This window comes from Pseudomonas tritici, from assembly GCF_014268275.3.
GTDB lineage: Bacteria > Pseudomonadota > Gammaproteobacteria > Pseudomonadales > Pseudomonadaceae > Aquipseudomonas > Aquipseudomonas tritici.
Window position 1 is genome coordinate 2012500 of sequence record NZ_CP077084.1, and the last position, 114153, is coordinate 2126652.

General features: G+C 58.5%; 104 protein-coding genes (2 of these 104 cut by a window edge). 59 read left to right on the forward strand and 45 right to left on the reverse strand.

Annotation, left to right across the window (positions count from 1 at the left end; genetic code table 11):
• From HU722_RS08980 to HU722_RS08995, 4 genes are all read left to right on the forward strand, one after another.
• Positions 1 to 124, forward strand: partial view of an ATP-binding protein gene (locus tag HU722_RS08980; protein WP_065882296.1) — the end only. It extends 2705 nt beyond the left edge of the window; only the last 124 of its 2829 coding nucleotides appear in the window; its start codon lies beyond the left edge, outside the window; its stop codon occupies positions 122 to 124.
• Positions 121 to 1320, forward strand: a complete 1200-nt coding sequence (gene pvrR, locus HU722_RS08985) for a response regulator cyclic di-GMP phosphodiesterase PvrR (RefSeq protein ID WP_186753014.1) — start codon at positions 121 to 123, stop codon at positions 1318 to 1320. The genes HU722_RS08980 and pvrR overlap by 4 nt, the downstream gene beginning before the upstream one ends.
• A 125-nt stretch (positions 1321 to 1445) precedes the next feature.
• Positions 1446 to 4358: an ATP-binding protein gene (locus HU722_RS08990; protein WP_065945707.1), complete on the forward strand. Its 2913-nt coding sequence runs from the start codon at positions 1446 to 1448 to the stop codon at positions 4356 to 4358.
• Complete coding sequence (locus tag HU722_RS08995; RefSeq protein ID WP_065882302.1) at positions 4358 to 5005, forward strand: response regulator; 648 nt, start codon at positions 4358 to 4360, stop codon at positions 5003 to 5005. Before HU722_RS08990 ends, HU722_RS08995 begins: the two co-directional genes overlap by 1 nt.
• On the opposite strand, the gene HU722_RS09000 is transcribed toward HU722_RS08995, so the two are convergent.
• From HU722_RS09000 to HU722_RS09025, 6 genes are all read right to left on the reverse strand, one after another.
• On the reverse strand, positions 5006 to 5500 hold the full coding sequence (locus tag HU722_RS09000; RefSeq protein ID WP_186753013.1) for a fimbrial protein: 495 nt from the start codon (positions 5498 to 5500) through the stop codon (positions 5006 to 5008).
• A complete protein-coding gene (locus tag HU722_RS09005; RefSeq protein WP_065882305.1) occupies positions 5497 to 5964 on the reverse strand; it encodes a fimbrial protein in 468 nt (155 codons plus the stop codon). Before HU722_RS09005 ends, HU722_RS09000 begins: the two co-directional genes overlap by 4 nt.
• 10 nt (positions 5965 to 5974) lie before the next feature.
• Positions 5975 to 6880, reverse strand: coding sequence for an MrpH family fimbial adhesin (locus HU722_RS09010; RefSeq protein WP_065945704.1), 906 nt, complete (start codon positions 6878 to 6880; stop codon positions 5975 to 5977).
• 2 nt (positions 6881 to 6882) lie between these two features.
• A complete protein-coding gene (locus tag HU722_RS09015; RefSeq protein ID WP_186753012.1) occupies positions 6883 to 9459 on the reverse strand; it encodes a fimbria/pilus outer membrane usher protein in 2577 nt (858 codons plus the stop codon).
• A 40-nt stretch (positions 9460 to 9499) separates the two neighbouring features.
• A complete protein-coding gene (locus HU722_RS09020; RefSeq protein ID WP_065882312.1) occupies positions 9500 to 10198 on the reverse strand; it encodes a fimbrial biogenesis chaperone in 699 nt (232 codons plus the stop codon).
• 65 nt (positions 10199 to 10263) lie between these two features.
• Positions 10264 to 10836: a fimbrial protein gene (locus HU722_RS09025; RefSeq protein ID WP_065882313.1), complete on the reverse strand. Its 573-nt coding sequence runs from the start codon at positions 10834 to 10836 to the stop codon at positions 10264 to 10266.
• Between the two features lie 380 nt (positions 10837 to 11216).
• Here HU722_RS09025 and mqo point away from each other — a divergent pair, with 380 nt between their 5' ends.
• Positions 11217 to 12863, forward strand: a complete 1647-nt coding sequence (gene mqo / locus HU722_RS09030; RefSeq protein WP_065874882.1) for a malate dehydrogenase (quinone) — start codon at positions 11217 to 11219, stop codon at positions 12861 to 12863.
• A 64-nt stretch (positions 12864 to 12927) separates the two neighbouring features.
• Here the strand turns inward: mqo and HU722_RS09035 are convergent, their stop codons facing one another.
• The gene (locus HU722_RS09035; RefSeq protein ID WP_065945701.1) at positions 12928 to 13599 is read right to left on the reverse strand and encodes an NADPH-dependent F420 reductase; all 672 of its coding nucleotides are present in this window, start codon (positions 13597 to 13599) and stop codon (positions 12928 to 12930) included.
• A 99-nt stretch (positions 13600 to 13698) separates the two neighbouring features.
• On the opposite strand from HU722_RS09035, the gene HU722_RS09040 reads away from it, so the two are divergent.
• Both HU722_RS09040 and HU722_RS09045 read left to right on the forward strand, forming a co-directional pair.
• Entirely contained in the window at positions 13699 to 14595 is an 897-nt protein-coding gene (locus HU722_RS09040; protein ID WP_186753011.1) for a LysR family transcriptional regulator, read from the forward strand.
• A gap of 176 nt (positions 14596 to 14771) precedes the next feature.
• A complete protein-coding gene (locus tag HU722_RS09045; protein WP_065874885.1) occupies positions 14772 to 15101 on the forward strand; it encodes a YXWGXW repeat-containing protein in 330 nt (109 codons plus the stop codon).
• Positions 15102 to 15228: 127 nt separating this feature from the next.
• Here HU722_RS09045 and HU722_RS09050 read toward each other — a convergent pair whose 3' ends face one another.
• From HU722_RS09050 to HU722_RS09065, 4 genes are all read right to left on the reverse strand, one after another.
• A complete protein-coding gene (locus HU722_RS09050; RefSeq protein ID WP_065874886.1) occupies positions 15229 to 15624 on the reverse strand; it encodes a type II toxin-antitoxin system VapC family toxin in 396 nt (131 codons plus the stop codon).
• Entirely contained in the window at positions 15621 to 15878 is a 258-nt protein-coding gene (locus HU722_RS09055) for an AbrB/MazE/SpoVT family DNA-binding domain-containing protein (protein ID WP_065874887.1), read from the reverse strand. The genes HU722_RS09050 and HU722_RS09055 overlap by 4 nt, the downstream gene beginning before the upstream one ends.
• Before the next feature lie 173 nt (positions 15879 to 16051).
• A complete protein-coding gene (gene ppnN, locus HU722_RS09060) occupies positions 16052 to 17425 on the reverse strand; it encodes a nucleotide 5'-monophosphate nucleosidase PpnN (RefSeq protein ID WP_065874888.1) in 1374 nt (457 codons plus the stop codon).
• Positions 17426 to 17575: 150 nt separating this feature from the next.
• Positions 17576 to 18400: an aspartyl/asparaginyl beta-hydroxylase domain-containing protein gene (locus tag HU722_RS09065; protein ID WP_065874889.1), complete on the reverse strand. Its 825-nt coding sequence runs from the start codon at positions 18398 to 18400 to the stop codon at positions 17576 to 17578.
• 309 nt (positions 18401 to 18709) lie between these two features.
• On the opposite strand from HU722_RS09065, the gene fabV reads away from it, so the two are divergent.
• On the forward strand, positions 18710 to 19903 hold the full coding sequence (gene fabV / locus HU722_RS09070; protein ID WP_065874890.1) for an enoyl-ACP reductase FabV: 1194 nt from the start codon (positions 18710 to 18712) through the stop codon (positions 19901 to 19903).
• Between the two features lie 63 nt (positions 19904 to 19966).
• On the opposite strand, the gene HU722_RS09075 is transcribed toward fabV, so the two are convergent.
• A complete protein-coding gene (locus HU722_RS09075; protein WP_186753010.1) occupies positions 19967 to 21202 on the reverse strand; it encodes an anthrax toxin-like adenylyl cyclase domain-containing protein in 1236 nt (411 codons plus the stop codon).
• Positions 21203 to 21499: 297 nt separating this feature from the next.
• Between HU722_RS09075 and HU722_RS09080 the strand changes: the two genes are divergently transcribed.
• Complete coding sequence (locus HU722_RS09080) at positions 21500 to 22123, forward strand: HAD family hydrolase (RefSeq protein ID WP_065874894.1); 624 nt, start codon at positions 21500 to 21502, stop codon at positions 22121 to 22123.
• On the opposite strand, the gene HU722_RS09085 is transcribed toward HU722_RS09080, so the two are convergent.
• Positions 22120 to 23025: a LysR family transcriptional regulator gene (locus HU722_RS09085; RefSeq protein WP_186753009.1), complete on the reverse strand. Its 906-nt coding sequence runs from the start codon at positions 23023 to 23025 to the stop codon at positions 22120 to 22122. The two genes, HU722_RS09080 and HU722_RS09085, sit on opposite strands and share 4 nt — an antisense overlap.
• Before the next feature lie 102 nt (positions 23026 to 23127).
• On the opposite strand from HU722_RS09085, the gene HU722_RS09090 reads away from it, so the two are divergent.
• A complete protein-coding gene (locus HU722_RS09090; RefSeq protein WP_186753008.1) occupies positions 23128 to 24306 on the forward strand; it encodes an aspartate aminotransferase family protein in 1179 nt (392 codons plus the stop codon).
• Here the strand turns inward: HU722_RS09090 and punR are convergent.
• Entirely contained in the window at positions 24278 to 25201 is a 924-nt protein-coding gene (punR, locus tag HU722_RS09095) for a DNA-binding transcriptional activator PunR (protein ID WP_065874899.1), read from the reverse strand. The two genes, HU722_RS09090 and punR, sit on opposite strands and share 29 nt — an antisense overlap.
• Before the next feature lie 122 nt (positions 25202 to 25323).
• Here punR and punC point away from each other — a divergent pair, with 122 nt between their 5' ends.
• Positions 25324 to 26508 (forward strand): purine nucleoside transporter PunC, encoded by a 1185-nt coding sequence (gene punC / locus HU722_RS09100; protein WP_065882318.1) that lies wholly within the window; start codon positions 25324 to 25326, stop codon positions 26506 to 26508.
• Positions 26509 to 26550: 42 nt separating this feature from the next.
• Here the strand turns inward: punC and HU722_RS09105 are convergent, their stop codons facing one another.
• Entirely contained in the window at positions 26551 to 27384 is an 834-nt protein-coding gene (locus HU722_RS09105) for a nucleoside-binding protein (protein ID WP_186753007.1), read from the reverse strand.
• 158 nt (positions 27385 to 27542) lie between these two features.
• Here HU722_RS09105 and HU722_RS09110 point away from each other — a divergent pair, with 158 nt between their 5' ends.
• Positions 27543 to 29045 (forward strand): nucleobase:cation symporter-2 family protein, encoded by a 1503-nt coding sequence (locus HU722_RS09110; RefSeq protein WP_186753006.1) that lies wholly within the window; start codon positions 27543 to 27545, stop codon positions 29043 to 29045.
• A gap of 96 nt (positions 29046 to 29141) precedes the next feature.
• Here HU722_RS09110 and HU722_RS09115 read toward each other — a convergent pair whose 3' ends face one another.
• Together HU722_RS09115 and HU722_RS09120 are read right to left on the reverse strand one after the other, a co-directional pair.
• Positions 29142 to 30074 carry a proline iminopeptidase-family hydrolase gene (locus tag HU722_RS09115; RefSeq protein WP_065874907.1) on the reverse strand — a complete coding sequence of 311 codons (933 nt, stop codon included), beginning with the start codon at positions 30072 to 30074 and terminating at the stop codon, positions 29142 to 29144.
• A gap of 91 nt (positions 30075 to 30165) precedes the next feature.
• A complete protein-coding gene (locus HU722_RS09120) occupies positions 30166 to 30930 on the reverse strand; it encodes a LuxR family transcriptional regulator (RefSeq protein WP_065889502.1) in 765 nt (254 codons plus the stop codon).
• A 184-nt stretch (positions 30931 to 31114) separates the two neighbouring features.
• On the opposite strand from HU722_RS09120, the gene HU722_RS09125 reads away from it, so the two are divergent.
• The 6 genes from HU722_RS09125 to HU722_RS09150 are packed head-to-tail and all read left to right on the forward strand — an operon-like array spanning position 31115 to position 37278.
• Entirely contained in the window at positions 31115 to 32002 is an 888-nt protein-coding gene (locus tag HU722_RS09125) for a proline iminopeptidase-family hydrolase (protein ID WP_186753005.1), read from the forward strand.
• 3 nt (positions 32003 to 32005) lie between these two features.
• Entirely contained in the window at positions 32006 to 32953 is a 948-nt protein-coding gene (locus HU722_RS09130) for an ABC transporter permease (RefSeq protein WP_065874912.1), read from the forward strand.
• The gene (locus tag HU722_RS09135) at positions 32950 to 33807 is read left to right on the forward strand and encodes an ABC transporter permease (RefSeq protein ID WP_186753004.1); all 858 of its coding nucleotides are present in this window, start codon (positions 32950 to 32952) and stop codon (positions 33805 to 33807) included. Before HU722_RS09130 ends, HU722_RS09135 begins: the two co-directional genes overlap by 4 nt.
• On the forward strand, positions 33804 to 34760 hold the full coding sequence (locus HU722_RS09140) for an ABC transporter ATP-binding protein (RefSeq protein ID WP_186753003.1): 957 nt from the start codon (positions 33804 to 33806) through the stop codon (positions 34758 to 34760). Before HU722_RS09135 ends, HU722_RS09140 begins: the two co-directional genes overlap by 4 nt.
• The gene (locus HU722_RS09145; protein ID WP_065882328.1) at positions 34757 to 35728 is read left to right on the forward strand and encodes an ABC transporter ATP-binding protein; all 972 of its coding nucleotides are present in this window, start codon (positions 34757 to 34759) and stop codon (positions 35726 to 35728) included. Before HU722_RS09140 ends, HU722_RS09145 begins: the two co-directional genes overlap by 4 nt.
• 35 nt (positions 35729 to 35763) lie before the next feature.
• Positions 35764 to 37278: an ABC transporter substrate-binding protein gene (locus HU722_RS09150; RefSeq protein WP_065882329.1), complete on the forward strand. Its 1515-nt coding sequence runs from the start codon at positions 35764 to 35766 to the stop codon at positions 37276 to 37278.
• A gap of 136 nt (positions 37279 to 37414) precedes the next feature.
• On the opposite strand, the gene HU722_RS09155 is transcribed toward HU722_RS09150, so the two are convergent.
• The 4 genes from HU722_RS09155 to HU722_RS09170 form a co-directional block, all read right to left on the reverse strand.
• The gene (locus HU722_RS09155; protein WP_186753002.1) at positions 37415 to 38155 is read right to left on the reverse strand and encodes a YciK family oxidoreductase; all 741 of its coding nucleotides are present in this window, start codon (positions 38153 to 38155) and stop codon (positions 37415 to 37417) included.
• A 203-nt stretch (positions 38156 to 38358) separates the two neighbouring features.
• On the reverse strand, positions 38359 to 39030 hold the full coding sequence (gene mupP / locus HU722_RS09160; RefSeq protein ID WP_065874921.1) for an N-acetylmuramic acid 6-phosphate phosphatase MupP: 672 nt from the start codon (positions 39028 to 39030) through the stop codon (positions 38359 to 38361).
• 4 nt (positions 39031 to 39034) lie between these two features.
• The gene (ubiG, locus tag HU722_RS09165) at positions 39035 to 39733 is read right to left on the reverse strand and encodes a bifunctional 2-polyprenyl-6-hydroxyphenol methylase/3-demethylubiquinol 3-O-methyltransferase UbiG (protein ID WP_017734479.1); all 699 of its coding nucleotides are present in this window, start codon (positions 39731 to 39733) and stop codon (positions 39035 to 39037) included.
• A gap of 64 nt (positions 39734 to 39797) precedes the next feature.
• Positions 39798 to 41129, reverse strand: coding sequence for a TRZ/ATZ family hydrolase (locus HU722_RS09170; RefSeq protein ID WP_065910430.1), 1332 nt, complete (start codon positions 41127 to 41129; stop codon positions 39798 to 39800).
• Between the two features lie 108 nt (positions 41130 to 41237).
• Here HU722_RS09170 and mtnA point away from each other — a divergent pair, with 108 nt between their 5' ends.
• From mtnA to HU722_RS09255, 17 genes are all read left to right on the forward strand, one after another.
• On the forward strand, positions 41238 to 42308 hold the full coding sequence (mtnA, locus tag HU722_RS09175; RefSeq protein ID WP_186753001.1) for an S-methyl-5-thioribose-1-phosphate isomerase: 1071 nt from the start codon (positions 41238 to 41240) through the stop codon (positions 42306 to 42308).
• Between the two features lie 424 nt (positions 42309 to 42732).
• Positions 42733 to 45402 carry a DNA gyrase subunit A gene (gene gyrA, locus HU722_RS09180; RefSeq protein ID WP_065874927.1) on the forward strand — a complete coding sequence of 890 codons (2670 nt, stop codon included), beginning with the start codon at positions 42733 to 42735 and terminating at the stop codon, positions 45400 to 45402.
• A gap of 231 nt (positions 45403 to 45633) precedes the next feature.
• A complete protein-coding gene (gene serC / locus HU722_RS09185) occupies positions 45634 to 46719 on the forward strand; it encodes a 3-phosphoserine/phosphohydroxythreonine transaminase (protein ID WP_186753000.1) in 1086 nt (361 codons plus the stop codon).
• Entirely contained in the window at positions 46719 to 47813 is a 1095-nt protein-coding gene (gene pheA / locus HU722_RS09190) for a prephenate dehydratase (RefSeq protein WP_186752999.1), read from the forward strand. Before serC ends, pheA begins: the two co-directional genes overlap by 1 nt.
• 9 nt (positions 47814 to 47822) lie before the next feature.
• Positions 47823 to 48935: a histidinol-phosphate transaminase gene (hisC, locus tag HU722_RS09195; RefSeq protein ID WP_186752998.1), complete on the forward strand. Its 1113-nt coding sequence runs from the start codon at positions 47823 to 47825 to the stop codon at positions 48933 to 48935.
• A 28-nt stretch (positions 48936 to 48963) separates the two neighbouring features.
• Positions 48964 to 51174 (forward strand): bifunctional prephenate dehydrogenase/3-phosphoshikimate 1-carboxyvinyltransferase, encoded by a 2211-nt coding sequence (locus tag HU722_RS09200; protein WP_246750239.1) that lies wholly within the window; start codon positions 48964 to 48966, stop codon positions 51172 to 51174.
• Positions 51171 to 51860 carry a (d)CMP kinase gene (cmk, locus tag HU722_RS09205; protein WP_012722932.1) on the forward strand — a complete coding sequence of 230 codons (690 nt, stop codon included), beginning with the start codon at positions 51171 to 51173 and terminating at the stop codon, positions 51858 to 51860. The genes HU722_RS09200 and cmk overlap by 4 nt, the downstream gene beginning before the upstream one ends.
• Before the next feature lie 119 nt (positions 51861 to 51979).
• The gene (gene rpsA, locus HU722_RS09210) at positions 51980 to 53671 is read left to right on the forward strand and encodes a 30S ribosomal protein S1 (RefSeq protein ID WP_012722933.1); all 1692 of its coding nucleotides are present in this window, start codon (positions 51980 to 51982) and stop codon (positions 53669 to 53671) included.
• A gap of 160 nt (positions 53672 to 53831) precedes the next feature.
• The gene (locus tag HU722_RS09215) at positions 53832 to 54116 is read left to right on the forward strand and encodes a hypothetical protein (protein WP_065874937.1); all 285 of its coding nucleotides are present in this window, start codon (positions 53832 to 53834) and stop codon (positions 54114 to 54116) included.
• Between the two features lie 132 nt (positions 54117 to 54248).
• A complete protein-coding gene (gene ihfB, locus HU722_RS09220) occupies positions 54249 to 54545 on the forward strand; it encodes an integration host factor subunit beta (protein ID WP_065874942.1) in 297 nt (98 codons plus the stop codon).
• A 23-nt stretch (positions 54546 to 54568) separates the two neighbouring features.
• Positions 54569 to 54802: a LapA family protein gene (locus tag HU722_RS09225; protein ID WP_065874944.1), complete on the forward strand. Its 234-nt coding sequence runs from the start codon at positions 54569 to 54571 to the stop codon at positions 54800 to 54802.
• A 390-nt stretch (positions 54803 to 55192) separates the two neighbouring features.
• The gene (locus tag HU722_RS09230; protein WP_065874946.1) at positions 55193 to 56227 is read left to right on the forward strand and encodes a polysaccharide biosynthesis protein; all 1035 of its coding nucleotides are present in this window, start codon (positions 55193 to 55195) and stop codon (positions 56225 to 56227) included.
• Positions 56228 to 56230: 3 nt separating this feature from the next.
• Positions 56231 to 57349, forward strand: coding sequence for a UDP-2-acetamido-2,6-beta-L-arabino-hexul-4-ose reductase (gene wbjC, locus HU722_RS09235; protein ID WP_065874948.1), 1119 nt, complete (start codon positions 56231 to 56233; stop codon positions 57347 to 57349).
• Positions 57350 to 57420: 71 nt separating this feature from the next.
• The gene (wecB, locus tag HU722_RS09240) at positions 57421 to 58551 is read left to right on the forward strand and encodes a non-hydrolyzing UDP-N-acetylglucosamine 2-epimerase (RefSeq protein ID WP_186752996.1); all 1131 of its coding nucleotides are present in this window, start codon (positions 57421 to 57423) and stop codon (positions 58549 to 58551) included.
• Positions 58552 to 59817, forward strand: a complete 1266-nt coding sequence (locus tag HU722_RS09245; RefSeq protein WP_065874954.1) for a glycosyltransferase family 4 protein — start codon at positions 58552 to 58554, stop codon at positions 59815 to 59817.
• Positions 59818 to 59988: 171 nt separating this feature from the next.
• Positions 59989 to 61005, forward strand: a complete 1017-nt coding sequence (locus tag HU722_RS09250; protein WP_065874956.1) for an MraY family glycosyltransferase — start codon at positions 59989 to 59991, stop codon at positions 61003 to 61005.
• Positions 61006 to 61098: 93 nt separating this feature from the next.
• The gene (locus HU722_RS09255) at positions 61099 to 63120 is read left to right on the forward strand and encodes a polysaccharide biosynthesis protein (RefSeq protein WP_065874957.1); all 2022 of its coding nucleotides are present in this window, start codon (positions 61099 to 61101) and stop codon (positions 63118 to 63120) included.
• Between the two features lie 260 nt (positions 63121 to 63380).
• Here HU722_RS09255 and HU722_RS09260 read toward each other — a convergent pair whose 3' ends face one another.
• From HU722_RS09260 to HU722_RS28985, 7 genes are all read right to left on the reverse strand, one after another.
• On the reverse strand, positions 63381 to 64757 hold the full coding sequence (locus HU722_RS09260) for a hypothetical protein (protein WP_065874958.1): 1377 nt from the start codon (positions 64755 to 64757) through the stop codon (positions 63381 to 63383).
• A gap of 86 nt (positions 64758 to 64843) precedes the next feature.
• Entirely contained in the window at positions 64844 to 65857 is a 1014-nt protein-coding gene (locus HU722_RS09265) for a glycosyltransferase family A protein (protein WP_065874960.1), read from the reverse strand.
• Entirely contained in the window at positions 65854 to 66738 is an 885-nt protein-coding gene (locus HU722_RS09270; protein ID WP_065874962.1) for a hypothetical protein, read from the reverse strand. Before HU722_RS09270 ends, HU722_RS09265 begins: the two co-directional genes overlap by 4 nt.
• 48 nt (positions 66739 to 66786) lie before the next feature.
• Positions 66787 to 68544, reverse strand: a complete 1758-nt coding sequence (locus HU722_RS09275) for an ABC transporter ATP-binding protein (RefSeq protein ID WP_186752995.1) — start codon at positions 68542 to 68544, stop codon at positions 66787 to 66789.
• A gap of 4 nt (positions 68545 to 68548) precedes the next feature.
• Positions 68549 to 69673 carry a DegT/DnrJ/EryC1/StrS family aminotransferase gene (locus HU722_RS09280; protein ID WP_065874966.1) on the reverse strand — a complete coding sequence of 375 codons (1125 nt, stop codon included), beginning with the start codon at positions 69671 to 69673 and terminating at the stop codon, positions 68549 to 68551.
• Positions 69670 to 70134: an acyltransferase gene (locus HU722_RS28980; protein WP_065874972.1), complete on the reverse strand. Its 465-nt coding sequence runs from the start codon at positions 70132 to 70134 to the stop codon at positions 69670 to 69672. The genes HU722_RS09280 and HU722_RS28980 overlap by 4 nt, the downstream gene beginning before the upstream one ends.
• Positions 70127 to 70537, reverse strand: a complete 411-nt coding sequence (locus HU722_RS28985; RefSeq protein WP_065874993.1) for a sugar 3,4-ketoisomerase — start codon at positions 70535 to 70537, stop codon at positions 70127 to 70129. The genes HU722_RS28980 and HU722_RS28985 overlap by 8 nt, the downstream gene beginning before the upstream one ends.
• Positions 70538 to 71563: 1026 nt before the next feature.
• Between HU722_RS28985 and HU722_RS09290 the strand changes: the two genes are divergently transcribed.
• Positions 71564 to 71896, forward strand: a complete 333-nt coding sequence (locus HU722_RS09290; RefSeq protein WP_065874974.1) for a ComEA family DNA-binding protein — start codon at positions 71564 to 71566, stop codon at positions 71894 to 71896.
• A gap of 19 nt (positions 71897 to 71915) precedes the next feature.
• Here HU722_RS09290 and HU722_RS09295 read toward each other — a convergent pair whose 3' ends face one another.
• The gene (locus HU722_RS09295) at positions 71916 to 72494 is read right to left on the reverse strand and encodes a TetR/AcrR family transcriptional regulator (RefSeq protein ID WP_065874975.1); all 579 of its coding nucleotides are present in this window, start codon (positions 72492 to 72494) and stop codon (positions 71916 to 71918) included.
• A gap of 131 nt (positions 72495 to 72625) precedes the next feature.
• Here HU722_RS09295 and HU722_RS09300 point away from each other — a divergent pair, with 131 nt between their 5' ends.
• Positions 72626 to 73270 carry a GntR family transcriptional regulator gene (locus HU722_RS09300; protein WP_186752994.1) on the forward strand — a complete coding sequence of 215 codons (645 nt, stop codon included), beginning with the start codon at positions 72626 to 72628 and terminating at the stop codon, positions 73268 to 73270.
• Between the two features lie 15 nt (positions 73271 to 73285).
• Positions 73286 to 74134, forward strand: a complete 849-nt coding sequence (locus HU722_RS09305; protein WP_186752993.1) for an urea carboxylase-associated family protein — start codon at positions 73286 to 73288, stop codon at positions 74132 to 74134.
• Positions 74135 to 74208: 74 nt separating this feature from the next.
• Here HU722_RS09305 and HU722_RS09310 read toward each other — a convergent pair whose 3' ends face one another.
• Together HU722_RS09310 and eat are read right to left on the reverse strand one after the other, a co-directional pair.
• Positions 74209 to 74376 carry a DUF2897 family protein gene (locus HU722_RS09310; RefSeq protein ID WP_065874977.1) on the reverse strand — a complete coding sequence of 56 codons (168 nt, stop codon included), beginning with the start codon at positions 74374 to 74376 and terminating at the stop codon, positions 74209 to 74211.
• A gap of 111 nt (positions 74377 to 74487) precedes the next feature.
• Complete coding sequence (gene eat, locus HU722_RS09315; RefSeq protein ID WP_049709334.1) at positions 74488 to 75852, reverse strand: ethanolamine permease; 1365 nt, start codon at positions 75850 to 75852, stop codon at positions 74488 to 74490.
• A gap of 411 nt (positions 75853 to 76263) precedes the next feature.
• Here eat and kdpF point away from each other — a divergent pair, with 411 nt between their 5' ends.
• From kdpF to HU722_RS09345, 6 genes are all read left to right on the forward strand, one after another.
• Positions 76264 to 76353 carry a K(+)-transporting ATPase subunit F gene (gene kdpF / locus HU722_RS09320; protein WP_003218754.1) on the forward strand — a complete coding sequence of 30 codons (90 nt, stop codon included), beginning with the start codon at positions 76264 to 76266 and terminating at the stop codon, positions 76351 to 76353.
• A gap of 9 nt (positions 76354 to 76362) precedes the next feature.
• Positions 76363 to 78063 (forward strand): potassium-transporting ATPase subunit KdpA, encoded by a 1701-nt coding sequence (kdpA, locus tag HU722_RS09325; RefSeq protein WP_186752992.1) that lies wholly within the window; start codon positions 76363 to 76365, stop codon positions 78061 to 78063.
• A 20-nt stretch (positions 78064 to 78083) separates the two neighbouring features.
• The gene (kdpB, locus tag HU722_RS09330) at positions 78084 to 80141 is read left to right on the forward strand and encodes a potassium-transporting ATPase subunit KdpB (protein ID WP_186752991.1); all 2058 of its coding nucleotides are present in this window, start codon (positions 78084 to 78086) and stop codon (positions 80139 to 80141) included.
• Between the two features lie 100 nt (positions 80142 to 80241).
• On the forward strand, positions 80242 to 80787 hold the full coding sequence (gene kdpC, locus HU722_RS09335; RefSeq protein WP_065874981.1) for a potassium-transporting ATPase subunit KdpC: 546 nt from the start codon (positions 80242 to 80244) through the stop codon (positions 80785 to 80787).
• A 141-nt stretch (positions 80788 to 80928) separates the two neighbouring features.
• Entirely contained in the window at positions 80929 to 83580 is a 2652-nt protein-coding gene (locus HU722_RS09340) for a DUF4118 domain-containing protein (RefSeq protein ID WP_186752990.1), read from the forward strand.
• Between the two features lie 37 nt (positions 83581 to 83617).
• Positions 83618 to 84307 (forward strand): response regulator, encoded by a 690-nt coding sequence (locus HU722_RS09345; RefSeq protein ID WP_065874983.1) that lies wholly within the window; start codon positions 83618 to 83620, stop codon positions 84305 to 84307.
• Between the two features lie 115 nt (positions 84308 to 84422).
• Here the strand turns inward: HU722_RS09345 and HU722_RS09350 are convergent, their stop codons facing one another.
• Positions 84423 to 85460 carry a patatin-like phospholipase family protein gene (locus HU722_RS09350; protein WP_065874984.1) on the reverse strand — a complete coding sequence of 346 codons (1038 nt, stop codon included), beginning with the start codon at positions 85458 to 85460 and terminating at the stop codon, positions 84423 to 84425.
• 228 nt (positions 85461 to 85688) lie between these two features.
• Here HU722_RS09350 and HU722_RS09355 point away from each other — a divergent pair, with 228 nt between their 5' ends.
• The 3 genes from HU722_RS09355 to HU722_RS09365 all read left to right on the forward strand — a co-directional run bounded on the left by HU722_RS09355 (position 85689) and on the right by HU722_RS09365 (position 87701).
• On the forward strand, positions 85689 to 85967 hold the full coding sequence (locus HU722_RS09355) for a hypothetical protein (protein ID WP_012722962.1): 279 nt from the start codon (positions 85689 to 85691) through the stop codon (positions 85965 to 85967).
• A gap of 83 nt (positions 85968 to 86050) precedes the next feature.
• Positions 86051 to 86812: a CHAD domain-containing protein gene (locus tag HU722_RS09360; RefSeq protein ID WP_065874985.1), complete on the forward strand. Its 762-nt coding sequence runs from the start codon at positions 86051 to 86053 to the stop codon at positions 86810 to 86812.
• Between the two features lie 91 nt (positions 86813 to 86903).
• Positions 86904 to 87701: an acyl-CoA thioesterase gene (locus tag HU722_RS09365; protein WP_065874986.1), complete on the forward strand. Its 798-nt coding sequence runs from the start codon at positions 86904 to 86906 to the stop codon at positions 87699 to 87701.
• A gap of 2 nt (positions 87702 to 87703) precedes the next feature.
• On the opposite strand, the gene HU722_RS09370 is transcribed toward HU722_RS09365, so the two are convergent.
• The 5 genes from HU722_RS09370 to HU722_RS09390 all read right to left on the reverse strand — a co-directional run bounded on the left by HU722_RS09370 (position 87704) and on the right by HU722_RS09390 (position 95924).
• Complete coding sequence (locus HU722_RS09370) at positions 87704 to 88066, reverse strand: Mpo1-like protein (protein ID WP_065874987.1); 363 nt, start codon at positions 88064 to 88066, stop codon at positions 87704 to 87706.
• 548 nt (positions 88067 to 88614) lie between these two features.
• Complete coding sequence (locus tag HU722_RS09375) at positions 88615 to 89022, reverse strand: Imm50 family immunity protein (protein ID WP_065874988.1); 408 nt, start codon at positions 89020 to 89022, stop codon at positions 88615 to 88617.
• A 2-nt stretch (positions 89023 to 89024) separates the two neighbouring features.
• Positions 89025 to 93341 (reverse strand): RHS repeat-associated core domain-containing protein, encoded by a 4317-nt coding sequence (locus HU722_RS09380; RefSeq protein ID WP_186763697.1) that lies wholly within the window; start codon positions 93339 to 93341, stop codon positions 89025 to 89027.
• A gap of 198 nt (positions 93342 to 93539) precedes the next feature.
• Entirely contained in the window at positions 93540 to 95021 is a 1482-nt protein-coding gene (locus tag HU722_RS09385) for a methyl-accepting chemotaxis protein (protein ID WP_065872751.1), read from the reverse strand.
• A 96-nt stretch (positions 95022 to 95117) separates the two neighbouring features.
• Positions 95118 to 95924: a TatD family hydrolase gene (locus HU722_RS09390; RefSeq protein WP_065872750.1), complete on the reverse strand. Its 807-nt coding sequence runs from the start codon at positions 95922 to 95924 to the stop codon at positions 95118 to 95120.
• Between the two features lie 236 nt (positions 95925 to 96160).
• On the opposite strand from HU722_RS09390, the gene HU722_RS09395 reads away from it, so the two are divergent.
• The 3 genes from HU722_RS09395 to HU722_RS09405 all read left to right on the forward strand — a co-directional run bounded on the left by HU722_RS09395 (position 96161) and on the right by HU722_RS09405 (position 98679).
• Positions 96161 to 97582, forward strand: coding sequence for an MltF family protein (locus HU722_RS09395; RefSeq protein WP_065872749.1), 1422 nt, complete (start codon positions 96161 to 96163; stop codon positions 97580 to 97582).
• A 103-nt stretch (positions 97583 to 97685) separates the two neighbouring features.
• Complete coding sequence (locus HU722_RS09400) at positions 97686 to 98120, forward strand: DoxX family protein (RefSeq protein ID WP_065872748.1); 435 nt, start codon at positions 97686 to 97688, stop codon at positions 98118 to 98120.
• Positions 98121 to 98370: 250 nt separating this feature from the next.
• Positions 98371 to 98679, forward strand: a complete 309-nt coding sequence (locus tag HU722_RS09405) for a hypothetical protein (protein WP_065882405.1) — start codon at positions 98371 to 98373, stop codon at positions 98677 to 98679.
• 4 nt (positions 98680 to 98683) lie between these two features.
• On the opposite strand, the gene HU722_RS09410 is transcribed toward HU722_RS09405, so the two are convergent.
• The 3 genes from HU722_RS09410 to HU722_RS09420 are packed head-to-tail and all read right to left on the reverse strand — an operon-like array spanning position 98684 to position 102078.
• Positions 98684 to 100414, reverse strand: a complete 1731-nt coding sequence (locus HU722_RS09410) for a Gldg family protein (RefSeq protein WP_186752988.1) — start codon at positions 100412 to 100414, stop codon at positions 98684 to 98686.
• 15 nt (positions 100415 to 100429) lie between these two features.
• On the reverse strand, positions 100430 to 101155 hold the full coding sequence (locus tag HU722_RS09415) for an ABC-2 transporter permease (RefSeq protein WP_065872745.1): 726 nt from the start codon (positions 101153 to 101155) through the stop codon (positions 100430 to 100432).
• Positions 101152 to 102078, reverse strand: coding sequence for an ABC transporter ATP-binding protein (locus HU722_RS09420; protein ID WP_065872744.1), 927 nt, complete (start codon positions 102076 to 102078; stop codon positions 101152 to 101154). Before HU722_RS09420 ends, HU722_RS09415 begins: the two co-directional genes overlap by 4 nt.
• 220 nt (positions 102079 to 102298) lie before the next feature.
• Between HU722_RS09420 and HU722_RS09425 the strand changes: the two genes are divergently transcribed.
• Both HU722_RS09425 and greB read left to right on the forward strand, forming a co-directional pair.
• Positions 102299 to 103282 carry a hypothetical protein gene (locus HU722_RS09425; RefSeq protein ID WP_065872743.1) on the forward strand — a complete coding sequence of 328 codons (984 nt, stop codon included), beginning with the start codon at positions 102299 to 102301 and terminating at the stop codon, positions 103280 to 103282.
• Positions 103283 to 103395: 113 nt separating this feature from the next.
• On the forward strand, positions 103396 to 103869 hold the full coding sequence (gene greB, locus HU722_RS09430; protein WP_065872762.1) for a transcription elongation factor GreB: 474 nt from the start codon (positions 103396 to 103398) through the stop codon (positions 103867 to 103869).
• 137 nt (positions 103870 to 104006) lie between these two features.
• Here greB and HU722_RS09435 read toward each other — a convergent pair whose 3' ends face one another.
• A complete protein-coding gene (locus HU722_RS09435; RefSeq protein ID WP_065872742.1) occupies positions 104007 to 106517 on the reverse strand; it encodes an ABC transporter permease in 2511 nt (836 codons plus the stop codon).
• Positions 106517 to 107200: an ABC transporter ATP-binding protein gene (locus HU722_RS09440; protein WP_005786391.1), complete on the reverse strand. Its 684-nt coding sequence runs from the start codon at positions 107198 to 107200 to the stop codon at positions 106517 to 106519. The genes HU722_RS09435 and HU722_RS09440 overlap by 1 nt, the downstream gene beginning before the upstream one ends.
• Before the next feature lie 10 nt (positions 107201 to 107210).
• Between HU722_RS09440 and HU722_RS09445 the strand changes: the two genes are divergently transcribed.
• The 3 genes from HU722_RS09445 to HU722_RS09455 all read left to right on the forward strand — a co-directional run bounded on the left by HU722_RS09445 (position 107211) and on the right by HU722_RS09455 (position 109210).
• Positions 107211 to 107816, forward strand: coding sequence for an arylesterase (locus HU722_RS09445; RefSeq protein WP_065872741.1), 606 nt, complete (start codon positions 107211 to 107213; stop codon positions 107814 to 107816).
• Positions 107817 to 107874: 58 nt separating this feature from the next.
• Complete coding sequence (locus HU722_RS09450) at positions 107875 to 108168, forward strand: hypothetical protein (RefSeq protein ID WP_065872740.1); 294 nt, start codon at positions 107875 to 107877, stop codon at positions 108166 to 108168.
• 73 nt (positions 108169 to 108241) lie between these two features.
• Positions 108242 to 109210 carry a L,D-transpeptidase family protein gene (locus HU722_RS09455; protein ID WP_186752987.1) on the forward strand — a complete coding sequence of 323 codons (969 nt, stop codon included), beginning with the start codon at positions 108242 to 108244 and terminating at the stop codon, positions 109208 to 109210.
• A gap of 134 nt (positions 109211 to 109344) precedes the next feature.
• Here the strand turns inward: HU722_RS09455 and oprI are convergent, their stop codons facing one another.
• Positions 109345 to 109596 carry an outer membrane lipoprotei OprI gene (oprI, locus tag HU722_RS09460; protein WP_003172710.1) on the reverse strand — a complete coding sequence of 84 codons (252 nt, stop codon included), beginning with the start codon at positions 109594 to 109596 and terminating at the stop codon, positions 109345 to 109347.
• 612 nt (positions 109597 to 110208) lie between these two features.
• Here oprI and HU722_RS09465 point away from each other — a divergent pair.
• Entirely contained in the window at positions 110209 to 110490 is a 282-nt protein-coding gene (locus HU722_RS09465) for a GNAT family N-acetyltransferase (protein WP_049709309.1), read from the forward strand.
• A 64-nt stretch (positions 110491 to 110554) separates the two neighbouring features.
• On the opposite strand, the gene HU722_RS09470 is transcribed toward HU722_RS09465, so the two are convergent.
• Positions 110555 to 111631: a 3-deoxy-7-phosphoheptulonate synthase gene (locus HU722_RS09470; RefSeq protein WP_016975370.1), complete on the reverse strand. Its 1077-nt coding sequence runs from the start codon at positions 111629 to 111631 to the stop codon at positions 110555 to 110557.
• A gap of 131 nt (positions 111632 to 111762) precedes the next feature.
• Positions 111763 to 112197: a PilZ domain-containing protein gene (locus HU722_RS09475; protein ID WP_065882417.1), complete on the reverse strand. Its 435-nt coding sequence runs from the start codon at positions 112195 to 112197 to the stop codon at positions 111763 to 111765.
• On the opposite strand from HU722_RS09475, the gene HU722_RS09480 reads away from it, so the two are divergent.
• The 3 genes in view from HU722_RS09480 to HU722_RS09490 are tightly spaced (at most 15 nt apart) and all read left to right on the forward strand, a layout consistent with a single transcriptional unit that may run on beyond the window.
• Positions 112196 to 112582, forward strand: a complete 387-nt coding sequence (locus HU722_RS09480; RefSeq protein WP_065882418.1) for a thioredoxin family protein — start codon at positions 112196 to 112198, stop codon at positions 112580 to 112582. The two genes, HU722_RS09475 and HU722_RS09480, sit on opposite strands and share 2 nt — an antisense overlap.
• Entirely contained in the window at positions 112579 to 113532 is a 954-nt protein-coding gene (locus tag HU722_RS09485; protein ID WP_186752986.1) for a putative 2-dehydropantoate 2-reductase, read from the forward strand. The genes HU722_RS09480 and HU722_RS09485 overlap by 4 nt, the downstream gene beginning before the upstream one ends.
• A 15-nt stretch (positions 113533 to 113547) precedes the next feature.
• Positions 113548 to 114153: the 5' portion of a 5'-nucleotidase gene (locus HU722_RS09490; protein ID WP_049709305.1), read on the forward strand. Its footprint extends 300 nt past the window's final position; the window shows 606 of its 906 coding nt (coding positions 1-606); it begins with the start codon at positions 113548 to 113550; its stop codon lies off the right edge, out of view.

A 114153-nucleotide genomic window follows, 5' to 3' on the forward strand; every position in this document is an offset into this window, starting at 1 on the left:
CAACGCGATGCTCGACGAAGCCGAGCGCTGCCTCAGCGCGGGCATGGACCATTGCCTGGTCAAGCCCTTCACCCTGCGCGCGCTGTATCAATGCCTGCAGCGCTACCAAAGGAGCGTGCTGTGAGTGCCTACCGCGTGCTCATCGTGGAGGACCATCCCTTTCAGCATGAGTACTTGATCAACGTGTTCCAGGCCATCGGCGGCTTTGACGTCGACGTGGTCTGGGACGGCGCCAGCGCCTTGCAGCGCCTGGCCCGCCAGCGCTATGACCTGTTGCTCAGCGACCTGATGATGCCGGGGATGGACGGCGTGCAGTTGATCCAGCAACTGGCGCGCCTGCAAGCCCCGCCGGCCCTGGCGCTGATGAGCGTGGCGTCACGGCGCATGCTGGTCGGCGCCGGGCAGGTGGCGGGGAACCTGGGCCTGACCGTGGCCGGGCTGATCTCCAAGCCGGTGCGTGAGCCGCAGGTGCGCACCCTGCGCGATTGCCTCGACAAACTCGCCGAGCAGGCCCGCGCGCCGTGCTGCCATCGCGGTCTCAGCCTGGCGCGGGAGAACCTGGTGCGCGCCTTGGGCAACGGCGAAATCCAGGCCTGGTTCCAACCCAAGAAATCCCTGCACGACGGGCGCATCGTCGGCGCCGAAGCCTTGGCGCGCTGGGTGCACCCGGTGGAAGGGCTGCTGCTGCCAGGCGAGTTCCTCGGTGAAATCGAGCGACTCGGCCTGGAAACCCGGCTGCTGACCTGCATCCTCGCCCAGACCCTGACCGCCCAGGCCCAGTGGGCGCAGCTCGGTTATCGGCTGCCGGTGTCGATCAACCTGCCGACCCATCTGCTCGACCAATGCGACCTGGTCGACCGCCTGCTGGCCCAAGTCCAGCAAGGCGATGCCGAGCCGCGACAAATTACCTTCGAGTTGATGGAAAGCTCCACCACACAGTTGCCCAGCAACTACTACGCTGGAGCATGCCGCCTGCGCATGATGGGCTTCGGCCTGGCACAGGACGATTTCGGCAAGGGTTTCAGCTCCTACTTCAACCTGGTCTCCACGCCGTTCAACGAAGTGAAGATCGACCGTTCGCTGGTGCATGGCTGCGCCGAGAACGAGAGCCTGGCCTCGGCGTTGCAGAGCATCGTCGAGCTGGGCCGCAAACTGGGGCTGACCACCATTGCCGAAGGCGCCGAGACCCAGGCGGAGTTGGCGGTGTTGCGGCGTATTCGCTGCGACCAGGTGCAAGGCTTCCTGATCTCGCAAGGTGTAACGGCGGATAAATTCAGTGCGTTACTGATTGAAGATGGCCCTGCGCCAGCACTTCTCTGAGCGGCCGGGGTCACACAGTCAAGAAGCCCGAAGGAAGGGTCGCCTGGTACGCCGGGCGTTATTGGCCAATGCCGGGATCATTGCATAGGCCCCACGTCCTGATTCAGGCTTTCCCGGTACCGACAATGAAACATGCAAGTCTGCGCCTGGACAAACTGGCGCAAAGCTCCCAGCGCCTGAACAAAGCCCTGTTACTGCTCACCGGGCTGGCCTTGTTGCTGTCCAGCAGTTGCTATTGGGCGGTGTCGCGGTTGCTGGATGCCGAGCAGGAAAAGGTCGCGTTCCACTTCGCCCGCGTGGTGGAAATCATCCATGAGCACGAGGCGTTCCTGCGCAATGTGGCCACCGGCTACAACCGCATCCATGCGCCACCGCTGCCTTCCGTGCAATCCACCGAAGTGGTGGAGTTGCAGCGCGACGCCGGGCAAGTGGTGTTGCAGGCCAAGGGTTTTGCCTTGTCGTTGCCGTTCACCTTGTCCCACGCGGCCGGGTTTACGGCGGATGACACGCGCCGGGCGCTGGCGTTTGGCGTGCAGTTGAGCGACTACTACGGCGGTTATTGGGCCAGCTCTTTTTATGCCTCGCCGCAGCTGTTCGTGTTTACTCCCAATGACGAGGCCAGCCTGGCCGTGCCCGGCATTGGCGGCCTGCGCCAGCACCAGCCCTTGTTGCGTGAGCAGTACCGTGGCGTGGTGAGCCGCTTGCACCAGTTGCAGCAAAGCCAAAGCCTGCTGCTCACCGACAGCCGCGTGCGTTGGGTGCGTGCGCCGTTGCAGCTGTATAAGAACAGCCGCAGCGTGGTGGCGATGATCGGCCTTGATGCGCCCGCCGCCCTCCTGCCTGCCAATCAACCGCAGGGAATGCTCACCTTGGCGGCGGTGGTGGATACCTCGCAGGTCGATGAGTTCGAGCGGGTGCTGCAATTGTCGGTGTACAACCAGTTCACCCTGATCTCGCCCCAGGGCGATGTGCTGCTCGGCAGCCTCGGCGATGAACAGATGGCGCCCCTGGGCCTGAGCTTCAACAGCCAGGGCTTGCGCTTCAAGATGCTCAGCGAAGGCGGCGAGCATTGGACCGGCTTGTACGCGATCAGCTATCAGGATTTCCTACGCTACGCCAAGTGGCCGCTGCTGGGCCTGGGCCTGACGTTCCTCGCCGCGGTATTGCTGGGCTGGTGGATCAACCATTGGTACAAGACCCGTATTGTCAGCCCGGCCCAGCGCGCCCAGGAGCGTTTGTTCGAGAGTGAAGCGTTCAACCGCATCATGCTCCACAACGCCCCGGCAGGCCTGTGCGTGGTGCGGCGCAGCGACTGCCAGTTGCTGCTGGAAAACCAGCGCGCCCTGCAACTGGGCGGCACCGCGCAACTGGTCGAGGCCCTCAGGGCCAACGACGGCGCGGACACCCCCGGCGAGATGTGCCTGGCCGTGCAGGGCCGCTACCTGCAAGTCGTGGTGGTGGCCGCGCGTTACGAGGGCGAGGACGTGTTCCTCTGCGGCTGCAATGACATCACCCGGCACGTGGATGAAACCTTGCAGCTGGACCTGGCCCGCCAGGAAGCCACTGCGGCCAACGAGGCCAAGACGGTGTTCCTGGCGACCATGAGCCACGAGATCCGCACGCCGCTGTACGGCGTGCTGGGCAACCTCGAGCTGATGGCCCTGACCGACATGAGCGAGCGCCAGCGCCAGTACCTGGAAATTATCCAGGGCTCGTCCACCGTGCTGTTCCAACTGATCAGCAACGTGCTCGACGTGTCGAAAATCGAGTCCGGGCAAATGGCGGTGGAAGCTGCGCCGTTCGGCCCGCGTCAATTGGTCGAGGAATCGGTGCTGGGCTTCACCGCCACCGCGCGCAACAAAGGCTTGCAGATCGATGCGGAAATCGACCCGCAAGTGCCGCAGCAATTGCTCGGCGATGCAGGGCGCATCCGCCAGATCCTGCATAACCTGCTGGGCAATGCGATCAAGTTCACCGAGTCCGGGCGCGTGCGTTTGCGCCTTACCGTGCAGGAATTGCTCGAAGACCATGTGGCCCTGCAATGGCAGGTCACCGACACCGGCGTGGGCATTCCGGAGAAGGCCCTGGACCAGTTGTTCAAACCCTTCTATCAAGTGGCGGGCGGCCAGGACGGTAATGGCGCGGGCCTGGGCTTGTCGATCTGTTCGCGCCTGAGCGAATTGATGGGCGGCACCATGCGTGTGGTCAGTGAGCCAGGCCTGGGCAGCAGTTTCTCGTTGTTTATCACCTTGCCGATCCTCAGCAGCGCCGAGTCGGTCGCCGGCCCGATGCTGGCAGAACCTTGCCTGGATGCGCCGTGCCTGAATGTGCGTGTGCTGGTGGCCGAAGACAACCCGGTCAGCCAGGCCGTGTTGCAGGAGCAGCTCGAAGCCCTCGGCGCCCAGGCCACCGTGGCGCGGGACGGCGAGCATGCGTTGCAGATCTGGGGTTCGCAGCCGTTCGACCTGGTGATCACCGACATCAACATGCCGCGCCTCAACGGCTACGACCTGGCCCGCGCCCTGCGCGAGCAAGGCGTGCAGGTGCCGATCATCGGCGTCACCGCCAACGCCCTGCGTGAAGAGGGTGAGCGCTGCCTGGCGGTGGGCATGAATGCCTGGGTGGTCAAGCCGCTGAGCATGAACATGCTGCGCCAGGCCTTGATGTCGCACTGTCGCCGCGCGACGGCCCTGGCTGCGCCGACGCCAGACCGCGACCGCGAAGGCTGGATCGAGCTGTCGCCGGCCATGCGCCAACTGATGGGCGACACCTTGCTGGCCGACGTGCAGCAGATCGAACAGGGCCTGGTCACCGGCGATTCGACCCTGGTGCGCCAGCGCCTGCACAGCCTCAACGGCGCGCTCGCCAGCGCGCGTGCCGGGGCTTTATCCAATGCCTGCCAGAAATGGGAAAACACACTGTACGACGGCCCCCTCGACAGCCACGCCACTGCGCAGATCCGCGAGTTGTGCGCACGCCTGACGGCGGTGGCGCAGTGCCTGGTGGCAGAGTCAACCGCTCACAAGGAAGACAAATAATGCGAGAAATGAACGTCGTCATCGCCGATGACCACCCGATCGTGCTGGTGGGCGTGCGCGAGATCGTGCAGCGCGATGCGCGCTATACCCTGGTGGGCGAGGCGGTCAGTTCCAGCCAATTGATCGAACAACTGCGCAGCCATCGCCCGCAAGTGTTGATCACCGATTTCAACATGCCCGGCGACGACACCTACGGCGATGGCCTGAAGCTGATCGAGTACATCCTGCGCCACTTCCCCGAGACCCAGGTGCTGGTGCTGACCATGATTTCCAACAGCCTGATCCTCACCCGCTTGCAGGAGCTGGGCGTGGCGGGCGTGATCCAGAAAAACCACCTGCACGGCGAGATCGAAAAAGCCCTCGGCGCGATCAGTGCCCAGCGCAGTTACCGCGCACCGGAGCCCGCCGCGACCTCGGTGGTGGCCAATGCGACCCAGGTGCAGGAGCGCTTCCAGAGCCTGTCGCCGCGGGAGATGGAAGTGCTGCGTTTATTTGTGACGGGCATGAGCGTCAGCGACATTGCGCGGCAGTTGAGCCGCAGCAACAAGACCGTCAGCGCGCAGAAAGTCTCGGCCATGCGCAAGCTGGAGGTGGACAGTGATCAGGCGTTGCTGACCTATTGCATCGAGGCCCGGCAGTTTCAGTAATCAGCGGTACGTCATCTGCATCAACAGGGAGGCTTTGTAGCCGCCCGCTTCGGGCAGCTCGCCCAGGGACACGGGCTTGACGCGAAGGGTCAGCGCCAACGGTTCGTCTTCTACTGGCCAGGTGCCGGTTTGGCCCAGGCCGATGCCCGGCTTGTCGGTCTTGTCACGCAATTGCACCTGCAACCCCAGGGATGGGAGAGTGGTGAGCAACACGGGGTTGACGGTGATAGCCCGGCCCATGTTCGCCGACAAACTCAGCTCGACCTGGACGCCCGCCTGACAGTCGAAGACCAGCGGCACGTCGGTGGCGACGGCGCTGTCGTCGGCCAACTGGCTGAGGTTGACCTTGCCCAGGTCCACCTGTTGCGTACTCGGAAATCTCGCGGTGCAGGGCGGTGCGATCAGCTTGCCGCTGACGTCGATCTGCGCTTCCTCCGCCGCTTGCGCAAGGGCGGTGCCGGCTATGGCCAGCAGTATCCAGGCAAGCGCTTTCATAGGTAATTGAGGGTCATGACCATCGACGAGGTGAACGCGCCGGGCGCCAGCGTGCCCCGTTCGACCAGTTGCGCCTTGAGGCTGATATCCACGTCGCCGCTAAGGTTGGTGTATTTCTTGACGGTGCCATTGAGGTTTGCCGCCGTGTTGTCCGCCCACAGCAACGACACACCAAGGTTATCGGCGGTGGTCTTGGCCACGGTGGAGGTATAGGTGCCGTTATTGGACGTGAAGCTGACATTGAGCGAAGAACCCGACGAGCACTTCAAGCGCACCGGCACTTGCACAGTGCCGGTGGTCGCCACCTGGTCAGTACGCACGTCGCCAAATGCGGCGGTCAGGGTGGTGCCGGTACTCAGCACGCACGGTGGGCGGGTGAGGGTGCCGCTGACGGTGATATTCACCACGTCGGCAGCGTGAGCGGTGCTGCTGAGCAGCACCAGGGCGAGCAGCGGAGTTTTCATGGCAAGGCCCTCATTGATAGTCGATGTTCAGCGTGTATTGGCTCTGAAACGCACCCGTCGGTGATTGCCCAGCCGCCAGTTGTGGCTTGAAGCTCAGGTTTACGTCATTGCTGCCCACGCGTAACTGCATAAAGCGCGGGGTAGTGAAGTTCACCGGGTTCAGGGTGTCGGTCCACAGCGCCTGCATGTTCAAACCCGCCAGTGAGGTACGCGTCACGCCGGTGGTGGCGTTGACTACCGCCTGGTTGGGCAGCAGGTAAACGTTGGCCCGCATCGCGGACTTGCAGTTGATCGACACGGTGGTCGATTGCATCTGGTTGTTGAGTTCGCTGTTGCTGATAGAGCCAAAGCGCAGGTTGACGCTGCCGGGTGAGCTCAGGCTGCACGCCGGCGGCAAGACGGTGTATTCAAACAGCGTTTGCACGAACCACTCGCCATACCCCAGGTAGTTCTGCGAAGTCACGCCCAACAGCACCGCTACATAGCGTACGCCAGGGGTGCGGGGCGCGTTGCCCACGAGGATGAAGTGGTAGGGCACCGAGGTATTCACGGGTAGGCGCTTGCAGGTGCCGCCGAGGCAATTGCCACTGTAGATGCCGAGTGGCAGATCGGAAAAGTAGGTGTTGTGGTACGGGTCGAGCAATTTCAACGTAGCTTGATCCGAGCCGCTCATGTAGTTGATTTGCGTATTCAAACCGGCGGAATAGGGAAATGTCCGGCGAATTATGCAACTTCCCTGATAGGTGACCCTGATCGCCTGGCCCGGCTCAAACGTGTAGCCGTCGGGGGGGATGCTTTGCTGTGTGCAGTTGACGTTGCCTTCGACCAACGCCTGCGCTGGCTGGGAAATGCAGGCCAACACGCCGCACAGCAGCGCAAGGCTCAGGCGTACGCACATTTCATTGATGATGTTCATGCTCAGGAATCCTTGGCACCCGACCCACCGGCCGCGCGCTCACATTGAATATTCAGTTGGGTAATCCCACCCTCGGCAGGCTTTGTTTCGTCCAGCGTCAATTCGCGGCTGCACCACGCCTGGCCGTCGACGCTGATCAGCAACCGTGCCTCGGGCGGCACGCCGGTCAGGAACGCGCGGCCTTTGTCGGCCACCAGGGTGTTGCCCAAGGCACGGCCGTCCGGCGCGAGCAGTTCGGCGCGGGCAGCAAACGGCGCGGCTTCGCCACGGGTGTCGCTGATGCGAAACAGAATGCGTTGGCCGCGCCGGGTGTCGAAGTCGGCCAGTACAAACGCGCCACGGTTTGGCGTGACTTCCTGCACCGGCTCGGCGATGTCGACGTCAGCCGGCATCGATTGGGTGTCCAGCGACACGCGGTTTTTGCGATAGGGCAGGGCCTGTGGCACCACGGTGTAGCCATTGCTGTTAGTGCGCACTCCGCGCTTGTTGCTGATGCCCACGTCGGCGGCGCCTGGTGTGGCGACGATTACATTGGTTTCGCCCAATGGCTGGCTGAACATCAGGTTGCTGTCATACGCCACCACCGAGCCTTCGATGCCCATGTCCAGCTGGCGGCTGCCGCTGGTCTCGTTGTAGGCGCCGCGCACAATCGCGCTTGGGGCGTCGTATTGCGCGGCGAAGGTGCCGCCGGTCTGGCGTTGTACGCTGTTGACTTGCTGCGATACGCCCGCGCTGTAGGCCAGGGTGTCATCCTCGAACGCGTTGCCGCTCAGGGTCGCGGTGCGGGATGCCGAGCCACGCGCGCTCTGGTTCAGGTTGGCCGTAACGCGCTGGCTGCGCGTGCCGCCCAGGGGCATGCTGATGCTCAGGGACAGGCTGCGATCGTCGGTGTTGGCGCCTTTGCTCATGGCCAGCCCGAGGGAGTAGGAAATGTCGCCGACGCTCGCGCTGTAACCCAGCTGGATCGAGGTGTCGGCCTTGCTCTTGTCCCAGTAGGCGGTTTTCGACACGTTGGCGTACACCCCGCCGTAGCCGCCCAATTGCTGCGACACGTTGGCGGTGAAGTTGCTTTTCATGTGGCCGCTGCGGTACGTGTCCAGGCTTTGCTCGGTGCTGCGGCTGTTCAGCGCTTCGTTGAACGAGTAGTAGCCGCCGGTGGAGTAGCGGTAGCCGATCAGGCTGAAATTAGTGTCGGTGGCCGCCAGCGACTTGGAGTAGCGAAAACGGAACGACTGGCCGCTGGAGGTGGTTTTTCCCCGGCCCATGCCATCGCTGCGGGCGTGGGTCACGTCCACCGAGATCGCGCCAAAGCCGGCAAAGTCATGGGCAAAGCCCAGCAGGCCGGCGTTGTATTGATCACTCAGCAGGCTGCCGCCAAACAACGTGGTGCTGCCGCTCAAGCCACGGCGCAGGGAGGCCTGGATAAATGTCGGGGTTTGCTGCACAAAGGACGATTGCGCCGGGCGGTACTGGCCGGCGAACACCGAGTAACTTTGCTGGCCTTCGCGCAGCATGTAGGGCACCGACGAAAACGACTGGGTGTAGACCTGGCGCTGGCCGTCCGGGCCTTCCACCGTGACTTCGATGTCGCCGTTGCTGGCGGTGGGGTACAGGTCGGTCAAGGCGAAGGGCCCCGACGGCACCCATTGTTCATGGATCACATAACCGCGCTGGCGGATGATCACCCGCGAGCGGCCATTGGCAATACCGCGAATCACCGGGGCGAATTCGCGGGCCTGGTCGGGCAGCATGTCCAGGTCCGAGGCGATGCCCAGCCCGCGATAGGGGATGGCGTCAAACAGGTCGCCTTCGGTGGTGGAGTCACCCAGGGTGGCGATCGCCATCATGTTGCCCATGTCGCGCTGGGCGTAGGTTTCCAGCGACTCCCAGCGCCCGGGCGTGGTGCTGCCTTTTTGCCAGGTGGAAAAATTGCGCAGGCGCCAGGCCCCGGCATTGATGCCGCTGCGCAGGCTGCCGAACTGGTCCTGGCGGCGACCGGCGTCGGACTCCACGGTGCTGCCGGTAAAGCTGTAGTTGGTGAACGCCACCTGTTCGCCATTGCTCCATTGCCGACGGCGCACTTCAAACGGGATGCTGCCCAGGTAGGCCTGGGGGATTTCAATCGACAGGATCTGGCGGTTGAAGTCGTAGTCGTAGCTCACGCCGGCCAGGCCCTGGTCGAACGCAATGCAGGTGGGGTCGGCGTCGCTGCGGTTTTGCAGGGCGGTGGCGGCCACGCCCTGGGCGCGGAAAAACTCGACATCCAGGCACGGGAACAGGCCGGTGCTCGAGCGTTCCTGACTGCCGATGGCGCGGATAAAGCGCACATCACGCTGCTCCACCGAGCGCTCGTTGAGCACCACATCCACCCGATAAATCCCCGGTAACTGGCCGTCGCTCATGGCGCTGACTTGTTGTTTCACGGCTGCCGAACTCTGCCCGCCGCCGATCTCGAGGAACGACGCATCGAACTCGTAGCCGGCGTGTGCGGGGGCCAGGTGCAAGGCTGCGGCGGCCACGAGCGGGCAGCCGAAAGCCTTCATGGCGCGGCAGCGCATGAATGGGAATGAACGGGGCATGGGCGTTCCTGCAAAGGTGTTGCCGGGTTGGCGCGGGGTCTTAGTGGATGCGGATGACCGGTGCGTCCACGGTGCTGCCGTAGTCGTCGATGTAGCTGAGCGACACTTCATCGCCAGCCTTGGCCTGGATCGGCAGCTCACGGGCTTCGCCTGGGCGTAGCACATCCGGCGCCTGGGTGATCGGCAGGCCGTTGAGCTTCAGTTCGCTGACCACCACGTGCAGCTTGGAGGCGTTATTGAAGGCCAATGCACCCGCTTGGGCCTTCCAGTTCACTTGCGCCACTGCGTCCTTGAGCGAGCCTTTGACGCCGGCCGGGCGGTAAAACAGTTTGATGGTGGTCTTGAGCGCGATCTGCAGCACGTTCTTGCCTTTCTGGTCATCGCTCATGGCCGGGATCGCCTTGACGTTCATCAGGTACAGGCTTTCGCGGTCCTGGGGCACTTCGGGGCCACCGGTAAAGATCACGCGCAGGATGTTTTCCTTGTTGGCATCCAGGCGGAACAGCGGCGGCGTGACGATAAAGTTATCGACGCTGTCCTCGTTGCCACTGCCGAAGCGGCTGACCCAGGACTGCACGAGGTAGGGTGAGGTGTCTTCGCGGTTGCTGACGGTCAGGTTGGCTTCATTGGCCGCGCCGTCGTAGATCAGCCGCGTGGCGCCGACGGTGACGGCGGCGTTGGCTGCCGTGCTGTGCCAGAGCGGCAGCAGGGCGAGCAGGAAACAGACTTTCAAACGCATGACAGGGAACTCCGGAAGCCCGCGGGCCTGCGCGCAAACGCCTGGCCCACGGTGTTGACGAGCAATTACTTGTAGGTAACGTCGAAGCTGGCCAGCGCGTGCACCTGACCGGTACCGATGCCGGAGGTGGTCACAGCGTCGTCGCCTTCACCGGTGGTGGTGTCGGCGACGGTGCGCACGTAAGCAGCGGTGAAGTCAAAGGTGTTGGACTGGGCACGCAGGTCGTAATCGGCGGTCGGCGTGTTCAGTGGCAGCTTTTTGCCGTCCCGCGCGTCGGCGATCTGGATCGCGATACCCTTGACCTGGTTTTCGCCGGTCAGGCCGAGCAGGGTGGAGTCGTTGGCGTCTTGCTGGCCGCTGAAAGTGATCGCGACGTTTTTCTTGGTCGCGAAGCTGCAGTTGTCCAGGCTGATGGTGAATTTTTTCGCCTTGGCGGTGGAACCGACGGTCGGCTGGAAGTCAGCGATGCGCACCGCGTCCAGGGTCACGGACTTGTTCACGTCGCCGGTGGTGATGGTGCAGGCGTTGTCGGTGACCGAACCGGTGAATTCGATCTGCCCGTCCGCTGCCTGTGCGGCGCCGGCCAGCAACCAGCAAGCGCCGCAGGCGAGGGTGAGTTGGCTCAGTTTGTTCAGCATTGCAATGCCTCTTTCAAGAGATGGAAAGTTGTCTGCCTACCCGTCAGGTAAGCCAATCCATAGTGCAATGCTGTGATTTAGAGGCACATGAGACGGATCTTAAAAACTGGCGAAGTGATGGCCGCGCGACCGGTGAGTCCATATCCGCCGCAGGGCGTGATATTCTGCGCGCCATCTTGGACTAGTCTCTCTCTGGTACGTACATCCGTATACGTCCCCGCGGGTCGATGGCGCCCAGGTAGCTGAAGCCAATAATGATAAGAAGTCAGCGCAGAAGGGACATAAAAGTGAGGTCGATACGTCGGTCTTGTGTGCCCACCCTGCGGCCTTGAAGATTCAAGGGCGGTAGGGCGGATGGCGTTTTATCATAGGTGCTACTGATGTTTAAAAAAGTAAACACTGCCCTGCTGGGGCTGGCTTTGTCGATGGGGATCACGTCCGTTCACGCGGAAGAGGCAAAGAAAGTCGATGTGCTGCTGATCGGCGGCGGCATCATGAGTGCGACCCTGGGGGTCTGGCTCAATGAGCTGGAGCCGGGCTGGTCGATGGAAATGGTCGAGCGCCTTGATGGCGTTGCCGAAGAAAGCTCCAACGGCTGGAACAACGCCGGTACCGGTCACTCGGCCCTGGCTGAGTTGAACTACACCCCGGAAGACAAGAACGGCAACGTTGAGATCCCTAAAGCGGTCGAGATCAACGAAGCGTTCCAGATCTCCCGTCAGTTCTGGTCCTGGCAGGTCCAGCAGGGTGTGTTGAAGAACCCGCGTTCATTCATCAACTCCACACCGCACATGAGCTTTGTGTGGGGCGATGACAACATCAAATTCCTGAAGAAGCGTTATGAAGCGCTGAAGGCGAGCCCGCTGTTCGCCGGCATGCAGTACTCCGAAGACCCGGCGCAGATCGCCAAGTGGGTTCCGTTGATGATGGAAGGGCGTGACCCAAACCAGAAAATCGCGGCCACCTGGAGCCCGCTGGGTACTGACATGAACTTCGGCGAGATCACCCGCCAGTTCGTCGCTCACCTGCAAACCACCCCTAAGTTCGACCTGAAACTGTCGAGCGAAGTGCAGGACATCACCCGCAACGACGACGGTTCGTGGCGCGTGAGCTACAAAAATCTGAAAGACGGCACCAAGACCGAAACCGATGCCAAGTTCGTGTTCATCGGCGCCGGCGGCGGTGCCCTGCATCTGCTGCAAAAGTCGGGCATTCCTGAAGCCAAGGAATACGCCGGCTTCCCGGTGGGTGGTTCGTTCCTGGTGACCGACAACCCAACTGTCGCCGAGCAGCACCTGGCCAAGGCCTACGGCAAGGCTTCGGTGGGCTCGCCACCGATGTCGGTTCCGCACCTGGACACCCGTGTGCTGGATGGCAAGCGCGTGATCCTGTTTGGCCCATTCGCGACCTTCTCCACCAAGTTCCTCAAAGAAGGCTCGTACCTGGACCTGCTGACCAGCACCACCACCCACAACATCTGGCCGATGACCAAAGTCGGTATTCGTGAATACCCGCTGGTCGAGTACCTCGCTGGTCAACTGATGCTGTCGGATGACGACCGCTTCAAGGCATTGCAAGAGTACTTCCCGAACGCCAAGCAATCCGACTGGCGCCTGTGGCAGGCCGGTCAGCGCGTGCAGATCATCAAGCGTGACGAAGAGCAGGGCGGCGTCCTGAAACTCGGTACCGAAGTGGTCAGCTCCGCCGACAACACCATCGCAGGCCTGTTGGGTGCATCGCCAGGCGCGTCGACCGCGGCTCCGATCATGCTGACCGTGCTGCAAAAAGTGTTCAAGGATAAGGTAGCGACCCCTGAGTGGCAGGCCAAACTGCACCAGATCGTACCGAGCTACGGCACCAAGCTGAATGACAGCCCAGAAGCGGTTGCCAAGGAATGGGCCTACACTGCCGGCGTCCTGCAGCTGCCTACACCGCCTGTGATTCCGCAAGCGGCTGCTCCAAAGGCGACCGAGGCTGCCAAGCCTGCGGCTGAGCCGAGCAAGCCAGCGTCTGACCTGGCGCTGTAAGTAACGGCTAAGAAAAAGCCCGCTGAACCGGTAACGGTCAGCGGGCTTTTTTGTGCGCGGGTGTTTATGCGTGGCTGTGGTTTCGCTCAACGGCCAGCAGTTCAACTGTACGCTCAGCCGCCGCCAACGCTGCTTTCAATCCAGCCTGGTCCAGCGGGACGCAATACGCCGGCTTGGCTCGCTCAAACCGCCAGCTATCGTCCAGCCCACCTGCGTCTACGGCATCGAAACCCAGCTCATCGAGCAACGTGATCACGCGTGCCTTGGCCGTCGCGTCATCTGCTGCCACCGGCAGTGCGCGACGGTCAGGCGCGCCGTGAGGGCGGGCATCCTGCGTCAGGTCTGGCGCGAAGATCGCGTTGAACACTTTCACCACGTGTGAATGCGGCAAATGGTCAGCAAGCAGCCGGCTGGTGGTGGTTTCAAAACGGTCCAGTGCCGGGATATGCCCATCGCGGTTGGGATAGTAATTGTTGGCGTCCATCACCGTTTTACCCTCCAGCCACTGCGCAGGCACACTGCGGTAATGCTCCAGGGGAATCGCCACGAGCACCACATCGCCAAATTGTGCGGCATCATCTGCGCTGCCCACTTGAACCCCCAGTATGCCGCTCAGCACGCTGCTCATGGTCTGTGGGCCGCGGGAATTGCTCAACATCACTTCGTGCCCGGCCGCCAATGCCAGTTGCGCGACAGCGCGCCCGATAAAACCTGCTCCAATCACGCCAATCTTCATGTGCTTGCTCCAGTGAAGGTATGAAGTGGCTATGATGATTGGCAACCATCTGGTGATAAATGACGGTTCCGGCGCGGATGTTGTTACTGGGAGTAGGGAATGATGGACCGTTTATCAAGCATGAACGCCTTTGTGATGGCTGCTGAGCTGGGTTCCTACGCCCGCGCGGCCGAGCGTTTGGACATGTCTGCGCAGATGGTGGCCAAGCATGTCACCGCGTTGGAACAACGGCTGGGTGCGCGCTTGCTCAACCGCACTACGCGAAGGCAAAGCCTTACAGAGTTGGGTAGCGCGTATTACGAACGTTGCAAGCACATCCTGACGGAGGCCGAGGCTGCCGACTCTCTCGCGCAGATCATGAATGACACGCCGCGTGGCAAGCTGAAAATCACCGCCCCGGTGACCTTCGGCTCCTACAGCCTGATGCCGTTGATTACCGGTTTTTTGCGCGACAACCCGGATGTGCACATTGACCTGCACCTCACGGATCGTTTCGTCGACTTGGTGGAGGAGGGTTATGAAGCGGCCTTTCGCATCGGTCCCTTGGCGACCACCGGCCTGACAGCTCGGCCGCTGGCACCCTATCGCCTGGTGGTCTGTGCAGCGCCGGCGTACCTGAAGGCCAGCGGCACACCGTTGAAACCGGCAGACCTTGAGCATCACGAGTGCCTGGGCTATGCCTTCTGGTCGCGTCCGGCAGATCGGGAATGGGGGTTTTACGAAGGCGCGGTGCCGCATAAGGTGCAGGTAAGCAGCCGCTTGCAGATCAACGAAAGCAGGGCGCTGATGTCGGCTGCACTGGATGGGTTCGGCATTGTGCTCGGTCCGCAAGACTTCCTGCGTACGGCGTTAGCGAAGGGCGACTTGGTGCGGGTGCTGCCGGATTTCGACGCGCCGAGCCGGGCGATGCATTTGGTCTACACCGCTAATCGGCAACGTACGGCTAAGTTGCGACGTTTCGTCGAGGCCGTGTTGCAGCGTTTTGGCCCGGCTTGAGGGGATAAATGCGCACTGTACCTTTCGTCTGCACTTATAAGCGCAACGCCCTCAGGTTCAGCAACCTGACAGACACTTCCTGTTAAAAAATACCCATGGCCGATCAGGAGAGCGGCTGGAAAAGGGGGCATTTTCAATTTTGCAGGTGTTTGGGCGTCAGCGTCCGAGGGGTTTGTATGTTGCTACGTTATGCAGCATTGGCGGCCGTGGTCGTCGCCGCATCCGGATGTGTACAAGAGCGCGTCGTGCATGAGCGCAGGCCGGTTCAACGTGAGTATGTGGAAGTTGTTGCGCCGCAACCGCCGCCGGTGCAGGTGATCGAAGTCGAACCGCCCGTGCGCTACGGCTATGTATGGTCACGTGGTTACTGGCGCTGGGACGGTGGGCGCTATGTCGCGGTCCATGGTCATTGGGAGCCGGTGCGCGAGGGTTACCGTTATGTGCATCCGCACTGGGTGCAACGTAATGATGGGTATCACTGGCAGGGCGGTGGTTGGGTTCGCTGAGCCTTGGCTGGGTCGGCTTCCTGGTGCCAGGCAGCCGAACCTCGCGCAACGGCGCCGAGCCCAGTTGATCGGTGCCCAGCGCTTTACAGCATCCGCTTTGACCTGAGTGGCGCTGCAACGGCAAGCCTCAGGTCAGTCGCTTCATGCCTGCCGCCTTCGCAGCATTCAGGTCAAAGGTGGCGGTATATTCGCAGCCAGCTGCATGGGCACAGCGTTCTATCAGGCAGTCCGCAAAATCGGCCTTGCTCGCCGTGAAGCGTCGCAGGGCCTGCCAAATGATCTCGGCGTGCTCAATGGTCAATTCACGGGTGCGCAACAGCGTTTCCAGAACGGTTACCACCTCACTCTTGGCTGACTGGTAACAACTTTGTAAAACCCACACCAGTTCCACCACGGACACCAGGCTGACAAAACCCGGTGAAACGCTGGTGAGTGATTCGATCAATTCGGAGGCCTTGGACGATTGGACGGGATCATCCTGGGTGACATAGCGAACCAGCACATTGGTATCCAGCCCGATCATCCAGCTTTCGCTCCTTGTGCCGCGATGGCGCGGTTCATTTCATCCAGGGAGACGGCGTTGGCGGGTTTTCGGATCAGGCCTTTGAGGTCATGTACGGTTTTACTCGCTGCCATGATGGAAAATTTACCGTCCTCCATTTCAACGAATTCAACGCGGTCTCCTGTTTCCAGGCCCAAGGCGGTTCTGACCTGAACGGGAATGGTGATTTGCCCTTTCGACGTAAGCGTGGCGGTAGCCATATTGAAGATCTCCATCGTGATACTCCTTACCTTAGGGTAAGGAATGATGGAGGACAAGATCCGTTGGTCCATAGGTTGCTCTCTGGTGTGTGTGAGTCGGGACAAGTAAAAACCTTAGTCCGACTCACGCCACCTGCACGCTTTAAAACGGCGTTAAAGCGCTACAACGTATGACTGAAACCGGCGGTTTATTGCACCACGCGATAGCACGGCACATACGCCGCACCGCCTGGAAGCTTCATGCGGTGCTGGGCCACGAACGCCTTCAACAGTTCGTCCAGCGGTTTCATGATGGCCGGGTCGCCATGGATTTCGTAAGGGCCGTTCTGCTCGATCAGGCGGATGCCCTTGTCTTTCACGTTACCCGCCACAATCCCCGAGAATGCACGGCGCAAATTGGCGGCGAGTTCGTGGGGTGGCAGCGCGTGGCTTAGTTGCAGGCTGGCCATATTTTCGTGGGTCGGGTCGAACGGGCGCTGGAAGCCCTCATCGATTTTCAGCAGCCAGTTGAAGTGGAAGGCGTCGTTGCGTTCGCGACGGAACTGCTTCACCGCCTTGAGGCCAATGGTCATCTGGCGGGCCACTTCGGCCGGGTCGTCGATGATGATCTGGTAGTGCGCCTGGGCCGCCTCGCCGAGGGTGGCGCCGACAAATGCATGCAGTTGTTGCAGGTACGGGGCCGCGTGTTTTGGCCCGGTGAGGATGACCGGGAACGGCAGGTCGCGGTTGTCCGGGTGCATCAGGATGCCCAGCAGGTACAGGAACTCTTCAGCCGTGCCGGCGCCGCCCGGGAAGATGATGATGCCGTGGCCTACACGGACGAAGGCTTCCAGGCGCTTTTCGATATCCGGCAGGATCACCAGCTCGTTGACGATCGGGTTCGGCGCTTCAGCGGCGATGATGCCCGGCTCGGTCAGCCCTAGATAGCGCCCGACGGTGATGCGTTGCTTGGCGTGGGCAATGGTCGCGCCTTTCATCGGGCCTTTCATCACGCCAGGGCCGCAGCCGGTGCACACGTCGAGACTGCGCAGGCCCAGTTCGTGGCCGACCTTCTTGGTGTATTTGTATTCTTCGGTATTGATCGAGTGCCCGCCCCAGCACACGACAATCTTCGGCTCGACACCCGGGCGCAACGTACGGGCGTTGCGCAGCAGGTGGAACACGTAATCGGTGATGCCCTGGGAATTGCTCAGGTCGATGCGCTGGCTGTCCAGTTCATTCTCGGTATAGACGATGTCACGCAGGGCGCTGAACAGCATTTCGCGGGTGCTGGCGATCATTTCGCCATCGACGAATGCGTCGGCAGGGGCATTCAGCAGTTCAAGGCGCACACCGCGGTCTTGCTGGTGGATACGGACTTCAAAATCCTTGTAGGCGTCGAGAATGGTCTTGGCGTTGTCGATGTGCGCGCCAGTGTTGAGGATGGCCAGGGCGCACTGGCGGAACAGGGTGTAGATGCTACCGGAACCGGCTTCGCTCAGTTGCTGCACTTCACGTTGGGACAGGGTTTCGAGGCTGCCCTTGGGGCTGACGGAAGCATTGATGACTTGACGTTGGGGCATTCTTAATCCTTGAAAGCACAGCCACCGCACCCGCACAGGGCCGCGATGGCTTGAGAATGGTGGGCGCCGAATTCGGACGCACGAGACGGATGTTTACCTCAGGCGCGAGGCCGAGCGCAAACACCGTCCAGCACCATAATGCCGCAGAACTTACTGAATCAGCTTCCAGTTTTTGTAGAAAACCCGACGCAGGGTAAAGACCATCCCGGCAAACCCAGCGATTGCGGCGTTGAGAACCAAGGGCAGCGGGGTCGGCCGCACGATATCGATAAACAGGCAGTAACGCTTTGCATCGTTTTTGTTGAAAGACGCATGCATCAACGTGTCATCGAAGATAAACAGCGGGTCGTCGTGCCAGTAATGCTTTTGCTTGCCCACTTGGATGTATACGCCCTCGTGATGCGCTGCCGGCGCCATGTTGTAGAGCACGCGGAACATCATGCGCAAGGGGCCGAAGTGAAACGAGGTCGAGCGGTTTTCATTGAACACCGACACGCCGATGGTCTTCACGAACGGCAATTTTTCGCGCAGTTTCGGAATGTCCAGCGCGGTCTCGATCGGCCGGCCGTACCACTGGAAAAACAACATGCCGCGCTTCTTCTCGGCCATGCGTTCGTCCAGGTAGCCGATGATTTCGTCCTTATGGGCCATGGCTTCGTTGATGACCTGTTGCAGGTCTTCACGCCAGGCCGGGGGCAGGTCGTCCATCCTGTAGACGTGTCGGTTACCCGAGCTCAACAGGTCGAACAGGGTGTTGAACGGCGCCAGCAGCCAGGTGTTTCGACCGCTGCCAATAAAGTATTTTTTGAAGGTCGGCGCGTCATACAAGCCATTACGCAGGAAATCGTAAAAGCCGCAGATCACGACTAGGCCGAGAAATACCAGGGTGGTCTCGGGGAAAATATCAATAATCAGCAGCACGCCGAATACCCAGGCGACCGATACTGCCTTTTTACGCAAAGCAGGCTTGTTCATCTAACTCAGCTCCAGCAGGACGCCATTCGACAGGTCCGGATCCGTGGCCGCGAGTGGTGAGGTTTTGAAATATATTGAAACAACTTCGTCATGATAAGGCGTTCAGCGTCTGTTAGGCGTTTTAAATAGTGCGAAATTGTGAAGGCTTTACACAGGTTTTAACCCTGGCTGGGCTGTGTGGATTGGATTTTGTAAACGGAAGATTTGCGACTATCGTGACGCTTCGGTTTTTTGGACGTCATAGACCGGTACGATTGAAGTTGAATGGCCACCACTGGCCTTCGGCACCTTGGAAGAGGCAGAAATTTTATGATCATCAAACCGCGGGTTCGTGGCTTTATCTGTGTGACCGCTCACCCTGTTGGCTGTGAAGCGAACGTCAAGGAACAGATTGACTACGTCACTGAGCACGGCGCCATCGAAGGCGGCCCGAAGAAGGTGCTGGTTCTCGGCGCATCCACCGGCTATGGCCTGGCAGCGCGTATCAGTGCTGCGTTTGGCTGCGGCGCCGACACCCTGGGCGTGTTTTTTGAAAAAGAAGGCGAAGAAGGCAAGCTGAGCTCCGCTGGCTGGTACAACAGTGCCGCGTTTGAGAAGTTTGCTGTCGAAAAAGGTCTGTACGCCAAGAGCATCAACGGCGACGCGTTCTCCAACGAGATCAAGCGCCTGACCATCGAAACCATCAAGAAAGACCTCGGTAAGATCGACCTGGTCGTCTACAGCCTGGCCGCGCCACGCCGTACCGACCCGCAAGGCGTGGTGCACACCTCCACCCTCAAGCCGATTGGCAAAGCCGTGACCCTGCGCGGTATCAACACCGACAAGGGCGTTGTGGTCGACACCACCCTGGAGCCTGCGACCCAGGAAGAAATCGACGGCACCGTCAAAGTGATGGGTGGCGAAGACTGGCAGCTGTGGATCGACGCCCTGCGTGACGCCGACGTCCTGGCCGAAGGCGCCAAGACCACCGCGTTCACCTACCTCGGCGAGAAGCTGACCCAGGATATCTACTGGAACGGCTCCATCGGCGAAGCCAAGAAAGACTTGGATAAAAAAGTCCTGACCCTGCGCGACAACCTTGCGGCACTCAAGGGCGACGCCCGTGTGTCGGTGCTCAAGGCTGTGGTGACCCAGGCCAGTTCGGCAATCCCGATCATGCCGCTGTACCTGTCGTTGCTGTTCAAAGTGATGAAAGAGCAGGGCACCCACGAAGGTTGTATCGAACAAGTCTACGGTCTGTTCAAGGACAGCCTGTACGGCAGCCAGCCGAAACTCGACGCCGACGGCCGCCTGCGCGCCGATCTTGCCGAGCTGGAACCTAAAGTCCAGGACGCCGTTGCTGCACTGTGGAACCAGGTCACCGACGACAACGTCAACGAGATCAGCGATTTTGCCGGCTACAAGGCTGAATTCCTGCGCTTGTTCGGCTTTGAAATCGACGGCGTGGATTACGACGCTGACGTCAATCCGACCGTGAAGATCAACGGTCTCATCTCGGCATAAGACGGCTTAGACAGCAGCCTCGATAACCCTGTTATGAGGCTGCTGTTTGAAGCGCACAGAGCATCAGCCTTGGCGAAAGGCTGAGGCCAGCCGCTCTTGGGCATGGATGAAACCAGAGCGCTTGATGCCGACCACTTCTCTCTCCCAAAGCGGATTCAGTGGCACGTTATAGCCACTGTCCTTGGCCGTCTTTATCAGTTCCGCCATTTCCTTGCCGTCGTTGATGATGCTGATTTCATCGAAGCGCCCGAGCTTGGTCGGCAGGAAAAACGTAGCCGGGTAGTTAGCGGCGACTTCCGCTGCCGGGCTGCCCGAATCCGCATTATGGTGGACCACCCGCTCTCCGTTGCCGACCAACCTGTGATTGATCAGTTCTATCATTTGCCTTATTCGCGGCGTGGCGTTGCCCAGATCGGGATCTTCCTTATGATAGAAATGCGCGGCGCTTTCATAGTCTGCGCGTAACGCTTGCGGCACCTGAAACGCCTTGGCGTCTGGATGATGCTGCCTGTAGCGATCAATTCGTCCCTTGAACACACTGTGCGCAATATCGGGCACCGGGAGTACATCCTGGGGGCCGAAGTCACTGAGGTGCGGCGCCACCATGTGCAGGTCATAGTCGGCCGTCAGTGCCTTGCCATCGGCCTTTTTCGCGAGCACTTCAACGGGCTTGCCCTCATGGGTAATGAGGTAGTCGTCTTCCAAAGGTGACGTTCGCTGGCCTTCGAATGCATACAGCTGCTGACTTGGCCCCTTCGCGCTGAAACGCAGCGTGCCTTCCTGCTCGTTCGAAGCCAGTTGAGTGATCTGGCCGAGTTTCATCAATTCGCCAAGACGGCTGCCCGAGAGCTTCAAGGGAATTGCGACGGCATGCCCGTCGCTGATGCATTCCTGGATTTGCTCATTGGCGCGGCTGACTTTGCCGGGTGCATCGCTTTTGAATTTTTCGAGCTTGCTGAAGGCCTGGTCCGTGCAGATCAAGCCGGCTTGTGGTCCCCAATTGGCGCTTTTACCCTTGATATGAAAGTCCTTGGTGGGATGACCGGCTTCTATCAGCCCGGTTGCGACGGTTTCCACGGGACGTACGCCAATGATGGAGTTGGTCGCCAGCGCAATTTCATGCAAGGGAATGAGGTGGCTCGACACTATTCCGGTTTTTTCGCGTGCGCGCGCAAATGCGACGTCTATCGAATTCGTTGTCTCTTGAGCGGCGTCAGTCGGCTGGCTGGGTTGAGCGTGTTGCAAGGTATCCAGGCTGAGTGCGGAAGGTGAGATAGCAGGGGTAATTACGTCTTTCATTGAATATCTCCAAGCCATGTTTCATAGGCACGTTGGATGATCCCTTCCAGACCAAAGCATTCCTTCCATTGCACAGGGCACACTAAAGAAGTCTTCTTTTTTGTGGGCAAGAACAAGTATTGCGAGCTGTTTTAAGCACCGTCGGAAAAAGAGCGCGCAAGGCGGGGATACACGGAGGCGGCGCTCTTTTTGCAGTGCGCGACCCATGAAATTATCAGAGCGGTCCTACGCCTGTTTACGTGCGGCGTGCTTTCGCTGGCATGCGAGACTGGCGCATCACACTCAGGGGAGGGGCGTATGACAATTCGCGCAGTGGTTTTTGATTTCGGCGGTGTCCTGTTCGATTGGAGCCCGCAGCACCTGTACCGCAAGTTGATTACCGACGATCACGAACGGCAATGGTTTCTCGAGCACGTTTGCACCCAGGCCTGGAACACCGAGCAAGATGCCGGTCGCACCCTGGCTGAAGGCACCCGCAGCCTGATCGAGCAGTACCCGCATCATGAGCGTTTGATCCAAGCCTATTACGACCGTTGGCACGAGATGCTGCGCGGCCCGCTACCGGAAGGCGTGGCGATCCTCAAGGCGTTGCACCATGTTGATATGCCGCTGTTCGGGCTCACCAATTGGTCCGCCGAAACGTTCCCCTATGCACGGGCCAATTATCCGTTCCTGCAGTGTTTTCGCGACATTGTGGTGTCCGGCGAACTGAAGATGATCAAGCCTGATGCAGCGATCTACCATGCTAGCCTCAGCCAGGTACGGGCCCACCTGCCGGATGTCCAGCCGGCTGAAGTGGTGTTTATCGATGATGTCGCCGGCAATATCGACGCGGCCGTCGCCCTCGGTTGGCAAGGTATCCACCACGTGTCGGCTGAGCGCACTGCCGCGCGATTGCGTGAGTTGGGCGTGGGCTTCTAGCGTGCCCACTTTTCCATAGCGAAATCGACGAAGGCGCGTAGCTTGGGCAAGCGATAACGGTCCTGGCCGTAGAGCAGGTGCATCGGGCGGCTGGGCAGTCGATAAGTGGTTAACAAGGCCACCAGCTTGCCACTCTCCAGATCCGGCTGCACCAGCGCATCGGCCAGCATGATGATGCCCATGCCGTTGACCGCTGCCTGGCGCAAGCCTTGCGAGCTGTTGATGGTCAATGAACCGGACACCGGAACCTCCACCTCGACGCCATCGCCGGTCATGCGCCACAGTTTGTCGGTGTCGCGCCAATTGTCACTTGCCGGGTAGGCGAACGCCAGGCAGTCGTGCTGGCGCAGGTCATCGGGCGTCTGTGGCGTGCCACGTCGCGCCAGGTAGGCCGGTGACGCGCAGAGCTTAAGGGTGTAGGCCTGCATTGGCCTGGCGATCAGGCTGGAGGTTTCCAGTTCGCCAAGTCGGATCGCGACATCGAAGCCGCTGTCGACCAGGTCCATCCGCTCATTGCTCAGCACCACGTACAGGTTGATCAGCGGGTAGCGTCGGGAAAATTCGCTCAAGGCCGGTGTAAGTTGTTCGGTGCCGAACACGGGTGGGGCGGTGATGCGCAGGGTGCCTTTGGGGATGTCGCTGTTGGCTTGCTCGGCGAGCTGCTCGGAGTCGGCCACCAGCCCCAACACTTCCAGGCACCGCTGATAATATTGCCCGCCAAATTCCGTAAGGCTTTGTTTGCGCGTGGTGCGCTTGAGCAGGCTGACGCCCAGGCGCTGTTCCAGGGCCCGCAGGTGGTTGCCGACCATGGTGGTCGACATGCCACAGGCTTGGGCCGCTGCGGTCATGCTGCCGGTCTCGACCACCTTTACGTACACCGACATCGCCTGGAACAGATCCATTATCAAGCCTTGATTTAAAGTCATTGCAGGAATGCACAGTTTATCCAGCTCGGGTGGCTAACGATACTGCAGCCATCACAACGAAGCACTGGAGCCCGCACCATGACCGCCGCCTGCCTGATGACCACTTACCAACCCTTGGCCTTGAGTTTTACCCGTGGCCTGGGCACACGCGTGTGGGACCAGCAGGGCCGCGAATACCTCGATGCGGTGGCCGGCGTGGCGGTGACCAATGTCGGCCACTCGCACCCCAGGCTGGTGACGGCGATCAGTGAACAAGCGGGTTTGCTGTTGCATACCTCCAACCTCTACAGCATTGACTGGCAACAGAAGCTGGCCCAGCGCCTCACCCAGCTGTCTGGCCTGGACCGCGCCTTTTTCAACAATTCCGGGGCCGAGGCCAACGAAACAGCGCTGAAACTCGCACGGCTGCATGGCTGGAAAAAAGGCATCGAAGCGCCGTTGGTGGTGGTGATGGAAAATGCCTTTCATGGCCGCACGCTGGGCACGATGGCCGCCAGCGATGGGCCATCGGTGCGCTTGGGCTTCCAGCGTTTGCCGGGGGACTTTCTCAAGGTGGGCTTTGGTGATATCGCCGCGATCGAAGCGGTCACAAAAGCGTTTGGCACGCGCATCGCGGCGGTCCTGCTGGAGCCGATCCAGGGCGAAAGTGGCGTACTGCCGCCGCCGCCTGGCTACCTGAAAGCCCTGCGCGATCACTGCACACGCCACGGCTGGCTGATGATGCTGGATGAGATCCAGACCGGCATCGGCCGCACCGGCGCCTGGTTTGCTTTCCAGCATGAAGGCATTTTCCCGGACGTGATGACCCTGGCCAAAGGCCTCGGCAATGGCGTACCCATCGGCGCCTGCCTGGCACGGTCCGCCGTGGCGCAATTGTTTACACCGGGCAGTCACGGCAGCACCTTCGGCGGCAACCCATTGGCGTGTCGGGTGGGTTGCACGGTGCTGGACATTATCGAGGAGCAAGGCTTACTGCAGAACGCGGCGCAGCAGGGGGAGCGTTTGCTCGCGCGGTTGCGGGTGGAGTTGAGTGAGCACTCGCACGTGCTGGCGATTCGCGGGCTGGGTTTGATGATCGGTATAGAGCTGGCCAGTCCTTACCGCGACTTGGCTTTGCGTGCGGCCCAGGAACACGGCCTGCTGATCAACATGACGCGGGGCAAGGTCATTCGCCTGCTGCCGCCGCTGACACTGGATGCCAAGGAAGTCGAGATGATCGTGCGCGCCATTACCCGGTTACTGGATCAGGCCCATTGAGCCATTCCTGATTCAGGGTTTCAGTATCTCCCAGGTACTCCAACAACCATGCCATGGCCGGGGACAGTTTGCTCTGCGCCCAGGCCACACACGACGGGCTGGCCGGAAACGGCCGGCTCAATTGCAGCGCCACCAACTCGCCCCGTTCGATCCACGGCAGCACCTGATGCGCCGGCGCCATGCCAACGCACAGGCCATCGCGCAGGCAATCGATCGCCGAGGCCCAGTTCGGCACCACCAAACGCCGCTGGTTATCCAGGGTCCACGTGTCGCGCTTGGGCAGGTTGCGTGAGGTGTCGGTCATGCACAGCGAGGCGAAGGGGCGCAGTTGGTCGTCACTCAGCAGCCCTTCGACGCTCGCCAACGGATGCCGTGCGCTGACCACGCACAGCCAGTTCAACAAGCCCATGTCGCGGAAAGTGAAGTGACTGGCCACTGGCACTGCACTGGTGGCACCGATCACGATGTCAGTGCGCTCATCCGCCAGGGCATCCCACACACCGTTGTACACCTCGTATTCCAGCAGCAATTCCACCTCGGGAAACTGCCGATAGAAATCCAATACCAACTGTCGGCAACGCTGGGGTTTGACGATGGAATCCACCGCCACCTTCAACTGGCCGCTCCAGCCGTTGGCGACCTGCTGGCACAGCCGCCGCGTGCCGAGCATTTTTTTCATCACGCTCCGGGCCTCGTCTATAAATAAACGGCCGGCAGGTGTCAGTTCTACATCCCGATGGCGTCGCACGAACAATGGCACCGCCAGCCACTCCTCGAGCTGACGCACGGTATAGCTGATGGCCGACGGCACCCGGTGCAACTCCTGGGCGGCGGCGCTGAAGCTGCCATGGCGCGCCACGGCATCCACAACATCCAGGGAGTATTCGGACCACATAGCGGGTGCCTTCAAATTTATTGATAAGAGTATCCAATTATTATCGCTTCACACAGAAATTGTCAGCTTCATAATGGGCGTCAGTCAGCAAATAGTTTGATGGCAGGGTTAACAAGGCTTCGATGAAAAATTCTTTTGGTTTCACTTGGTATCTGGCGGGGCTGAGCATGCTCGGTTACCTCGCGATGGACATGTATTTGCCGGCGTTCGGCGCGATGGGCGAGCAGTTGCAGATTAGCGCCGGTGCAGTGGGCGCCAGCTTGAGTATTTTCCTCGCCGGCTTTGCGGTGGGGCAGTTGCTTTGGGGGCCGCTGTCGGACCGGTTGGGGCGCAAGCCGATCCTGCTCGCAGGCCTGAGCCTGTTTGTGCTGGGCTGCGCGGGCATGTTCTGGGTCGAGACGGCGCCGCAACTGCTGGCGCTGCGCTTCATGCAGGCGATTGGCGTGTGTTCCGCCGCTGTGAGTTGGCAGGCCCTGGTGATCGACCGCTACCCGGCCGACAAGGCTCACCGCGTGTTCGCCAGCATCATGCCGCTGATGTCGCTGTCACCGGCGTTGGCGCCGTTGTTGGGCGCGATGGTTCTGAATCACTTTGGCTGGCAGGCGATCTTCGGCGTATTGCTGGGGGTGTCGCTGTTGTTGCTGTTGCCGACCTTGTTCCTGCGCACCCCTCCGAAACGTCAGGCAGAGAAGAGCGAGCCTTCGCGCCTCGGCTATGGGCAGTTGCTGGCTTCTCGCGTGTTCACCGGCAACGTCATGATTTTCGCCGCGTGCTCGGCCAGCTTCTTCGCCTGGCTGACGGCTTCGCCCTTCATCCTTGGCGACATGGGCTACAGCCCGAATGACATCGGCCTGAGCTATCTGCTGCCCACATTAGCGTTTCTGGTGGGTGGCTACAGTTGCCGCAGCGCGCTGCAGCATTTCCAGGGCAAGACGCTATTGCCCTGGTTGCTGCTGGCGTATTGCATCAGCATGGTGGCGCTGTACCTGGTAGCCACGCTGACCGTGCCGACCCTCACCACCTTGTTGATTCCGTTCTGCCTGATGGCGCTGGTTAACGGTGCCAGCTACCCCATCGTCGTGGCGAATGCGCTGATGCCGTTTGCGGAAAATTCCGGCAAAGCGGCGGCACTGCAAAACACCCTGCAACTGGGTCTGTGCTTTCTCGGCAGCTTGCTCGTGTCATCGATGATCGACCAGCCGCTCCTGATTACCGCCATCGTGATGCTGGCAACCGCGCCGCTGGCGGTGTTGGGGTACTGGTTGGCGCGGCCCAAGAAGGGTAATTCGGCACTGGCACAAGCCTGAGGTGACAATCGGATCCCACACTTGATCGGATTCCTTCAGGGGTTAGAAGGGGACTTCAAGGTTCACCGTCGGCGTCGATGTGCGGCTACCCCGGCCGCCGTCCACGCCGAACTTGTTATGCCAGTACTCGTAGCCCACCCCGAGATACAGGTTTGGCTTCACGTTCTTGCCTGGCCGCACCGCCACCATCAGCGCCGTGCGCATCAGGGCTTCCGGCGCGGTGTCGCGGCCGTGGTAATCCTCACCTTTTTCCCCGACATAATTGATAAAGCCCTGGAATTTCGCCGCGTGGTTGGCGATCTCGAACGGTCGCATCCAGGTCAGGTTGAGCATGTAGGTAGCGTCGAAGGTGTGGTTCGACTCCTGCGCACCCGGGATGCCGGTGTGGTTTCTCTCCTTGTAGTACATCAGGCTCAGGTCCAGCACACCGACGGTGTTGAACTTCAAGGTCGGGCCGATCACCAGCGCGCGTTTTTTTGCTGAAGCGAAGTTGTTGTTGCGGTTGGCATCGAAGCCCAACGTCAGCGCGTAATCCTTGACCAGGCCGGTACCCAGCGGCACATCGAAGACGCGTGATGCATACACCTGGTGGCGGTACACCGCGTACACCTCACTGCCCCCATGATCAGTGCCCTTGCGCGGGTCGCGGCTGTCGGACAGGAACACATCAAGGTTGAGGAAGTTGCTGCCGTATCGGTAGCCGCTGGCGTGGGTGAAGCTGTAGATGCGCTTGCTGAATTCGTCGGGGTTATTCGGATTGGTGAACTGCTGGCCGTAGCGAAAGCCTACGCTGTTGTTCATCCATTCCACCGCGACGGCCTCCCCGCCGCCGAGAAGGGTGAGTGCAACGGTGGCGCCCTGTAATGCCTTTTTCATTGTTCTGGGTCCTTTGGCGTTCTGGCTCATCACGGCCGAATTGTTTTTGTAACGCCGAGGGAGGGTAACTTGTCTGCATGATTGTATACAACTCTATGGACATCCAGTCCATACATTGCATACAGTGGCCGCAAAACAAAAACAGAGAACCCCTCACCATGACTAACCCGAAGGCGTTACCTCAGCGGCCAGAAGATGAGAATCTCGGCGTCGCCGCCAACATGGCTTACGGCCTGCAACATGTACTCACCATGTACGGCGGCATCGTCGCGGTACCGTTGATCGTTGGCCAGGCGGCCGGGTTGTCGCCGGCGGATATCGGCTTGTTGATTGCCGCATCGTTGTTTGCCGGAGGCCTGGCCACGCTGTTGCAGACCCTGGGCCTGCCGTTCTTTGGGTGTCAGTTGCCGCTGGTGCAGGGCGTGTCGTTTGCTGGCGTGGCGACCATGGTTGCGATTGTCGGCAGTGATGGCGCCGGCGGGATACCGGCAATTCTCGGGGCGGTGATGGCCGCGTCGCTTATCGGGTTGCTGATAACCCCGGTGTTCTCGCGGATTACCAAGTTTTTCCCGCCGTTGGTCACAGGCATTGTGATCACCACCATCGGCCTGACCCTGATGCCGGTCGCGGCGCGCTGGGCCATGGGCGGCAACAGTCGCGCTGCGGATTTCGGCAGCATGCCCAATATCGGCCTGGCGGCATTGACCCTGGTGCTGGTGTTGCTGCTGAGCAAAATCGGCAGCGCAACCATTTCACGCTTGTCGATCCTGCTGGCAATGGTGATCGGCACGGTGATCGCGGTGTTCCTCGGCATGGCTGACTTCTCTGGCGTAACCCAGGGGCCGATGTTCGGTTTCCCTGCGCCATTCCATTTCGGCATGCCAACCTTCCATGTGGCCGCGATCATCTCCATGTGTATCGTGGTGATGGTGACCTTGGTCGAGACCTCGGCGGACATCCTGGCGGTGGGTGAGATCATTGACACCAAGGTTGATTCCAAACGCCTGGGCAACGGCCTGCGCGCCGATATGTTGTCGAGTATGTTCGCGCCGATCTTTGGTTCGTTCACCCAGAGCGCCTTCGCCCAGAACGTCGGCCTGGTCGCGGTTACCGGGGTGAAGAGCCGGTTTGTGGTGGCCACGGGCGGGCTGTTTCTGGTGATTCTCGGCTTGTTGCCGTTCATGGGGCGGGTGATTGCGGCGGTGCCGACATCCGTACTGGGCGGGGCGGGGATTGTGTTGTTCGGTACCGTGGCGGCGAGTGGTATCCGCACCTTGTCCAAGGTGGACTACCGCAACAACATGAACCTGATCATTGTTGCCACCTCCATCGGTTTTGGCATGATCCCCATCGCAGCGCCAAGTTTTTACGATCAATTCCCCAGCTGGTTCGCGACCATCTTTCACTCGGGCATCAGCTCGTCGGCGATCATGGCGATCCTGCTGAACCTGGCGTTCAACCACTTCACCGCTGGTAACTCGGACCAGCAGTCGGTCTTTGTGGCAGGCACAGACCGCAGTTTGAGCGCCCGAGATGTGTCATCACTGCGTGATGGGGACTATTTCAGGGGTGGCAAATTGTTTGATGCCGAGGGCAAGGAGATTCCGTTGGTGGCGGATGTGGCGAGGAAAGCGCCGAAGACAGAAACCACCGAGGTCTGACGCCGAACAGGGGGGGCAGTGTGGGAGCTGGCTTGCCTGCGATAGCAAGGGTGAATTCACCGCCGTCATCGCAGGCAAGCCAGCTCCCACATTGATTTAGCCAGCTTTGAGTTCTTTGTACTGCGCTGAACACACCTCATCCAAAAACTTCACCACGGTCCCCATGCACGCCTGGCGTTCTTCCACATGGGGCATGTGGCTGGAGTCTTCAAACAGCGCCCAGCGCACATCGGCAATCTCATCCAGGAACGGTTTGACCACCAACGGCGTGGCCTCGTCATGCCGACCGGAAATTACCAGCGTGGGTACATTGATCGCCGACAGGCGGCCAATGGATTTCCAGTCCTTCAAGCTGCCGATCACGTGGAACTCGGTCGGTCCGCTCATCGCGTGGTACACCGTCGGGTCTGCGTCGACCTGGGCGAACGTGCGCGCCACTTCTTCCGGCCACGGGTTGACCCGGCACACGTGATGGTCATAGAACACCCGCGAGGCGGCGAGGTATTCCGGGTCCTGGTAGGTACCGGCGGCCTCATGCTTGAGCAGGGTTTCATGCACGCCTTCGGGCAACAATTTGCGCAGGCGGTTGGCTTCGCTGACCCAGGTGCGCATGCAGGTCGGCGAGTTGGCCGGGATGAACGCACGCAAGCCTTTGGGCTGCAACATTGCGTGTTCACTGCCGAGCATGCCGCCCCAGGACTGGCCGAGGATCGCGTAGTTATCGCTGATTTGCAGATGATCCAGCAGGTTGTTCAGTTCTTCCAGGAACAGGCCCACGGTCCAGAAAGACGGATCTTTTTCGGGCAGGTGGGTGGAGCGGCCGTTGCCCAGTTGGTCGTAATGGATCACGGCGTGGCCGCTGGCGGCGACGTCCTTGAACGCATCAACATAATCATGGGTGCATCCGGGGCCGCCGTGGATAACCACCAGGGGCGTGCGCCCGCTGGAGAGGTCACCGGTGACGCGGAACCAGGTTTGGTAGTTGCCAAACGCCGCATACCCTTCGCGGATTTTTTCGATGAATTCCATTTCGTACCTGCTCTGAAAAAATGATCAGGGACACGATAGAGCGTGGAAGCAGTTTAAGTAACTAGCAAAACAGCTAGGTTTTGCCGAGGGGTCAGTCTTCCAGCAGGCGGTAATGGGTGGCGCGCACCACCGCCTGTACGCGATTCTTGGCCCCCAACTTGTGCATTGCCGAGGCCAGATGCAGGGTGACCACCGCCAGTGAACGGCTCAATTGCGTGGCGATTTCAGCGGCGGTCAGGCCGTCGGCGGCCCATTTGAGGCACTCGCGTTCACGTTTGGTCAGGTGGATATGCGGGTAAGTGCGCAGCTCTTTACTGAACAGCGGGTAGGCCGCTTCCTGCAGGGCGTGGGAAATCAGGCTGAAATCCGACAAGGTCTGCTGCGCATCCTGCAGGACGTTGCCGGCTTTACCGGTACGCAGGCCGGTCAGCGAGGCGAAGCCGCCACGGGGCAGGTGAATGGGCACGCTGACGCCGCAGGTCAGTTGTTGGTCGTGCAGATAGGATGAAACGGGGGCGTGGCAGGGATCGATGATCTTTTGCAGGGGGGTATCGGCCTTGATGTCGTAGGACCAAACAAACGGCGACACCGTACTCAGGGCCAGGTGTTGCACCGGGTCGATCTGGTAGAACCCTTCGCTGCACCACAAGCTATGCCAGCCCGGCGGGGTATTGCGCAGTTCGAGCACCGAGGGGGTGATCAATGCACCATCCTGGTCGATTGGCACCGGGGTGTAGTCATACACCAGTGCATCGAAACCCAACTGCTGGGCGAGGATGAATGTGTTGTCCATCTGCTCATCCAGGCTCCTGCCCGGCATCAGACGGTGATTTAAGGCAGTCAGCTTGGCCAGCATCCGTTCTGCTCCCGAATTCATTTGAATCTCGACTTGCTGCAAGTAGAATGCCACGCCCCGGCGAAGGACTGCCAGGCCCAAACCTATAAGAAATGCTAGGTTATGGACGCGCGGCATCCTCGGTAGTGTTGGCCTGATAAACGGCCGCTACCTGCCAGGCCGACACAACACAAGGAATGTATGCATGTGGCGTGAAGTTGCCCCCGACCAGCAGTACAACGTGCAAGTCGACGGCCATGACCTCGTGGTCTACAGCTTCGGCGAAGGCGATGAGGTGCTGTTGTGCCTCAACGGCGGGCCCGGCCTGCCGTGTGACTACTTGCGCGACGCCCATGGCTGGCTCAAAGACCATAACCTGCGAGTGGTTGCATTCGACCAGCTTGGCACGGGCGCATCAGCCAGACCGACCGACGTTTCGCTGTGGGAAATCGGCCGTTATGTCGAAGAAGTCGAAACCGTGCGCCAGGCACTGGGCCTGGGCCGCGTGCATTTGCTCGGGCATTCCTGGGGCGGCTGGCTCGGTATCGAATACGCCATCCATTACCCCGATGTGCTGAAAAGCCTGATCCTCGAAAACACCGTGGGTGACATTCCACACCTGTCCCAAGAGCTGGAACGCCTGCGCGGCGCCCTTGGCAGCGAAACCGTTGCCATGATGCAACGCCATGAAGCCATGGGCACCCTCGACCACCCGCAGTACCAGGCCGCGATCACCTTGCTCAACTATCGCCACGTGTGCCGTCTCGACGAATGGCCCGCGCCGGTCAAGCGATCCCTCGACGACTGGAGCATGGGCCCCTACGAAACCATGCAGGGCCCCAACGAATTCCTCTACATCGGCAACCTCAAGGACTGGAACCGCATCCCTGAGATGGCCGCTTTCAAGATGCCCATGCTGATCACCACCGGCCAGCACGACGAACTCACCCCGGCCTGCGCCCTGCGCATGAAGATGGCGGCCAAACACGCCGAATTGCACGTATTTCCCAACAGCAGCCATATGCCCTTTTATGAGGAACCCCAGGCGTATTTCCCGGTGTTGCTGGACTTCCTCGCACGTCACCGAGGCTGACGGATGAACCTGGCGCGTTATCGTTTTGTGCTGTCCCGGCCGCTGCAATTGCTGCCGGTGCTGTTTGGCATCAGCCTGATCACCTTTGTGCTGGTGCGCTCGATCCCCGGCGACCCGGCGCGCGCGCTGCTGGGTTCGCGCAGCACGCCCGACGCGTTGCTGAAAATCCGCGCCCAGTTCGGCCTCGACCAGCCTTTGTGGCTGCAATATTTCTACTTCCTGAAAAACCTGCTCAAGGGCGACCTCGGCCAATCGCTGCTGTACAAGGTCGACGCGCTCAAGCTGATCGTCACGCGCATCGAGCCGACGCTGGTGCTGGTGCTCGGCAGCGTGGTGCTGGCGCTGCTGATCGCGGTGCCGCTGGCCACCGTGGCCGCGCGTAACAAAGGTGGCTGGGCGGATAACCTGATTCGCGTGTTCACTACGGTTGGCCTGGGCATGCCGGCGTTCTGGCTGGGCTTGATGTTGATCTTGTTGCTGAGTGTGCAGTGGGGGCTGTTTCCGGTGTCGGGTTACGGGCGGACCTGGCTGGACAAGGCGCACCACATGGTTCTGCCGTGCCTGACGATCGCCCTGGCCCTGTCGGCGGTGCTGGTGCGCAACCTGCGGGCGAGCATGTTGATGGAGTTGCAAGCCGACCACGTTACCGCCGCCCGGGCGCGCGGGGTGTCGGAAGCCGCGGTGTTTCGCCGCCATGTGCTGCCCAATTCCCTGGTACCGGCCGTTAACCTGCTGGCGGTGAATATCGGCTGGTTGATCAGCGGCACGGTGGTGATCGAAAGCCTGTTCGCCATTCCCGGCATCGGCCAGTTGCTGGTGCGCGGCATCTTCACGCGCGACTACATGGTTGTGCAGGGCGTGGCCATGGTGCTGGCGTGCGCGACCGTGGTGGTCAACTTCCTGGCTGACGTGGCCACTGTCGCCCTCGACCCTCGGGTGAAGATGCAATGAGCACTCGCCCCTTGATTGCCCCATGGCGTTTGCGTCTGCGGTTTGGTTTTCGCAACGGCCGGCTGACCGCTGCGTGGGGTCTGTTGATTCTGCTGGTGTGGTTGGCGCTGGCGCTGTTTGCGCCGTGGATCGCGCCTTACGACCCGATTGCGCAAAACACGGATTTCAGCCTGCTCGGCCCAAGCCTTGCCCATCCCTTCGGCACGGACAACTATGGTCGAGACATTCTGTCGAGGGTGATCTGGGGCGCTCGCATCGACTTGCAACTGGCGATCGTCGGGGTGATCTTTCCGTTCCTGATCGGCACCTTTGTCGGCGCGGTTTCAGGCTATATCGGTGGGCGTTTCGACAGCTTCTGCATGCGCGTGATCGATGTGATCCTGGCGTTTCCGTTCCTGGTGCTGATGCTGGCGATCATGGCCATTCTCGGGCCCGGCTTGAAGAGTTTCTATATCGCCATGGCGCTGGTGGGCTGGGTGTCTTACGCGCGGCTGATCCGTTCGCAGATCCTGGTGCTCAAGGAAAGCGACTTCGCCCTGGCCGCCAAGAGCCTGGGCTTTGGCCATGGGCGGATTCTGTTCCGGCATCTGCTGCCGAATGCGATGTTCGGCTCGATTGTGTTTTCCATGTCTGACGCGGTGCTGGTGCTGCTCAATGGCGCCGCTGTGAGCTACCTGGGCCTGGGCGTGCAACCGCCGACCGCCGAATGGGGCACGATGGTGGCCGAGGGGCAAGCCTTTATCACGACTGCCTGGTGGATTTGCACCTTTCCGGGGCTGGCCATCGTGACGCTGGCCATGGGCTTCAGCTTGCTGGCTGATGGCGTGGCGCAAGTGCTGGGGGATCGCTCATGAGCCTGCTGCAAGTACGCGACCTCAGCGTGATTGCCAACAATACCGGGCGTGATGTGACCCTGGTCGACCGGGTGTCCTTCGACCTGGCTGAAGGTGAAATCCTCGGCCTGGTCGGGGAGAGTGGCTCAGGCAAGACCATGGCGTGTCGCGGCCTGATGCGCCTGTTGCCGTCGCCTGCGCTGCGCGTGCAAGGCGGCACGGTTCGGTTGGCCGGCCAGGATCTGCTGCAACTCGATGACGCTGGCATGCGTGCCGTGCGCGGCGGTCAACTGGGCATGATCTTCCAGAACCCCAGCAGCCACCTCGACCCGCTGATGCGTATCGGCGAGCAGATTGCAGAGGGCATTCGCCTGCACCAAGGTGCGTCAAAAAAAGACGCGCGGCTGCAAGCCATCGAGGTGTTGCGCCAGGTTGGAATCCCCGATCCCCAAGCGCGGGTCGACAACTACCCCCACCAGTTTTCCGGCGGCATGCGCCAGCGCGCGATGATCGCTGTGGCCCTGGGCTGTAACCCCAAAGTGCTGATCGCCGACGAGCCGACCACGGCCCTGGATGTGACGGTGCAGGCGCAAATCCTGCGGTTGCTGCTGGAGCTGCGTGATAAACGCGGTCTGGCGATCATCATGATTACCCACGACCTTGGCGTGGTTGCGCAAACCTGCGACGCCATCGCCGTGATGTACGCCGGGCGCCTGTGCGAACACGGCAGCAAATACGAGCTGTTGGCGCATCCGCAACACCCGTACACCGCTGGCCTGATCGACTGCCAGCCCGCCCACAGCAGCGGCCACGCCTTGCTGCGCACGATTCCCGGGCAGCCGCCGTTGCTGGACGCCTTGCCCGCCGGCTGCCGGTTCAACCCGCGTTGCCCGCAGGTCGGCGCCTTGTGCACCGAATTGCTGCCGGAGGGCGCGCGAGTCGCCTGTCATTACCCTTTGGGAGCGCCCCCATGAGCCTGTTACAGATCAAGGACCTTGAGGTGAAGTTTGCCGCGTCCGGCACGGGTTTGTTCGGCCTGAACAAGCAGTGGGTGAGGGCGGTGAACGGCGTGTCGCTGGACCTGGCGGCGGGTGAAACCCTCGGGTTGGTCGGCGAGTCTGGCAGCGGCAAAAGCACCTTGGGCCGGGCGGTTTTGCACCTCAACCCGATCAGCGCCGGGCAGGTGTTGTTTGATGGCATCGACATGGCCCAAGGCAGCGCCATCGACATCACCCGCCTGCGCCATGAAACCGCAATGATCTTCCAGGACCCGTACGCCGCACTGAATCCACGCCACACCATCGGTGACACCATCGCCGAAGTGTTGCGCGTGCAGCGCAAGGTGGCGCCGGATCAGATCCCCGCTCGCGTCAACGAGCTGCTCGACCTGGTCGGGCTGCGCCCCGAACTCGCCAGCCGCAAACCCGGCTCCCTCAGTGGCGGCCAATGCCAGCGCGTCGGCATTGCCCGGGCATTGGCGGTAGAGCCACGGCTGATCATCGCCGATGAATGTGTGGCGGCGCTGGATGTGTCGATCCAGGGCCAGATCATCAACCTGCTGCTGGAACTGCAACAGCGTATGAACCTGGCGATCCTGTTTATCGCCCATGACCTGGCCATCGTGCGGCGCCTGTGCGACCGCGTGGCGGTGATGTACCTGGGCAAGATCGTCGAGGAAGGGCCGGTGGAAGCGGTCTTCACTGCGCCTCGGCATCCTTACACGGCGGCCTTGATCCAGGCGATTCCAGAGATTGATCCGCATCGGCCGTTGCCTACGGAGCCCTTGCCGGGTGAGCCACCCAGCCCGTTGAATTTGCCTACCGGTTGCGCCTTTCACCCGCGTTGCCGGCACGCCCGAGCCATGTGTTCCGAGGTGTTGCCGCCCACGCATTTCCTGCACGAGCATCGATACAGTTGCGTGCTTGAAGAACCTTTGATTTGACCCTTACCTGCCATTCATTAACAAGGAGTTGTGATATGCAAACGCGCCACTTGAAGTTGCTCGCCGCCGCTACGTTGACCGCTTGGTCCCTGACTGCCGGGTTGGCACATGCCGCCGGCGTCCTGACCATCGGCTGCCGTGAGGACAGCACCACGTTCGACCCGATCAAAAGCGCGCAAAACCGCGACACGTGGGTATTCGCCAACGTCTACGACACCCTGGTACGCGTCGACAACCTGGGCACCAAGATGGAGCCGGGGCTGGCAGAAAGCTGGGACATCTCCAAGGATGGCCTGACCTACACCTTCAAACTGCGCGACGCGAAGTTCTCGGATGGCTCGCCGATCACCGCTGAGGATGCGGCGTTCAGCCTGTTGCGTATCCGCGACAACAAAGCCTCGCTGTGGGCTGATCCGTTCAACTTGATCAACACCGCCAAGGCGGCCGACCCGAAAACCCTGGTGGTCACCCTCAAGACGCCGGCTGTAGCTTTTCTCTCGCAATTGGCGTCGCCGACGGTGTCGATCCTGTCGGAAAAAGCCATGACCAAAATGGGCGAAGACGCCTACTCGGAAAACCCGGTGACCTCCGGCGCGTTTACCGTAGACGAGTGGCGCAAGGGTGATCGCGTCATCCTGAAAAAGAACCCGAACTTCTGGCAGGCCAAGAACGTCAGCCTGGATGGCGTGGAGTGGGTCTCCGTCACCGACGACAACACGCGTATGCGCATGGTGCAAAACAACGAGCTGGACACGGCGATCTTCGTACCGTTCTCCCGCGTTGAAGAGCTGAAGAAAGACAAGAACGTGGTGATCCACTCCGACCCGTCCACCCGCGAAGATCACCTGTTGATCAACCACGCTCACGGCCTGCTGGCCAAGCAGGAAGTACGCGAGGCGCTGGATATGGCCATCGATAAACAATCGCTGGTGAAAACCGCCACTTACGGTCAAGGCACTGTGGCCTATTCCTACATCCCGAAAGGTTCGCTGTTCCACTACGCCAACAACCTGCAACGCCCGTATGACCCGACGGCCGCCAAGAAACTGCTGGAGGCTGCGGGTGCCAAGGACTTGAAGCTCAACTACGTGGTCAACGCCGGCAACGAAGCCGACGAGCAGATTGCGGTGATCATCAAGGACCAGTTGGCCAAGGTCGGCGTGACCGCCAACCTGCAAAAGGTCGACCCGACCCAAAGCTGGCAGATGCTGGTGGACGGTGAATACGACATTTCGGTGATGTACTGGACCAACGACATCCTCGACCCGGACCAGAAGACCACCTTCGTACTGGGGCACGACACCAACCAGAACTACATGACCCGTTACAAGAATGACAAGGTCAAGGATTTAGTGGCAGCCGCGCGGATCGAGGCCGACCCGGCCAAGCGTGAGCAGATGTATGTGGAATTGCAGAAACTGGCGAAACAGGACGTGAACTGGATCGACTTGTACTACAGCCCGTACATCAACATCTCACGCAAGAATGTGAGCAACTTCCTGCAAAACCCGTTGGGGCGTTTCACGCTTGAGGAAGTGGTGAAAAACTAATATTTCCAAGACAACACACATCAAATGTGGGAGCGGGCTTGCTCGCGAAGGCAGTGGATCAGCCAATGAATCTGTTGACTGACACACCGCCTTCGCGAGCAAGCCCGCTCCCACATTTAGTTCTGCTGCATGCCTGTTATTGCGCGTCAAACGCCTGCCCACTGATCCCGGTGCTGTCCGGCCCCATCAGGTACAAATACACCGGCATGATCTCTTCCGGCGCGGGCCGTTCCATCGGGTTTTCCCCCGGATACGCCTGGGCCCGCATGCTGGTGCGGGTACCGCCCGGGTTGATGCTGTTAGCGCGTACCGCCGCCACGTCTTCGAGCTCGTCGGCCAAGGTCTGCATCAGGCCCTCAGTGGCAAACTTCGACACACCGTAAGCCCCCCAATACGCCCGGCCTTTGCGCCCGACGCTGCTGGAGGTGAACACCACCGACGCATCCTGGGACAGCTTGAGCAGCGGCAGTAGGGTGCTGGTCAGCATGAACATCGCGTTGACGTTCACGTGCATCACGCGCATGAAATTCTCACCGGACAACTGCTCGATCGGCGTGCGTGGGCCGATGATCGACGCGTTGTGCAGCAGGCCGTCGAGGTGGCCGAATTCTTTCTCGATCATCGCGGCCAGGTCATCGTATTGATGGGGCAGGGCGGTTTCCAGGTTGAACGGAATCACCACCGGTTGCGGGTGGCCTGCGGCTTCGATTTCGTCATACACCTGAGCCAGATTGGCTTCGGTCTTGCCCAGCAACAGCACAGTGGCGCCATGGGCGGCATAGGTTTTTGCCGCTGCCGCGCCAATCCCGCGACCGGCGCCGGTCACCAGGATGATGCGGCCTTTGAGCAGGTCTGGACGTGCGGAGTAATCAAACATAAATAGCCTCGACAGAATTCAGCAGGTTACAAACACCACGCTTGAGAACAGTGGAGATCCCCTGTGGGAGCGGCGGTTCGACGCTTCGACTTGCTCGCGAAGGCGGAGGGTCAGTCAATAAATGTGTTGAATGAAACATCGCCTTCGCGAGCAAGCCCGCTCCCACATTTGGATCTTCACTGGTCAGCGGGATCGGCAAACAATCAGCAACTGCACAGCGCGTTATCCAGCACCTTGCGCAGCTCCAGTGGGTGATCCACCACGACATCGGCGCCCCAATGACGCGGGTTGTCGTCCGGGTGGATGTAGCCGTAAGTGACCGCCGCCGTGCGGGTGCCGGCATCACGGCCGGATTCGATATCGCGCAGGTCATCGCCCACGAACAACACGCTGGCCGGGTCCAGGCCGAGCATCTTGCACGCCAGGATCATTGGCTCCGGGTCCGGCTTGCTGTTTTTCACATGGTCCGGGCAGATCAGCAGCGCCGAACGCTCGGCCAGGCCCAGTTGCTGCATGATCGGTTCGGCAAACCGCAGCGGCTTGTTGGTGACCACGCCCCAGATCAAATGGGCCTTCTCGATGTCTTCGAGCAACTCGGCCATGCCATCGAACAGTTTGCTATGGACCGCGCAGCCCTTGACGTAGCGCTCCAGGAACTCCAAGCGCAATGCTTCAAAACCTGGGGATTCCGGGTCCATCGAAAAGGTCACGGCGACCATCGCCCGCGCACCGCCGGAGATTTCATCGCGGATGTGCTGGTCGTTGATCGGCGCCAGGCCGCGATCGGCGCGCATGGCCTGGCAGATGGCGATGAAGTCCGGCGCGGTGTCCAGCAAGGTACCGTCCATATCGAAGAGAACCGCTCGCAACTTCACAGGCTTACTCCTCGCGCAGGGTCTGGATCATGTAGTTGACGTCCACGTCGCTGGCCAGCTTGTAGTGCTTGGTCAGCGGGTTGTAGGTCAGGCCAATGATGTCCTTGACGGTCAGCCCGGCCTGGCGGCTCCAGGCGCCCAGCTCGGACGGGCGGATGAATTTCTTGAAGTCATGGGTGCCGCGCGGCAGCAGCTTCATGATGTATTCCGCGCCGATGATCGCGAACAGGTAGGCCTTGGGGTTGCGGTTGATGGTGGAGAAAAACACCTGGCCGCCCGGCTTGACCATACGGAAGCAGGCACGGATCACCGAGGACGGGTCCGGCACGTGCTCGAGCATCTCGAGGCAGGTGACCACATCGAACTGCTCGGGCATTTCTTCGGCCAGGTCTTCGGCGGTGATCTGGCGGTATTCGACGTTAACGCCGGATTCCAACTGGTGCAGTTGGGCGACGGCCAATGGCGCTTCGCCCATGTCGATGCCCATCACGGTCGCGCCGCGCTGCGCCATGGCTTCGCTGAGGATGCCGCCGCCGCAACCGACATCCAGAACCTTCTTGCCGGCCAGGTTGACGCGCTCGTCAATCCAGTTGACGCGCAGCGGGTTGATGTCGTGCAGGGGCTTGAACTCGCTCTCGCGGTCCCACCAGCGGTGAGCCAGGGCTTCGAATTTGGCGATTTCGGCGTGGTCGACGTTGCTCATGGTGAATCCTCTAAATCTGATAAAACGGTTGGCCGTTTCTGAACGTCAGGGTTCAAAACCGGCGTTATTCGCTGTGCCCGCTGATGCGTTGGCCCCAGGCAATGGCCGTGGCGGTCAACTGTTGTTCATCCATGCGGGTCAATTGCCGGTCGTCGAGCAACTGCTTGCCGGCGACCCAAAGGTGTTTCACACAATCGCGTCCGGTGGCATATATAAGCTGTGAGACCGGATCGTAGATCGGTTGTTGCGCCAGCCCCGACAGATCGAAGGCGACCATATCCGCCGCCTTGCCCACTTCCAGTGAGCCAATCTCGCTTTCCAGGCCCATGGCCCGCGCGCCATTGAGCGTCGCCATGCGCAGGGCGCGGTGGGCATCCAGCGCGGTGGCTGAACCGGCGACGGCCTTGGCCAGCATCGCGGCGGTGCGGGTTTCGCCCAGCAGGTCGAGGTCATTGTTGCTGGCGGCGCCATCGGTGCCGATGGCCACATTGACGCCAGCCTGCCACAACCGCTCCACCGGGCAAAAGCCGCTGGCCAGTTTCAGGTTCGATTCCGGGCAATGGATGATGCTGGTGTTGCTTTCTACCAGCAAAGCCAAGTCGTCCTCGCTGATTTGGGTCATATGAACGGCCTGGAAGCGCGGGCCCAGCAGGCCGAGTCGGCCCAGGCGTGCCAGTGGGCGCTCGCCGGTCTGTTCGACAGCTTGCTGCACTTCAAAGGCGGTTTCGTGAACATGCATATGGATCGCAGCGTCCAGCTCCTCGGCGATTACCCGGATCTTTTCCAGATTGTCGTCGCACACCGTGTAGGGCGCGTGCGGGCCGAAGGTGATTTTGATGCGCGGGTGGTGCTTGAGGTCGCCGAACAGCTCGACACCCTGGCGGATCGCTTCATCGGCGGTGCTGGCACCGGGGATCGGGAAGTCGAGGATCGGAATCGCGATCTGCGCGCGCATGCCGCTGTTGTGCACGCAGTCACTGGCGACCTTGGGGTAGAAGTACATGTCGGAAAAGCAGGTGATACCACCTTTGAGCTGTTCGGCGATTGCCAGGTCGGTGCCATCACGCACAAAGGCTTCATCGACCCACTTGGCTTCGGCGGGCCAGATGTGTTTTTCCAGCCAGGTCATCAGTGGCAAATCGTCGGCCAGGCCGCGAAACAGGCTCATCGCCGCGTGCCCGTGGGCGTTGATCAGGCCGGGGCTGAGCAGCATGCCTGGCAGTTCGCGCACTTCGTTGGCCGAAAGCTTCAAGGCCGCGGCCCGTGGCCCGATAAAGGCAATGCGCCCATCGCGGATGCCCAGGCCATGTTCCTTGAGCACCACGCCAGCAGGTTCGACAGGTACCAGCCAGGTTGGCAGCAACAACAAGTCGAGCGGGGCGGCAGTGGCGGTCATCGCAGGCTTCTTCCCAGGCAGCTATAAAAGAAGGGCGAAGTATACCCGAGCGTCCTGGCTGGCGGATCGCTATAATCGGCGGCTTTGTTTATGAGTGCGGAGTAAGGGATGCGCGATCGACTGTTGGCAGCGGAGAAAGTGAAGGCCATCGATTGGCGTGATGGCGCGCTGTACCTGCTCGACCAGCGTGCCTTGCCGTCCCGGGAAAGCTGGGTGGCCTGCGTTACGGTCGATGAGGTGGCTGCAGCCATTCGTTCGATGGTGGTACGCGGTGCGCCGGCCATTGGTATCAGTGCCGCGTATGGCTTGGTGCTGGCGGCCCGCGATCGGATCGCCGAAGGCGGTGACTGGCAGGCAGCCTGGGAAGAAGACTACGCATTGTTAGCCGATACCCGACCGACCGCGTCGAATCTGTTCTGGGCACTAAAGCGCATGCGCGACCGCCTGGACCGCGTCAAGAAGCACGCCGATCCGCTGGCGGTGCTGGAAGCCGAAGCGATTGCGATCCACGAAAGCGACCGTGAAGCCAACCTGACCATGGCCCAACTGGGCGTCGATTTGATCCGCAAGCACCAGGGCAATGCCCAGGCGATCCTCACCCACGGCAACGCAGGCGCCCTGGCGACCGGCGGTGTGGGTACCGCGCTCGGCGTGATTCGCGCGGCCTACCTGGAAGGCATGGTCGAGCAGGTCTACGCTAATGAAACCCGGCCCTGGCTGCAAGGTTCGCGGTTGACCGCGTGGGAGTTGGCGGGCGAGGGCATCCCGGTGACGGTGAACGCCGACTCGGCCGGTGCGCATATCCTGAAGACCAAAGGCGTGACCTGGGTGATCGTCGGTGCTGACTGCATTGCCGCCAATGGTGATGTGATCGGCAAGATCGGCACCTACCAGCTGGCCGTGTGTGCGATGCACCACGGTGTGCGTTTCATGGTGGTGGCGCCGAGTTCGACGCTGGACATGATGATGGCCACTGGCGATGACGTTGCGCTGGAAGAGCGCGATGCCGGGGAGTTGCTGGAGGTGATGGGGCAGCGCCTTGAGGTTGCTGCGTTTAACCCGGTATTCGATGTCACGCCGGCTGATTTGATCGATGTGATCGTCACGGAGAAAGGCGTAGTCGAGCGGCCGGATACGGCCAAATTGGCCAAGTTGATGTGCCGTAAGCGCCTGCATTAGAAGTCTTGGCGCCTACCCGATCGCCCTCGCGAGCAAGCCTGCTCCCACATTTGACTTGTGAACACATTCAAAATGTGGGAGCGGGCTTGCTCGCGAATGGGCCTGTAAGTCAATAAAACGCTCGGATATACCCTCAAAAAATAGCACCACCCCACTTCTGAGCCCCTCTCGTCCCTCTCAAGCCTGTCATCCGTCAACTTACTATGCTCCATGCGCATCAGGGGGATAGGTGCGTGGCGGCGATTGTGATAACATCCGGCGGTTTCCAGGGTCGCCCCGAGGGGTGGCCCATAACGTGCAGATCCGTGTCATAACTCGTTGATTTGTCGTAAGTCGTTGTCAGGCACTCTGCCGGCAGCGGCGAGCTTCGTTCGTCCCATATGGATGTGACGAGGTTTCACCCGAAAAAGGAATCAGGCTTCTCATGGGCGAACTGGCCAAAGAAATCCTCCCGGTCAATATCGAAGACGAGCTGAAACAGTCCTACCTCGACTACGCGATGAGCGTAATTGTCGGTCGGGCACTGCCTGATGCGCGCGATGGCTTGAAGCCCGTGCACCGGCGTGTGCTGTTCGCGATGAGCGAGCTGGGTAACGACTGGAACAAGCCGTACAAGAAATCTGCCCGTGTTGTCGGTGACGTGATCGGTAAGTATCACCCTCACGGCGACACTGCGGTGTACGACACCATCGTTCGGATGGCCCAGCCGTTTTCCCTGCGCTACCTGCTGGTAGACGGCCAGGGTAACTTCGGTTCGGTCGACGGCGACAACGCCGCGGCCATGCGATACACCGAAGTGCGCATGACCAAGCTGGCGCACGAGCTGCTGGCCGACCTGCACAAAGAAACCGTGGACTGGGTGCCGAACTACGACGGCACCGAAATGATCCCGGCGGTCATGCCAACCCGTATTCCGAACCTGCTGGTCAACGGTTCCAGTGGTATTGCCGTGGGCATGGCCACCAACATCCCGCCGCACAACCTCGGTGAAGTCATCGACGGTTGCCTGGCCCTCATCGACAACCCTGAGCTGACCGTCGATGAGCTGATGCAATACATCCCCGGCCCGGACTTCCCGACCGCCGCGATCATCAACGGTCGCGCCGGCATCATCGAAGCCTACCGCACCGGTCGCGGCCGCATTTACATGCGCGCCCGCTCGATGATCGAAGACATCGACAAAGTCGGTGGCCGCCAGCAGATCGTCATCACCGAACTCCCGTACCAGCTGAACAAGGCGCGTCTGATCGAGAAGATCGCCGAGCTGGTCAAAGAGAAAAAGCTTGAAGGCATCACCGAACTGCGCGACGAGTCCGACAAAGACGGTATGCGCGTAGTGATCGAGCTGCGTCGTGGCGAAGTGCCAGAGGTGATCCTCAACAACCTCTACGCCCAGACCCAGCTGCAAAGCGTGTTTGGTATCAACGTAGTTGCACTGATCGACGGCCGCCCGCGCATCCTGAACCTCAAGGATCTGCTGGAAGCTTTTGTCCGTCACCGCCGCGAAGTCGTTACCCGCCGTACCGTGTTCGAACTGCGCAAGGCCCGCGAGCGCGGCCACATCCTGGAAGGCCAGGCGGTAGCGCTGTCGAACATCGACCCGGTCATCGCCCTGATCAAAGCCTCGCCGACCCCGTCTGAAGCTAAAGAAGCACTGATCAAGATGCCGTGGGAATCCAGCGCCGTAGTGGCGATGGTTGAGCGCGCTGGCGCCGACTCCTGCCGCCCAGAGACCCTGGACCCGCAATACGGTCTGCGTGACGGCAAGTATTTCCTGTCGCCGGAACAGGCCCAGGCCATCCTGGAATTGCGCCTGCACCGCCTGACCGGTCTTGAGCACGAGAAGCTGCTGGCCGAGTACCAGGAGATTCTCAACCAGATCGGCGAGCTGATCCGCATCCTCAACAGCGCTGTGCGCCTGATGGAAGTGATCCGCGAAGAACTGGAAGTGATCCGCGCCGAATACGGTGATGTGCGCCGCACCGAGATCCTCGATGCACGCCTCGACCTGACCCTGGGTGACATGATCCCGGAAGAAGAGCGCGTTGTGACCATCTCCCACGGTGGCTACGCCAAGACCCAGCCATTGGCTGCGTACCAGGCCCAGCGTCGTGGTGGTAAAGGTAAGTCGGCTACCGGCGTCAAGGATGAGGACTACATCGCTCACCTGCTGGTCGCCAATAGCCACACCACGCTGTTGCTGTTCTCCAGCAAAGGCAAAGTGTACTGGCTGAAAACCTACGAAATTCCGGAAGCCTCCCGCGCCGCCCGTGGTCGCCCACTGGTCAACCTGCTGCCGCTGGACAGTGATGAATACATCACCACCATGCTGCCGGTCGAGGAATACACCGAAGGTCACTTCATCTTCATGGCCACCGCCAAGGGCACCGTGAAGAAGACCCCGCTGGAATCCTTCAGCCGTCAACGCAGCGTGGGCCTGATCGCCCTGGAGCTGGACGAAGGCGACGTACTGATTTCGGCTGCCATCACCGATGGCGAGCGTGAAGTCATGCTGTTCTCCGACGGCGGTAAAGTAACGCGCTTCAAGGAATCCGACGTTCGCGCCATGGGCCGTACCGCCCGCGGTGTGCGCGGCATGCGTCTGCCAGAAGGGCAGAAGCTGATTTCGATGCTGATCCCGGAAGAAGGCAGCCAGATCCTCACCGCTTCCGAGCGTGGGTATGGCAAGCGTACCGCTATCAGCGAGTTCCCGGAGTACAAGCGTGGCGGCCAAGGTGTGATTGCCATGGTCAGCAACGACCGCAACGGCCGTCTGGTCGGCGCAGTCCAGGTGCTCGATGGCGAGGAAATCATGCTGATTTCCGACCAGGGCACCCTGGTACGTACCCGCGTGGCTGAAGTCTCGAGCCTGGGTCGTAACACCCAGGGCGTGACCCTGATCAAGCTGGCCAAGGACGAAAAACTGGTCGGCCTGGAGCGTGTCCAGGAACCGTCGGAAGTTGAAGGCGAAGAGCTGGAGGGCGACGAGCTTGAAGGTGAAGGCTTCGATGGCGAGGTGATTGCAGCCGGCGATGACAACGTCGACGAGCCAACCCTCGATGCAGCCGCAGACGAAGAAGAACCGCAGGAATAAGCGGACACACAGGGGGCGGATGAAGATTCGCCCCCTTGTTGTTTGTCCGGATGGAAATGTTGATACCCAAGCAGATTCCTTGTGGGAGCGGGCTTGCTCGCGAAGGCGGACTGACATTCACTACAAATGTCGGCTGTTAGATCGCTTTCGCGAGCAAGCCCGCTCCCACATTGGATCGGGTGTCGCCTGATATGTTTGCGTGACTACCACCAGATCAGAGTGAGATTGGATGTGAGCAAGAGAGCCTATAACTTCTGTGCCGGTCCCGCGGCGCTTCCTGAAGCAGTCCTGCAGCGTGCGCAGGGTGAACTCCTCGACTGGCATGGAAAAGGCCTCTCCGTGATGGAAATGAGCCATCGCAGCGATGAGTTTGTGTCCATCGCCACCAAGGCCGAGCAGGACCTGCGCGACTTGCTGGACATCCCTTCCGACTACAAAGTGCTGTTCCTGCAAGGCGGCGCCAGCCAGCAGTTCGCCCAGATCCCGCTGAACCTGCTGCCGGAAGACGGCACGGCCGACTATATCGACACCGGTATCTGGGGCCAGAAGGCGATTGAAGAGGCCTCGCGTTACGGTCACGTCAACGTGGCGGGCACCGCCAAGCCGTACGACTACTTCGCGATTCCCGGCCAGAACGAGTGGAAGCTGTCGAAGGACGCGGCCTACGTGCACTACGTAGCGAACGAAACCATCGGCGGCCTGGAATTCGACTGGGTGCCGGAAGTGGGCGACGTGCCGCTGGTGTGCGACATGTCTTCGGACATCCTCTCGCGCCCGATCGATGTGTCCAAGTACGGCATGATCTACGCCGGCGCGCAGAAGAACATCGGCCCGAGCGGCATCCTGGTCAACATCATCCGCGAAGACCTGCTCGGCCGTGCCCGCTCGCTGTGCCCGACCATGCTCAACTACAAGGTCGCGGCCGACAACGGCTCGATGTACAACACCCCGCCAGCGTTCGCCTGGTACCTGTCGGGCCTGGTGTTCGAGTGGCTGAAAGAGCAGGGCGGTGTGGTTGCCATGGGCAAGCGCAACGAAGAGAAGAAGCGCACCCTGTACGACTTCATCGACGCCAGCGGCCTCTACAGCAACCCGATCAACCTCACTGATCGCTCGTGGATGAACGTGCCGTTCCGCCTGGCGGACGACCGTCTGGACAAACCGTTCCTGGCCGGTGCCGACGCGCGCGGCCTGCTGAACCTCAAGGGCCACCGTTCGGTCGGTGGCATGCGCGCCTCCATCTACAACGCTGTCGACATCCACGCCATCAACGCGCTGGTTGCCTACATGGCAGAGTTCGAAAAGGAACACGGCTAATGTCTGAGCAAGAACTCAAGGCCCTGCGTGTACGCATTGACAGCCTGGACGAGAAAGTCCTGGAGCTGATCAGTGAGCGCGCGCGGTGCGCCCAGGAAGTGGCACGGGTGAAGATGGCGTCCCTGGCAGAAGGCGAAGTGCCGGTGTTCTACCGGCCTGAGCGTGAAGCCCAGGTGCTCAAGCGCGTGATGGAACGTAACAGGGGCCCGCTGGGCAACGAAGAGATGGCGCGGTTGTTCCGTGAAATCATGTCGTCATGCCTGGCGCTGGAGCAGCCGCTGAAAGTGGCGTACCTCGGCCCGGAAGGCACCTTCACGCAAGCGGCGGCCATGAAGCACTTCGGCCACGCAGTGATCAGCAAGCCGATGGCGGCGATCGACGAAGTGTTCCGTGAAGTGGCTGCCGGTGCGGTGAATTTTGGCGTGGTCCCGGTGGAAAACTCCACCGAAGGCGCGGTCAACCACACCCTGGACAGCTTCCTCGAGCACGACATGGTGATCTGCGGCGAAGTCGAGCTGCGTATCCACCACCATCTGCTGGTGGGCGAGAGCACCAAGACCGACAGTATCAGCCGCATCTATTCTCACGCCCAGTCCCTGGCGCAGTGCCGCAAGTGGCTGGACGCGCATTACCCGAATGTCGAGCGCGTGGCGGTTTCCAGCAACGCTGAAGCCGCCAAGCGGGTCAAGGGTGAGTGGAACTCGGCGGCCATCGCCGGCGATATGGCGGCGGGCCTGTATGGCCTGACGCGCCTGGCCGAGAAAATCGAGGATCGCCCGGACAACTCCACGCGTTTCCTGATGATCGGCAGCCAGGAAGTGCCGCCGACCGGCGACGACAAGACCTCGATCATCGTCTCCATGAGCAACAAGCCCGGCGCGCTGCATGAGCTGCTGGTGCCGTTCCACGACAACGGGATTGACCTGACGCGCATCGAGACTCGTCCTTCGCGCAGCGGTAAATGGACTTACGTGTTCTTTATCGACTTCATCGGCCATCACCGCGACCCACTGGTCAAGGGTGTGCTCGAGAAAATCAGTCAGGAAGCCGTGGCACTCAAGGTGCTGGGCTCTTACCCGAAAGCGGTTTTGTGAGGCGTTAACATGAGTGGCAACTTTCTCGCCCTGGCTCAGCCGGGCGTGCAACAACTGTCGCCTTACGTTCCGGGTAAGCCTGTGGACGAGTTGGCGCGTGAGTTGAATCTGGATCCTTCCAAGATCGTCAAATTGGCGAGTAACGAGAATCCGCTGGGCCCGAGCCCTAAAGTGCTCGCGGCGATTCGTGAAGAGCTGGCGGAGCTGACGCGCTATCCCGACGGCAATGGCTTTGCTCTAAAGTCGCTGCTGGCGCAGAAGTGCGGCGTCGAGCTGAACCAAGTGACGCTGGGCAACGGTTCCAACGACATTCTCGAGCTGGTCGGCCGTGCCTACCTGGCGCCTGGCCTGAATGCGGTGTTCAGCGAGCACGCGTTCGCGGTGTATCCAATTGTCACCCAGGCTGTCGGTGCGGATGCACGCATCATTCCTGCGAAGGACTGGGGCCACGACCTGCCGGCCATGCTGGCGGCCATCGATGCACAAACCCGCGTGGTGTTTATCGCCAACCCGAACAACCCGACCGGTACCTGGTTCGACGCCCAGGCGCTGAACGACTTCCTGCAAGACGTACCGGAACACGTGCTGGTGGTGCTGGACGAGGCGTACATCGAGTATGCCGAGGGCAGCGACCTGCCGGACGGCCTGGACTTCCTGGCGGCCTACCCAAACCTGCTGGTCTCGCGCACCTTCTCCAAGGCCTATGGCCTGGCGTCGCTGCGGGTTGGCTACGGTTTGTCCAGTGCGGTGGTTGCCGATGTGCTGAACCGCGTACGCCAACCCTTCAACGTCAACACCCTCGCGCTGGCGGCGGCCTGTGCGGCGGTGAAGGATACCGAGTACCTGGAAGAGAGCCGTCGCGTCAACGAAAGCGGCATGCTGCAATTGCAGGAAGGCTTCCGTGAGATGGGCCTGGGCTGGATTCCGTCCAAGGGCAACTTCATCTGCGTCGACCTCGGCCAAGTGGCCGCCCCGGTGTTCCAGGGTCTGCTGCGCGAAGGCGTGATCGTGCGTCCGGTGGCCAACTACGGCATGCCGAACCACCTGCGCATCACCATCGGTTTGCCAGCTGAAAACAGCCGCTTCCTGGAAGCGCTGGCCAAGGTCCTGGCCCGTGGTTGATGTCACCGCATTGCAACCTGCTGTGCCTATGATCGGTCGCCTGGTGGTGGTCGGTCTGGGCTTGATCGGCGGCTCCTTCGCCAAAGGCCTGCGTGATAGCGGGCTGTGTGGCGAAGTGGTTGGCGTGGACCTGGACCCGCAATCGCGTGAGTTGGCGGTGGAGTTGGGGGTGGTGGATCGCTGTGAAGCGGACCTGGCGCTTGCGTGCCGTGGCGCTGACGTGATCCAGCTCGCGGTGCCAATCCTGGCCATGGAGAAATTGCTCGGCGTGTTGGCCGGTATGGACCTCGGCCAGGCGATCCTGACGGACGTCGGCAGTGCCAAGGGCAATGTGGTGCGTGCGGCGCAACAGGCGTTTGGCGGCATGCCGGCGCGGTTCGTGCCGGGCCATCCGATTGCCGGTTCCGAGCAGAGCGGGGTAGAGGCGTCGAATGCGCAGCTGTTCCGTCGTCACAAAGTCATCCTCACACCGCTGGAGCAGACCGACCCCGCTGCGCTGGCAGTGGTGGATCGTCTGTGGCGTGAGCTGGGCGCGGATGTCGAGCACATGCAGGTTGAGCGTCACGACGAGGTGCTGGCGGCGACCAGTCATTTGCCGCATTTGTTGGCTTTTGGCCTGGTGGATTCGCTGGCCAAACGCAACGAGAACCTCGAGATATTCCGTTACGCCGCCGGCGGCTTCCGTGATTTTACGCGAATTGCCGGCAGCGACCCGGTGATGTGGCACGACATCTTCCTTGCCAATCGCGAAGCGGTGTTGCGCACCCTGGACACCTTCCGCAGTGACCTCGACGCCTTGCGCGATGCGGTCGACGCGGGGGATGGCCATCAATTATTGGGCGTGTTCACCCGTGCAAGGGTGGCGCGTGAGCATTTCAGCAAGATCCTGGCGCGCCGGGCCTATATGGAAACCGCTGTGAGCGCTGATGAACTGACCTTTCTCGCCAGCCCGGGGGGCCGCTTGAGCGGGCGCATTCGGTTGCCGGGCGACAAGTCGATCTCGCATCGGTCGATCATGCTCGGTTCGTTGGCTGAAGGTGTGACCGAGGTCGAGGGTTTCCTCGAGGGCGAAGACGCCCTGGCGACCTTGCAGGCGTTTCGCGACATGGGCGTGGTGATTGAAGGTCCGCACCATGGGCGTGTGACCATTCATGGCGTGGGTTTACATGGCTTGAAACCGGCGCCGGGGCCGATTTACCTCGGTAACTCTGGCACCTCCATGCGCCTGCTGTCCGGCTTGCTGGCAGCGCAGAGCTTTGACAGCGTGCTGACTGGCGATGCGTCCCTGTCCAAGCGCCCGATGAATCGCGTGGCCAAGCCGCTGCGGGAAATGGGCGCGGTGATCGAGACCGGGCCGGAAGGGCGTCCGCCGCTGACCATTCGTGGTGGCCAGTCGTTGAAGGGCGTGGCGTATAACATGCCGATGGCCAGCGCCCAAGTCAAATCCTGCCTGTTGCTGGCTGGTTTGTATGCCGAGGGCAAGACCGCCGTTACCGAGCCGGCACCGACCCGTGACCACACCGAACGTATGTTGCGCGGCTTTGGTTATCCGGTGGCGGTGCAGGGCGCGACGGCTTCGGTGGAGTCGGGCCATGCGTTGACGGCTACCCATATAGAAGTGCCGGGGGATATCTCTTCTTCTGCGTTCTTCCTGGTGGCTGCGTCGATTGCCGAGGGTTCCGAGTTGTTGCTGGAACATGTCGGTGTCAATCCGACGCGTACCGGGGTGATCGACATCCTGCGGCTGATGGGCGCAGATATCACGCTGGAAAACCAGCGCGAAGTCGGCGGTGAACCTGTAGCGGACTTGCGGGTGCGCGCAGCGGCACTGAAGGGGGTCGAGATTCCCGAGGCGCTGGTGCCGTTGGCAATCGATGAGTTTCCGGTGCTGTTCGTCGCGGCAGCTTGTGCCGAGGGGCGCACGGTGTTGCGCGGGGCTGAGGAGCTGCGCGTGAAGGAGTCTGACCGTATCCAGGTGATGGCCGACGGTCTGCTGGCGCTGGGGGTGAAGTGTGAACCGACCCCCGATGGGATTATCATTGACGGTGGCCTGATGGGCGGTGGTGAAGTGCATGCCCATGGCGATCACCGGATTGCCATGGCGTTCAGTGTGGCTTCCCTCCGGGCGGCGGCGCCGATCCGTATCCGTGACTGCGCCAATGTTGCTACGTCTTTTCCGAATTTTCTTACACTGTGTGCCCAAGTCGGCATCCGTGTTGCCCAAGAGGCTCAATTGTGAATATCAAAGCACCGGTGATTACCATCGACGGGCCAAGCGGTTCGGGCAAAGGCACGATCGCCGGCATCCTGGCCAAGCGCCTGGGTTGGTGCCTGCTGGATTCCGGCGCGCTGTACCGCTTGCTGGCGTTTGCCGCTCGCAACCACGGCGTCGACCTGACCAACGAAGAATCCCTGAAGCTGCTGGCCGCACATTTGGATGTGCAGTTCGTCGGCGCGACGGAAGGTCATCCCCAGCGCATCATCCTCGAAGGGGACGATGTGACCGATGATCTGCGTAACGAACAAGTCGGCTCCTGGGCGTCCCAGGTCGCCGCGCTGCCGGCCGTGCGTGACGCTTTGCTGCAGCGTCAGCGGGCGTTTCAGGAGCCGCCGGGCCTGGTGGCCGATGGCCGCGACATGGGCACCGTGGTGTTCCCAGAGGCGCCGCTGAAGATTTTCCTGACCGCCAGTGCCGAGGAGCGGGCTCGCCGCCGTTACTTGCAGTTGAAGGGCAAAGTCGATGGTGTTAGTCTGTCGAGTCTGCTAGATGAGATCCGTGCACGCGATGAGCGTGATACCCAGCGCGCAGTAGCCCCGCTAAAGCCTGCGGCTGATGCCATACAGCTGGATTCCACGGAGTTGTCCATCGAGCAGGTGCTGGAACGCATCATGAGCGAGATCGCCATTCGCGATATCGCCGGGTGACCAAGAAGGCCGCAGGGGACCAGTCATAGTCCTGTGGTGCTTCTTTTAATTGAAACTGACCCACACCGTCTGGGGTGTGGAGATGGGCGTATTCTTCGCCCTTATCAACAGGAATTAAAATGAGCGAAAGCTTTGCGGAACTCTTTGAAGAAAGCCTAAAAACCCTGAACCTTCAGGCAGGCTCCATCATCACCGGTGTTATCGTTGATATCGATTACCAAGCTCGCTGGGTAACCGTTCACGCTGGTCTGAAGTCTGAAGCTCTGATCCCGCTGGAACAGTTCTACAACGATGCTGGCGATCTGACAATCAATGTCGGTGACGAAGTTCACGTTGCTCTGGACTCGGTTGAAGACGGTTTCGGTGAAACCAAGCTGTCCCGTGAAAAAGCCAAGCGCGCTGAATGCTGGATTGTTCTCGAAGCAGCCTTCGCAGCTGAAGAAGTGGTCAAGGGCGTTATCAACGGTAAGGTTAAAGGCGGCTTCACTGTCGACGTTAACGGCATCCGTGCGTTCCTGCCAGGTTCTTTGGTCGACGTTCGTCCAGTGCGCGACACCACGCACCTGGAAGGCAAAGAACTCGAATTCAAGGTCATCAAGCTCGACCAGAAGCGCAACAACGTTGTCGTTTCCCGTCGCAGCGTCCTGGAAGCAGAGAACTCCGCCGAGCGTGAAGCTCTGCTGGAATCCCTGCAGGAAGGCCAACAAGTCAAAGGTATCGTCAAGAACCTCACCGATTACGGCGCATTCGTCGATCTGGGTGGCGTCGATGGCCTGCTGCACATTACCGACATGGCTTGGAAGCGTATCAAGCATCCTTCCGAAATCGTCAACGTTGGCGACGAGATCGATGTCAAGGTTCTGAAATACGATCGCGAACGCAACCGTGTTTCCCTGGGCCTGAAGCAACTGGGTGAAGATCCATGGGTCGCTATCAAAGCCCGTTACCCAGAAAGCACTCGCGTCACCGCGCGTGTTACCAACCTGACTGACTACGGCTGCTTCGCTGAGCTGGAAGAAGGCGTTGAAGGCCTGGTACACGTTTCCGAAATGGACTGGACCAACAAAAACATCCACCCTTCGAAAGTCGTACAAGTCGGCGACGAAGTGGAAGTTATGGTTCTGGACATCGACGAAGAGCGTCGTCGTATCTCCCTGGGCATCAAGCAGTGCAAATCTAACCCATGGGAAGATTTCTCTGGCCAGTTCAACAAGGGCGATAAAATCTCCGGCACGATCAAGTCGATCACCGATTTCGGTATCTTCATTGGTCTGGACGGTGGCATCGACGGCTTGGTTCACCTGTCCGACATCTCCTGGAACGAAGTGGGCGAAGAAGCTGTTCGTCGTTTCAAGAAGGGCGACGAGCTGGACACCGTTATCCTGTCGGTTGACCCAGAGCGCGAACGCATCTCCCTGGGCATCAAGCAACTGGAAAGCGACCCGTTCTCTGAATACGTTCAGGACAACGACAAAGGCGCAATCGTTAAAGGCATCGTGAAAGAAGTTGACGCTAAAGGCGCCATCATCACTCTGGCCGACGATATCGAAGCGACTCTGAAAGCCTCCGAAATCAGCCGTGACCGCGTTGAAGACGCGCGCAACGTTCTGAAAGAAGGCCAGGAAGTAGAAGCCAAGATCATCAGCGTTGACCGCAAGAGCCGTGTAATCCAGCTCTCCATCAAGTCGAAAGACGATGCTGAAGAGAAAGAAGCCATCCAAAGCTTGAAAGACAAGCCGTCGGATAGCATCGCTGCTGGTCCTACCACTCTGGGCGACCTGTTGCGTGCACAAATGGAAAAACAGAACTAAGTTCTGTCAGACCATAGAAAAAGGGCGACTTCGGTCGCCCTTTTTTGTGCCTGAAATTTGTTGAATCAACACCGAGAACCAAGCTGCTCAGCTCAGTGTCAGAAGTGACTATAGTCATAGGAAAAGTGGTTCGCGTGTTGCGGCTTCAATAAGGATTTGAATGAACAGGCTTATCTTAATATTCGCAGTGGTAATGCTTGCAGGCTGTACCGCCACCAGCGCCAAGACCCACGCCAAGCGAGGCGTCAGCGGCATCGAGATCGATTGTTCGGGCCTGGGCAACAACTGGAGCAAGTGCGAGAAGCGCGCGGCCAGAGAGTGCAAGATGCAGGGCTACAAGGTCATCACCAAGTCCAGTGATGCCAAGGACGAAGAGGGCGACTACCTATTCGGCTGGAACCCTGCTGGCGCGGTGACTCGCAAGATGCTCGTCATCTGCAATTGAGGCGGTTACGTGTTTCACGCAGGTGTTTATTTAACCAGCAGATAAGTTTATCCATGGGCTGTTCAAATTCATCAAGTCATGCTAAAACCTTCGAAGCGCTTTTCCTAGCTGCTTGAAAAAGAAGGGAAAAATATGACGAAGTCGGAGTTGATCGAACGAATTGTCACCCATCAAGGGCTGCTCTCATCCAAGGATGTGGAGCTGGCTATCAAGACCATGCTTGAGCAAATGTCCCAGTGCCTGGCGACCGGGGATCGGATTGAGATCCGTGGGTTTGGCAGCTTTTCGCTGCACTACCGCGCACCGCGGGTAGGGCGTAACCCTAAGACTGGGCAGTCTGTGAGTCTGGATGGGAAGTTTGTGCCTCATTTCAAGCCGGGGAAGGAGTTGCGGGATCGGGTGAATGAAGACGAAGAAGATGTCGTCTGAGTTTTGTGGATCTGGAGAGAGCTATGCGTAGTAGGGCCAAAAGCGTCGCATTAATTGTTATAGCGTCATTCATCGCTCTTTTTGTGCTGGCCTTTGTGCTGGAAAACCAGCAGGGCGCTTCACTGGCGTTTTTTGGCTGGTCTACAGTCGAGCTTCCGATTTCGGTGTTTGTGACGTTGGCATTAATACTCGGGCTGCTTGTTGGGCCTGTGCTTGCGTTATTGGTAGGCCGCAAGGCGCTTCACTATAAAGGTTGAGCTGGTTGGCGCGCCGTAGCCTTTTCTGCGAGAGGTGGGCTGGGCTGCGCAACTATCCGAATCCCGGCAGCCGTCTGTGCTCATCTCTCCAATGCCGGTTCCATCCTCATGAGGCAGTTAAGACGTGCTTCTGCCCGTCAATTATCTGCGTTCGCTTTTGACATTGAGAATGCAGCGCTTAAAATGGGCTCCATTTTAAAATCCCTCATTTTTAAATGCACCACGCAAAGCTGGTTTTCAGGCTGTAGGCAAGCTAACTCCGACCTCCTCCTTGAGTATCTTCATCGCTGACCATGCCGTGCAGGTTAGTAGATCGATGGGATGGCAGGTTCTGAGGTGATTGACCAGCTCCGAGCTTGTTGTGCAGTGCGCGTTGCTTTAGGACTCATTATGTTTAGCGGAAAAACACTTCTTATCACCGGTGGCACTGGCTCATTCGGCAACGCAGTACTCAAACGTTTCCTCGACAGCGATATCGCTGAAATCCGCATCTTCAGTCGAGACGAGAAGAAGCAGGATGATATGCGTAAGCGTTACGCCAATGCCAAGCTGAAATTCTATATCGGTGACGTGCGTGATTATCAGAGCGTACTCAACGCCACCCGTGGTGTGGATTACATCTTTCATGCCGCCGCGCTCAAGCAGGTTCCGTCCTGCGAGTTTCACCCGATGGAAGCGGTTAAAACGAACGTTATCGGTACCGAAAACGTTCTTGAAGCTGCGATCCAGAACGCAGTCAAGCGCGTAGTCTGCTTGAGCACCGACAAAGCTGTTTATCCTATCAATGCCATGGGTATTTCCAAGGCAATGATGGAAAAAGTGATGGTGGCCAAGTCCCGCAATGTGGATGATCAGAAAACCGTTATCTGCGGCACTCGCTATGGCAATGTCATGGCTTCGCGTGGCTCTGTCATTCCGCTCTTCATCGAGCAGATTCGTGCAGGGCAAGCGTTGACTCTGACTGATCCAAACATGAGTCGGTTCATGATGACGCTAGCGGATGCCGTCGATCTGGTGCTGTACGCCTTCGAAAACGGTCGCAACGGTGATTTGTTCGTGCAAAAGGCTCCAGCCGCGACGGTTGAGACCCTGGCCAAGGCGTTGACCGCCATGGTAGGCAAGCCTGAGCACCCGATTCAAGTGATTGGTACGCGTCACGGCGAGAAGCTTTTCGAGGCGCTGTTGAGTCGTGAGGAGATGGCGTGTGCCGAAGACAAGGGTGATTATTATCGAGTGCCGCCTGATCTACGCGACTTGAACTACTCCAAGTTTGTGGAGCAAGGTGAAGAGAAAATTTCCCGTACGGAAGATTACAACTCCCACAATACGGAACGGCTGGATGTGGCTGGTATGCAACGCCTCTTGCTCAAGCTTGAGTTTATGCAGGCGATTCAGCGTGGCGAACACGCAACGCCCGAGGAGTGAGTGATGAAGGTATTGATCACCGGCGCCAATGGCTTCGTCGGTAAGAACCTGATTGCGCACCTCGAGGAGCGCAAGGATGTAGAGGTCGTCTCTTTCACTCGGGAAAACAGTATCACCGACTTAGCGGCGCAGGTGATCGATTGTGATTTTGTGTTTCACCTGGCTGGTGTTAATCGGCCGCAATCACCCGAAGAATTCAAGGTCGGAAATACCGATCTGACGTTTGCGCTCTGTCAAGCGATTGAGGTAAGCGGTAGGCCCATACCTGTACTTTATACCTCGTCTACCCAGGCCGATCGTGATAACCCCTACGGTGTCAGCAAATTGGCGGCCGAGCAGGCATTGCTTGATCTACGGTCCAGCCAAGGTTCCAGGGTAGAGATTTTGCGCTTGCCCAATGTATTTGGTAAGTGGGCGCGCCCTGATTACAACTCTGCCGTCGCCACTTTTTGCCACAACATCACCCGTGGCTTGCCCATTCAAGTCAATGATCGCGAGGCTGTGGTCCACCTGGTCTACATCGACGATGTCGTCGATTGTTTCATCAAGGTCATGGACGCTGCGGCGTCCACAGGTGCTGATGCGCGGGTACAGCCGGTATACAGCATCACTGTCGGTGAGCTGGCTGATCAGTTGTATGCATTCCGTGAGAGTCGTGACACGTTGATTAGTGAAGCGGTTGGTACAGGGCTGGTGCGTGCGCTCTATTCTACCTACGTCAGTTATTTGCCTGTCGAGCAGTTCACTTATGAGGTGCAAAAGCACGGTGATCCGCGTGGTGTTTTTGTCGAGATGCTGAAGACCAAGGACAGTGGCCAGTTCTCTTATTTCACGGCCCATCCAGGTATCACTCGCGGTGGACATTACCACCACAGCAAAACTGAAAAGTTCCTGGTGATCAAAGGCAACGCCTGCTTTCGCTTTCGGCATATCGTTTCTGGCGAGTTTTACGAGTTGTACACCGATGGCGAGAGGCCACAGGTCGTAGAAACGGTGCCTGGCTGGACGCACGATATTACAAACGTTGGTGCCGACGAGATGGTTGTCATGTTGTGGGCTAATGAGATCTTTGATCGCGAACGGCCGGATACTTTTGCAATGTCGGTTGGAACTCAAGCCTGATCTATAAGGTGCCTGAGGCCGCGATTTCGGTCGATAATTCCGATGTTAATGATTCTGGAAAGAGTATTTAGATGAAAAAGTTGAAAGTTGTCACGGTCGTGGGCACTCGTCCGGAAATCATTCGCTTGTCGCGGGTGATGGCCAAGCTGGACGAACATTGTGAACACATCCTGGTGCACACAGGGCAGAACTATGATTACGAATTGAACGAGATTTTTTTCCAGGATCTCGGTATTCGCAAGCCGGACCACTTTCTCAACGCGGCGGGTTCCAGCGGTGCGCAGACCATCGGCAACGTGATCATTGCTGTTGATCGCGTGCTGGAAGAAACGAAGCCAGAAGCTTTGTTGGTGCTCGGTGACACCAACAGCTGCATGGCGGTCATTCCGGCCAAGCGTCGCAAGATTCCTACATTTCATATGGAAGCCGGCAATCGTTGTTTCGATATGCGCGTTCCAGAAGAGATCAATCGCCGTATCGTTGACCACACAGCAGATATTAATCTGACCTATAGCAGTATCGCGCGTGATTACTTGCTACGCGAAGGCCTGTCGCCGGACATGGTGATCAAGACTGGCAGCCCGATGTATGAAGTGCTCAACTACTACCGTGAAGGTATTGATGCTTCGGATGTTCTGGAGCGACTAGGTCTTGAGGCCGGAAAGTTTTTTGTCGTGAGTGCCCACCGTGAGGAGAATATCGATTCCGATAAAAATTTCCTCAAATTGGTGGAGGTGCTTAATACCGTTGCGGCCCATTATTACTTCCCGGTAATTGTAAGTACGCATCCACGTACCCAAAAGCGTGTAGATGCCATGGGTGTGGTCTTCCACAAAAATGTGCAACTGCTCAAGCCTCTCGGCTTCAAAGATTACAACAAGCTGCAACTGACGTCCAAAGCTGCGCTTTCGGACAGCGGTACGATCAATGAGGAGTCTTCAATCCTCAACTTCCCCGCACTGAACATGCGTGAAGCCCACGAGCGTCCAGAAGGGATGGAAGAGGCCGCTGTCATGATGGTCGGCCTGGAAGTTGAGCGTGTCATGCAGGGTTTGCAATTGCTGGAAAGCCAAGTCAGTGGCCAGGAACGCACGCTGCGCCTGGTCGCAGACTACAGCATGCCGAATGTCTCCGAGAAGGTCGTGAGGATCATCCACAGCTATCGCGACTACGTCATGCGTACTGTATGGAAGCAATACTGATTGGATAGGCTCAGTCAGGAACGCCCGCTCAAGGTTTTGGTGGTCACCCAGTATTTTTGGCCCGAAAACATGCGCATCAACAACATGGTCGAGGGGTTTGTCGCCAAAGGCCATGACGTCACGGTGCTCACGGGGCAACCCAACTATCCGGAAGGGCAGGTCTATACCGATTACCTGCGTGATCCTGCACTGTTCTCTCGATATCAGGGTGCGGGTGTCATTCGAGTGCCGATGTTAGCGCGAGGCAAGCGTAGTATTACGCTCGCCTTGAATTACCTCTCGTTTTTTACCAGTGCTTCAACGTTCGGGTGCTACAAGTTGCGGGGGCAGTCTTTCGACGCCATCTTCGTATATGGCGTATCGCCTATTATGGCGGCGATTCCAGCATTGGTACTGGGGCGTTTGAAAAGCGCTCCGGTATTCGTCTGGATCCTGGATTTGTGGCCGGAAACCTTGAATGCGGTGGGGGTAGTCAAGAACCCGAAGTTGCTTGGTTTAGTCGGGAAAATGGTGTCCTGGATCTACAACCGCGCCGATTATCTGTTACTACAGTCGCGGTCCTTTGACAAGGATGTAAAGAAATACTGCACTCGTTCGATTTCCCCAGATCGGCTGGTGTATTTTCCAAGCTGGGCCGAGGACGACTTTTCTAGCGATGTACAGGCGGCTTCTGACTTGCTGACCCGCGACGAGTCAGTCTTCACCATCCTCTTCGCCGGGAACATCGGTGAGGCTCAGGACTTTCCAGTCATAATGGAAGCCGCCAAAGCAATCAAGACTGAATTGCCCGTGCGCTGGGTAATCGTCGGGAATGGCCGGGCCGCTGAGTGGTTAACCAAACATGTAGCGGAACACCAGTTGGATAACGTTCTGCTGCTGGGACGGCATCCGCTGGAAAAGATGCCTGCACTTTTCGCTACGGCAGACGCGCTGTTGGTGTCATTGAAGACAAATGAAGTCTTCGAAAAAACCATTCCGGGCAAGGTTCAGGCGTACCTGGCGTCAGGAAAGCCCGTCATCGCCATGATCGACGGTGAGGCTGCTCGGGTTGTTGTCGAATCGGCCGCAGGTATGGCCTGTGCTTCCGGCGATGCCACGGGACTGGCCGAGATCGTACGTGCCATGAGCGCATTGCCTGCGTCTGAGCTTGAGGCGATGGGTGAGTCTGGAAGGCGTTACTACCTTGAGCACTTTTCAAAGACGACATTGTTTGAACGCCTTGAGATGCTTTTCAGGAAGGGTACCTTGAGGCGAAGTGAAAAATGATGACCTGGATGTTGTCCAGCCTGGTGCTCCAGCATTTCTGCACGTACTAAAGTGACAAGTAATTGTAATAAATAGCTAAATAGTCTTCGAAAAATCTTATCAGTTTGATAGGCGCTGTGATGCACGTAGAGCCTTTCTTGCCCGCATTTTGTTTCAGGAACCTAATCTTACATGACCCTCTGGTTGGTATTCGCGGCGGTGCTAATAGCGTCGCTTCTGTTGACTTGGGTACTACGCCGCTATGCTTTGGCGCGTAGCCTGATGGACATACCCAACGGACGCAGCTCCCACACCGTACCGACGCCGCGAGGTGGCGGCGTTGCTATCGTTTTGACGTATTTGGCAGCAATAGGCTTGATGGCTTGCGCCGGGTCGATCAGTTGGGAGGCTACTTGGCCATTGCTGGGGACCGGAGCACTGATTGCTGTCGTCGGTTTCCTTGATGATCATGGCCACATCGCTGCCCGCTGGCGCTTACTGGCGCATTTTGTTGCGGCAGGTTGGGCGCTTTTCTGGATGGGAGGCTTGCCCGTTATCGAGGTACTGGGGTTTGATCTGGACCTCGGCTGGCTTGGGCATTTGTTGGCCGTTATGTACCTGGTCTGGATGCTCAACTTGTATAACTTCATGGATGGAATCGATGGGATTGCGAGCGTCGAAGCAGTCTGCGCCTGCCTGGGCGCCTGCCTTGTGTACTGGCTGACGGGGCATCAGGCAATCATGCTGGGGCCCTTACTGCTCGCAGTCTCTGTGCTCGGGTTCTTATATTGGAATTTCCCGCCGGCGCGCATTTTCATGGGAGACGCAGGAAGCGGATTTCTTGGCATTTCGATTGGCGTGCTTTCATTGCAGGCGGCATGGGTAGCGAGAGAGCTGCTTTGGGTCTGGCTGATTTTGCTGGGCGTATTTATTGTTGATGCGACTTTTACCCTAGGACGGCGTTTGCTGCGGGGGGATAAGGTCTACGAGGCGCATCGCAGTCATGCCTACCAGTACGCATCACGTCAGGCAGGGCGGCATTTGCCCGTGACGCTGCTGGTGGCAGCCATCAACGTGTTTTGGCTACTGCCTATTGGCATCTGCGTTGGATTGGGCTTCGATGGCGTCTTGGGGTTGCTGCTGGCGTATGCTCCACTTGTACTGCTGGCTATCAAGTTTCATGCTGGTGAGCTGGAAAAAATCGGATAATTTGTTGGTGGCATCGTTGGAACATCACACGAAGCACAACATGGAACTGCCGTTTTTTCTGGCGGTACTAAGGACTGAGGTATAAAAGGGTTTATGGATAATCTACGCACGCGCCTGGTGGGCTTGCCACGTAGGCAAAAACGCATTTTGCAAGTTGCCACCGATATTGTGCTCGTATGGGTGGCGCTATGGCTCGCGTTTGTCGTTCGTTTGGGATTTGATGATCTGAACAACCCATTTGTCGTCCATTTGTGGCTGTTCCTCTGTGCGCCGGTTATCGCTATTCCGCTTTTTATCAATTTCGGCATGTACCGTGCCGTCCTGCGCTATTTCGGAAATGACGCGTTAATTGCCATCATCAAGGCGGTTAGCCTGTCAGCTTTGTTGTTAGCGTTAGTCGTATACCTTTATAGCAATCATCAAACAGTTGTTCCTCGTTCGATTGTTTTCAATTATTGGTGGCTGAGCATGGTCATCATTGGCGGCTTGCGCCTAGGTATGCGTCAGTATTTTCTTGGCGACTGGTTTGCCGCTACCCAACACGTGCCTTTTACTAATCGCGATGATGGTCTACCAAAGGTGGTTGTTTACGGCGCCGGTGCGGCTGGTAATCAGCTGGTGGCGGCCTTGCGCATGGGTAAACTGATGCGCCCGGTAGCATTTATTGATGACGACAACAGTATTGCTGATCGCGTGATTTCCGGTCTGCAGGTGTATAAGCCAAAACATATCCAGCGAATGATCGACGAGACCGGTGCTGAGGAACTGCTGCTGGCGATTCCCTCATCTACTAGGGCGCGTCGCAGGGAAATACTGGGATACCTTGAAGGCTATCCGCTGCACGTGCGCAGCGTCCCAGGGTTCATGGACTTGGCGAGTGGTCGAGTCAAGGTGGATGATATTCAGGAAGTAGATATTGCCGACCTGCTGGGTCGGGATCCTGTGCCGGCTCAGGATGAGCTATTGGAACGATGCATCAGGCAGCGCGTGGTGATGGTAACGGGGGCAGGCGGCTCTATTGGATCAGAACTCTGCCGTCAGATATTAATGCTTGGGCCGACGACTTTGCTGTTGTTTGATCATGCTGAATACAACTTGTACTGCATTCTGTCCGAGCTCGAGCAGCGGGTTCAGTCGGAAGCCCTGAACGTAAATCTGTTGCCTATTCTTGGTTCCGTGCGGCATCAGGACAGGTTACTTGAGGTCATGAAGGCCTGGTCCGTCGATACGGTCTATCACGCAGCTGCCTATAAACATGTGCCCATGGTTGAGCATAATATTGCCGAGGGCATTCTCAATAATGTGATCGGCACACTTAATACGGCTCAAGCCTCCTTACAGGCAAGCGTCGAAAACTTCGTGCTTATTTCAACCGACAAGGCTGTACGGCCGACCAATGTCATGGGCAGTACCAAGCGTCTTGCGGAGCTGGTGTTACAAGCATTGAGCAAAGAGCTGGCTCCGGTTCTATTCGGCGATGCATCGAAAATCTCTCACGTCAACAAAACTCGTTTCACCATGGTTCGCTTTGGCAATGTACTGGGCTCGTCAGGCTCGGTTATTCCTTTATTTCACAAGCAGATCCAGGCGGGGGGGCCATTGACCGTCACGCACCCCAAGATCACACGTTACTTTATGACCATACCCGAGGCTGCCCAGTTGGTGATTCAGGCGGGTTCTTTAGGTCTGGGCGGAGATGTGTTCGTGCTTGATATGGGCGAACCTGTAAAGATCGTTGAGCTCGCTGAAAAGATGGTTCATCTGTCGGGCTTGAGTGTCCGCTCAGATAAAAACCCACATGGAGATATCCTGATAAATTTCACTGGGCTGCGTCCGGGTGAAAAACTTTATGAGGAGCTGTTGATAGGTGACAACGTCGTAGCCACGAGCCACCCGATGATTATGCGAGCAAGTGAGGAGTTTTTAACGTGGGATGTTCTAAAAGTAAGGTTACAAGCATTGTTGGCCGGCGTTGAAGAGAACGATTACGTCCTCGTCAGACAAATTTTGAAAAGCACCGTAAGCGGCTACAGCCCGGAAGGCGAGATAGTTGATTGGATGCACACTCAGCGCCGCTGTGATGCTGAGTTGTCCATTCGCTCTCCGTCAGGTTGATTGCTGATAGAGCCGCAAGCACGTTCAGCGTTAGGGCCATACACAGCAAAGCTGTAGTCACGAGTAGGAGAGGGCTGCCAAGTAACTCATAAACACCTCGCTGCCACATTCGTGAGCCGGGACACGGCCTTTGATAGCTTTCTCCTTGGAAGCTCTGCTCACTCCGAGCTCCTATTCGGATCGGTCAAAGTCAATACCTCATCAGATGAAAAGGCACACAACGCGTGGTGCTCACCACGCGTTGATAGACATACACCTTCCTAAGTGCTTTTCACTTCAGTAGACCGATTGGAGCGGACATTTTTTTTGGACAGGATAAAAAGCAACGTCAAAATCCAAAAAGAAGTCATTGTTTCGAGAAAGCCAAAGACTTGGTTGTTTGCCGGGATATACAAAAAGAGAATGCCAAATAAGGGGAGCAGCATTTTGGCATAAAAATTATCTTGTAGCGTGGCTGAAAGATAAACGTTTGAAAAGTAAGCGCCCAGTATCAGCATGACGATTGTGACTCCCCAGAAGCCAACGTCATTGGCTATGTATGTATAGAAAGAGTGCCAAAAAACAAATTCGTCCCACTGTTCAGTGATTTTATGTGGGAAGGTTCTGTCTCTAACGTCAATGCCCAAGTATTGAGCGAAGGATTTTTGCAAAAAGACAGAGTGTCCAATGCCAAACGAAGATTGAAAGTCTTCGTCAAGCGAAATCGACATTCCGTAGTAGCCTTGAAGCATATAGCTGGTTAGTTTTTCGTAAAAGTCCACAACGTTAGATCTTTCAGCGCCTGGATCTTCACTTTTAAAGGTGATTCCCTTTTGTTTTAAGTAATCAAAGGACTGAGGTTTGCTGTTCTCGACCATCACTTGATAGGGCGAGTGTGCAGACTTAACGCTGTAGAACTGCCAGAAAGAAAATAGGAACATAAATGCAAGGAATGCTAGAAAAAACTTTCGCTGTTTGAGTGTGGAAATGACACCCTTTGATTTATTTGAGGCAACTAGTACGCCTAAGCAGGTCGAAATTATAAATACGTAAGAAAAATTTATCACGCTTAAACTGGCAATGATCCCTGTCAGTAACGGGATCGTAAGGACAAATATGCCAGCGACTTTACGGGTATTGCTAAGCGCGTGCCAATAAAATACAAGGCCTGGCAACAGTATGTATTTAAACGGGCCAGCAAATAAAGTTATCGCCGTTATATAGGGGTTTTTTACAAAGCCCACCATGGAGGCTTCTGATGCGTAGTAGGCCCTCGCTTCCCAAGGTATTACCAGTCCTCTGTACAGACCAGAAAAAAAATCATCAGGAATATATGAGTTTGAAAGCGTAGTGTTCCTATGCACCACCACATCCGCAGCGAATGCCAAGAGCAGTATGATCCAGAAATATCTGACAAATATATTGTCGTCTGTCGGCACCGGCTTCAGGGCGGGTTCGACTGTTTTGTTTTTGACAAAAAATGAACTTTGCAGAATATACCCTGCAATGAAGAAGGCATGGTATAGGGAAATAAAGGCGAGGAATTCACCTTTGTTTTCTAATGGCCAGTAAATGGGGCCAAAAAAGAATAACCACAAGCCAAGTAATAAATAGGCCTCGACCAATAGTAGTGGTGCATAGGTCTTTGTGGTACTCATTCTTCAACTCCTTAAAGATAGTGTCGCTTGGCACTGGTAGTGCAATAACAATGTGCTTCTACAATTATTTTGCTTACTGTGGGTTGTTAATTATGTGTTGCTGCGCTCTGTGCGTTTTGCAGAAAGGTGCGTGCTCGTTTAGCAATGAGGTCGTAGTGTGCTTGGTGTACGTGTGAATTTGAAGGTGATTGTGAACACGCTTTGATAATTGGGAATAAATTCACTACCACGTTAAACAGGTATAAATGATATCCGATATTCAGCAATTTTTTCAAAAGGGTATTGTTAAGTTTGTAGCAATAAATTCTATTTTTCAGAATGAGTTTGTCCAGCCAGTTTTTCTCATTAGAGAGCATGTAGTCAAAGACTTGCAATTTATCCACATCGAAGTCAGAGCCCCGAATAAGATAAGTGGAGCCTGGGGTTCGCCTGTAGTAAACATATACTTCCTTGGCTTGGACAAAAGTAATGTTTTCGTAAGAGTTCGCGATTTTCACGATCATCGGAAAATCCTCAGTAACACTAAAGGTGTTTATAAAGCTGCACAGGTCTTTGTCGTCTAAAAATTTTCTATTACAAAATAAATTTGGCGTATTGATACTACTGATTCCTTTTAGGCGCTCTATAAATTTTTTCCCTTTATAGATAACGTCCGTCGCCAAAATATGGAAAATAGTAGAACGTGACTCGCCAATCCTTCCGTCAATTAATAGTAAGGGTAGGCCTGAGAAAAAATCGTTATGCCCTAAGCGTTCAATTTGATTGAAAATATTTACGCAAGAATAAACGTCGTCACCGGCAGTTATTTTGAACAAATCACTCTTAATCAGCGGCCATAGGCGGGTGTAGTTAAAGCAGGTGCCGCGATTCGAGCCGTCGGCCAGAACGATGACATAGGAAAATAAGGCTTCGTGCGTCAATAGCCAGTGTTTGGCCAGTTCAATGGTTCGGTCTCGAGAGCCGTCATCCGCGATGATCAGGTTGACGTTGTACGCAGAACCGAAATTTTCGATCAAATACCTTATGCTTTCAAGGTGTTCAATTATATACGATTCGTGATTGAACGTCAGAATCGCAAACGTAAAGTTGTCCTTGATCATGCTGTGTACCTTTGAAAACGTTTCGATAGCTTTTTGATTAAGACTCTATAGAGAAAAATGAAGGCACCGAATCTAATCATCTTGAAGCCTAACAAGAAGAAATCAATTTTCCACTTCAGACTGTATTTGCCATCTGATAATGACTCGCTGGCAATTCCCCTCTGCTCTAAATCTATAGCAAGATTATATTTTTTTACGGCGGGCAATATCACACTTGAAACCCACTTGCCCCTGCGTATCGCACCCCCCATTTTATAGTTGTAGATAAACGTATCTTCCTTATCTATCTGCGCGCAATAAAATTGATCGTTGCCACTGTAGGTCCGGGCGCTGCCAAAAAACTCCCAAGCCCATGGCGAGTCAAGTTCGCCTGTAAAGTTCAAGAGTCTTTGGGTCCTCCATAACGCAGGTGCGGAATTCAAACGATAGTCGTTTCTGCTGCCGATTAATTCAAATGCATCGTGTTTGGGGGCGGGCGAATTGACCCCTGGAATATTATTAAAATAAAACACGCTAATTTCAGCGTTATTTTTCATATCTTGAATGCACCTGGCTAATTTTTCCTTATTGACAGGTGCTTCTAAGATGAAGTCGTCAAATAGAGCGATTACGAACGGCGTGTCCACCATGGATAACGCTTTACGCAACCGCCACCCCCATGGCTTTTTACCGTCTGCAGCGCTTAAGTTTAAAGTGTCTATGTGCAGACCTTCAAAGCTGAAGCTCTTATGCTCCGTATTCAAGACGATTCTGCAGTCGCAATCCGGCCACATTTCCTTGAAAGCACTAAAAAAAGGCAGCCATACATCTTCATAGTTGTCACAAGAATTTATAATGACTGTGCAATCTTTATTACTGATGGGGTGAGCGTTTTGAATCATAACGTCCAAAGCCTACTATTAAGGAGCCGATACTCATTCAGACTGTTTTTATGTGGCGCCGCATAGGGACTGGTAGGATCCGCTCTTCACGATCATGCCATTCTCTATTTCTACAACCGTGTCACATCCCTTGAGGGTGTTGAGTCGATGAGCTATCACTATCAGTGTTATGTCCTCTCCCAGCCCCTCTACGGCTCGCATCACCTCGAGCTCGGTTTTGCTGTCGAGCGCACTGGTTGCCTCGTCTAGGACAATGACTTTTGCTTCTTTGTAAAAGGCTCGGGCAATCGCGATGCGCTGACGCTGTCCACCGGACAGAAAAACGCCTCTTTCTCCCACGGGCGTATCATAGCTATTCGTCCATGACTCGATAACTTCTGCCATTTGAGCTTTTTCCGCCGCCCGACGAACGCGTTCAAAGTCAATATCTTGATAAGGTATCCCAAAGGCAATGTTTTCGGCGACAGAGGCGTCGGATAGAAATATCAGCTGAGGGACATGTGCAATATTGGACTGCCAGTTGCGGCAATTGGCTGTTGTGATTTGCTGGTCGTCTACCAGGAAAGTACCTTCGGTCGGTGGCAGCAAGCCCATCAACATGTCGAGCAGCGTACTTTTGCCACTCCCAGTTGCTCCAACTAACCCGACACGGCCACCCTTAGGGATTTTCAGATTGATGTCCTTGAGAACCCACGGACCATCTTCACCATAGCGAAAAGATACAGCGTTAAGCGATAGCGAATGATTGAACGGTTGATGGGTCCGGGGAGTTTCTGTGTCGAGCTGAACGTCTGTCTCTGGAAGCAGGTCGAGTACATCCAGCAAAGAATCATGCGCGCCTCTAATGCAGGCCCAGGCGGCATAGGACTGTTGCAATACTGGTAATAGGCGTTGCGCCGCCAGTGCCAGTGCTCCCAGCATAGGTATAGAAGCTAATAATCCTCCTGGTTGCTGTGCGAGCCAGTAGGCAAAGACTGCGACCATCAACATGCCAAACGATTCGATCGTATAGCGTGGTGCATTCGCGATAATTTGTATGTTGGCTTTGGCTCTGCGCAACGTTGAATCGGTAGTGTCGAAGTCTTTCCGATAATTAAGCTGAGAAGAGTCGATGATAACGTCACGAATACCTTCAAGGCTTTCATTCAATAACTTTAAAAGTTTGTCCGAGCTTGAACTCACCTCAAGGCTGTCTTTGCCAAGTTGTTTTTTTGTCGCGAAAATGACTAATATGTAAACACTGCCAAAGCTGGCAAATGCAAGGAGCGCCACAATCGGCTCAATCGCCAATACGATGATAAGTATCGCCAGCATCATAAACGCCGAGCTGGCAATCGTCAGCGTGGGGATGAGAAATTCACGGACAACAGTATCAACTTTGTTGAAGATCGCGGTAGTGACCTCACTGCTATTTCGTGACAGGTGCATGCTGTAGGGCTGATGGATGACTGACTTATATATGCCGCCCGCCAAGTCGCTGCCTACCGCGGAGCTGAAGCGGTTCTGTGCCCACATCAAGACAAAACGACTAACCCCTGACAGAATAGCTGCAAGTGCGAAGATCACAGTAAGCGGCAGAAGCAGTCCGTCAGCGGCATTGATACCAAGTGCTGAGAACATACTGCTCGCCAACGGCTGATCCATTATTTTTTCTGGATTGATCAGCACCGCTAGAAAGGGAACTATCGCGCCAATGCTCAACACTTCGGCAAACGAAGCGATGATCATAAGAACAAGGATGATAGATAGCTGTACCTTCCTTTTTAGTGTAAGACTCCTCCAGAGTCGAATTAACGATGCAATCATCAGTTCACACTTCACACTCAAAATTATTGACAGCTGTGATGACAAATTCAACTTCTGACGGTGTCATGACAGGGCTTATCGGCAGACTCAGCACTTGCTTGTGTATCGCCTCGGTCAGGGGGTAACTACGAGAGCTCCACTGCTTGTAGGCCCGTTGTTGGTGTGCTGGAACAGGGTAGTGAATGATCGTTTGAATCCCTTGAGCGAGCAAATACTGCTGCAATTCATCGCGTCGTTCGCATCGAATAACAAATACGTGCCAAACATGATTTTCAAGGGATTGCACGGGTGTTCCCGCTGCTACTGGCAGCGTTATGCCGGGGTTGCGGATGCCCTCCATGTATTTCTGGGCGACATCTCGTCGACCTTTCGTCTGCTCATCCAGATACTTGAGTTTGACACTCAGCATGGCCGCTTGAATTTCGTCGAGGCGGCTGTTCACGCCTTGATAGAGGTTCTTGTATTTCTCGTGTGAGCCGTAATTTCGTAGTGCTCTCACGGTGTCGGCCAGTTCGTCATCGTCTGTGGTGATCGCCCCCGCATCGCCCAACGCCCCTAGATTTTTCCCGGGGTAAAAGCTGAATCCGGATGCATCGCCCCAGCTACCCGCGCAGCGACCATTATCACGGGCGCCGTGTGCTTGAGCGGAGTCCTCCAATACAAGGAGGTTGTATCTTTTCGCGAGAGACGTTAACGCTGGCATATCGCACAGTTGGCCATACAGGTGCACCGGCATAATGACCCGGGTCCTGGGTGTAATAGCGGCCTCGACAAGCTGGGGGTTCAAGTTGTACGTCGTTACCGTCGGCTCTACTAAGACGGGTGTCAGCCGATTTTCCGTAATGGCCAGAATGCTTGCGATATAGGTATTGGCGGGGACGATAACTTCATCTCCCTCCTTAAGCTTGCCTAACTCCTTCCATGCGCGCAGTGTCAGGTTCAGCGCATCTAGGCCATTCGCCACGCCGATGCAGTGGCGGCTTTGCGTATAGGTCGCAAATTGTGCTTCAAAGTTAGATAACTCACTGCCGCCGATAAACCAGCCTGAATCAATAACTCGAGTGCAAGACTCAATTAATTCTTCGCGCATCACCGCATTGATTTTTTTCAAATCGAGAAAGCTGATCATTTATCGACATACCTGATGATTTTCGCGGGGTTGCCGATAACTACGGCGCGGTCTGGAACGTTCTTTGTTACAACGGCACCCGCACCAACCATCGCATAGGAACCGACAGTTACACCCGGCAGCAGAGTGGCATTGGCGCCAATGCTGGCCCCCTTCATAATTGTTATGCCCTTGAACGTTTCTGGGTAAATCTTTGATCTGGGCATGGGGTCATTTGTGAGCGTAGCATTGGGGCCTAAAAAAACGTCATCCTCAATGCGGGTTCCATCCCATAAGAACACACCTGACTTTATGGTTACATTATTACCAATGATAACGTCACTTTCGATTAAAGTATGTGCGCAGACATTACAGTTACTTCCGATGGTGGCACCTTCAAAAACAATGCTGAACTGCCAAATTCGTGTGGCGGCCCCAATTTTTTCGCTTTTAACGTCTGCCAGCGGGTGAATCTTAGGCATTTTTCGCCGCCTCTACGAAATCTTCATAATTGCGAATATAGTCCGACTCATCATAATGCTCGCTGGCCAGTACTAACAAAATGCAGTCGTCGCTAAAGTCGTGCATTTCTCGCCATACCATGCTCTCAATCAATATTCCCTTGGTAGGGTTTTCCATCCAGCATTCTTCGCGGTCTAGCCCATTATCAAGGACCATTCTGAGTTTCCCCATAACGCAAATAGCAACTTGCTTTAAGTTGCGGTGCGCATGAAATCCCCGGCTAACATCTTCAGCCGTCCGATAAATATAGTAGACACGCTTGATATCAAACGGAATTGCCTTTTCCATGCCGATTTCGAGCGCTACCAGCCCCCCCCTCTCGTCACCCAAACTAGGAAAGTCAATCCACTTGATTAAGCTCATCTTCCTCATCCCACCATCTGCGATAAATTTAACTAAAAATAAATATAGTTGCGTTTTCAAGCATTTAACCGTTTTTTCAAGCAGGTCTTGAAAATTTCAAGATTACGCGAAGCTGTCTCGAGGTACACGAAAAGTTTCGTCATATGTCCGATTGGGCGAGGACTCGGCGACGCTCGCCCTCTACAAATCGGGCCCTCGTGACAGCCAGTCGCCGCAAGCCTCATGTGGGTGATACCATTCCATGAATGGCTTCCGTACTCGATACCCGTCATCGAGGGTATGCATGTAAAGGACGACATCGTTCTTGAAAACGTTTCGACGATTGTACAGGGGCGCGTATGGCTGAGGGTCAATCAATCGCGAAGTCACCCCTGGCGTTCGAAATTTGCGGCGCCACGTTGGATCTGCTTGCGTTTAAGCCGAGCAATATACCAGATGCCGCTATCTCTCAGTGAGCGGTTCAATCGCAGCTGGCGCAGCTCAGCGCTCCGCTCCTGCCTGTATACCTAGGTCAGGTCCTTGGCCTGGCTTTATCGAGAGCGTTACCAAGCTAACCCTATATCGATAGCCCCGGGTTTTCATTCTGCTGGGTTGCTGGATGGGGTCACTGAGCGCGACACATGAGTGAGTGGCTGCGAGTACGATGGCTGGCACAGTGCATGGGTACGAGATCGGAGTAGCAGGACTGCAACGCTAGATAGATGTACCGTCTGGCGCATTGTTAAACGTATCAAAGGTGCGCGTTAACTGGCCCTTCGCTATCAACTGGTTGGGTTCCGGAAGTGCAGTCAATCGGGTCTGCTCTGATACATTCTGAAATGGGTGAGCTGTTTGAATGTTGTAGTCATATAGCCGGACAAATTAAACGAAGTGTCTAGCTTGATTGAACGCGAATTCGGGATGGTATCGCCGAGCAAGTTAATGCTCTGTAACATGAGTTTTTTTGACTTGGTTGAAGTTTCATCTAACGTGGAAATGCAGCTTCGGAAAGCTGCTTTCTCTTACCGATGTCATGGAGCGTCACCAATGCAAAATACCTTCCTCACCTCCCTAATCTTCGCCTTCCTCACCACCCTCTCCGTAACTACCACCGCAGCCCCCTCCATCAAACCGGAAGCCCCAACCCCCATCACCGCCCAGATGCCCAAAACCGACCAATCCGCCAAGGTCAACCTCAACGCCGCCGACGCCGAGACCCTGCGCCGTGACCTCTTCGGTATAGGTGCCTCCAAAGCCAAAGCAATCATCGCCTACCGTGAAAGCAACGGCCCGTTCACGGCGGTGGATGAGTTGTTGGAGGTGAAGGGCATCGGCAAGGCGTTGCTGGAGAAGAATCGCGAGAGGCTTGTAATCAACTAAGCCAATAAGGGGAGGCCGGTCATTGACCGGCTTTTTCATCCTCTGAAACCTGGGTTTTCAAGTTTTCTCGCACCACTTCCAATATGTGCATCGCCAGTGCTTTGTCCTCAACGCTCCGGGCCAGCACCAAAGCACCCACCAATGTCGACATTATCACCAAGCTGCGTGCATCACCTTGCCCAGCCGCCAAAGCCGTTTCGATCTGTTTGATCCGTGCGTTGAGCACTGCATCCGTTGTTGCACTGTGCTGGCCTTTCAGTCCCAGTTCGGAGGACATCGTTGGCAGCGGGCATCCCTGATCAGGAGTGGTCATGTGCCGCTCCGAGAGGTAGCTGTCGATGAACGCTTCTAGCGGTCGCTCCTGACTGAACAGCATTTCGCAACGTACATCCAGCTCGGCAGCTGCGGCCTGCAGGGCCTTTTCTACCAGCTCGCCTTTGGACTTGAAGTGTGCGTAGAAGCCGCCGTGGGTCAGGTTCAGCGCTTTCATCAGGGGTTGCAGGCCCGTGGCGCCGATACCGTCGCGGCGAAAACGCACGGAGGCTTCCTTGATGATGCGTTGGTGGGTCTGGGCTTTGTGGTCGGATGAATAACGCATAGGAAGGCCTCGGTTACAGGTTGGCATTCTAACCATGTGTATCGATTTACATGTATGTCCTCTGTCTTGGACGTTGGCATGAAAAGTGGTTACCTCTACGCATGAGATTGTTCAACAATCGTGAGGCAGTCATGACATCCAGCTTGTCTTTAGCCGACCAGATTGCCCTGGAGCTTCGCGCTGACATCATCGGCGGGCGGCTTTTGCCGGGGATACCGTTGGTCGAGGTGGACCTGGTGAAAGCCTACAACGCCTCACGTAACACCATCCGCGAAGCATTGCACCGTCTCGGCCAAGAAGGCCTGACCCGCTACGTGCGCAACAAGGGCGTCATGGTCCGGCGGCTGGAACGTGAGGAGGTGCGTGATTTGTTTGTAGTCCGCCGTACCCTGGAGTTGCAGGCCATCGCCCAGAGCGGCGCTCTGACAGAGGATCAATCCGAGCGCATGCAAAACGCAATCGACGCCACCACCCTGGCCCGTGAGCGCGAAGATTGGCGAGCGGTCGCCACCCACAGCTTGGTGTTCCACCAGCAAATCGTTGGGTTGATGCGCAGCCCTTTGTTCGATGAGTTTTTTGCCCAGGTCATCGCGCAGCTGCGTCTGGTGTTTTGCGCGGCGCCTGATGAAGAGCGCTTCCAGTCGCCGTGGTTGGAGCGTGATCGTGAGATTTACACGTTATTGATCCAGCAGGATAAACCGGCGGCAGGGGAGGCGATGAGCCTGTACCTGGATGATTCGGAACGCCTTTCCCTGGCCTTGTTTCACCACCCCTGATCGAGGATCTGCATCATGTACAAAGACTATCCGGCCGCTTATCAGGTCAGCAAAGGTTCGGCGCTGCAGGTCGACACGGCGTTTTACGAGCGCATCCGTGACCAAAAACAGCAACGTACGTTGATCGAGCAGTTCGAGGTGCCAATCCGCACGGGCAGGGCGTGGAAGGTGCCGGCTGGGCATGTGTTTCGTGTGACCACGCCGGTCGGTCCACAGGTGGGTGACTTCAATGTGTGGAACGCCAACGACCCTCGCGAACGCCTGTGGGCAGCGCGCACGCGTCAGTTGCAGGGCGCGCATGTGAGCACTCATGACCGGTTGTGGTCGAACCTGCCATTTCTAAGGCCTCTGGTGACGATCACCGATGACAGCCTGGCGGGCTACGGGATCGATGAGCACGGCGGGCGCTTGCATGATTTGCTCGGCACGCGTTGCGATCCGTATGTGAATCGGATACTCACCGGCGAGGACTTCCATCACCATTGCCATTCGAACCTGACTCGCGCGGTGTTACCCCACGGTCTGACGGAATTCGACGTGCATGACGTACTGAACATTTTCCAGTGCACGGGCCTGAATCATGACGACATGTATTTCATGAAGGCTTGCCCGGCGCAGAAGGGCGATTACCTGGAGTTTTTTGCAGAGATTGATTTGCTGTGTGCGCTGTCGACGTGCCCGGGCGGGGATTTATCGCTGCCGATGTGGGGGCCGGATGCACAGGACCCTCTGACGGTATGCCGTCCGTTGGGGGTTGAAATTTATAAGTTGGAAGATGAATTGCTGAACGGCTGGAGCCAGCCGGAGCGTGCTGCTTATAAAGGGCAGCACGGGTTGCATATTGCCAAGGCGGATTGGGAGTAACGCTTTAGAGGGGCTGCTTCGCAGCCCAACGGGAGCGAGCTCCCTCGCCACAGGTTTGTGCCAGGGCAGCCAAGTCAGCGATCCTGCGCGTCCTTCGCATCCGCCTGGGCGTTGCGGTCGGCGACGCGCTTACGTTGTTCGTCGGTGAGTTCCACCTTGTTGGCGCTGTCTCGCAGCATCATCAGCCCACCGACGATCGACCCGATCGCGACCACCATAATCAACCACGCATACCACGGCATAAGGCTCTCCTTGAGGCAGATCACCGTGGGAGAATTTTCCCACGGGAATAACTGCTTTGAGTAACAGGCTTTCTCAGGAGTTCAGTGTAGGCCTGTTCCGCCTTGTTAACCTCAGAGTCCGGTCAACATCGCATCCGCAGGGGCATCCGCGCGGTCTTGCGCGGTCATCTGGAAGTAAACGAACCCAACGGCCATAAAGCCCAGGAAGATCAGTCCGATCAGCGTGTTGAACCAGGCCATGGCCACCAGGCACACCACCGCCAGCACCAGCGCAATGCCCGGCACGATGGGGTAGCCCGGTGCGCGGAAGGTGCGCTCCAGCAACGGTTCGGTCTTACGCAGTTTGAACAGGCTGAGCATGCTCATGATGTACATCACAATGGCGCCGAATACGGCCATGGTGATCATCGCTGCGGTCAGTGTCATGCCGCCCAGGTTGATCAGGCCGTCGCTGTAGATCGCGGCGATACCCACCACGCCGCCGGCGATGATTGCCCGGTGTGGTGTCTGAAAACGCGACAGTTTGGCGAGGAAGGACGGCAGGTAGCCGGCGCGGGCCAGGGCGAAGAATTGGCGCGAGTAGCCCAGGATAATGCCGTGGAAACTCGCCACCAGGCCAAACAGGCCGATCCACACCAGCATGTGCAACCAGCCGGAGCTGTCGCCAACCACGGTTTTCATGGCTTGTGGCAATGGGTCGTTGATATTGGAGAGGGTGCGCCAGTCGCCCACGCCGCCGGCAAAGAACATCACACCCATGGCCAGGATCACCAGGGTCAGGATGCCGCTGATGTAGGCTTTTGGAATGGTGCGCTTCGGATCTTTCGCTTCTTCGGCGGCCATGGCCGCGCCTTCGATGGCGAGGAAGAACCAGATAGCAAACGGAATCGCGGCAAACATGCCGGCAATTGCCGGGGCGCCAAAGGTGTCGGAACCGGCCCAGCCGTTCAGGGCGAAGTTGCTGAAGCTGAAGGCGGGCGCTACGACGCCCATAAACACCAGCAACTCGGCGACGGCGAGTACGCACACGACCAATTCGAAGGTGGCGGCGAGTTTCACACCAAGGATGTTCAGGCCCATGAACACGATGTACGCGCCGACGGCCGCGTGTTTCGGGTCCAGTGCCGGGAATTGCACGTTCAGATAAGCGCCGATGGCCAAGGCGATCGCAGGCGGCGCGAAGACGAACTCGATCAAGGTCGCGAGCCCCGCGATCAAACCGCCTTTCTCACCAAAGGCACGACGGCTGTAGGCAAACGGCCCACCCGCGTGAGGAATCGCGGTAGTCAGCTCGGTGAAACTGAAGATGAAGCAGGTGTACATGGCGGCGACCATCAACGAGGTCACCAAAAAGCCCAAGGTCCCGGCGACGCCCCAGCCATAGCTCCAGCCGAAGTATTCACCGGAAATCACCAGGCCGACGGCGATACCCCACAAGTGCAGGGTGCCCAAGGTGGGTTTGAGTTGTGTGTTCATTGTGCTGCTCCCTGAACGGTTTGGAATGATTCAAGGTGTTGCAGCGTGCATGCCAGGCTGAGAATCATTGTCGTAAAGCCGTGCAACTGTCGCCACGGGAACGGTTTGGCGTTTGAATTTGCCCTGCGTTGCACCAGATAAGTGCTGTGTTGACTGAGCTGACGCCTTCGCGGGCAAGCCCGCTCCCACATTGGAGCGCGTATTTCCTGCTGAAACGCGGTCGAGCGTGGGAGCCGGGCTTGCCCGCGATGAGGCCTTCCCATCCACAGCAAATCCCCCTGTAAACCCCGCATAAACCCACTCTTTACGCCGTCTTTACGCCCCGCCCATACCCTCGCTCTCGTTCCTTTACACCACTCCTGCCGACAATTGACCCACACGCGGCACTCGCCGCTAAACGGAGAGACTTCCATGAGCGTTCTGGACGGGGTGTCACTGCTATTGGCCGTGGCGCTGTTCATTTATCTGCTGGTTGCGCTGTTACGCGCGGATCGGAACTAGGAGCTGGCCATGCACAGTTATGACTATTGGCTGATCATTGCCTTTTTTGCCGTGGTGCTGGTGCCGGCCCCGTTCCTGGGGCGGTTCTATTACAAGGTGATGGAAGGGCAGCGCACCTGGCTGAGCCCGGTTCTGTGGCCTGTGGAAAAAGCCTGTTATCGCCTGTCGGGCGTGGACGAGCAGCAGGAACAAAGCTGGCAGAAATACATGCTGGCCTTGCTCGCGTTCAACCTCGCGGGTTTCTTGCTGTTGTTCGCGATCCTGGTGTTCCAGGACTATCTCCCACTGAACCCGCAGAAATTGCCGGGTCAGGAATGGACGCTGGCCTTCAACACTGCGGTCAGTTTCATGACCAACACCAACTGGCAGTCCTACAGCGGTGAGGCGTCTTTAAGCTACCTCAGCCAAATGGCCGGCCTCACCGTGCAGAACTTCGTCAGTGCTGCCACTGGCCTGGCAGTCCTGGTCGCGCTTTGCCGTGGGATTGGTCGCAAATCGGCGCAGACTTTGGGCAACTTCTGGGTCGACATGACCCGCGCCACCCTCTACGGCCTGCTGCCGTTGTGCCTGGTGCTGGCGTTGTTCCTGGTGTGGCAGGGCGTTCCGCAAACCTTCGCTCACTACGTTGATGCCGTGACGATGCAAGGCGTGGATCAAGTGATCCCCCTGGGCCCGGCAGCCAGCCAGATTGCGATCAAGCAGTTGGGCACCAACGGCGGTGGCTTTTTTGGTGTCAACTCGGCGCACCCGTTCGAAGACCCGACTGCCTGGGCCAACCTGTTCGAAGTGGCATCGATCATCCTGATCCCGGTGGCGCTGGTGTTCACCTTCGGCCACTACGTCAAAGACCTGCGTCAGAGCCGTGCGATTCTCGGCTGCATGCTGGCGCTGTTCCTGATCGGCGGCGCGACCTCTTTGTGGTCCGAATACCAGCCCAACCCGACCCTGAACAACCCGGCCGTGGAGCAGACCGCGCCGCTGGAAGGTAAGGAAGCGCGCTTCGGCACCACTGGCACGGTGCTGTGGTCGGTGACCACCACCGCAGCGTCCAACGGTTCGGTCAACGGCATGCAGGACAGCCTCAGTCCCCTCAGCGGCATGGTGGCGCTGGTCAACATGATGGTCGGCGAAGTGATCTTCGGCGGCGTCGGCGCCGGGATGTACGGCATGTTGCTCAACGTGTTGATCGCGGTGTTCCTCGCCGGCCTGATGATCGGCCGCACCCCGGAATACCTCGGCAAGAAGCTGCAGGCCAAGGAAGTGCAATTGCTGGTGGTGACCCTGCTGGTCATGCCGGTTGGCGTACTCGTGCTCGGCGCCATTGCCGCGAGCCTGCCTGGCCCGGCCGGTGCCATCAGCAACCCAGGTCCGCACGGCTTCAGCCAGTTGCTCTACGCCTACACCTCGGCCAGTGCCAACAACGGCTCGGCGTTCGGCGGCTTCAGTGCCAACACGCCGTTCCACAACCTGATGCTCGGCCTGGGCATGTTGATCGGTCGCTTCGGCTACATCCTTCCGGTACTGGCCCTGGCCGGCAGCCTGGCGATGAAGAAGGCCGCACCGATTGGCCAGAACAGCTTCCCGACCCATGGCCCGCTGTTCGTGACCCTGTTGACCGTGACCATTTTGCTGGTGGGCGGCCTGACCTTCCTGCCGACGCTGGCACTGGGCCCAATTGCTGAACACTTGAGCATGGCTGCCTCTAAATGAAGAGCGAAGGGGATATGAAAATGAATATGCCTGCAAAAAACGCGGCCCCGGTCCAAACCCAGCAGCCCGCCAAAACTGCCATCTCCGCCCTATGGCGCCCGGCGCTGGTCCAGGCGTTCGTCAAGCTGGATCCGCGCCAACTGCAACGCTCGCCTGTGATGTTGGTGGTCGAGCTGACCGCCATCCTCACCACCGTGCTGTGCTTTGTGCCGGACACGACGGTGCCGACCTACGTCGCCGTGCAAATCGCCGTGTGGCTGTGGTTCACCGTGCTGTTCGCCAACTTCGCCGAAGCCTTGGCCGAAGGGCGTGGCAAAGCCCGCGCCGACAGCCTCAAGGCCGGCAGCGAAGGCCTGAGCGCACGCCGCAAAGAGGCCGATGGCAGCTTCAAAGTGGTACCGGCCACCGGCCTGCGCAAAGGTGATGTGGTGCGCGTTACCGCTGGTGAAATGATCCCCGGTGACGGCGAAGTCATCGAAGGCATCGCGGCGGTTAACGAAGCGGCGATCACTGGCGAATCCGCCCCCGTGATCCGCGAGTCCGGTGGCGACCGCTCGGCCGTCACCGGCAACACCCGCCTGGTGTCGGACTGGTTGCTGATCCGCATCACCGCCAACCCCGGTGAGTCGACCCTGGACCGCATGATCGCCCTGGTGGAAGGCGCCAAACGCCAGAAAACCCCCAACGAAGTCGCGCTGGATATCCTGCTGATTGGCCTGACGCTGATCTTCCTGTTGGTGGTGGTAACCCTGCAACCGTTCGCCCACTTCGCCAATGGCAGCTTGCCGTTGGTGTTCTTGGTCGCACTGCTGGTGACGCTGATTCCTACGACCATTGGCGGTTTGTTGTCGGCCATCGGTATCGCCGGTATGGACCGCCTGGTGCGCCTCAATGTCATCGCCAAGTCCGGCCGCGCCGTGGAAGCGGCGGGGGACGTGCATGTGTTGCTGCTCGACAAGACCGGCACCATCACCTTTGGTAACCGTCGGTGTGCGGCGGTGGTCGCGGCGCCTGGCGTCAGCGGCAAGGAAGTGGCCGAGGGTGCGTTGTTTGCCTCCCTGGCGGATGACACGGCGGAAGGTAAGTCCATCGTCGAATACCTGCGCGCCTTGCACCCGCAAGCCGAGCCGACTTCGGATGAACTGACGGCTGTGCCGTTCACTGCTGAAACCCGCTTGTCCGGTGTCGATTATCAGGGCCGTGTGTTCCGCAAAGGTGCCGTGGATTCTTTGCTGGCGTTTATCGGTCAGCAACGCAGCGACCTGCAACCAGCATTGTCGCGGGAAATCGACAAAATCGCCCAGAGCGGCGGCACCCCGTTGCTGGTGTGTGCCGATGGCAAGTTGCTCGGTGCGATTCACCTGAAGGACGTGGTCAAGCCCGGCATCCGCGAGCGTTTCGCTGAGTTGCGCAAACTGGGCATTCGGACCGTGATGGTGACGGGCGACAACCCGCTGACAGCCGCTGCGATTGCTGCCGAAGCGGGCGTGGACGACGTGTTGGCGGAAGCCACGCCGGAGAAAAAACTCGCCCGTATTCGTCATGAGCAGAACGACGGTCGCCTGGTGGCGATGTGCGGCGACGGCGCCAACGACGCCCCGGCCCTGGCCCAGGCGGACGTTGGCATGGCGATGAACGATGGCACCCAGGCCGCTCGCGAAGCCGCCAACATGGTCGACCTCGACAGCGACCCCACCAAGCTGCTGGACGTGGTGCAGATCGGCAAGGAATTGCTGGTGACGCGCGGTGCGCTGACCACCTTTTCCATCGCCAACGACGTGGCCAAGTACTTCGCGATTTTGCCGGCGCTGTTCGCTTCGATCTACCCGCAACTCGGCGTGCTCAACGTGATGCACTTGCAGAGCCCGCAGAGCGCGATCCTCTCGGCCATCGTGTTCAACGCACTGATCATCGTGGTGCTGATTCCCCTGGCGCTGCGCGGTGTGCGCGTGCAGGCGGCGAGTGCGGCGGCATTGCTGCGGCGCAACCTGCTGATCTACGGGCTGGGCGGGCTGCTGGTGCCGTTCGTGGGCATCAAGGCGATCGACATGCTGCTGACTGCGTTGCACCTGGTGTAACCGAACCTGCTCTTTGTAGTGAGCGGGCTTGCCCCGCGTCGGGCTGCGAAGCAGCCCCATTGCAACACGGCAGAGCGTCCCACAAATTGAGGAATCCAAAATGTCCAACATTGTCCGCCCGGCCCTGAGCCTGCTGGTGCTCATGACCCTGATCACCGGCGTCGCCTACCCATTGGTAGTGACCGGCGTCGCCCAAGTCGCTTTCCCGGACCAGGCCAATGGCAGCCTGGTGCGCGACGCCAGCGGCAAAGTGCGCGGCTCCAGCCTGATCGCCCAGGACTTTACCGGTGACAGCTGGTTCCATCCGCGCCCCTCGGCCGGCGCTTTCGCGACGGTTTCCAGCAGCGCCAGCAACCTTGGCCCAAGCAACCCGGCGCTGGCGACGCGCATCTTTGATGATGCAAATAAACAGCTCGTGCCCAGCCAAGGGCCGGTGCCTTTGGCGTCGCTGACTACCTCCGGCAGCGGTCTTGATCCACACTTGCCACCGGAGGCGATTGCCTATCAACTGGCGCGGGTGGCGGCGGCGCGGAGTGTGCCGGTGTCGACCTTGCAGCGGTTGCTCGATGAGCATATCGAAAGCCCGTTGGTTGGGCCGCCGGTGGTGAATGTGCTGGCGCTGAACATGGCTCTGGAAAAGTTATAGGCAGGAATACCGCTATCGCGGGCAAGTCGAATCGTCGCACCGCCGCTCCCACATTTGGAATGCATTCCCCTGTGGGAGCCGGGCTTGCCCGCGATGGCGGCATAAAAGACTCCATATGAATACCTGAAGGAACCCCCAAGCATGAGCGACTCCGGCCGCGCCGATGCCCTGCTAGCCGATCTGCCCCGCAACGGCCGTGGCCGGCTCAAAGTCTTCCTTGGCGCCGCGCCCGGCGTGGGCAAGACCTACGCCATGCTCCAGGCCGCCCACACCCAATTGCGCCAGGGCGTGAAGTTGATCGCCGGCGTGGTCGAGACCCATGGTCGCGCCGAGACCGAAGCCTTGCTCAGCGGCCTGCCGCAGCAACCGTTGCTGCGCACCGACTATCGCGGCGTGATGCTTGAAGAAATGGACCTCGACGGCCTGCTCGCCGCCAAGCCCAAGCTGGTGCTGGTGGACGAGCTGGCCCACAGCAACGCCCCCGGCAGTCGCCATGAAAAGCGCTGGCAAGACATCCAGGAACTGCTCGCCGCTGGCATCAACGTGTTTACCACGGTCAACGTCCAGCACCTGGAAAGCCTCAACGACCAGGTGCGCGGCATCACCGGCGTGCAGGTGCGTGAAACCCTGCCGGACTGGGTGCTGCAAGAGGCCGACGAACTGCTGCTGATCGATCTGCCCTCTCGCGAGTTGCTGGAGCGCCTGCGCGACGGCAAGGTCTATGTGCCGGAGCAAGCCCGCGCGGCCATCGATGCGTTCTTCACCCAGACCAACCTCATGGCCTTGCGCGAGTTGGCGATGCAAACCGCCGCCGCCCATGTCGACGATGATTTGGCCCAAGGCTACCGCCAACTTGGCCAGGCCGCGCCGGCAGTGCGTGGGCGTTTGTTGGTCGGTGTGGACGGCGATGCACAGGCCGAACGCCTGGTGCGCCATGCCAGCCGTGTTGCCCAACGCCGGCATTTGCCGTGGAGCCTGGTGCACATCGACAACGGCCGCGCGCGGGACGAGCAGTTTCGATTACGCCTGCAAAATGCCCAGCAACTGGCCGAACGCCTGGGCGGTGAAGTGGTGTTGCTGCGAGCCGGCGAGGTGGCCAAGACGCTGATCCAGCATGCGGCCGAACGCCGCGCCAGCCTGCTGCTGGTGGGGCAGTCGCGGATGCGTTGGCGGCGTCGGTTGTTCGGTGGCGGCCTCGCTGCGCGGTTGCTGCGTAATGCCCGTGGCTTGGAAATCAACGTCCTCGACAGCGATGACATCCCCTCACCGTCACGCTTGCCGGACGTGCGCGGGCTGGTGTGGTTCGACTATGCGCTTGCGGTCGTGGCGACGGTGGTTGCTGCGGTATTGGCTTGGGCGGTGTCCAGTGTCTTGCCGCTGCCGAATATCTCGCTGGTGTTCCTGGCGGCGGTATTGCTGGTGGCCGTGCGCAGCAGCCTGGGGCCGTCGCTGGTGTGTGCGGCGTTGTCGTTCATGACCTACGACTTCCTGTTTATCCCACCGAATTTTTCCTTCGCCATCCAGCGCGAAGAGGACGTGCTGACCCTGTTGTTCTTCCTGTTAATGGCGGCGCTGACTGGCAACCTGGCCGCGCGTCAACGCCGTCAGTTGCAGGCGTTGCGCGACACTCAGGAAGAAACCAGCGAACTGCTCGACCTGTCACGCAAACTGACTGCAGCCACCGATCGCCAAGCGGTGATCAGCGCCGCGGCGCATCACCTGGAAGGCTGGAGTGACCTGGACCTGTGCCTGGTCAACCGCGATGGCCAGGGCGGTTGGGCGATTGAGACCGGCGGCCCGCTGACGCTTAGCGAAGCCGAGCGCGCCGCTGCTGATTGGGCCTGGCAGCATGACCAGCCGGCGGGCATGGGCACCGGCACCTTGCCGTTCGGGCGTTGGTGGTGGTGGCCGTTGTCGGGCGAAGAGGGCCCGTTGGGTTTGCTGGGCGTCAGTCCAAAACCCGGCCAGGAGCTGAGCGGCCAACGCCGTCGCTTGCTGACTGCCCTGAGCCAGCCATTGGCCCAGGCGCTGGCGCGGGCGCAACTGGCCCAGGAGCTGGAGTCCGCACGGTTGCACGGTGAGACCGAGCAACTGCGCAGCGCCTTGCTGGCCTCGGTGTCTCACGATTTGCGCACGCCGCTGACCTCCATGCGCGGCAGCATCGACAGCCTGTTGGCGCTGGGTGAGGCCATCCCGCTGGAAGATCGCCGCGAGTTGCTTGAAGGCACCCGCGATGAGGCCGAGCGTCTCGACCGCTATATCCAGAACTTGCTCGACATGACGCGCCTCGGCCACGGCGCTTTGAAACTGGCGCGGGATTGGGTGTCGCCCGGTGATATCGTCGGCAGCGCCCTCGGCCGTTTGCGTGCGGTGCTGGCGCCGTTGCAGGTGAGTACCGACGTGCCGCCTGAATTGCCATTGTTGTATGTGCATGCTGCGCTGATCGAACAAGCGCTGGTCAATGTGCTGGAAAACGCCGCGCGTTTTTCACCGTCTCAAGGGCGCTTGCAACTGAGCGCAGGCGTGCTGGATAACCAGCTGTTTTTTGCCGTCGCCGATGAAGGCCCAGGTATTCCCGAAGACGAGCGCGCAAAGATTTTCGACATGTTCTATACCGCCGCACGCGGTGATCGGGGCGGGCAGGGCACAGGCTTGGGCCTGGCAATCTGCCAGGGCATGGTCGGTGCCCACGGCGGGCATATCAGCGTAGCCGACGGCATTGACGGGCGCGGCACCTGCATCACCTTGTTCCTGCCCTTGCCGACTCAGCCTGGCCTGGAGCGCGAGGCATGAGCTACCCTGTTTTCTTCACGGATTTTGATTGGACACCATGAGCCAGACCGCGACGATTTTGGTCATTGATGACGAACCGCAGATCCGCAAATTCCTGCGCATCAGCCTGGCCTCCCAGGGCTACAAAGTGATTGAGGCCGGCACCGGCAGCGAAGGCCTGGCCCAGGCGGCACTGAGCAAGCCGGATTTGCTGGTGCTCGACCTTGGCTTGCCGGACATGGACGGCCAGCAGGTGCTGCGCGAATTCCGTGAGTGGTCGACGGTGCCGGTGTTGGTGCTGTCGGTGCGGGCCAGTGAAGGGCAAAAAGTCGAAGCGCTTGACGGTGGCGCCAATGACTATGTGACCAAACCCTTCGGCATCCAGGAGTTTCTCGCCCGGGTACGTGCGCTGCTGCGCCAGGCGCCCGCGGGTGAAGCCCAGGAAGCGGCCTTGCGGTTTGGCCCGTTGACGGTCGACCTGGCCTATCGCCGGGTGCTGCTGGACGGTGCCGAAGTGGCGCTGACGCGCAAGGAGTATGCGGTGCTCGCGCAGCTCGCCCGGCATCCGGGGCGGGTGATTACCCAGCAGCAATTGCTCAAGGATATCTGGGGCCCGACCCATACCGAGGACAGCCACTATCTGCGTATTGTGGTGGGGCATCTGCGACAGAAGCTGGCGGATGATCCGACTCAGCCGAGGTTTATCGTGACCGAGGCGGGGGTGGGGTATCGGTTGTTGAGTGCTTAGATGTTTGGCGTCGGTTCCGACGCCATCGCGGGCAAGCCCGGCTCCCACAGGGGCGTGCATTCCAAAGGTGGGAGCTGGCTTGCCTGCGATGGCGTCATCAGCAGCACCTTAACCCTCAACTCTGCTCACTCTCATACCGATCCAACGTATCACTGGCAATTTCCCTTCCCAGCGCAATCAACTCCGGCGCTTTGTAGAACTCGAAAAACCGGCACACCCGCTTCGGCACGTTGATCAGCACATCCGGCGGGTAGCCGGCAATCTTGTACTGCGCCAGCGAGGTTTGCATCACTTCGAAGCTCTGGTTGATCAAGTCGAGCAGCGACGCCGGGCCGACGTTATCGATGATGAATGAGCCGGTCGCTGACCTCGGTGCACCGGGTTTTTCCGGTGCGGCGGCGGGTTGTTGGGATTCCGGCTCGGCCGAGTCCAGCCACGGATTGATCTCTGCCGCTTGCGCCTCCAGTGCCTCTTGCTCCAGCTTCAGCAATTGTTCGGCCTGCTTGCGGCGAAACGGCAGGTGCGAACCGAGTGATTTCGCCAGGTTGTTGAAGCGACTCTTGAAGGCTGGCGGGCGTTGGATCACCGGCAACCGGTACTGCTTCTGGTTGGTGGCGTTGAGGTTGACCGCGATGATCAAGTCACAATGACTCGACACTACCGGCACGATGGGCAGCGGGTTGAGCAGGCCGCCGTCCACCAGCATGCGGTTGCCTTGCATCACCGGGGTGAACAGGCTGGGAATCGCCGCCGAAGCGCGCATGGCCTGGTGCAGGCAGCCTTCCTGGAACCAAATTTCCTGCTGGTTGGTCAGGTCGGTGGCGACGGCGGTGTAGGGGATGCGCAGTTCTTCGATATTGATCTCACCGACGATCTTGCGGATCTGCCCGAAGACCTTCTCGCCGCGAATCGCCCCCAGGCGAAAACTCACGTCGACCAAGCGCAGCACGTCGAGATAGTCGAGGCTTTCAATCCAGTTTCGATACTCCTCCAGCTTGCCGGCGGCGTAGATCCCGCCGACCACGGCCCCCATGGAACACCCGGCGACACAGGCGATGTCGTAGCCGCGCCGTTCGATTTCCTCGATAACCCCAATATGGGCGTAGCCCCGGGCTCCGCCGGAGCCCAGCACCAAGGCAACACGTTTTTTCATGGTCCATGTCCTTCCCAATGCAGGTGCCCACAATGCACCCATTGAGGTGGCGGCTTCAATCTTCGCAAGGCATGTAATATTTTTCCTGAATACTCGCGGCGCTCGGGTATGCTCTGGGATGTTGGGGTATATAGGTACTATCGATTTCAGGCTAAGGATTAGGCACTTTTCCATGTAGGCAACGTCTACAACGTACGACTGTTTTTTCTTTATTTTGAGGTGTCATCGATGAAAGCCTGGATGTGTGTGCCTGTGATCGTGTTGGCCCTGGCCGGTTGTGCCGGTAAAACCGCGTACCGCGACAGCTGTGGCTCGCAATTGGACGCCGCCTGGAAAGAACTGGACCTGGCCAAGGCTGAAGGTTTTGCCGGCACGGTGAGCTACTCCAAGGCCTTGTCTTTGTTGACCGGCGCCAAAACCCAGCAACAATTTGAAGCCTTTGAAGGCTGCTCCAATAAAGCCGAGAAAGCGCGGTTCTATATTCGTGAGTCTCGCGCCGGGCGTTGACGCGTAGCAGCTGTCGAGTGCAACGAGGCTGCGTCGGCGGCCATGAGTTACCTGGGAATTTTCGTCGTCAGGGGGAGGAAGGGATGTCAGCTTTGGTCGATCAGTTAGTCGCTCAGGTCATTGGCCTGGAAGTAGGGTTACTGAGCTGCCAGGCTCGCCTCGCCGCCGTCACCGACGATGAAGCCTTGCATGACCTGCGCACCACTGTGCGCCGACTGCGCAGCCTGTTGCGCCCCCTGCGTGGGTTGCCAGGGGTTGAACAGCTTGAATCGGCCGCCAGCAGTGTGGGCCAGATGACAACGCCGCTACGCGACCGTGAGGTGCTGGCGGCGTATTTGCATCAGCATGGCCATCACGAGGCCGCTGACCGGCGCCTACGCCTGCAACCCGATGCCTATCGCCAGGTGGCACAAAGCCCGGAAGTTGCCCATTTGCTGCGGATACTCGACGCCTTCCCGCGTTTTATTCGTGCCTCTGAACACCAGAAACTGCTCAAAGGCCTGCGCCCACGTATCGAGAAGCGTCTGGCCAAGCAATGGCAGAAACTCGGTGAAGCCTTGAAAGACCCCGACCATGATCGCCACCGCCTGCGGTTGCTGATCAAGCGCGTGCGCTACGCGGCGGAAGCGTATCCCGAGCTGGACAAGTTGCCTGCCAACGCCATGTCACGCCTGAAAAAAGCCCAGGCTACCCTCGGGGATTGGCATGACTGCTGGCAGTGGTTGGCCCAGGCCGAGCACCAGGCAGACCTGCAACCTTGTGTTGCGGTATGGCATCGCACCATGGCCAAGGCGGAAGGGCAGGCCGATCGCGTGCTGGACAAACTCAGCGCCGATTGTTTCTGAGCCGGTCCGGCTTTTGGCCGGAATAGGCGCTGCACCTCATGGGGCCGATGATTAAGATCACCCATCTGTTCCTTCTGATGTGAGACGCGCCATGCGCTTTAGTGATTTGCTCGACGCCGCACGAAGCAACCCGCTGGATGTGACCATCCCCGCCGAATGGGCCCAGGGCCGCGCAACGTTTGGTGGGCTGGTCGCCGCATTGCAATACGAAGCCCTGCGCGCCCAGGTGCCAGCTGATCGGCCTTTACGATCACTGGCAATCACCTTTGTTGGCCCGGTCGCGCCGGACGTTTCTGCCAGTTATCAAGTCGAAGTGTTGCGCGAAGGCAAGGCCGTCAGCCAGTTGCTCGGCCGCGTAGTGCAGAACGGTGAAGTGGCGACACTGGTACAAGCCAGTTTCGGCGCCTCCCGTGAGTCGGAAATTGCTGTCGAGAGTGAAGCGCCGCCCGTGTTCAAACACTGGGACGAGTGTCAGGAACTGCCCTATATCAAGGGCGTTACCCCTGAATTCATGCGCCACCTGGCGATGCGCTGGAGTGTGGGCGGCTTGCCGTTTACCGGCAACAAATCCCGCGACATGGGCGGTTGGGTGCGTTTACGCGGGGATGTGAAAGAAGAGCCACTGACCGAGGCGCATATCCTCGCCCTGGTCGACGCCTGGCCGCCGGCCTTGCTGCCGCACCTGAAAAAGCCAGCGCCGGGCAGCACCCTGACCTGGACCATCGAGTTCATCCAACCCCTGCAGACTCTGAGCACCCTCGACTGGTGCCAGTACCACGTCACCATCGAACACGCCCGCGACGGCTACGGCCATGCCGCTGCCGCGTTATGGAGCCCGACCGGCGAATTGATCGCCATCAGCCGCCAGACCGTGGTGGTCTTCGCCTGACCTCAATGCCTGTGGCGCTGCTGCCAAGCGCGCCACCAGCTACCGCTCAATACAAAACGCGGAAAGGTCACGAACTGCTCAACCACCAGGCGTTGTACTGCGTCTTTACGATCACTGAACGGCTCACTGGCCTGGGCTTCCAGGCTATGGCCATGGCGCTGTAGCGCCAAGCCGGCCAGGATGCCGACAACGCCGACGGCAAAACTGGCCAGGCTCAGGCTGAATACCCCGGATACGATCAACAGGAACCCGACGATAAACAGCGGCACGGCAATCAGGTGCAACGCCAGGTTGGTCGGGTGCTGATGGTTTTGCGGGTAGCTGCGCCATTGCCAGGCGGGGAGATTGGGGTGACGTTTGCCCATGATGGTGAATCCTCTGTCCGTTGAAATAGCCTGGGCAGAGTTTAGGTGGGAGCGGCTGGGGCGGCGAATTGGGGCTAACTATGGGGGTCATAGAGCGCAATTGCCGCAAGCCACTTTATGCCCAAATTACGCAGTCATGGTCATCCAAGTGCACCAGAAAAGTGAGTTCGATATCGGCCACCCAAAATGGGTATCCGATCGATTCACCTAGGATGTCTGCAATGTCTTGGGAATTGCTGACCGTCCAAGCGCTGTACGTTGAGTCGAGCACTAATAGAATCAGTTTTTTTTAATGATGCGATGCTGTATTTCTTTCCAGAAGTCGGGTTGTGCTCGGTGCTTTTTTCGAACAGTTTGACCGGGTCGAGTATATCGCTTTCTGATTTGAAGAACTTTCTCGTCAGAGCGTGGATGAAAGTGGCAAGTTCGCTCGATTGCAGTTTCTAGAGCGGATATGCAGCTTTTTAAAGCTTGGCCTATTTCCTTTTCAAGGTGACTCAATACTCTGGTACCGTTTGGATGTGTGTTTGCGAGTTAAAACACTCGAACTATTTGAAGTAGTAGTCGTCCGGTCCGTTAATATAAACATTAGGATCTTTAAGTGAAATGAATTTTGCATTGAACTTTATGGAAGCGTTGTTGCTGACGGCTTCAAATGTGAAATAGTCACTATCTTTGTTGATGTTTACGGTAAATACCTCATGTGCAGGAATATTTGAAATTTTTAAGTCTTTGATTTCATAAAAAGTTAGACCTAATCTACACATGTTATACCCTTTATTCTTCCATTTTTCTGGTAAGTTATCTGGAAACTCGGGTATGTCGAAACCCATGCCAATACAAGGTTGGTCATTTTCTATCCTTATAGAAAAAAGAGCTATTTTTCCAATTTCAATAGAGGAGCTAAAAAGTTTGTTAAAAAATATGCTTCCATCTAAGTCATTCCAGTATTTCATGCTTATTTCCTGAATGGATAATGTTTTTTTGCTCCTTCGATATAACCTTTTCGAGGCTTGTCGATTGGCCGCAAATTGAAGTGCGAAGAGTGATCTCCAATGCTATCTACTCTACCGAATTTATGGCCCGCTGAGTGGTCTTGAATAAGGATTTTTGAACCATTTGATCTTGTAAATTGATATACCCTTGTGTCGATGGGCATACCGTTGTCATCCAGTATTCTTTTTTCATTTTTGTCCGTCATTTTTTCAATAGCGTATTGTTTGGTCTTTCCTGTGTCTGGGTCTACTACCATGTCCGGGCTCTGGCTCATTGGTATACCGGCATCTCTTTTCGCTCCTCTGAAAGCGCCTTTGCGTGAAATATCGGGTGCTTCTGGTTCATTCCATGTTTTACAGGCTGACGGGTATTTCCCTTTCGGCGGGCAGTTGGCGCTCAGCCCTAGCGGATCCACCCACCCAGTAGGATTTGGTACGTACTGGTAGGCATTGATCCCACCCGCGAGCTTCACCGGATCCGGTGTCAGGTAACGACCAATATCCGGATTGTAGTAGCGATGGCGGTTGTAGTGCAGTCTGCTTTCCGGGTCGAAGTATTGGCCCTGGAAGCGCAGCGGGTTGTCGATTTTATTGGCGTCGAGGCGGGTGATTTCGCCGTAGGCGCGGTAATGGGCGGACCAGACGACTTCACCGTTAGGGGCGGTGAGTTCTTGTGGTGTGCCAAGGTGGTCGAGTTGGTAGTAGTAGGGCTTTGTTTCTTTTGGGCCGAAACGTTCCTGTTCGCCTTGGGAGTGGTGGACGCGGGTGAGGCGGCTTAGCGGGTCGTAGTGGTAATGGCTTTCGCCTTTGCGGGTGTCGATGAGGCGGGTGAGGTTGCCGGATTTGTCGTAGTGGTATTGGCGCTGATATATCGCACCTTCGACGTCGCATAGGCCATGGTTGAACAAGCGTCCTTGTTCGTCGTATTGGTAGCTGCTGAGTAGACTTCCTTGGCCTCTTTGGTGTTCTCGACCCGTATCAAATCGGTGGGCGGTGAGCGTGCGGCCATTGAGCTCTACTTTCTCGAGTTGACCGCCTTTGCTGTGATTGAACACCAGGCGATTGTTGTCCGGCAAACGTAGGTTTTTAAGTTGGCCGCAGGCGTCGTAGCCATAACGCAGAGTGCCCCAGCCCTGGTGCTCGGCGGTGAGGCGGTTCTGGGGATCGTATTCGTAGGCCAGCGCCCAGTGGCCGTCGTCGACGCTGAGGAGGTTGCCTTGGCGGTCGTAGGCGTAATCGACGATGTTGCCGTCGGGTAGGGTTTTTCTTACGAGTCGTCCGGCGTGATCGCGCTCGTAGCGGGTGACTAGCTGACTGCCGTCGTCGCCGTGTTCGGTCTTTTCTTGCAGGTTGCCGTTCAGGTCATAAACGTAAGCGGTGCGCTGGCCGTCAAACCCGGTTTCCTGTTGGATCAGGCCATTGCTGTGGTACTGGAGCCGGTAAGTTTCGCCGACTTCGTTTTCGATTTCGGTCAGCAACAACCGCACGTTGTCGTAACGGTATTTGACCTGGGTGCCATCGGCGTTGATGCGGCGACTGATCAGGTGCAGGCCGTCGGCGTATTCGTAGCGGGTGATATTTCCCAGTTCATCGCGGTCGGAGGTGATTTTTCCGTAGGGGTTGTAGCTGTATTCCCGCGTTGCGCCGTCAGGCTGAGTCACTTTCAGCAAGCGGCCTGCTGCATCCCACTGATACTGAGTCAGCGCGCCATGTTCATCCTCACGCGCAACCTGCCGCCCCAGATCGTCATAGCGATAGCGCTTGATCCCGCCATTCGGTAGCAGCTCTTCAAGCAGTTGTCCGCGTTCATTCCAAACCAGCTTCTGACAGCTGTGATCCTGATACCAAAACCCAACCAGCTGCCCATATTTGTTGTAGCTGTAGTCAGTAGCGTTGCTGTCAGGATCGGTCCTGCGCGTAACGTCGCCTTGGTCATTACGCTCATACTTCCAAACCGCTTCACCACGCCGCACAACCCGTACGAACCCATTCTCATGCTCGTAGGAAGTCGGCTCATCATCCCCAGGAAACAACGCCACCAAGCGTCCGGCTTCGTAGTACTGGTAGGCCGTGATCGCGCCGAGAGGATCCTGCTCAACCGTCAGCCGGCCTTTCTCATCGTAGGATTTAAAGTGCTCGGCACCATCCGGATCCACCCGCTGCACCAGCCGCGCCCGCTGGTCATGCACGTAGACTTCCTGGCTGCCATCGGCGTTAAAAACCGTGACCTGCCCGTTGTCATCCCACACATACCGCGTGTCCGTCTGCGAAAAGCTTGCCCAATGCCGGACACACCGCGCCGCCTTACCAGACCGTTCCCATTCCCAAAAGAAACTCGCCCCACCGGCCAGTCCGCGCTCAAGAATGACGTGCTGATCGTCGTACCGATAAACCTCACTTTCGCCTACAGCGTTAGTCGCTGAAACCAACCGACCAGCAGCGTCATAGGCGTAGGAAACAACGTTCTGCTCCGTCACCCAGACAAACGGACCGTCATCCACAGCCCGCTCAGTCTGGTAATCCACCGCAACAATGCGGCCCGACGCGTAGCGCAAAAACAACGAGCGTCCCACACCGTTGTCCAGCCGCTCGATCTGCCCGAGGTAGTTACGGAAAATGCGCAGCCGGTTGTCATACGCGTCGCTGATTGCTGTCAGCACACCGTCACGCAAGTGGTAGAAACGCGACGCCTGAGCCAGCACCAGCTCATCAGGCAACGCCCCCAAGTAGATCGCCGCTTCGGCAAGGCTGTTGGTGATCGCGGGCCGAGAAGCAGATGGCAAGGGCAGGGTGGTGGAGCGATTCTCATGGTCTGACCACACCACCGAATCACCAGAAACCGCGAGCCGATGCGCCAGCGAGTGACTCCAGCCAAACCCCAGCCCGCAATCCACTTCCACCGCACTGGTGCGGTACAACAGTGTCCACTCAAACGGCAAAATCCCATCGAGCGCACCATCGGTCAGTGTCAGCAGTTCCTCCCCGGTAACCATCGATACCGGGCAGCCATTGGTCGCGGTCTTATCCGAAGAGGCCGTCGCATCGCCAGCTGGGTTTTTCGCAACCGCAGGGGCATCGTCGATAGGTTCCTGTCGCACCAACACCGTCCGCTGGGCCTTGTCCCGAATCACCGGCACCGGGTTGGAAACCACCTGATTCCCAGCCTTCAACGGCACATCCGGAATCGTCCGGATCGGCGTCGCCGGGCTACCCACCAACAACGGCTTGGCCGCTTCAACATGCTGCTCCAAGCGCGGTTCGGCAAGCTGATCGGCCAGCATCTCCAGCCACTTACGCACCCGCCCGGACTTGATATGCCCCAGCACCTGCGCACCCAGGCGTATCTGCACCCCCATCCCCCGCGTCGCCCAGATCAAAAACAGATTGATCAGCACCTCGCCGGTAATCTCGCCCAGCAGTTCGTACATCTGCGGCGGCGGGAGCATGCGTATCCAGGCCACCATCGCTGACAAATAGATGAACAACAGCGGCTCATCGCTAAGCACCAGCAGGCCGTGGGCAATGGCGTCTTTGCCCAGTTTCAGCAATTCATCCAGCTCGGCTTGGGTGATGTACTGCAACAACTTCTCGCTGTTGGCCTTGAGGTCCGCCAATAGCTCGTAAAGCTGTGTGAAATTGTCCCAGAGGTTATAGAGCGCTTTACCAATCCCTGTTGAAAACGCCACGGCCTGCATCGCGCTGCGCTCGAGCGGCGCGGTATTGGCAAAGCGGCTCCATTGCGGCTTGAAGGTGGTTTTCCATTCATCACGCAGACGACCTTCCAACCCCGCGATCACCGACTGATAAGACGCATACAGCGCCTTGACGTGATCCTTGGAAACGTTGGGATAAAAAGTGATCTGGTAGTGCTGGTCGCGGGTGCAATCCTTGATTTCAAGAATGCCGCTGGGGCCAATGGTGTGATGGATCGGCGCGCCCATCGGGCTGCCATCAGGGGCAATCGCTTGCAGCATCACCGGCGTATTGCCGATGGGCACAAAGCGTGTGCTCTCGAACATATGCACCAAGGTCAACGCGCCCTGGGCTTTGCAGACGGCCACCGTGCGATTGGTTTTTTTGGAAGACGCCGGAGCGACGAGAGAAACCTCTTCCCCCACCTTGAACACCTGCTCGACTTCCAGCGAAGAGCCACTCCAGAAGCGCTCGGCCCATTCGTCGAAAGTGTTCAGGCAATCCCGAAAGTCACGAAGGACGCCTTCGACGTCGGGCGCTTTGGCATTCATCGGCGACAGGACAAACTTGCCAATGACCGGAATCAAGAGGCCGTCCAACGGGTCAGGGTGTTAACGGAGAAGTGCATCGGCGGTCCCTCGCGCTGATTGATCAGGCGAGAGACTTTGGAGAGGTTGGTAGGGAAAAGAAGTCGGCGTTATTCGCCAGGATAGCTAGGAAGTTTCACCAAAACCTCGGGTAAATCGAGGCTTCGTTGTAGGCAAGGGATTACAGGTTGAACAGTCCTACAGCTTCAACTGCCCAATCGCTTTGCTCAGTTCCCCGGCCAAGGTCGCCAATTCATTGCTGGTAGTCGCCGAGTCCACGGTTTGTTGCACGGTGTTCTCAGTCACGTCTCGAATACTCACTACCGCGCGGTTCATCTCTTCGGCGACGTGGCTTTGCTGTTCGGCGGCGACGGCGATCTGGGTGTTGCTTTCGCGCATCTGCGCCACGGCGCCGGTGATTTCGGCGAGTGCGGCGCCGGCTTCCTGGGCTTGTTGGACGCAGTCGTCGGCCTTGAACGAGCTTTCCTGCATGAAGTCCACTGCGTCGCGGGTGCCGTCTTGCAGTGCCGAGACCATGCGGGTGATTTCGTCGGTGGAGTTTTGCACGCGTTTGGCCAGGTTGCGCACTTCGTCGGCAACCACGGCAAAGCCACGGCCCATTTCCCCGGCGCGGGCGGCTTCGATGGCGGCGTTGAGGGCGAGTAGGTTGGTCTGTTCGGCGATGCTATGGATCACGCTGACCACGCCGTTGATTTTCTGGCTGTCCTCGGCGAGTTTCTGGATCATTTCGGCAGTCTGTTGCACCCCCGTGGAGAGGCCTGCAATCGAGCGTTGCACGCGGGTGACCACTTCCTGGCCGCTGCCGGCTAGGGTGTCGGCGGTCTGCGACAGATCCCGGGTAGCGCCGGCATGTTGGGCAATGTGATGGACGGTGGCGGTCATCTCGTTAATGGCAGTGGCGGCCTGGTCGGTTTCACTTTGCTGGCCGAGCATGCCGCGCTGCACCTCGTTCATGCTGCTGGCCAGCCGCGCAGCACCCTCGTCCAGTTGCCGGGCGGTACGCGCCACGGTGTTGACCACGCGCTGGTAACCGGCCTGCATGGCGTTGAAGGCGCTGGCCATCTGGCCAACTTCATCCTTGCACGCCAAGGGCACGCGGGCGGACAGGTCGCCGGTTTTTTCCACGTGCAGCATCACGTCTTTTAGAGTGTTGAGCTGGCTGAGCAGGAAGCGGATCAGCAATTGCGAGGCGCCGAGCATTGCCAGCATCAGGATCAATACCGCCACCGCGTAGTTGGCGAAGCGTTCGGCGAACACCTGGCTCAAGCTGGGGGCGTAGGCGAGCACGGCGACGTGTTGCCCGTCGGGGCGGGCGATCACTTCGGCACCCATCAGTGGGTTTTCGCCAAAGAGGGGCATGTGATTGAGTTCGACCCAGCCGTTGGCGTTTCTCAGGGCTGAAAGATCTTGATCGGCCAGTTGGGGGACTCGGCCACCTGCGAACGTCAGCCAAAGCTCTCCGTTGGGCAGCGTTTTGTCCGCCGGCCAGGCGCTGAGTAACCGCGCTTGCGCCTGCGCCGAGGCGTGTGACGCCGTGCTGCGGGCCTGTTGTTCAAGCTGCACGGCGTAGAGCACCAGCAGCAGCGTGGTAATGAAGGCGACCGCATTGACGGCCCAAAATTTGTACTTCAGCGAGATATTGCTAAGCCAGGCACCCATGGAAGGTTTTCTCTGATAGCGGAAACAGCATTGGCAAGGTGCCATTATTGTGCCGCTACTCAGGAAAACCGTTTTGACATGGGTCAATGCGCCGCATTAAGCGAGGGTGGGCAAGCCGAAAAAAGCGCGTGCGCTGGCGGTGCTGTGTTGGGCCAGGTCTTCCACGCTTTCGTTGCGATGCAGGGCGACTTCGCGCAGTACCTCCGGCAGATACGCGGGCTCGTTGCGACCATTTTTCGGTTTTGGGCGCAGTGTGCGTGGCAGCAAGTAGGGCGCGTCGCTTTCCAGCATCAGACGGCCTCGGGGAATTTCCCTGACAAGTGGATGCAGGTGCGTCCCACGGCGTTCGTCGCAGATCCAGCCGGTGATACCAATGTGCAAGTCGAGGTCGAGGTAGCTGAACAACGCCTGCTGTTCGCCGGTAAAGCAATGCACCACGGCGGCGGTGAGGTGGTCGCGGTAGCCTTTGAGGATCTCCAGCAGGCGCACGTTGGCGTCACGCTCGTGGAGGAACACTGGCAGTTTCAGCTCGACGGCCAGGGCCAGGTGTTCTTCCAATACTTTTTCCTGCTGGGGGCGGGGCGAGAAGTCGCGGTTGAAATCCAGCCCGCATTCGCCCACGGCACGCACGCGGCTTTCACCGAGCAATTCACGCAAGCGCTGGGCGCTGTCGCTGTTCCAGTCACTGGCAGAGTGGGGGTGAATACCGGCGGTGCTGAACAGGCGCTGGCCGCTTTCATCGAGTTTTACGCACAGCTCCAGGGCGTGTTCGCTGCCCTCGACGCTGGTGCCGGTGAGCACCAATTGTTGCACGCCGGCGGCATAGGCACGTTCGAGCACGGCCTGGTGCTTCTCGTCGAAACTGGGGTTGGTCAGGTTGACGCCGATATCAATGAGTTGCATGGTGCTATCTCCGCCTGCGGCCGGAAAGCATATCAGAGCTGTAGATTTATAAGAAAAACTAAGAACTACAACGAGTTATAGCTGTCTTTGAACGTCGCCAGTGACATTGGGTTGTGTCCAAAGCTTTGCCCTGTGTCACCGTTGCGCGCAAAGCCTGCGCTTATAGCGCTCTGTTTCTGACCCCACCACCTCGTTTTTCGCGAGGATGTTGGCCAGTATTCTTTTCCGGAGAGCGGATGATCCGACCCTCGGCGTTGCTTATGTTGTGCCTGACGCTGCTGCTGCCCATGGCCGCGGTTGCGCGCCTGGACGGGCCGCTGGAAGTGACCAAGCCCGGCAAGGTCCGCGATCTGGCGGAGATTCGCTCGAGCCGCACCCTGCGCGTATTGGTCAACCAGAGCCGTAACAGTTCAGGCGAGGTTCAGGGCCAGGCCATCGGTGTGGAATACCATCGTTTGCGCGCCTTCGAGCAATACCTCAACGGCCATGCCCGTGACGGCCAGGAAATCAACCTCAAGATCATTCCCAAGGCCAAGGACCAGTTGCTTGGCGCGCTGGCCCGTGGTGAAGGTGACCTGGTGGCGCCCGGTGAGTTGGTGGATGTAAAGGCCGCGCACAAGATCAGCACCAGCGATCCGATTGCCAGCGGTGTGCCGCTGTGGCTGGTGGGTGTGAAAGGTGAGCGGCGCTTTACCAAGTTGGAGCAACTGTCCGGACGCACCCTGGCGCTGACCACCGGTAGTGCGGCGGCGGATGCCATCAGCCAGGTCAATCAGAAGCTGGCCCTGCACAAGCAGCCACCCATCAAGGTGGAATGGGTTGACCCGACCTTGGCCGTGGAAGATGTGCTGGAGATGGTCCAGGCTGGCATTTTCCACCTGACCATTGTCGAAAAGCCGATTGCCGAGCGCTGGTCGAAGATCCTGCCCAAGTTGCGTTTCGATAAACAAGTGGTCATCAGCGAGCCGGGCGACGAGTACTGGTTTGTGCGCCAGGATGCCTCGATGCTGCGGGCCAGCATTGATCGATTCCTCAAGACCTATCGAACCCCCGCAGACCAGGATGTGGCGTTTCAACGCATCTACCGTCGCCTCTACCAAGTACGCAACCCGCTGGCCCGCGTCGACCGCCAGCGCCTGGAAAAATTGCGCCCAGTGTTGCAGAAACACGCCCGCGAGCAGGGCATGGATTGGTTGAACCTTGCCGCGCTGGCCTTCAAGGAATCCGCGCTTGACCCTGGCGCACGCAACAGCGGCGGCCCCACCGGCCTGATGCAGATCACGCCCTCGGCGGCGCAGCGCGTGGGGGTCAACAATATCGAAAGTCTCGACAGTAATGTGCAGGCGGGTGCGCGCTACCTGGCGATGATCCGCCGCAAGTTCTTCGCCAGTCCCAAGCTCAATGAGCGCGAGCGCATGGCCTTTGTGCTGGCGGCGTACAACATGGGGCCAGAGCGGGTGCAGGGTATGCGCACAGAGGCCAAGCGCCGGGGGCTCAACCCCAACCAGTGGTTCTTCCAGGTTGAACGCATTGCCATGGAGCAAGTAGGCATGGGCGGCGTCAGCTATGTTAATAGCGTCAACAAGTACTATCTGGCGTTCGATCGGGAGCGGGAATCCCTGGAACCGCCAGCGCCGAAAATCGCTTCACGGAAGTAATCGATTTAATCGATATTAATCAGGCATTTTTTTGGCTTTTATCATTGTTTAAACTGATTAATATAGCGGCCAACCAACCCCTACTTTGAAAAGGATTATCACCATGAGCCCACTGATCAAAAGCGTCCTGTCCACCCGTGCCGGTTACGGCCTGACCATCCTGCGTATTATTGTCGGCATTATCTTCGCCGCCCACGGTTCGCAAAAACTCTTTGGCTGGTTTGGCGGCTACGGCCTGGCAGGCACTGCCCAGTGGATGGAAAGCATCGGCCTTGCGCCGGGTACGCTGATGGCGCTGCTGTCGGGGGGGACCGAGTTCTTCGCCGGCCTGGCACTGATCATTGGCCTGCTGGCGCGTCCGGCGGCACTCGGCTTGACCATCCTGACGCTGGTGGCGATCTTCTCGGTGCATATCCATAACGGTCTGTTCATGGCCAACAACGGTTATGAGTTCGCACTGGCCTTGCTCGGCGGCACCCTGGCGGTGTTGTTGGAAGGGGCGGGCAAACTGTCTGCCGACCGCGCTATCGCCAACTGATCGTTCTGCAAAACCTTGAATCGGCCCGCCATGTGCGGGCCTTTTCGTTGCTCGGGATTGTTGACATCGCCCCACCGGCTTCTCTAGGATGCCGTTCATGCGCCGATTTAAACAGCTAATTGCGGGGCGCCATGGGTGATCGCTATCGGTCCCGACAGAAGCATGTTCCATGCTTCGAAATTCCGCTAAAGCGCTGGTTCGGTGTTGCCTCTCACCTGCCCGCAGACTTTTGAGGCAGAGACACGACACGATGAATGCACTACGCCCCCTGATACGCCTGGCCCCGATCACCGCGGACCTGACTCAACGCAATCCTAAAATTCTCCTTGGCGGCAAGCACCAGCCTACGCTCTTGCGTTACTTGGATGGCTGGCCGCGCCGTACTGGCCGACCCTCAGCGTTCCTGATCCAGTTTGTCGAAGATGGCGATTCCCTTGCGCGTTTTGCCAGCAACAGCTTTGACCTCGCGGTCATCCAGGCCCCGAGTGCCAGCGACGCCGCAGAAGTCATCCGCCAATTGACCCGCATCGCTCGACAAGGGCTGATCGCCCGACGTTAATCGTTTAGTGAATCAGGCTGCCAGCGTGCAGCCGACGACGGCGATGACCCCGGAAGACCCCCCAGGCGATCAGGCATAACGTCAGCGGAATGGCAAACGTCACGACCAGTTTTATCGCCAGTTCCAGGTGACGCACCTGGGCATAGGCTTCGCGTTGCAAGGCATGCAGCTCCATGGGCAAGCGCAGGCGTTCCTTGTTGAGTGCTTGCAACTGGGTGGTGGTGTCCACCGCCTGGGTGCCGAGGGCAGTGGTCCACGGGATCAGCCGTTGCCATTCCTGCTCCGTTCGTTGCAGGCGTCGTTCCAGTTCACTGGCCTTCGAGCGATAGGCGTGCTTCGCGACCTCGTGCATGCGCTCCAGCACTGTCGGCTCCCGTTCCTGCGGCACGCGAGGGCGAATTGCGGCGAGTGTGTCGGGGGCGGACAGGTTGTCCAATGTATTCAAGACAAACAACGCGTTGCTGTCAGGTGCCGAATTGCTGACCTTGTCCGTGAGCAAGTCGGTGTCAGTAATGACCACGACATGTATCTGCGCTGCTTTCTGCACACCGGGCGGCTGCCCCTTGAGGCCATCCGGAAAGACAGAATAGCTCGGCCCCTCGATACGTGCGGCGATCACATGACGCCGCTCTTGGCCCGACGCCTGTTCAATCAATGAGTCGACCGTGGTAGCGCGGGTGAAGCTATTGGCATCCAGCAGCACCGATTGCTCGGAGCTGTGCAGGAGAGGGGTGAAGGTCGTGCGACTTTTACTCATTCGTGAGAGAGCGCCACTGCTCGATACCGTCACCCTGTTGAGGTTCCAGGTGCTGATATCGTTTGTGTTCATCGCCTGCCGAGGCAGGTTCAATCGGACCTGAGTGGGCGCCCCTGGCGTTTCCCAAGGCGTATAGAGGTCGTCGGCCAGCAGCTTGTCCGCTGGCATCTGGATACCCCAGGCAGCCAGTAATTGGTCCACTAGAGTGTTGGCAGGGGCAGCGTTTGAGCGTTGCTCGCTCAAGGGGTCAATAAACATCATCAATCTGCCGCCCCTCAATACAAATTGTTCAATCCCATACAGCGTTCGCTCAGATAACGCCTGTGGGTGCACAACCATCAGCGTTTTTATACGCTCGGGGACGTGCGCGGCAGTCGACTCCAGGTTGACCAGATCAAATTCACGTCGTAGATCCTGCAACAGCCGACCTGCAGCTTCGTCCATCGCCAGCCCCGACAGCAGTGCAATGACCGGGCGCTCCGGGTGCTGCAACTTATAGAGCAGGTGGCTGATTTCATACTCGAGCAAGGGCTCCCGGTCGAGGCTGAAGGAACCGATACGGCGCACACTGTGACCGGCGCGGGTGCCGATAAGGCCGAGAAACCCAGCGTTGTGGTCGAGTCCGGATAGCCGGGCTTTGTAGGCGTCCTCCGAAAAAGGTGCAGGTTCAATAAGGTGCAGGTTAATCATGCCATTGGCCGTTTTTTCGTACTCCTTGAGCAGTTCCTCTACACGCTTGCTGTAGCGTTGCACGGCGTAGTTTCTTTTCGGGTCGTTGTTCGAGTTGAAGTAATACAGGTCGACGGGGCTTTCCAATGTGGCAACTAGATGTTGTGCTGAAGACGATAAAGTGTGAACTTTTTGTTGAGAAAGATCCCACTGGATATCAGGAAGTTTACCTATCCAAACCAGATTGAACGCCAGGAAAAGCAACAAGGTGACGGTGAGTGTCATGCCGGTGCGCAGAGTGGACCGCATTAAGGGTTTCCCTTCTCAGCTGTGTTTGTAGTTGAGTGTGACGGTCGCCGCAGCGAGAAAGGCGAGGATCATGCTAATGAAGTAAAGCGTGTCGCGAAGTGTAAGTTTTCCATCATCGATACTGCTGAATCGTAAAGCCGGGCTGAGTGTGGCCAGGCTGTCGATCAACCCTATCGGGGCTTGGTGCTCAAGCGCATCCAATACACTAGAGAGTCCGCTGGCGGTCAGCAGCAAGCCCAGGGTCAGTACGAAAATGACAGTGCGCTGGCTTACAAATGTGCAAATAAAGCAACCAGCGGACAGGTAGCTGCCCGCGAGCAGCCAACTCGCCAAAAATTGTGAAGCGATAACGCTGTTGTCCGCTCTGCCCAAGTAGTTGGCAATAATGACGAGAGGAAACATCAGGAGCAGCGTTGTACCTGCGACGAGCCAGGCGGCGAGGAATTTCCCGATAACCCATTCAAATGTCGTGATGGGCATGGTTTTCATCACGCCGAAAAAACCTGCATTGGCTTCATCCGACCATAGTTGCGTGGCCAGGGCGGGAATCAACAATAAGTACAACCAGGGATGGAACTGGAAAAAGACCTGCAAGTCGCCGCTGTTTTGTTCCGGCCACGAGCTTATGTACATGCCCAATGTGACTGACAGTATCAGGAAGATCGCAATGTTCAGGTAAATACTGGGTGTGCAGGCAAAGCTGGCAAGTTGACGCTTTAAAATGACAGGCAATAGTTTCAAAGAGACGCCTCCTGGCTCAGTTGGTGGACTACATCATTGAGGCGACCTGGTTCCAGATTCAGTGAGTTGATTTTCCAGCGACGACTGGCAATCAGCGTGTTGATATGGGGATAGATGGTGTGCCCCGGCATCGCGAGAACGGTCACCGTGCCGGGTGCATGCCGATGCTCCTCGATGCCTGCCACGCCTGGCAGTACGGCGAGGGCCAGCAGATCCAACGGGGTGTCCGCAGCAAGTGTGACGGCCTGGAAGTGACGGGAGTCGCGCTGTAGATCGGGCAGTGGGGTATCGGCCACCAGGCGACCGCCGGCTATGACCAGTGCGCGTGTACACAATTCGGACAATTCATCGCAGTGACGAGAGGCGATGATCACTGTCATTTCTTGCGTCAGTGATTGGATAAGCGCCCTGAATGTATGTTTCTGATCAGGTGCGAGCCCTTCGGTTGGTTCATCCAGCAGTAACAGGGCTGGACCATGCAGGATGGCTTGGGCAATAGCGACTTTGCGTTTCCAGGCAAGGGAGAGCGCGTCGAGGGGGGCATTGAGCACCGGAAACAGTTCCAGTCGTGCAACAACGTGTTCCAACCGTGCGCGCTTTTCGGCGCCGTGGAGGCCGCGAACGGCCGCGATAAAGCCAAGGAATGTGTTGACGGACATTGTTGGATGGCCGAGGTCTTTGGACAGTTGGTAGCCGACGAGTTTTTTCGCGTTAAGTGCGTGGGTTTGAGTATTGAAGCCCTGGATATTTATATAACCGCTGGACGGCTGCGTCGAACCGGCTATTAGATTGAGCAGGGCTGTTTTGACCGTATGATCTTCTCCGAATAAACCCAGGCATTCTTGTGAATGGGCGCTAAATGAAAAGTCGCTGATTATAGTTGTGTTACCCGTGTGTTTTGTCAGATTGCTTATTTCGATCATTTTTTTACCGAATAAGTTTGGCATGACGTAGGGGGCGTGAAAAAAGGGTACGGGTAATGACTGTTTTTGGGAACGCCGATAACTATTAATAAGACAAGTCCTACGTGCGCGGCAGTCAAGCCACTGAAACAATGTGTCGTGTTTTAAAAGCGTCCAATTTTTGAATGTTTATTTGTTGTTTATATAAACTTTCTGCCCCGCATAATGAGGCCTGAATGCCATGATGCTGCTACGTACCCTTGTGCTTGAACGCGACGGTCAAGATGCTCCAGTTAACGGTGCACTGCTCTGTGGGTTTGCTGTAGGTCAGACGGCCTCCAACTTTCTTGTTTACAGTTTGGATGAGGAGGTAGAGCCGGGAAGTTCCAGGGTCTATATCGCGGGCTTGCGTAAGAAACTTGACCGGTATTTCCTGGGCGGGGTCGAGTCCAAGGAAGACTTGCAGGTGGCCTTACATGTGTTTAAGCAAATACTGACATTGGCCGCTTCGGGGGTTAAGGCGGGCGGCGTTACTGAGACCCAGGTGCCCTATCATTTTGTCGATTTGAAAGGTTGCAAGCTGCCGCCCGCCAGGCCCGAGGATCATCACTCGGTGATTATCAAGAAAGCGCTTGTGATGAAAGTGATCACCCTGGGCATGTCGGCCTCGACACTGCCGGCTATCGAAAGTGCTTCATTGATTGTGCCGTCCATTCGTTTTTCGTCACAAATGAGCTCCCCGGTCAAAGGGGCAGGCCCCTCAGAGCCACCCCGGCCGACGCATGAACATCTGGTTGAGGAGCCCCTGCCAGCTTCCGTCGAAACGCCCGTGATCATCGCGCCGCAGCCACCTGCAATCCCACCTGCACCCGTCGCGCCGGCGCAACCGCAACCCCCTGCGTCAGGTGACCACAGTACGTTGTTCGAGGTGGACAGTACGTTGACCAACCTTGCCCGTGTCGCCCAGGAGCTGACCCAGCAAAAACTCGCGGCAATCGAGCAGGAGGCCGCACTTGAGCAGTGGCAGGCGCGGTTGCAGCAGGGGCAAACCCAGTTGGATGAGAAGGTTCGAGAACTGGAACAACGCACCGCTCAACTGCATGATCAGTCGCTTGCGGTCAGCCAGAGGACCGAAGCCCTGAAGGTGATGACGTCGCAGGTGGCGGGCCTGCGGCAAAGCCTGAGAGGCATGCTGCTTGAGCTGGATCGGGCGTTGGATAGCTAGACTGGCCTGGCTACTTTCCCGGGTTCATTTATCATCAACGCCAGCCAGCCAACGCCCGGGCTTGAAACCCAGGCGTATCGGCACCTATGGACATTGCCTGGGGATGCAAGCGTTTGAGTACCAAGCTGATTACCAAAGAAGGCCATGAAGCGCTGAAGAAGGAGCTGGATTACCTCTGGCGTGAGAAGCGCCCGGACACCACGCGCAAAGTGACCTGGGCGGCCTCGCTGGGGGACCGCAGCGAAAACGCCGATTACCAGTACAACAAGAAGTTGCTGCGCGAGATCGACCGTCGCGTGCGCTACCTGCGCAAGCGCCTGGAAGACATGCGTGTGGTGGAGTACATGCCCGAGCAGGAGGGCAAGGTGTTTTTTGGCGCCTGGGTGGACATCGAAAATGAACAGGGCGAGACCAAGCGTTTTCGTATCGTCGGCTATGACGAGATCTATGAACGGATGGACTACATCTCCATCGACTCACCCATGGCCCGTGCGCTGCTGCGCAAGGAAGTAGACGACGAGGCCCTCGTGCAGACCCCGAGTGGTGAAGTGTGCTGGTGGATCACCGGGATCGAGTATGTGAAGTGAGCGGGGCTCCGAAAACACTAGAGATCACATGTGGGAGCTGTCGAGCTTCAGCGACGCTGCGATGCAGGCGCTGCGGTCTGGCAAAGACCGCGCGGTGATCCCTTCGCCGCGTTGCTAAAGCTCTCCCACACGGCGCTTCAACCTTCGCGCAATACAGTCAGCGGGCTGGCGTTCAGTGCACGACGGGTGCCAAACACACCGGCACCGCCGATCAGCACGGCGCCAATCACCGGCAGCAACAGCAACCATGGGTGAGGCTGCCAGGCCAGGTCAAATGCATAGCGGTACAGCACAAAGGTCACCAGTTCGGTCCCCAGTGCCGCCAACAGGCCACTGACGGCACCCAGCAAGCCGAACTCGATACGCCTGGCCTTGACCAGCAGCTTGCGTTCGGCACCCAGTGCGCGCAACAGCGCGCCTTGGCGGATACGTTCGTCGAGCGTGGCCTGCAGGCCCGAGAACAACACCGCCATCCCCGCTGCCAGGACAAACAGCAGTACGTACTCCACCGCCAGGGTCACTTGGGCGAGGATGCTGCGCAACTGCTCCAGCAGTGCCTCGACCTGCAGGATGGTTACCGCCGGGAACGCCCGGGACAGGTCGACGATTTGCTGGTCATGCCCGGGTGCCAGGTAGAAGCTGGTCAGGTAGGTGGCCGGCAGGTCCTTCAAGGTGCCTGGCTGGAAAATCATGAAGAAGTTGGGCTGGAAGTTATCCCAGTTGATGGTCCGCAGGCTGGTCACCCGCGCTTCACGATTTTCGCCGCCCACCGTGAACACCAAGTGGTCATTGAGCTTGAGCTTGAGGCTTTCCGCTACCTTGGCTTCTACGGAGACGCCAGGGATTTCATCGGTGGGTTGCTGTGACCACCATGAGCCCGCCGTCAGGGCATTACCCGGTGGCAGGTCGGCAGCCCAGGTCAGGCTCAGGTCGCGTTGTACCGCGCGATCGCCGCTTGAATCCTTGCTGACGATTTCCTGTACTGGCTCGCCGTTGATACTGATCAGGCGACCCGGCACCACCGGGTACAGCGGCGCGGATTGCGCTTGCAGTTCCAGCAGGCGGTCGCCAAAGGCATCCTTGTCGGCCGGCAGGATATTCAAGGCGAAATAGTTGGGCGCGTCCTTGGGCAACTGGTTTTGCCAGGTGTCGAGCAACTCGCCACGCAGCAGGGCGATCAAGCCCATGGACAGCAGGATCAAGCCAAACGCCAGGGATTGTCCGGCCGCCGCTAACGGGTGGCGCAGCAATTGGCCCAGGCCCAGGCGCCACGGCAGGGAGGCGCGTGCCAGCAGGCGGCGCAGGCTTTGCAACAGCAGCAGGAGCAGGCCGCCGAGGACCAGTGCAGCCACCACGCCACCGCCCAGCAGGGCGAAGGTCAGCACCAGGTCGAGGCTCAGGCGCCACATGATCAGGCCCAATGCAAACAGTGCCGCGCCGTAGACCATCCAGGTACTGGAGGGAATCGGCAGCAGGTCGCGACGCAATACCCTTAGCGGGGGGACACGACCCAGGGCGGCCAAGGGCGGCAGGGCGAAACCGGCGAGGGCGACCAGGCCGGTGCCGATTCCCGCAATTGCCGGTAACAGCCCGCCGGGTGGAACGTCCGCAGGCAGCAGGTCATGGAGAAAGTAAAACAGGCCAAACTGCGCCAGCCAGCCGAGCAGGGCGCCGGTCAGGCTCGCCAGCAGCCCCAGTACGCTCAGTTGCAAACTGAACAGCAACATGGCTTCGCGCCGTGACAATCCCAGGCAGCGCAGCAAGGCACTGGCGTCAAAACGCCGGGTGGCGAAGCGATTGGCCGACAGCGCCACGGCCACGCCGGCCAGCAGCACTGCGACCAGGCTGGCCATGTTCAGGTAGCGCTCGGCTTTGCCCAGCGCGCCGCCGATCTGTTGGTTGCCGTCCCGTGAGTCCTGCAGCCGCTGGTTGGCGGCGAGTCCTGGCTTAATCAGGTCACGATAGGTTTGCAGCGCCGTGCTGCCCTGTGGCCCGCGCCACAGTTCGCGGTAGCTGACACGGCTGCCGGGCTGTACGACACCGGTAGCGTCCAGGTCCGACAGGTTGATCATCACCCTGGGCGTAAGGCTGTAGAAGTTGCCGGCGCGGTCCGGCTCATAGGTGAGCACGCGGGCCAGGCGCAGGGTTTTCATACCCACATCAATGCTGTCGCCGACCTTGAGGTCCAGTGCTGTCAGCAGCCGGGCTTCAACCCAGGCTTCCCCGGGTTTGGGCTCGCCGCCAGGGGTCTCCTCACCGAAGGGCGCAGCAGCGCTTTTCAGTTCGCCGCGCAGCGGGTACTGCTCGTTGACCGCCTTGATGCTGGAGAGCTGGATGCCGTTATCAGTGGCTATAACGCTGGAGAACTCCACCACGCGAGCGTGATCGAGGCCCAGTTCGGTGCCGGACTGGATTTGCTCGGGGCGGGCCGGCGAGCTGCCTTCCAGCACCAGGTCGGCGCCCAAAAACTCGGTGGCGCGCAACAACATGGCGCCATTGAGGCGAGCGCCGAAGTAGCCGATGGCGGTACTGGCGGCCACGGCCACCAACAGGGCGAAGAACAACACACGCAATTCGCCAGCGCGGGCATCGCGCAGCAATTGGCGCATGGCAAGGCTGAACAGGCGCAACAGCGGCAAACGTGCCATCAAGGCTCCAGGGGCGCGACCATCAGGCCGGCTTCAAGGCGGATCAGGCGTCGGCAACGGTGGGCCAGGCGCTCGTCGTGGGTGACCAGCACCAGGGTCGTGCCGCTCTCTTTATTGAGCTCGAACAGCAGGTCGCTGATGCGCTCGCCGGTGTGGCTGTCGAGGTTGCCGGTAGGTTCGTCGGCAAACAGCACGTCCGGCTCGGCGGCAAAGGCGCGGGCAATCGCCACGCGTTGTTGCTCGCCACCGGAGAGTTGGCGGGGTGAGTGGGTCAGGCGTTGGCCCAGGCCGACACGTTCGAGCAGGTGCCGGGCGCGCTCGCGGGCGTCTTTGCGGCCGTCCAGCTCCAACGGCAGCATGACGTTCTCCAGCGCGTTGAGGCTGTCGAGCAGTTGGAAGGACTGGAACACGAACCCTACGTGCTCGGCACGGATGCGCGCGCGCTGGTCTTCGTCCAGGGTGCTCAAGGCTTGGCCGGCGAGGGTGACTTCGCCGCTGCTGGGCAAGTCGAGGCCGGCCAGCAGGCCGAGGAGGGTGGATTTGCCGGAACCTGAGCTGCCGACGATAGCCAGGCTATCGCCCTTGTTCAGTTCCAGGCTCAGTTCGTGCAGGATAGTCAGTTCACCTTCCGCGCTGGGAACCACTTTGCTAAGGTTCCGCGCGGTGAGAATGCTTGCGCCCATGGAGAATCCGATGCGAATGTGGTTTTTGAGTGCTGGCCTGGCCTTGATGTGCATGGCCCAGAACGCAGCGGCGGGTACAGTCCTGATCGTTGGCGATAGTATCAGTGCCGGTTTCGGCCTGGATACCCGCAAGGGGTGGGTTGCCCTGCTGGAGCAACGGCTCAAGCAGGAAGGTTTCGACGATAAAGTGATCAACGCCTCCATCAGCGGGGATACCAGTGCCGGGGGCTTGGCGCGGCTGCCGGCGGCGCTTGCAGAGCATAAGCCGGACGTGGTGGTGATCGAGTTGGGCGGCAATGATGGATTGCGTGGGCAACCCCCGGCGCAATTGAAACAAAATCTTGCGTCGATGATTGACCAGTCCAAGGCCGGTGGTGCCAAGGTGTTGTTGTTGGGGATGCAATTACCGCCCAATTATGGCCCGCGCTACACCACGGCATTTGCCGAAGTCTATGGTGTGTTGGCCAAGGAAAAAAACGTCCCGCTGGTACCGTTTTTCCTCGATGGCGTGGGCGGTCATCCGGAGCTGATGCAGGCGGATCAACTGCACCCGGCGGTCGGCGCCCAGGGCAAGTTGCTGGAAAATGTCTGGCCGACGCTAAAACCACTGTTATGACGCTTTTCTACCGGCAGGCTTTCGGCTAAGGTGGCGCCCCCCCGATTTGGAGCCCCTGATGTCGCGTCCCGCCTGGTCCCTGTTTAATTACCAACTGATCGAGCCGGACGAGCAGCTGGATCTGTTCGCCTGCCAGGAAGTGCGGGTGCATCTGGTGACGCGTCAACTGGAACTGGGCGGCACCATCGATCGCACGCTGTGCGGCACGCTATTGCCGGCGCAACCGCGTTGGTCGCGGGTTGATCGCTCGATCTTCCAGGACCAGCGACTGTGCCCCTTGTGTCGTGCGATCCTGGAATCCCAGAAGCGCGGTACGCCGCCGATCTGGCCGGAGCTGCGTTTCGAGTTGTAAGGGGCAGCTAGAAGCGCGCTTCACGTATACAATCGATCTTTACCTCCCCGTCGTTCTGCGAAGGATTTTCCGGATGTTGTCGCGCCTTTCCGTCGTCACCTGCTGCCTGTCTCTCGCTGCACTCTGTGCGGCTTGTTCTGCGTCAGCTTTGCAGTTGCCCTTGCCACCGCCGGGTGAAGACATCGTCGGTCAGGTCCAGGTGATCAAGGCCAAGTACGAAGACACCTTTGCCGACCTGGGCACCACCTATGACCTCGGTTATTCGGAGATGGTCGCGGCCAACCCGGGTGTGGATGCCTGGTTGCCGGGGGCGGGCACCGAGATCGTGCTGCCGACACGGTTCATCCTGCCGCCGGGCCCGCGCGAAGGTATTGTGATCAACCTGGCGGAGTACCGGCTCTACTACTTCCCCAAGGGCCAGAACGTGGTCTACACCTTCCCGCTGGGCATTGGCCGTGAAGGCTGGGGTTCGCCTATCGCCCATACCAGCATCATTGCCAAAACGCCGAACCCGACCTGGACGCCGCCCGCCTCGATCAAGGCCGAGCACGCTGCCAACGGTGACCCGCTGCCCAACGTGGTGCCGGCCGGCCCGGACAACCCCTTGGGCCCGTTCAAGTTCACCCTGGGCACGCCGGGTTACCTGATCCACGGCTCCAACGCGAAGTTCGGCATCGGCACCCGTACCAGCCACGGCTGCTTCCGTATGTTCAACAACAACGTGCTGGAGATGGCCGGCATGGTGCCGGTGGGCACGTCGGTGCGCATCATCAACGATGCCTACAAGTTCGGCGCCAGCGGCGGCAAGGTCTACCTTGAAGCACATACCCCATTGAACGACGACGGTACGCCGTCGGTGGTGGACAAGCACACGGCGGTGATCAACGCCTTGCTCAAGCGTGAGGACCTGTCCAATCAGTTGCGGGTGAACTGGGACCAGGTGCGGGATGTGGTGGCGGCAGAAGATGGTTTGCCGACGGAAATCGGCGTGCCGGGCCCGGCACCGATCGCCTCCAGCGCGCCGATCGACCTGCAGCAATAAGGCGTTCGTTCAAAAGCCCGTCAAGGCCTTGCGCCTCGGCGGGCTTTTTATTGTGCGTTATTCAGGTATAAATCCCAGGCAATAAAAAAGCCGACCCATAAATGGATCGGCTTGATAACAACCCCGAAGGATTATTACTTGCGGCTAGCTTTTTCAAGCATACGCAGTGCGCGCTCGTTAGCTTCGTCAGCAGTCTGTTGTGCTTTTTGAGCAGCAGCCAGAGCTTCATCAGCTTTACGGTAGGCTTCGTCTGCACGAGCCTGGGAGCGAGCTGCTGCGTCTTCAGTTGCAGTCAGACGAGCTTCGGTTTCTTTGGAGACGCTGCTGCAACCGGTAGCCAGAACTGCGGCCAGAGCCAGAGCAGAGAATTTCAGAACGTTGTTCATCGTGTTCCCCTTCAAGGACTTTCTATTAGATGGCTAGTTCGCCCAGAGTGAGCTAATAGCCGGCGTACATACTACCCATTACTTGTAGTAAGTAAACTGACGTAGCGCAAGAAGCAAAAAAAATTCTCGTGCCGAATCTATTTTGGCTAACCTTTTGAAGGTTTGTATAAAAAGCGTCCAATTTTTTTCAATCAGGCGACAATTGGATCCATGCTGGAAGGGCCGGCCCGCATGTGTTAAGCCCTGTAAATAGATGAAAATTTATATATACAGCTGACACTTTCGTTCAGCACGGCTTTGCGTTGCCCGGCATCTTTTGCGCATGTAGAGGTGACTTTAAGAGCGCCTGTTCGTCTCAAGGTTCAACTGCCGGCAATGTACAGGCTTTCGATCATCGGTTGATCGAGGCCCTTTCTATATCCACCAGCGGCAGGGGATGACAGGTGCGCCTTGAGCAATCGCGGGATTGGTGCCTACTATTCCCTACGTGCTGGTTGTGAGCGCTCAGGGTTTTCTCGTTGTCGGAACCGGCACGGGGTGGCGTAGATGTTCCTTCGCCGGAAAAACATCGGTAAGGTAGGGGTCAGAAACCAAGACCCGCGAGGAGTAGTGATGAGCGAGGCGTTGTCCATCCACCATGACCAGGCTGGTCATCAGTTCGAGACCAATGTGGACGGTCATCGTGCCTATCTGACCTATATGGACCTCGGCAAACAGACCCTGGATATCTATCGGACCTTTGTGCCCAACGCACTGCGGGGCCGTGGTATTGCGGCGGCATTGACCGAGGAAGCCTTGAAGTTCGCCGAACAGGCAGGCTATACGGTGATCCCGTCCTGCTCCTACGTTGAACGCTACATGGAGCGCCACCAGCGCCATGCCGCGAAGCTCTAAGGCATAAATAGCACCATAAAAAACGCCGGGCTCAGCCCGGCGTTTTTGTGTGCGCAGTGTTGTGTCAGGTGCGTTTGCGTTTCGGCAATACGTCCTTGAGCTTGGCGTGCATGCTGCGCAGGGTGTTTTCAGTGGCGGCCCAATCGATGCAGGCATCAGTGATCGACACGCCGTATTGCAAGTCGGCCAGGTCTTTTGGAATCGCCTGGCAACCCCAGTTCAGGTGGCTCTCGACCATCAGGCCGATGATCGACTGGTTGCCTTCGAGGATCTGGTTGGCGACGTTTTCCATCACCAGCGGTTGCAGGGCCGGGTCCTTGTTGGAGTTGGCGTGGCTGCAGTCGACCATGATGTTCGGCTTGATCTTGGCCTTGTTCAGCGCCTGTTCGCACAGCGCAACGCTGACCGAATCATAGTTGGGCTTGCCGTTGCCGCCGCGCAGCACCACGTGGCCGTAGGCGTTGCCCTTGGTGGTGACGATGGACACGCCACCTTCCTGGTTGATACCCAGGAAACGGTGCGGGCTGGAGACCGATTGCAGCGCGTTGATCGCCACGGTCAGGCCACCGTCGGTGCCGTTCTTGAAGCCCACGGCCGAGGAAAGGCCGGACGCCATTTCTCGGTGAGTCTGGGATTCAGTGGTGCGTGCGCCGATGGCCGACCAGCTGATCAGATCCTGCAGGTACTGCGGGGAGATCGGGTCCAGGGCTTCAGTGGCGGTGGGCAGGCCCATTTCAGCCAGGTCCAGCAGCAATTGACGACCGATGTGCAGGCCATCCTGGATCTTGAACGAGTCGTCCAGGTACGGATCGTTGATCAAGCCTTTCCAGCCGACGGTGGTACGCGGTTTTTCGAAATAGACGCGCATCACCAGATACAGGGTGTCGGATACTTCCGCCGCCAGTACTTTGAGGCGCTCGGCGTACTCGTGGGCAGCCTTGAGGTCATGGATCGAGCAGGGCCCGATGACGACAAACAGGCGGTGGTCGGTGCCGTCGAGAATGTCACGGATGACTTCGCGGCCCTTGGTGACGGTCTGCAGGGCAGCGTCGCTCAAAGGGATTTCGCGCTTGAGCTGATCAGGTGTGATCAGGGTCTCGTTGGATTCGACGTTTAGGTCATTGATCGGTAAATCAGCCATCGTGTTACTCGTCAGGGTCACGGGTGCCGGCCGCCAGCCATCCCCGTGCGGCGGAGCACAGCATGATTTGGATGCAGGGGGAAGGAACCTTAGCGCGTAACACGGGCCCGCGACAATGGGCAAAGCCCGCTTTAATCCAGCGCTGGCGCCACAAACGCCTCATGAGAGAACTCGCAGGCATGGCGCGATACCCACTCGCGGGCCAATGCTTCGAATTGCTGGGCGGTGGGTTCTGCGTCTTCGTGCTGGCGGCAATAGCGCTCTATCCGGCATGCTTGCTCACCCATTCGCGCACCGAACAGTGCATGTTCATCGGTAAACGAGACACCGACGCGGTAGCCGTTTTCCACCTTGCGGCACCACGCCACATAGCCCGGATAACGCGCGCTGGCGCCCAAGGAAGGGATGTGCAGATCAACCGCCGTGCCCTCGCGCCAGGCGCGTGGCCAATCGCAGGCAACACCGCCCAGGCCGATAGTGTGCAGGCGTTGGCGGGGGATGGCAGGAGAGGGGCGTTGGATTAACTCGACAGCGACATCATCAGGGTGAGGTAAAAAACGACCCATGTACACGGACTCCGAGCACCGTCCAGTTGACGGCGGCAGCAGCAGTATAGTGAAGGAACTGGAATTGACCGACCTGGATATTGACCAGCAATTGCTGGGATTGCCAGGTATTTCGCTTGTCGTGTTCACAAGCGTAGGGTGTTCCAGTTGCCGTTGGGCGCGCCAGCATTTGCCAGGCTGGCCGTTGCCGCTGGACCGGGTGTGCTGGGTGGATGCCGGGCACAACGGCGGCGCGGTCGAACGCTACCAGATCTTTCATTTGCCGGCGTTGTTCGTGGTGTGCGAGGGTCAATTCCTCGGACAATTACAGACGCGTCTTACACCTTCTGACCTTGCTGACTCTATAAAACATGCGCTTACCCGCACTCCAGAGGATCTGCCATGACCGCACAATCACCCCGCATTGGCATCATCGGCACCGGCGCCATCGGTGGTTTCTACGGTTTGATGCTGGCACGCGCCGGTTTTGATGTGCACTTCCTGTTGCGCAGTGAGTACGCAGCGGTCAGCGAGCACGGCCTTCACGTCAACAGCACCGTGCATGGCCCCTTGCACCTGCACCCGGTGCAGGCCTACGCCCGGGCTGCTGACATGCCACCGTGCGACTGGCTTCTGGTGGGCACCAAGTCCACCGGCAACGTCGACCTGGCCCCGACTATCGCCCAGGTTGCGGCGCCGGATGCCAAGGTGGTGTTGCTGCAAAATGGCCTCGATGTGGAAGACAGTCTTCGTGAGCACCTGCCCGCGTCGCTGCATTTGCTGGGCGGGCTGTGCTACATCGGCGTGCATCGTTCTGCCCCCGGTGTTATCGAGCATCAGGCGTTGGGCCGGGTCAACCTGGGGTATCACAGTGGCTCGGCGGCCAATGATGAAACCCGCCAAAAGGCGATCGTCGAAGCCGGCGCCGCGTTGTTTCACAAGGCGGGCATCGAGTCCCAGGCCATGGCGAATGTGCATCAGGCCCGTTGGCATAAGTTGGTGTGGAACGTGCCCTACAACGGCCTCTCGGTATTATTGGGCGCGGGCACCACGGCGATGATGGCGGATGAATCCAGCCGCGAGCTGATTCAGGCGTTGATGGCCGAAGTGGTACAAGGCGCCCACGCCTGCGGCCATGAAATCCCCAAGAGTTACGCTGAGCAGATGTTCGCCATGACCGAAACGATGGTCGACTACCTGCCGAGCATGTACCACGACCACGTGCACAAACGCCCGCTGGAACTGGCGGCGATCTATGCCCGGCCACTCGCCGCGGCAAAAGCTGCCGGTTGCGAACTGCCGCGGATGCAGGCGCTGTACCAGGCCTTGAGTTTTATTGATCGGCATAACCGCTGAGCCGGGGGACACACCATGGCAAAGGGATTGGGCGACAAACTGGTGCTGGCGATCTCGTCGCGCGCCCTGTTCGACCTGAGCGACAGCCACAAGGTCTACCTCGCCCAAGGCGTCGAGGCCTACCGCAAATACCAGATCGAACACGAAGAAGAAATCCTCGAGACCGGCGATGCCTTCCCGCTGGTCAAGAAGCTGCTGAGTCTTAACGCCAGCCTGGGCCGTGCCCGGGTCGAAGTGGTGCTGGTGTCGCGCAACAGTGCCGATACCGGCCTGCGCGTGTTCAACTCGATCCAGCATTACGGCCTGGACATTTCCCGCGCCGCTTTCGTGGGCGGGCGTAGTCCTTATCCTTATTTGGCGGCGTTTGGCTGCCATCTGTTTCTGTCGACCCATGCTGAAGATGTGCGCAGTGCCTTGGACGCCGGTTTCGCGGCGGCGACGATTTTGTCCGGCGGTCCAAACCGTGCCTCCAGCGAAGAGCTGCGCATCGCCTTCGACGGTGACGCCGTGTTGTTTTCCGATGAGTCGGAGCGTGTGTACCAGGCTGGGGGGTTGGAAGCGTTCCAGGCCAACGAGCGGGAGTCGGCGCGCCAGCCGTTGCACGGCGGTCCTTTCAAGGGT

Bases quoted from the DNA above. Each gene is read 5' to 3' on its own strand.
- HU722_RS09300 (WP_186752994.1), top strand. From the start codon at position 72,626: ATGACATCCAGCTTGTCTTTAGCCGACCAGATTGCCCTGGAGCTTCGC.
- HU722_RS09055 (WP_065874887.1), bottom strand. From the start codon at position 15,878: ATGGAGATCTTCAATATGGCTACCGCCACGCTTACGTCGAAAGGGCAA.
- kdpC (WP_065874981.1), top strand. From the start codon at position 80,242: ATGTCCAACATTGTCCGCCCGGCCCTGAGCCTGCTGGTGCTCATGACC.
- HU722_RS09155 (WP_186753002.1), bottom strand. From the start codon at position 38,155: ATGTTTGATTACTCCGCACGTCCAGACCTGCTCAAAGGCCGCATCATC.
- HU722_RS09015 (WP_186753012.1), bottom strand. From the start codon at position 9,459: ATGCCCCGTTCATTCCCATTCATGCGCTGCCGCGCCATGAAGGCTTTC.
- HU722_RS09010 (WP_065945704.1), bottom strand. From the start codon at position 6,880: ATGAACATCATCAATGAAATGTGCGTACGCCTGAGCCTTGCGCTGCTG.
- HU722_RS09395 (WP_065872749.1), top strand. From the start codon at position 96,161: ATGATCCGACCCTCGGCGTTGCTTATGTTGTGCCTGACGCTGCTGCTG.
- mtnA (WP_186753001.1), top strand. From the start codon at position 41,238: ATGCGCGATCGACTGTTGGCAGCGGAGAAAGTGAAGGCCATCGATTGG.
- HU722_RS09260 (WP_065874958.1), bottom strand. From the start codon at position 64,757: ATGAGTACCACAAAGACCTATGCACCACTACTATTGGTCGAGGCCTAT.
- HU722_RS09255 (WP_065874957.1), top strand. From the start codon at position 61,099: ATGGATAATCTACGCACGCGCCTGGTGGGCTTGCCACGTAGGCAAAAA.
- ubiG (WP_017734479.1), bottom strand. From the start codon at position 39,733: ATGAGCAACGTCGACCACGCCGAAATCGCCAAATTCGAAGCCCTGGCT.
- kdpA (WP_186752992.1), top strand. From the start codon at position 76,363: ATGCACAGTTATGACTATTGGCTGATCATTGCCTTTTTTGCCGTGGTG.
- HU722_RS09400 (WP_065872748.1), top strand. From the start codon at position 97,686: ATGAGCCCACTGATCAAAAGCGTCCTGTCCACCCGTGCCGGTTACGGC.
- HU722_RS09200 (WP_246750239.1), top strand. From the start codon at position 48,964: ATGATCGGTCGCCTGGTGGTGGTCGGTCTGGGCTTGATCGGCGGCTCC.
- HU722_RS09420 (WP_065872744.1), bottom strand. From the start codon at position 102,078: ATGATCGAAATAAGCAATCTGACAAAACACACGGGTAACACAACTATA.
- punR (WP_065874899.1), bottom strand. From the start codon at position 25,201: ATGTGGTCCGAATACTCCCTGGATGTTGTGGATGCCGTGGCGCGCCAT.
- ihfB (WP_065874942.1), top strand. From the start codon at position 54,249: ATGACGAAGTCGGAGTTGATCGAACGAATTGTCACCCATCAAGGGCTG.
- HU722_RS09090 (WP_186753008.1), top strand. From the start codon at position 23,128: ATGACCGCCGCCTGCCTGATGACCACTTACCAACCCTTGGCCTTGAGT.
- HU722_RS09020 (WP_065882312.1), bottom strand. From the start codon at position 10,198: ATGCGTTTGAAAGTCTGTTTCCTGCTCGCCCTGCTGCCGCTCTGGCAC.
- eat (WP_049709334.1), bottom strand. From the start codon at position 75,852: ATGAACACACAACTCAAACCCACCTTGGGCACCCTGCACTTGTGGGGT.
- HU722_RS09140 (WP_186753003.1), top strand. From the start codon at position 33,804: ATGAGCCTGCTGCAAGTACGCGACCTCAGCGTGATTGCCAACAATACC.
- HU722_RS09150 (WP_065882329.1), top strand. From the start codon at position 35,764: ATGCAAACGCGCCACTTGAAGTTGCTCGCCGCCGCTACGTTGACCGCT.
- HU722_RS09350 (WP_065874984.1), bottom strand. From the start codon at position 85,460: ATGAAAAAACGTGTTGCCTTGGTGCTGGGCTCCGGCGGAGCCCGGGGC.
- HU722_RS09425 (WP_065872743.1), top strand. From the start codon at position 102,299: ATGATGCTGCTACGTACCCTTGTGCTTGAACGCGACGGTCAAGATGCT.
- ppnN (WP_065874888.1), bottom strand. From the start codon at position 17,425: ATGCCCCAACGTCAAGTCATCAATGCTTCCGTCAGCCCCAAGGGCAGC.
- gyrA (WP_065874927.1), top strand. From the start codon at position 42,733: ATGGGCGAACTGGCCAAAGAAATCCTCCCGGTCAATATCGAAGACGAG.
- HU722_RS09375 (WP_065874988.1), bottom strand. From the start codon at position 89,022: ATGAAATACTGGAATGACTTAGATGGAAGCATATTTTTTAACAAACTT.
- HU722_RS09295 (WP_065874975.1), bottom strand. From the start codon at position 72,494: ATGCGTTATTCATCCGACCACAAAGCCCAGACCCACCAACGCATCATC.
- HU722_RS09360 (WP_065874985.1), top strand. From the start codon at position 86,051: ATGTCAGCTTTGGTCGATCAGTTAGTCGCTCAGGTCATTGGCCTGGAA.
- HU722_RS09135 (WP_186753004.1), top strand. From the start codon at position 32,950: ATGAGCACTCGCCCCTTGATTGCCCCATGGCGTTTGCGTCTGCGGTTT.
- HU722_RS09390 (WP_065872750.1), bottom strand. From the start codon at position 95,924: ATGCAACTCATTGATATCGGCGTCAACCTGACCAACCCCAGTTTCGAC.
- HU722_RS09125 (WP_186753005.1), top strand. From the start codon at position 31,115: ATGTGGCGTGAAGTTGCCCCCGACCAGCAGTACAACGTGCAAGTCGAC.
- HU722_RS09385 (WP_065872751.1), bottom strand. From the start codon at position 95,021: ATGGGTGCCTGGCTTAGCAATATCTCGCTGAAGTACAAATTTTGGGCC.
- HU722_RS09485 (WP_186752986.1), top strand. From the start codon at position 112,579: ATGACCGCACAATCACCCCGCATTGGCATCATCGGCACCGGCGCCATC.
- HU722_RS09115 (WP_065874907.1), bottom strand. From the start codon at position 30,074: ATGGAATTCATCGAAAAAATCCGCGAAGGGTATGCGGCGTTTGGCAAC.
- HU722_RS09130 (WP_065874912.1), top strand. From the start codon at position 32,006: ATGAACCTGGCGCGTTATCGTTTTGTGCTGTCCCGGCCGCTGCAATTG.
- HU722_RS09085 (WP_186753009.1), bottom strand. From the start codon at position 23,025: ATGGATCTGTTCCAGGCGATGTCGGTGTACGTAAAGGTGGTCGAGACC.
- HU722_RS08990 (WP_065945707.1), top strand. From the start codon at position 1,446: ATGAAACATGCAAGTCTGCGCCTGGACAAACTGGCGCAAAGCTCCCAG.
- HU722_RS09440 (WP_005786391.1), bottom strand. From the start codon at position 107,200: ATGGGCGCAAGCATTCTCACCGCGCGGAACCTTAGCAAAGTGGTTCCC.
- HU722_RS09005 (WP_065882305.1), bottom strand. From the start codon at position 5,964: ATGAAAACTCCGCTGCTCGCCCTGGTGCTGCTCAGCAGCACCGCTCAC.
- HU722_RS28980 (WP_065874972.1), bottom strand. From the start codon at position 70,134: ATGCCTAAGATTCACCCGCTGGCAGACGTTAAAAGCGAAAAAATTGGG.
- HU722_RS09305 (WP_186752993.1), top strand. From the start codon at position 73,286: ATGTACAAAGACTATCCGGCCGCTTATCAGGTCAGCAAAGGTTCGGCG.
- mqo (WP_065874882.1), top strand. From the start codon at position 11,217: ATGTTTAAAAAAGTAAACACTGCCCTGCTGGGGCTGGCTTTGTCGATG.
- HU722_RS09050 (WP_065874886.1), bottom strand. From the start codon at position 15,624: ATGATCGGGCTGGATACCAATGTGCTGGTTCGCTATGTCACCCAGGAT.
- HU722_RS09445 (WP_065872741.1), top strand. From the start codon at position 107,211: ATGCGAATGTGGTTTTTGAGTGCTGGCCTGGCCTTGATGTGCATGGCC.
- HU722_RS09170 (WP_065910430.1), bottom strand. From the start codon at position 41,129: ATGACCGCCACTGCCGCCCCGCTCGACTTGTTGTTGCTGCCAACCTGG.
- HU722_RS09410 (WP_186752988.1), bottom strand. From the start codon at position 100,414: ATGCGGTCCACTCTGCGCACCGGCATGACACTCACCGTCACCTTGTTG.
- HU722_RS09290 (WP_065874974.1), top strand. From the start codon at position 71,564: ATGCAAAATACCTTCCTCACCTCCCTAATCTTCGCCTTCCTCACCACC.
- HU722_RS09250 (WP_065874956.1), top strand. From the start codon at position 59,989: ATGACCCTCTGGTTGGTATTCGCGGCGGTGCTAATAGCGTCGCTTCTG.
- HU722_RS09475 (WP_065882417.1), bottom strand. From the start codon at position 112,197: ATGGGTCGTTTTTTACCTCACCCTGATGATGTCGCTGTCGAGTTAATC.
- HU722_RS09025 (WP_065882313.1), bottom strand. From the start codon at position 10,836: ATGCTGAACAAACTGAGCCAACTCACCCTCGCCTGCGGCGCTTGCTGG.
- wbjC (WP_065874948.1), top strand. From the start codon at position 56,231: ATGAAGGTATTGATCACCGGCGCCAATGGCTTCGTCGGTAAGAACCTG.
- HU722_RS09145 (WP_065882328.1), top strand. From the start codon at position 34,757: ATGAGCCTGTTACAGATCAAGGACCTTGAGGTGAAGTTTGCCGCGTCC.
- HU722_RS09000 (WP_186753013.1), bottom strand. From the start codon at position 5,500: ATGAAAGCGCTTGCCTGGATACTGCTGGCCATAGCCGGCACCGCCCTT.
- HU722_RS28985 (WP_065874993.1), bottom strand. From the start codon at position 70,537: ATGAGCTTAATCAAGTGGATTGACTTTCCTAGTTTGGGTGACGAGAGG.
- HU722_RS09230 (WP_065874946.1), top strand. From the start codon at position 55,193: ATGTTTAGCGGAAAAACACTTCTTATCACCGGTGGCACTGGCTCATTC.
- HU722_RS09450 (WP_065872740.1), top strand. From the start codon at position 107,875: ATGTCGCGTCCCGCCTGGTCCCTGTTTAATTACCAACTGATCGAGCCG.
- oprI (WP_003172710.1), bottom strand. From the start codon at position 109,596: ATGAACAACGTTCTGAAATTCTCTGCTCTGGCTCTGGCCGCAGTTCTG.
- HU722_RS09215 (WP_065874937.1), top strand. From the start codon at position 53,832: ATGAACAGGCTTATCTTAATATTCGCAGTGGTAATGCTTGCAGGCTGT.
- HU722_RS08995 (WP_065882302.1), top strand. From the start codon at position 4,358: ATGCGAGAAATGAACGTCGTCATCGCCGATGACCACCCGATCGTGCTG.
- HU722_RS09435 (WP_065872742.1), bottom strand. From the start codon at position 106,517: ATGGCACGTTTGCCGCTGTTGCGCCTGTTCAGCCTTGCCATGCGCCAA.
- HU722_RS09120 (WP_065889502.1), bottom strand. From the start codon at position 30,930: ATGCTGGCCAAGCTGACTGCCTTAAATCACCGTCTGATGCCGGGCAGG.
- HU722_RS09355 (WP_012722962.1), top strand. From the start codon at position 85,689: ATGAAAGCCTGGATGTGTGTGCCTGTGATCGTGTTGGCCCTGGCCGGT.
- HU722_RS09470 (WP_016975370.1), bottom strand. From the start codon at position 111,631: ATGGCTGATTTACCGATCAATGACCTAAACGTCGAATCCAACGAGACC.
- wecB (WP_186752996.1), top strand. From the start codon at position 57,421: ATGAAAAAGTTGAAAGTTGTCACGGTCGTGGGCACTCGTCCGGAAATC.
- kdpB (WP_186752991.1), top strand. From the start codon at position 78,084: ATGAATATGCCTGCAAAAAACGCGGCCCCGGTCCAAACCCAGCAGCCC.
- HU722_RS09075 (WP_186753010.1), bottom strand. From the start codon at position 21,202: ATGAAAGACGTAATTACCCCTGCTATCTCACCTTCCGCACTCAGCCTG.
- HU722_RS09045 (WP_065874885.1), top strand. From the start codon at position 14,772: ATGTTGCTACGTTATGCAGCATTGGCGGCCGTGGTCGTCGCCGCATCC.
- hisC (WP_186752998.1), top strand. From the start codon at position 47,823: ATGAGTGGCAACTTTCTCGCCCTGGCTCAGCCGGGCGTGCAACAACTG.
- HU722_RS09465 (WP_049709309.1), top strand. From the start codon at position 110,209: ATGAGCGAGGCGTTGTCCATCCACCATGACCAGGCTGGTCATCAGTTC.
- HU722_RS09345 (WP_065874983.1), top strand. From the start codon at position 83,618: ATGAGCCAGACCGCGACGATTTTGGTCATTGATGACGAACCGCAGATC.
- fabV (WP_065874890.1), top strand. From the start codon at position 18,710: ATGATCATCAAACCGCGGGTTCGTGGCTTTATCTGTGTGACCGCTCAC.
- HU722_RS09340 (WP_186752990.1), top strand. From the start codon at position 80,929: ATGAGCGACTCCGGCCGCGCCGATGCCCTGCTAGCCGATCTGCCCCGC.
- HU722_RS09105 (WP_186753007.1), bottom strand. From the start codon at position 27,384: ATGAAAAAGGCATTACAGGGCGCCACCGTTGCACTCACCCTTCTCGGC.
- rpsA (WP_012722933.1), top strand. From the start codon at position 51,980: ATGAGCGAAAGCTTTGCGGAACTCTTTGAAGAAAGCCTAAAAACCCTG.
- HU722_RS09065 (WP_065874889.1), bottom strand. From the start codon at position 18,400: ATGAACAAGCCTGCTTTGCGTAAAAAGGCAGTATCGGTCGCCTGGGTA.
- HU722_RS09365 (WP_065874986.1), top strand. From the start codon at position 86,904: ATGCGCTTTAGTGATTTGCTCGACGCCGCACGAAGCAACCCGCTGGAT.
- HU722_RS09270 (WP_065874962.1), bottom strand. From the start codon at position 66,738: ATGATTCAAAACGCTCACCCCATCAGTAATAAAGATTGCACAGTCATT.
- HU722_RS09225 (WP_065874944.1), top strand. From the start codon at position 54,569: ATGCGTAGTAGGGCCAAAAGCGTCGCATTAATTGTTATAGCGTCATTC.
- HU722_RS09310 (WP_065874977.1), bottom strand. From the start codon at position 74,376: ATGCCGTGGTATGCGTGGTTGATTATGGTGGTCGCGATCGGGTCGATC.
- HU722_RS09370 (WP_065874987.1), bottom strand. From the start codon at position 88,066: ATGGGCAAACGTCACCCCAATCTCCCCGCCTGGCAATGGCGCAGCTAC.
- HU722_RS09280 (WP_065874966.1), bottom strand. From the start codon at position 69,673: ATGATCAGCTTTCTCGATTTGAAAAAAATCAATGCGGTGATGCGCGAA.
- punC (WP_065882318.1), top strand. From the start codon at position 25,324: ATGAAAAATTCTTTTGGTTTCACTTGGTATCTGGCGGGGCTGAGCATG.
- HU722_RS09035 (WP_065945701.1), bottom strand. From the start codon at position 13,599: ATGAAGATTGGCGTGATTGGAGCAGGTTTTATCGGGCGCGCTGTCGCG.
- HU722_RS09040 (WP_186753011.1), top strand. From the start codon at position 13,699: ATGATGGACCGTTTATCAAGCATGAACGCCTTTGTGATGGCTGCTGAG.
- kdpF (WP_003218754.1), top strand. From the start codon at position 76,264: ATGAGCGTTCTGGACGGGGTGTCACTGCTATTGGCCGTGGCGCTGTTC.
- HU722_RS09405 (WP_065882405.1), top strand. From the start codon at position 98,371: ATGAATGCACTACGCCCCCTGATACGCCTGGCCCCGATCACCGCGGAC.
- HU722_RS09110 (WP_186753006.1), top strand. From the start codon at position 27,543: ATGACTAACCCGAAGGCGTTACCTCAGCGGCCAGAAGATGAGAATCTC.
- pheA (WP_186752999.1), top strand. From the start codon at position 46,719: ATGTCTGAGCAAGAACTCAAGGCCCTGCGTGTACGCATTGACAGCCTG.
- HU722_RS09455 (WP_186752987.1), top strand. From the start codon at position 108,242: ATGTTGTCGCGCCTTTCCGTCGTCACCTGCTGCCTGTCTCTCGCTGCA.
- HU722_RS09080 (WP_065874894.1), top strand. From the start codon at position 21,500: ATGACAATTCGCGCAGTGGTTTTTGATTTCGGCGGTGTCCTGTTCGAT.
- HU722_RS09265 (WP_065874960.1), bottom strand. From the start codon at position 65,857: ATGATCAAGGACAACTTTACGTTTGCGATTCTGACGTTCAATCACGAA.
- HU722_RS09275 (WP_186752995.1), bottom strand. From the start codon at position 68,544: ATGATTGCATCGTTAATTCGACTCTGGAGGAGTCTTACACTAAAAAGG.
- HU722_RS09480 (WP_065882418.1), top strand. From the start codon at position 112,196: ATGTACACGGACTCCGAGCACCGTCCAGTTGACGGCGGCAGCAGCAGT.